74 protein-coding genes and 2 riboswitches (1 of these 76 running past the window's edge) are annotated in these 92,669 nt (G+C 60.8%); of the genes, 31 read left to right on the forward strand and 43 right to left on the reverse strand.

Annotated elements, in window-relative coordinates:
- A protein-coding gene (locus ACNAZS_RS18005) for a LysR family transcriptional regulator (RefSeq protein ID WP_415791799.1) crosses the window boundary here: on the reverse strand, positions 1 to 287 show its 5' end (the start). Its footprint begins 622 nt before the window's first position; the window shows 287 of its 909 coding nt (coding positions 1-287); its start codon is at positions 285 to 287; its stop codon lies beyond the left edge, outside the window.
- A gap of 162 nt (positions 288 to 449) precedes the next feature.
- Here ACNAZS_RS18005 and hmgA point away from each other — a divergent pair, with 162 nt between their 5' ends.
- Together hmgA and fahA are read left to right on the forward strand one after the other, a co-directional pair.
- Complete coding sequence (gene hmgA / locus ACNAZS_RS18010; protein WP_415791801.1) at positions 450 to 1,751, forward strand: homogentisate 1,2-dioxygenase; 1,302 nt, start codon at positions 450 to 452, stop codon at positions 1,749 to 1,751.
- 9 nt (positions 1,752 to 1,760) lie between these two features.
- Positions 1,761 to 3,077, forward strand: a complete 1,317-nt coding sequence (fahA, locus tag ACNAZS_RS18015; RefSeq protein ID WP_415791803.1) for a fumarylacetoacetase — start codon at positions 1,761 to 1,763, stop codon at positions 3,075 to 3,077.
- A gap of 12 nt (positions 3,078 to 3,089) precedes the next feature.
- Here the strand turns inward: fahA and ACNAZS_RS18020 are convergent, their stop codons facing one another.
- Positions 3,090 to 3,824: a FadR/GntR family transcriptional regulator gene (locus ACNAZS_RS18020; protein ID WP_415791805.1), complete on the reverse strand. Its 735-nt coding sequence runs from the start codon at positions 3,822 to 3,824 to the stop codon at positions 3,090 to 3,092.
- 163 nt (positions 3,825 to 3,987) lie between these two features.
- Between ACNAZS_RS18020 and ACNAZS_RS18025 the strand changes: the two genes are divergently transcribed.
- The 5 genes from ACNAZS_RS18025 to ACNAZS_RS18045 all read left to right on the forward strand — a co-directional run bounded on the left by ACNAZS_RS18025 (position 3,988) and on the right by ACNAZS_RS18045 (position 8,634).
- Positions 3,988 to 4,809 (forward strand): NAD-dependent epimerase/dehydratase family protein, encoded by an 822-nt coding sequence (locus tag ACNAZS_RS18025; protein WP_415791807.1) that lies wholly within the window; start codon positions 3,988 to 3,990, stop codon positions 4,807 to 4,809.
- A complete protein-coding gene (locus ACNAZS_RS18030) occupies positions 4,806 to 5,696 on the forward strand; it encodes an SMP-30/gluconolactonase/LRE family protein (RefSeq protein WP_415791809.1) in 891 nt (296 codons plus the stop codon). Before ACNAZS_RS18025 ends, ACNAZS_RS18030 begins: the two co-directional genes overlap by 4 nt.
- 119 nt (positions 5,697 to 5,815) lie before the next feature.
- On the forward strand, positions 5,816 to 6,799 hold the full coding sequence (locus ACNAZS_RS18035; RefSeq protein ID WP_415791811.1) for a TRAP transporter substrate-binding protein: 984 nt from the start codon (positions 5,816 to 5,818) through the stop codon (positions 6,797 to 6,799).
- Positions 6,800 to 6,910: 111 nt separating this feature from the next.
- Positions 6,911 to 7,360: a TRAP transporter small permease gene (locus tag ACNAZS_RS18040; RefSeq protein WP_415791944.1), complete on the forward strand. Its 450-nt coding sequence runs from the start codon at positions 6,911 to 6,913 to the stop codon at positions 7,358 to 7,360.
- Positions 7,351 to 8,634 carry a TRAP transporter large permease gene (locus ACNAZS_RS18045; RefSeq protein WP_415791813.1) on the forward strand — a complete coding sequence of 428 codons (1,284 nt, stop codon included), beginning with the start codon at positions 7,351 to 7,353 and terminating at the stop codon, positions 8,632 to 8,634. The genes ACNAZS_RS18040 and ACNAZS_RS18045 overlap by 10 nt, the downstream gene beginning before the upstream one ends.
- A gap of 76 nt (positions 8,635 to 8,710) precedes the next feature.
- Here the strand turns inward: ACNAZS_RS18045 and ACNAZS_RS18050 are convergent, their stop codons facing one another.
- Complete coding sequence (locus ACNAZS_RS18050) at positions 8,711 to 10,126, reverse strand: FAD-binding oxidoreductase (RefSeq protein WP_415791815.1); 1,416 nt, start codon at positions 10,124 to 10,126, stop codon at positions 8,711 to 8,713.
- A gap of 182 nt (positions 10,127 to 10,308) precedes the next feature.
- Between ACNAZS_RS18050 and ACNAZS_RS18055 the strand changes: the two genes are divergently transcribed.
- Entirely contained in the window at positions 10,309 to 11,706 is a 1,398-nt protein-coding gene (locus tag ACNAZS_RS18055) for a phosphomannomutase/phosphoglucomutase (protein WP_415791817.1), read from the forward strand.
- A 37-nt stretch (positions 11,707 to 11,743) separates the two neighbouring features.
- On the opposite strand, the gene ACNAZS_RS18060 is transcribed toward ACNAZS_RS18055, so the two are convergent.
- The 10 genes from ACNAZS_RS18060 to coq7 all read right to left on the reverse strand — a co-directional run bounded on the left by ACNAZS_RS18060 (position 11,744) and on the right by coq7 (position 24,644).
- A complete protein-coding gene (locus ACNAZS_RS18060; protein ID WP_415791819.1) occupies positions 11,744 to 12,886 on the reverse strand; it encodes a glycosyltransferase family 4 protein in 1,143 nt (380 codons plus the stop codon).
- Positions 12,883 to 14,052 carry a glycosyltransferase family 4 protein gene (locus ACNAZS_RS18065; RefSeq protein ID WP_415791821.1) on the reverse strand — a complete coding sequence of 390 codons (1,170 nt, stop codon included), beginning with the start codon at positions 14,050 to 14,052 and terminating at the stop codon, positions 12,883 to 12,885. The genes ACNAZS_RS18060 and ACNAZS_RS18065 overlap by 4 nt, the downstream gene beginning before the upstream one ends.
- Positions 14,049 to 15,173, reverse strand: a complete 1,125-nt coding sequence (locus ACNAZS_RS18070; protein WP_415791823.1) for a glycosyltransferase family 4 protein — start codon at positions 15,171 to 15,173, stop codon at positions 14,049 to 14,051. Before ACNAZS_RS18070 ends, ACNAZS_RS18065 begins: the two co-directional genes overlap by 4 nt.
- A complete protein-coding gene (gene asnB, locus ACNAZS_RS18075; protein ID WP_415791825.1) occupies positions 15,170 to 17,098 on the reverse strand; it encodes an asparagine synthase (glutamine-hydrolyzing) in 1,929 nt (642 codons plus the stop codon). Before asnB ends, ACNAZS_RS18070 begins: the two co-directional genes overlap by 4 nt.
- A 42-nt stretch (positions 17,099 to 17,140) precedes the next feature.
- Positions 17,141 to 18,280: a glycosyltransferase family 4 protein gene (locus ACNAZS_RS18080; RefSeq protein ID WP_415791827.1), complete on the reverse strand. Its 1,140-nt coding sequence runs from the start codon at positions 18,278 to 18,280 to the stop codon at positions 17,141 to 17,143.
- On the reverse strand, positions 18,280 to 19,641 hold the full coding sequence (gene murJ / locus ACNAZS_RS18085) for a murein biosynthesis integral membrane protein MurJ (protein ID WP_415791829.1): 1,362 nt from the start codon (positions 19,639 to 19,641) through the stop codon (positions 18,280 to 18,282). Before murJ ends, ACNAZS_RS18080 begins: the two co-directional genes overlap by 1 nt.
- A 79-nt stretch (positions 19,642 to 19,720) precedes the next feature.
- Positions 19,721 to 20,746 (reverse strand): SDR family oxidoreductase, encoded by a 1,026-nt coding sequence (locus ACNAZS_RS18090; RefSeq protein WP_415791831.1) that lies wholly within the window; start codon positions 20,744 to 20,746, stop codon positions 19,721 to 19,723.
- A 13-nt stretch (positions 20,747 to 20,759) separates the two neighbouring features.
- Positions 20,760 to 22,034, reverse strand: coding sequence for a Vi polysaccharide biosynthesis UDP-N-acetylglucosamine C-6 dehydrogenase TviB (gene tviB / locus ACNAZS_RS18095; protein ID WP_415791833.1), 1,275 nt, complete (start codon positions 22,032 to 22,034; stop codon positions 20,760 to 20,762).
- A 102-nt stretch (positions 22,035 to 22,136) separates the two neighbouring features.
- Positions 22,137 to 23,231: an MraY family glycosyltransferase gene (locus tag ACNAZS_RS18100; protein ID WP_415791835.1), complete on the reverse strand. Its 1,095-nt coding sequence runs from the start codon at positions 23,229 to 23,231 to the stop codon at positions 22,137 to 22,139.
- 735 nt (positions 23,232 to 23,966) lie between these two features.
- The gene (coq7, locus tag ACNAZS_RS18105; protein ID WP_415791837.1) at positions 23,967 to 24,644 is read right to left on the reverse strand and encodes a 2-polyprenyl-3-methyl-6-methoxy-1,4-benzoquinone monooxygenase; all 678 of its coding nucleotides are present in this window, start codon (positions 24,642 to 24,644) and stop codon (positions 23,967 to 23,969) included.
- A 211-nt stretch (positions 24,645 to 24,855) separates the two neighbouring features.
- Here coq7 and ACNAZS_RS18110 point away from each other — a divergent pair, with 211 nt between their 5' ends.
- The 3 genes from ACNAZS_RS18110 (at position 24,856) to ACNAZS_RS18120 (ending at position 26,850) form a co-directional block, all read left to right on the forward strand.
- Complete coding sequence (locus ACNAZS_RS18110; RefSeq protein WP_415791839.1) at positions 24,856 to 25,296, forward strand: OsmC family protein; 441 nt, start codon at positions 24,856 to 24,858, stop codon at positions 25,294 to 25,296.
- Between the two features lie 70 nt (positions 25,297 to 25,366).
- On the forward strand, positions 25,367 to 26,338 hold the full coding sequence (locus ACNAZS_RS18115) for a thymidylate synthase (protein ID WP_415791841.1): 972 nt from the start codon (positions 25,367 to 25,369) through the stop codon (positions 26,336 to 26,338).
- A gap of 23 nt (positions 26,339 to 26,361) precedes the next feature.
- Complete coding sequence (locus ACNAZS_RS18120; protein ID WP_415791843.1) at positions 26,362 to 26,850, forward strand: dihydrofolate reductase; 489 nt, start codon at positions 26,362 to 26,364, stop codon at positions 26,848 to 26,850.
- A gap of 54 nt (positions 26,851 to 26,904) precedes the next feature.
- Here the strand turns inward: ACNAZS_RS18120 and ACNAZS_RS18125 are convergent, their stop codons facing one another.
- Positions 26,905 to 28,353, reverse strand: a complete 1,449-nt coding sequence (locus ACNAZS_RS18125; protein WP_415791845.1) for an aminotransferase-like domain-containing protein — start codon at positions 28,351 to 28,353, stop codon at positions 26,905 to 26,907.
- A gap of 230 nt (positions 28,354 to 28,583) precedes the next feature.
- Here ACNAZS_RS18125 and aptA point away from each other — a divergent pair, with 230 nt between their 5' ends.
- The 8 genes from aptA (at position 28,584) to ACNAZS_RS18165 (ending at position 40,617) form a co-directional block, all read left to right on the forward strand.
- Positions 28,584 to 29,903, forward strand: a complete 1,320-nt coding sequence (gene aptA / locus ACNAZS_RS18130; RefSeq protein WP_415791847.1) for an omega-aminotransferase AptA — start codon at positions 28,584 to 28,586, stop codon at positions 29,901 to 29,903.
- A 182-nt stretch (positions 29,904 to 30,085) separates the two neighbouring features.
- Positions 30,086 to 31,597, forward strand: a complete 1,512-nt coding sequence (locus tag ACNAZS_RS18135; RefSeq protein WP_415791849.1) for a M81 family metallopeptidase — start codon at positions 30,086 to 30,088, stop codon at positions 31,595 to 31,597.
- 74 nt (positions 31,598 to 31,671) lie between these two features.
- On the forward strand, positions 31,672 to 33,240 hold the full coding sequence (locus tag ACNAZS_RS18140; protein WP_415791851.1) for an ABC transporter substrate-binding protein: 1,569 nt from the start codon (positions 31,672 to 31,674) through the stop codon (positions 33,238 to 33,240).
- A gap of 16 nt (positions 33,241 to 33,256) precedes the next feature.
- Complete coding sequence (locus ACNAZS_RS18145) at positions 33,257 to 34,198, forward strand: ABC transporter permease (RefSeq protein ID WP_415791853.1); 942 nt, start codon at positions 33,257 to 33,259, stop codon at positions 34,196 to 34,198.
- A gap of 2 nt (positions 34,199 to 34,200) precedes the next feature.
- The gene (locus tag ACNAZS_RS18150; RefSeq protein ID WP_415791855.1) at positions 34,201 to 35,094 is read left to right on the forward strand and encodes an ABC transporter permease; all 894 of its coding nucleotides are present in this window, start codon (positions 34,201 to 34,203) and stop codon (positions 35,092 to 35,094) included.
- Between the two features lie 4 nt (positions 35,095 to 35,098).
- Complete coding sequence (locus tag ACNAZS_RS18155; RefSeq protein ID WP_415791858.1) at positions 35,099 to 36,784, forward strand: ABC transporter ATP-binding protein; 1,686 nt, start codon at positions 35,099 to 35,101, stop codon at positions 36,782 to 36,784.
- 29 nt (positions 36,785 to 36,813) lie between these two features.
- The gene (locus ACNAZS_RS18160; RefSeq protein ID WP_415791860.1) at positions 36,814 to 38,445 is read left to right on the forward strand and encodes a M81 family metallopeptidase; all 1,632 of its coding nucleotides are present in this window, start codon (positions 36,814 to 36,816) and stop codon (positions 38,443 to 38,445) included.
- Positions 38,446 to 38,544: 99 nt separating this feature from the next.
- Positions 38,545 to 40,617 (forward strand): DUF945 family protein, encoded by a 2,073-nt coding sequence (locus ACNAZS_RS18165; protein ID WP_415791862.1) that lies wholly within the window; start codon positions 38,545 to 38,547, stop codon positions 40,615 to 40,617.
- Between the two features lie 175 nt (positions 40,618 to 40,792).
- Here the strand turns inward: ACNAZS_RS18165 and ACNAZS_RS18170 are convergent, their stop codons facing one another.
- Complete coding sequence (locus ACNAZS_RS18170) at positions 40,793 to 41,650, reverse strand: SDR family oxidoreductase (RefSeq protein ID WP_415791864.1); 858 nt, start codon at positions 41,648 to 41,650, stop codon at positions 40,793 to 40,795.
- Positions 41,651 to 41,854: 204 nt separating this feature from the next.
- Here ACNAZS_RS18170 and ACNAZS_RS18175 point away from each other — a divergent pair, with 204 nt between their 5' ends.
- A complete protein-coding gene (locus ACNAZS_RS18175) occupies positions 41,855 to 42,802 on the forward strand; it encodes an AraC family transcriptional regulator (RefSeq protein WP_415791866.1) in 948 nt (315 codons plus the stop codon).
- A gap of 163 nt (positions 42,803 to 42,965) precedes the next feature.
- Here the strand turns inward: ACNAZS_RS18175 and gcvP are convergent, their stop codons facing one another.
- The 14 genes from gcvP to fabG all read right to left on the reverse strand — a co-directional run bounded on the left by gcvP (position 42,966) and on the right by fabG (position 59,090).
- Positions 42,966 to 45,839, reverse strand: a complete 2,874-nt coding sequence (gene gcvP, locus ACNAZS_RS18180; RefSeq protein ID WP_415791868.1) for an aminomethyl-transferring glycine dehydrogenase — start codon at positions 45,837 to 45,839, stop codon at positions 42,966 to 42,968.
- 65 nt (positions 45,840 to 45,904) lie between these two features.
- Positions 45,905 to 46,282 (reverse strand): glycine cleavage system protein GcvH, encoded by a 378-nt coding sequence (gene gcvH / locus ACNAZS_RS18185; protein ID WP_415791870.1) that lies wholly within the window; start codon positions 46,280 to 46,282, stop codon positions 45,905 to 45,907.
- 62 nt (positions 46,283 to 46,344) lie between these two features.
- Positions 46,345 to 47,445 carry a glycine cleavage system aminomethyltransferase GcvT gene (gene gcvT / locus ACNAZS_RS18190; RefSeq protein ID WP_415791872.1) on the reverse strand — a complete coding sequence of 367 codons (1,101 nt, stop codon included), beginning with the start codon at positions 47,443 to 47,445 and terminating at the stop codon, positions 46,345 to 46,347.
- Positions 47,446 to 47,527: 82 nt separating this feature from the next.
- A riboswitch (glycine riboswitch) is annotated at positions 47,528 to 47,641 on the reverse strand.
- 36 nt (positions 47,642 to 47,677) lie between these two features.
- Positions 47,678 to 47,779: riboswitch (glycine riboswitch) on the reverse strand.
- A 102-nt stretch (positions 47,780 to 47,881) separates the two neighbouring features.
- Positions 47,882 to 48,775, reverse strand: a complete 894-nt coding sequence (locus ACNAZS_RS18195) for a ZIP family metal transporter (protein ID WP_415791874.1) — start codon at positions 48,773 to 48,775, stop codon at positions 47,882 to 47,884.
- Between the two features lie 36 nt (positions 48,776 to 48,811).
- Positions 48,812 to 49,426 carry a superoxide dismutase gene (locus tag ACNAZS_RS18200; RefSeq protein ID WP_415791876.1) on the reverse strand — a complete coding sequence of 205 codons (615 nt, stop codon included), beginning with the start codon at positions 49,424 to 49,426 and terminating at the stop codon, positions 48,812 to 48,814.
- A 128-nt stretch (positions 49,427 to 49,554) separates the two neighbouring features.
- Entirely contained in the window at positions 49,555 to 50,766 is a 1,212-nt protein-coding gene (locus tag ACNAZS_RS18205; protein WP_415791878.1) for a BaiN/RdsA family NAD(P)/FAD-dependent oxidoreductase, read from the reverse strand.
- A gap of 133 nt (positions 50,767 to 50,899) precedes the next feature.
- Positions 50,900 to 51,736, reverse strand: a complete 837-nt coding sequence (locus ACNAZS_RS18210) for an enoyl-CoA hydratase/isomerase family protein (protein WP_415791880.1) — start codon at positions 51,734 to 51,736, stop codon at positions 50,900 to 50,902.
- 35 nt (positions 51,737 to 51,771) lie between these two features.
- Positions 51,772 to 52,902 (reverse strand): CaiB/BaiF CoA transferase family protein, encoded by a 1,131-nt coding sequence (locus ACNAZS_RS18215; RefSeq protein ID WP_415791882.1) that lies wholly within the window; start codon positions 52,900 to 52,902, stop codon positions 51,772 to 51,774.
- Between the two features lie 26 nt (positions 52,903 to 52,928).
- Positions 52,929 to 53,666 (reverse strand): IclR family transcriptional regulator, encoded by a 738-nt coding sequence (locus ACNAZS_RS18220; protein ID WP_415791884.1) that lies wholly within the window; start codon positions 53,664 to 53,666, stop codon positions 52,929 to 52,931.
- A gap of 61 nt (positions 53,667 to 53,727) precedes the next feature.
- On the reverse strand, positions 53,728 to 54,903 hold the full coding sequence (locus tag ACNAZS_RS18225; RefSeq protein WP_415791886.1) for an acyl-CoA dehydrogenase family protein: 1,176 nt from the start codon (positions 54,901 to 54,903) through the stop codon (positions 53,728 to 53,730).
- Entirely contained in the window at positions 54,900 to 55,667 is a 768-nt protein-coding gene (locus ACNAZS_RS18230) for a citryl-CoA lyase (protein ID WP_415791888.1), read from the reverse strand. Before ACNAZS_RS18230 ends, ACNAZS_RS18225 begins: the two co-directional genes overlap by 4 nt.
- Positions 55,664 to 57,823 carry an acetate--CoA ligase family protein gene (locus ACNAZS_RS18235; protein ID WP_415791890.1) on the reverse strand — a complete coding sequence of 720 codons (2,160 nt, stop codon included), beginning with the start codon at positions 57,821 to 57,823 and terminating at the stop codon, positions 55,664 to 55,666. The genes ACNAZS_RS18230 and ACNAZS_RS18235 overlap by 4 nt, the downstream gene beginning before the upstream one ends.
- Entirely contained in the window at positions 57,820 to 58,296 is a 477-nt protein-coding gene (locus tag ACNAZS_RS18240) for a MaoC/PaaZ C-terminal domain-containing protein (protein ID WP_415791892.1), read from the reverse strand. Before ACNAZS_RS18240 ends, ACNAZS_RS18235 begins: the two co-directional genes overlap by 4 nt.
- A gap of 41 nt (positions 58,297 to 58,337) precedes the next feature.
- The gene (fabG, locus tag ACNAZS_RS18245; protein WP_415791894.1) at positions 58,338 to 59,090 is read right to left on the reverse strand and encodes a 3-oxoacyl-ACP reductase FabG; all 753 of its coding nucleotides are present in this window, start codon (positions 59,088 to 59,090) and stop codon (positions 58,338 to 58,340) included.
- A 192-nt stretch (positions 59,091 to 59,282) separates the two neighbouring features.
- Here fabG and ACNAZS_RS18250 point away from each other — a divergent pair, with 192 nt between their 5' ends.
- The 7 genes from ACNAZS_RS18250 to ACNAZS_RS18280 are packed head-to-tail and all read left to right on the forward strand — an operon-like array spanning position 59,283 to position 66,487.
- On the forward strand, positions 59,283 to 60,248 hold the full coding sequence (locus ACNAZS_RS18250) for a Bug family tripartite tricarboxylate transporter substrate binding protein (protein WP_415791896.1): 966 nt from the start codon (positions 59,283 to 59,285) through the stop codon (positions 60,246 to 60,248).
- Between the two features lie 21 nt (positions 60,249 to 60,269).
- Positions 60,270 to 61,247, forward strand: a complete 978-nt coding sequence (locus ACNAZS_RS18255; RefSeq protein ID WP_415791898.1) for a Bug family tripartite tricarboxylate transporter substrate binding protein — start codon at positions 60,270 to 60,272, stop codon at positions 61,245 to 61,247.
- Positions 61,248 to 61,281: 34 nt separating this feature from the next.
- A complete protein-coding gene (locus tag ACNAZS_RS18260; protein ID WP_415791900.1) occupies positions 61,282 to 62,139 on the forward strand; it encodes a MaoC family dehydratase in 858 nt (285 codons plus the stop codon).
- An 18-nt stretch (positions 62,140 to 62,157) separates the two neighbouring features.
- On the forward strand, positions 62,158 to 63,699 hold the full coding sequence (locus ACNAZS_RS18265; RefSeq protein WP_415791902.1) for an acyl-CoA synthetase: 1,542 nt from the start codon (positions 62,158 to 62,160) through the stop codon (positions 63,697 to 63,699).
- 25 nt (positions 63,700 to 63,724) lie between these two features.
- Positions 63,725 to 64,882 (forward strand): acyl-CoA dehydrogenase family protein, encoded by a 1,158-nt coding sequence (locus ACNAZS_RS18270; protein ID WP_415791904.1) that lies wholly within the window; start codon positions 63,725 to 63,727, stop codon positions 64,880 to 64,882.
- A 34-nt stretch (positions 64,883 to 64,916) separates the two neighbouring features.
- Complete coding sequence (locus ACNAZS_RS18275) at positions 64,917 to 66,074, forward strand: acetyl-CoA acetyltransferase (RefSeq protein ID WP_415791906.1); 1,158 nt, start codon at positions 64,917 to 64,919, stop codon at positions 66,072 to 66,074.
- Between the two features lie 2 nt (positions 66,075 to 66,076).
- On the forward strand, positions 66,077 to 66,487 hold the full coding sequence (locus ACNAZS_RS18280) for a Zn-ribbon domain-containing OB-fold protein (RefSeq protein ID WP_415791908.1): 411 nt from the start codon (positions 66,077 to 66,079) through the stop codon (positions 66,485 to 66,487).
- Positions 66,488 to 66,585: 98 nt separating this feature from the next.
- Here the strand turns inward: ACNAZS_RS18280 and ACNAZS_RS18285 are convergent, their stop codons facing one another.
- From ACNAZS_RS18285 to apbC, 6 genes are all read right to left on the reverse strand, one after another.
- Entirely contained in the window at positions 66,586 to 68,847 is a 2,262-nt protein-coding gene (locus tag ACNAZS_RS18285; protein ID WP_415791910.1) for an Orn/Lys/Arg family decarboxylase, read from the reverse strand.
- A gap of 111 nt (positions 68,848 to 68,958) precedes the next feature.
- Positions 68,959 to 69,405, reverse strand: a complete 447-nt coding sequence (locus ACNAZS_RS18290; protein WP_415791912.1) for a hypothetical protein — start codon at positions 69,403 to 69,405, stop codon at positions 68,959 to 68,961.
- A 326-nt stretch (positions 69,406 to 69,731) separates the two neighbouring features.
- On the reverse strand, positions 69,732 to 70,298 hold the full coding sequence (dcd, locus tag ACNAZS_RS18295) for a dCTP deaminase (protein WP_415791914.1): 567 nt from the start codon (positions 70,296 to 70,298) through the stop codon (positions 69,732 to 69,734).
- A 63-nt stretch (positions 70,299 to 70,361) separates the two neighbouring features.
- Positions 70,362 to 71,964: translocation/assembly module TamB domain-containing protein (locus tag ACNAZS_RS18300; RefSeq protein WP_415791916.1), on the reverse strand; the 1,603-nt coding region annotated here is incomplete at its 5' end.
- A 2,227-nt stretch (positions 71,965 to 74,191) separates the two neighbouring features.
- The gene (locus ACNAZS_RS18305) at positions 74,192 to 76,069 is read right to left on the reverse strand and encodes an autotransporter assembly complex protein TamA (RefSeq protein WP_415791918.1); all 1,878 of its coding nucleotides are present in this window, start codon (positions 76,067 to 76,069) and stop codon (positions 74,192 to 74,194) included.
- A 3-nt stretch (positions 76,070 to 76,072) separates the two neighbouring features.
- A complete protein-coding gene (gene apbC, locus ACNAZS_RS18310) occupies positions 76,073 to 77,179 on the reverse strand; it encodes an iron-sulfur cluster carrier protein ApbC (protein ID WP_415791920.1) in 1,107 nt (368 codons plus the stop codon).
- A 99-nt stretch (positions 77,180 to 77,278) separates the two neighbouring features.
- On the opposite strand from apbC, the gene ACNAZS_RS18315 reads away from it, so the two are divergent.
- Together ACNAZS_RS18315 and metG are read left to right on the forward strand one after the other, a co-directional pair.
- Positions 77,279 to 77,560, forward strand: a complete 282-nt coding sequence (locus ACNAZS_RS18315) for a hypothetical protein (protein WP_415791922.1) — start codon at positions 77,279 to 77,281, stop codon at positions 77,558 to 77,560.
- A gap of 186 nt (positions 77,561 to 77,746) precedes the next feature.
- Positions 77,747 to 79,822 carry a methionine--tRNA ligase gene (gene metG / locus ACNAZS_RS18320; RefSeq protein WP_415791924.1) on the forward strand — a complete coding sequence of 692 codons (2,076 nt, stop codon included), beginning with the start codon at positions 77,747 to 77,749 and terminating at the stop codon, positions 79,820 to 79,822.
- A gap of 110 nt (positions 79,823 to 79,932) precedes the next feature.
- Here metG and ACNAZS_RS18325 read toward each other — a convergent pair whose 3' ends face one another.
- On the reverse strand, positions 79,933 to 80,685 hold the full coding sequence (locus tag ACNAZS_RS18325) for a sulfurtransferase (protein ID WP_415791926.1): 753 nt from the start codon (positions 80,683 to 80,685) through the stop codon (positions 79,933 to 79,935).
- Between the two features lie 85 nt (positions 80,686 to 80,770).
- Positions 80,771 to 81,298, reverse strand: a complete 528-nt coding sequence (locus tag ACNAZS_RS18330; RefSeq protein WP_415791927.1) for an META domain-containing protein — start codon at positions 81,296 to 81,298, stop codon at positions 80,771 to 80,773.
- Between the two features lie 277 nt (positions 81,299 to 81,575).
- On the opposite strand from ACNAZS_RS18330, the gene ACNAZS_RS18335 reads away from it, so the two are divergent.
- The gene (locus ACNAZS_RS18335; RefSeq protein WP_415791929.1) at positions 81,576 to 82,403 is read left to right on the forward strand and encodes a winged helix-turn-helix domain-containing protein; all 828 of its coding nucleotides are present in this window, start codon (positions 81,576 to 81,578) and stop codon (positions 82,401 to 82,403) included.
- 55 nt (positions 82,404 to 82,458) lie between these two features.
- Here the strand turns inward: ACNAZS_RS18335 and ACNAZS_RS18340 are convergent, their stop codons facing one another.
- The 6 genes from ACNAZS_RS18340 to tssJ are packed head-to-tail and all read right to left on the reverse strand — an operon-like array spanning position 82,459 to position 91,725.
- The gene (locus tag ACNAZS_RS18340; RefSeq protein WP_415791930.1) at positions 82,459 to 84,114 is read right to left on the reverse strand and encodes a hypothetical protein; all 1,656 of its coding nucleotides are present in this window, start codon (positions 84,112 to 84,114) and stop codon (positions 82,459 to 82,461) included.
- 30 nt (positions 84,115 to 84,144) lie between these two features.
- Positions 84,145 to 84,855, reverse strand: coding sequence for a type VI secretion system-associated protein TagF (gene tagF, locus ACNAZS_RS18345; protein ID WP_415791931.1), 711 nt, complete (start codon positions 84,853 to 84,855; stop codon positions 84,145 to 84,147).
- Positions 84,856 to 84,867: 12 nt separating this feature from the next.
- Positions 84,868 to 88,473, reverse strand: a complete 3,606-nt coding sequence (gene tssM / locus ACNAZS_RS18350) for a type VI secretion system membrane subunit TssM (protein WP_415791932.1) — start codon at positions 88,471 to 88,473, stop codon at positions 84,868 to 84,870.
- Complete coding sequence (locus ACNAZS_RS18355; protein ID WP_415791933.1) at positions 88,470 to 89,753, reverse strand: DotU family type VI secretion system protein; 1,284 nt, start codon at positions 89,751 to 89,753, stop codon at positions 88,470 to 88,472. The genes tssM and ACNAZS_RS18355 overlap by 4 nt, the downstream gene beginning before the upstream one ends.
- A 24-nt stretch (positions 89,754 to 89,777) precedes the next feature.
- The gene (tssK, locus tag ACNAZS_RS18360; protein ID WP_415791934.1) at positions 89,778 to 91,112 is read right to left on the reverse strand and encodes a type VI secretion system baseplate subunit TssK; all 1,335 of its coding nucleotides are present in this window, start codon (positions 91,110 to 91,112) and stop codon (positions 89,778 to 89,780) included.
- A gap of 58 nt (positions 91,113 to 91,170) precedes the next feature.
- On the reverse strand, positions 91,171 to 91,725 hold the full coding sequence (gene tssJ, locus ACNAZS_RS18365) for a type VI secretion system lipoprotein TssJ (protein WP_415791935.1): 555 nt from the start codon (positions 91,723 to 91,725) through the stop codon (positions 91,171 to 91,173).
- A 201-nt stretch (positions 91,726 to 91,926) separates the two neighbouring features.
- Here tssJ and ACNAZS_RS18370 point away from each other — a divergent pair.
- A partial coding sequence (locus ACNAZS_RS18370; RefSeq protein WP_415791936.1) for an FHA domain-containing protein occupies positions 91,927 to 92,669 on the forward strand: 743 nt, incomplete at its 3' end.

Genomic DNA, 92,669 nt, shown 5'->3' on the forward strand with positions numbered 1-92,669 from the left:
CTCTCCTCTGCGCGAAAGTCGTGCCTCGCATCCAGCGTATGCGACAGGAGCGCCAGCGCCTCGCCCACGGGTCCGCCGAGTCGCTCCGCGTGAGGGGTCGGCTGCATGCCGTGCGTGGTCCGCACGAACAACTCATCGCCCAACACCGACCGCAAACGCCGCAAGGCATTGCTCACCGCGGGCTGCGACAAATTCAAGCGCCGGGCAACAGCCGAAATATTACGGTCCTCAAGCAAATGCTGAAAAATAACCAGCAGATTCAGGTCGATATTGCGTAGCTCCGCCATGCCTTGTCCTTGAGGTGTTACCTATATTCATAGAATTTATAGTCGATATTTTTATATTCCCATAGCCACACCACGATTTTTTCTCGACAATATGCACATCATCACGGCGCCGCCCGGCCGCTAGACAAGGCTACCGAATACGTGCGCCAGGAGACTCATATCATGTCCTTGCAATACCAATCTGGCTTTGGCAACGATTGGGCAACTGAAGCGCTGCCCGGCGCGCTACCTGTCGGCCGCAATTCGCCCCAACGCTGCCCTTATGGCCTGTACACCGAGCAGTTGTCCGGCACAGCCTTTACGGCGCCGCGCTCGGAGAATCGTCGATCGTGGTTGTATCGCATCCGCCCCAGCGCACAGCACTTGCCGTTCGAGCTTTTTACGGGTGCGCCGCGTTGGCTGAGCGAATTCGGCACCGGCCCGGTTACCCCGAATCAATTGCGCTGGAGCCCACTGCCGGTCCCCGATGCCCCCACAGACTTCATCGCAGGCGTGCAAACCTGGGGCGGCAATGGCAGCCCAGGCGAGCAAAGCGGCGTCGGCATCCACCTCTACGTGGCCAATCGATCCATGCAGGATCGTGTCTTCTATAACGCCGATGGCGAGCTATTGATCGTGCCGCAACAGGGACGACTGCGCCTGGTCACCGAACTGGGCATGATCGACCTCGAGCCCCAGGAAATCGCCGTCATTCCGCGCGGCGTCCGGCTACGCGTCGAACTCCCCGACGGTCACGCTCGGGGCTATATGCTGGAGAACTTCGGCGCCGCGCTGCGACTGCCGGAGCTCGGACCGATCGGCTCGAACTGCCTGGCCAACGCGCGCGATTTCCAGACACCGACAGCCTGGTACGAAGATGTCGACGGTGACTTTGAACTGATCGCCAAATTCACCGGCGGGTTCTGGCGTGCGACCATTGATCATTCGCCGCTGGATGTGGTGGCCTGGCATGGTACACACGCCCCTTACAAATATGATCTACGTCACTTTAATGCGGTGGGCTCGATCGGCTTCGATCATCCCGACCCGTCGATCTTCACCGTGCTGACAGCGCCGTCCGACACGCCGGGCACGGCCAACATCGATTTCGCTATTTTCCCGCCGCGCGTACTGGTCATGGAAGACACGTTCCGCCCTCCCTGGTTTCACCGTAACGTGGCCAGCGAATTCATGGGGCTGATTCACGGCGTCTATGATGCCAAAGCGGATGGATTTTCCCCAGGCGGTGCCAGCCTGCACAACTGCATGAGCGGCCACGGTCCCGATGCGGACACCTTTGAAAAAGCCAGTGCCGCGGACACGACACAAGCCCACTACATCCGCGATACGATGGCATTCATGTTCGAGACGCGCCGCGTTATTCGCCCCACAGAACAAGCACTGGCTAGCGCCGCGCGGCAAGACGACTATTACCGATGCTGGCAGGGCCTGAAGAAGCACTTCAACCCCACCACGCCTAACTGATCTATCGCCATGACAACTTTGAACGAAACCCACGACACCGCTCTGACCAGTTGGGTCACGACCGCTAATGACGACAGCACCGGTTTTCCGATACAAAACCTGCCATTTGCCGTGTTTCGCAAACAAGGCACACAAGGTGCCTTTCGTCCCGGCGTCGCCATTGGCGATCGCATCGTCGATCTGGCCGCCCTCGCCAAACTGAACGTTTTTGAGGGCCTGGCTGCCCAGGCGCTGAACACCTGCACCGGCGATAGCCTGAACGCACTGATGGCGCTGGGCCGCGATCACTGGCGCGCGCTACGCCTGGCCCTATCACGCGCGCTGCGCACCGGTTCCCCCCTGCAAGCGCAAATCGAGCCGCTGCTGTCGGCTCAGGCAGACGCCGAGTACACCACGCCTGCGCGCATCGGCGACTACACCGATTTCTATATTTCGTTGCACCATGCGACCACGATCGGCAAGCAGTTTCGCCCCGACAATCCGCTGCTGCCCAACTATAAATGGGTGCCGATCGGCTACCACGGCCGCGCCTCCAGCCTGGGCGTCAATCAGGCATTTCCGCGCCCGGTCGGACAGACGCGTCCCACGGCCGAAGGCGAGGCGCCCCAATTCGGCCCCTGCCAGCGACTGGACTATGAGTTGGAATTGGGCATCTTTGTAGGCACCGGCAATGCGCAAGGCGATCGCATTGCACTGGATCAGGCCGATGAACACGTATTTGGCCTGTGCATCCTGAATGACTGGTCGGCACGCGATATCCAGGCGTGGGAATACCAACCGCTGGGACCATTTTTGGCCAAGAATTTTGCGTCAACGATCTCGCCCTGGATCGTCACGCTCGAGGCGCTGGAACCCTTCCGGACGGCCTTTACCCGAGGCGCTGGCGAACCCCAGCCACTGCCCTATCTGTCGTCGGATACCAATCGGGCCCGCGGGGCCTACGACGTGCGAATGGAAGTGCTGATAACCACGCAAGCATCGCGCGCCGCTCGACATGCACCCGCCCATTTGTCGGCCAGTAATTTCAGTGAGGCGGGCTACTGGACGGTGGCACAGATGATCGCACATCACACGGTCAACGGCTGCAATCTGCAACCTGGCGATCTGCTGGGCAGCGGTACGCTATCAGGTCCGCAACCCAGCGAAGCGGGCTCATTGCTGGAATTATCCAATGGCGGCAAGGCGCCGATCGCCCTGCCCTGGGGGGAACAGCGCACGTTCCTGGAGGATGGCGATCAGATCATCATTCGCGCCGAGTGCCAAAAAGCCGGTTATCCCCGGATCGGATTCGGGGAGTCCGTCGGCACGGTGATGCCCGCCCGCTAAGGGGCCTGATCACTAACGCGCCCGAGCACGCCGCAATCGCTCGCGGCTGTTGCTCAGGTGAGTTCGCATGGCCGCGCGAGCATCGTCGGGCGCCTGGCGCGCAAGGGCATCATAGATGTCTTCGTGCTCGCGATTGACCCGCGCGAGGTACTGCTGACGGTCTTCGTCGGCAATACGGGCCGAATTAATGCGCGTGCGGGGAATAATGGCCGACCCCAGATGCGACATCAGATCGGCAAAATAACGATTGTCCGTGGCCTGTGCGATCAGCAGATGAAAGCGAAAGTCCGGCGTGATCGTATCGCCCTCGGTCGCCAGGCTGTGGCAAAACTCGTCAAGCGCCTGGCGCATCTGGGCCAACTGCACGTCAGTCCGGCGCTGCGCGGCCAGGCCCGCCGCCTCGCTTTCGAGACAGATACGTAACTCGAGCAGCACCAACACATCGCGCACGGTGGCCAAGTCTGCCGGATCGACACGAAAATCCGCACTATCGCTCGGCTTGAGTGCATAGGTGCCAATCCCGTGATGGGTCTCAACCAAGCCTGCCGCCTGCAATCGGGACAAAGCCTCGCGCACCACGGTACGACTCACGCCGAATTGCCGCATTAACTCGGATTCAGTCGGCAGTTTTTCACCGGGCAGGATATGCCCGCCCCGGATCCGATCGGACACGTCTTCAACCAGGCCCTGCGCCAGGTTGCGAGGCCGACGCGGAGCAGAAGCCTGCAAGTCTGCGAAGTGGGTCATCAAGGGATACCCCGGATAAAAGTGCACTTGACGTGAAAATTCTGGCCTCATTATACTGCCCTAAGTTGTACGACAACGTACATGTTCGACACGCAACACTGTCCCGCTCACGCATCAGTCAGCCTACGCCCTTGCTTCTGCCACCCCCAGCCGGAATGCCCGCATGACCTCTTCCCCTCCGCCCGCCCAACATTGCCACCGTCTGCTGATTACGGGCGCCGCGGGAGGCCTGGGCGGCGTTCTGCGAGAACGACTACGCCCCTACGCCGAGGTAAGGCGTCTGTCGGATATCGCCCCGCTCTCGCCGGCGGCAGAGGGCGAGGAAGTCGTCCCTTGTGATCTGTCCGACCTGCAAGCCGTCATCGCGCTGGTCCATGACACGGACGCCATCGTCCATCTGGGCGGCGTGTCGGTCGAGCGCCCATTTGAGGAAATCCTGCCCGCCAATATCCAAGGCACCTATAACCTGTATGAGGCGGCGCGCCTGAATGGCGTACGGCGCATCGTTTTCGCCAGCTCGAACCATGTCACCGGCTTTTACCGGCAAGACGAGGTGCTCGACGCGGCCACGCCACCGCGCCCCGATGGCTACTACGGCATCAGCAAGGCGTTTGGCGAGAATCTATCGCGCTTTTATTTCGACCGTTATGGCATTGAAACAGTGTGCCTGCGCATCGGTTCGTCCTTTCCAAAAGCACGCGATCGACGCATGCTGGCGACCTGGATGAGTTACGACGACCTGCTGCAACTCGTCGTACGTTCGCTCTTCACGCCTGACGTAGGCCATACGATTGTCTATGGCGCCTCCGCCAATCGCGATCGCTGGTGGGACAACCATCTCGCCCAGCATTTGGGCTTCGCCCCCAAAGACTCGTCCGAGCCGTTTCGCGCCGAAGTCGAAGCCCAACCCACGCCCGACCCCAACGACCCTGCGACGCAATACCAGGGCGGCGCCTTTGTCAAAGCCGGGCCGTTCAACGCATGACTGAACAGCCATGCATCGAGCGGCTGGGAGACCTCCTGTGCACGGTCGGAGAAAGTCCGGTCTGGCATCCCGGTGACCAAGCGCTGTACGGGACCGACATCCCGGCACGCCGACTGTGGCGCTATACCCCGGCCGATGGCCAGATCTGCCAGTGGCAAATGCCCGAAATGGCAGGCTGTATTGCGATGTCTGCAACGGGGTGGCTGGCCGCCATGGAAACCGGCCTGTACGCGTTGCCCGCGCTGACGCCGGATCAGCCCAAGCCCCAGGCCACCCCATTGACTACGGTCGACCATGCCGCGCCCAACATGCGCTTTAATGACGGTCGGTGCGACCGGCAAGGGCGATTTTGGGCCGGCACAATGGTTCAGGACATGTCACTGGCCAGCGACGCCGGTCGCTTGTATCGCTATGCGGATCGCAAGCTGACCATCCCGCTCGCGGCCCCCTTCATCGTGCCCAATGGCATGGCGTTCAGCCCCGATGGCGGCAAAATGTATCTATCGGACTCGCATCCTGATCGCCAGAGGGTCTGGGTATTTGATTACGACAGGGATGTCGGCGTGCCGCATCACGGCCGCGTATTCATCGAACGACTGCCTGCGGGCCGTCCGGACGGCGCGGCGGTGGATCAGGACGGCGGCTACTGGATATGCGGTAACGATGCCGGCATGCTGTATCGCTACACCCCTGATGGCCGGCTGGATCGCAGCCTGGCCCTGCCGGTTGCCAAGCCCGCGATGTGCGCGTTTGGTGGTGCCCGCCTAGACACCTTGTTTATTACTAGCATTCGCCCTCCCCACGCCGCAAAAGACGCGCTGGATGGTGCGTTATTCGCCTTCATACCCGGCCCCTGCGGCCTGGAGGAATCTGCTCACATCGGCTAGCCCCCGAGATGCCCCAATAAACGGGCCGCCACCCAGGCCCACACTGGCACCAACGCAGTGCCCGCAGCGATTTCCACAAGAGTCGAGTCGACAACGTACTCCCAATCCGGAGGTAGACAATGCTGTGCTTTACCCTCAAGCGCGCCACCGTGGCCGCGCTCAGTGCCCTGACCCTGTCGGCAGGCGCAATCACCCAAGCCGAAACGCTGCGTTCGGCCGATATCCATCCCAACGACTATCCCACCGTACAGGCTGTGCGCTATATGGGGGAGTTGATCAAGAAACGCACTGACGGGCGTATCGAAGTCAAAATTTATTCGGGCGGCGCGCTGGGCAGCGAAGGCGACTCGATCGAACAGGTCAAGCTGGGCGCGTTGGCCATGACACGCGTGAGCAGCGCGGCCATGCACAATATCTGCCAAACCACCCGTGTTCCGTCGTTGCCCTTTTTGTTCCGTTCGAAGGATCATCTACACAAAGTGCTCGACAGCGATATCGGCGACGAAATCCTGAAGTCTTGCGAAGACGCCGGCTTTGTGGGCCTGGCCTGGTATGACAGTGGGGCACGCTCGATGTATTCGGGCGAAAAACCCATCAAGACCAAGGACGACGTGCGCGGGATGAAGATCCGCGTGCAACAGTCAGACTTGTCGGTCGCCATGATCGAAGCGCTGGGTGGCAACGCCACACCCATGCCCATGGGCGAGGTCTACACCGCACTGAAGACCGGGCTCGTCGATGCCGCAGAAAACAACTATCCCAGCTATGAGAGCGCGCATCACTACGAGGTCGCGAAGTATTACTCGTTGACCGAGCACACCATGACACCGGAGATGTTGTTGTTCTCGAAACGCCAATGGGACAAGCTCTCTGATGCGGATCGCGACATCATCCGCAAGGCCGCCCTGGAATCCGTGCCCTACATGCGCAAACTCTGGAGCGAACGTGAAAACACTTCACGCGCGGTCGTCGTCAAAGCGGGCTCGGAGATCATCGAACCCGATAAGGCCTCGTTCCAGGCCGCCATGGCGCCGGTATACGAACGGTATGTCACTACACCGGAAATGAAAGACCTGGTGTCTCGCATCCAGGCAGTTAAATAAGGAAGAGTCATGTCTGCCCAAGCGCTTTCATCTACGGAAGGCAGCGGCAGCACACTCGCACGGGTCTTCAATGGCTACGCACAGTTGTGCGCGGCCATCGCTCGACTCTGCATGGTGCTAAGTGTGATCGGGGTGATATGCCTGGTCGCCGCTGTATCGTTCCAAGTATTTGGCCGTCACGTCCTGAACAACACCCCGACCTGGGCCGAAAGTCTATCGTTACTGCTTGTGTTGTACGTGACGATGCTAGGGGCCGCCGTTGCCGTACGCGACGCGAGTCATATCGGTTTCGAGTCCCTCGCCGACCTGTTGCCCGAAACAGGCAAGCGCCGCCTGCAGATAGTGGTGCACCTGCTGGTATTGCTGTTTGGCGCATTGATGGCGTGGTATTGCGGCCAGTTGGCCGAATCGGTGCATAGCTACAAGATTCCCAATCTAGGCTTGTCCGAAGGCTGGAAATATATCCCCGCCACGTTATCTGGCGCGTTGATCGTCCTATTTTCGATAGAGCACATCATTGCCCTGTTGCGCAATCAGGAGGTCGTTCCAGCATGGCACTAACACTCCTATCTCTGACGTTCATGGGCTTTCTGGTGATCGGGGTGCCCGTCGCTTTTGCGATCGGCCTGGCCTCGATATCGGCCATCGTGTACGAAGATCTGCCTATCGCGGTGGCGTTTCAGCAGATGACCTCGGGCATGAACGCCTTTTCGTTTCTGGCCATTCCGTTCTTTATCTTTACCGGTGAATTGATGCTGTACGGCGGCATTGCCGACCGCATCGTGACCTTCGCGAAGTCGACGGTGGGTCATGTCCGCGGCGGGCTCGGCATGTCGAACGTGTTAGCTTGCACGCTGTTTGGTGGCGTATCGGGATCGCCGGTCGCAGATGTCTCGGCGATGGGCTCCGTGATGATCCCTATGATGAAGCGCGAGGGATATCACGCCGATTACGCGGTGAACGTCACCACCCATGCGGCGTTGGTGGGCGCCCTGATGCCGACCAGTCACAACATCATCATCTATACGCTGGCCACCGGCGGCAAAGTCTCGATCGCCGCACTGATCGCCGCCTGCGTCGTCCCGGCCGTTATTCTGACACTGTGCAATCTGGCGGCGGCCTATCTCGTGGCTCGCAAACGCGGTTATCCCGCTGGCACATTTCCAGGATGGGCGATCGTGTTGCGCTCACTGGTCGCAGCGACACCGGGCCTGTTTGTGATCGTGCTGATTATCGCGGGGATTCTGAGCGGCGTATTCACAGCCACCGAATCCGCAGCGATTGCCGTCCTGTACTCACTGGCGTTAACGGCGTTGGTGTACCGCTCGTTGAATTGGGACCAGTTCATCCGCGCCGCCGCCAAAGCCGTCAAAACCACGGGTATCGTGCTGCTGCTGATTGGCATCTCGGCCACCTTTGGCTATCTGATCGGGTTTTACAGCGTCGCGGAAAAGACAGGCGAACTCATGTCGGCCATTTCGAACGAACCCTGGGCGATCTTTTTGATGGTGAATATCGCGCTATTTTTGCTGGGCACTTTTCTGGATATGGCGGCGACCATTCTCATCTGCACACCGATCTTTCTACCGATCTGCATGCAGTACGGCATGAGTCCCGTGCAATTTGGCGTCGTTATCCTGATCAATTGCGCGCTGGGCTTAAATACCCCACCTGTGGGTACTGTGCAATTCGTCGGATGCGCAATCGGCAAAGTATCCGTCGGTACCGTCATGCGGACCATCTGGCCGTTCTACGGCGCACTGATTGCGGCACTGGGACTGGTCACCTACGTGCCGACGTTCTCCTTATGGCTGCCGGAGCTACTGCTCAAATAAATAGGCAACAGATCTCTTGCGGCGGACATCCGCCGCAAGAGATTGCCAGGCGCAGCAATGGTGAGGCCGGGCTTTGTCAGGCCTGCAGGACCTTGCCCGGGTTCATCAATCCCTGCGGATCCAGCGCCCGCTTGATGCGCTTCATCAGGCCCAGTTCCAGATCGCTCTTGTAGTGCGGCAGCTCGTCGCGCTTGAGCTGGCCAATGCCATGCTCGGCGCTGATCGAACCGTTGTGGTCGATCACGCTACGATGCACGATGTCATAGATGTCTTGCTGCAGGACCAGCAAATCGGCCTCGGTCTGGCCCGGCGCACGCGCCACGTTGTAATGCAGATTGCCATCGCCCAGATGGCCAAAGACCACGTTGCGCACCTTGGGAAAGCGCGCTTGCAGCAACGCGTTTGTCTTGTGCACAAACTCGGCAATGGATGAAATCGGGATCGACACGTCGTGCTTGACCCCTTTGCCTTGCTCGGCCTCGGCCAGCGGGATGCTTTCCCGCAAATGCCACAGGGCACGGCTCTGCGCCACGCTGGAGGCAATCGCCGCATCCGTGACCAGGCCGGCCTCGATGGCCTCGCCCAGCACCGATTCGAAACGCTCGCGGGCGTGGATCTCGCTTTCGCTATCGGAGAGCTCGAGTAATGCAAACCAGGGCGATTGTGTCGACGCGCCCTCAAAAGGTAAACGTTGTTGCGGAAACAGACTCACCACGGTCTGCAAACAATCGCCCGCCATCAGTTCGAAACCCGTCAGCGCAGCCCCGAAACCCAGGCGCGCGCGCGACAGCAGCTCGACGGCGGCATCAATCGAGTCCAGTGCCAACAAAGCCGTGCAGGACGCCACCGGGCAGGGATAAAGTTTGAGGGTGGCGGCCGTGATAATGCCCAGCGTGCCTTCGCTGCCGATATACAAATCACGTAAATCGTAACCAGTGTTGTCTTTGCGCAGCCCCCGCAGACCATTCCAGACCTCGCCCTCGGCCGTCACGACCTCGAGTCCCAGCGCCAGTTCGCGGGCATTGCCATAACGCAGTACCTGCGTGCCGCCCGCGTTGGTCGCCAGGTTGCCGCCGATGGTGCAACTGCCCTCGGCCGCCAAGCTGAGCGGGAACAAACGCCCCGCGTCGGTGGCGGCCTGTTGGACTGCCTGCAAGATACAGCCCGCCTCCACCGTGATGGTGTCATTGTCGGTATCGATGGCTCGAATCTGATTCAGCCTCGCGGTCGACAACACCACGGCCAGGCCCGTGTCGTCGGGCGTCGCGCCGCCACATAGACCCGTATTACCGCCCTGCGGCACGACCGGCGTACCGTGCTGCGCACACAAACGTACTGCTTGCGCGACCTCGTCGGTCGAACCTGGGCGAATCACCGCCAGGGCGGCTCCCCGATAGCGGCGACGCCAATCCTGCACATAGGTTTCGGCGTCAGCACCGGTCAATACGTGGGCAGTCCCCAGGGCGGATTGCAGTGCGTTCAGTAAGCTCATGGACACGACCGTGATCGAAGCACCTGGCAAGCCAAACTCCAGGCGACATTAAAAATGTGAGTTATTTATTGTAAGACGTGCCTGCTGCGCGCGCGCCCACATGACAAACGAATCGAGGATAATACCCCTCACATTCGCCCCCCGCGGCGTAGCACCATCCGATCTTGCAACCAGGAGCACGCTTGAAATCCACCCGCCAGTACCCTGACTCTGTTTTCAAGGCCTACGACATCCGCGGCACTGTCCCCGATAATCTCAATGCCGACTTCGCGCGTGCATTGGGTGGCGCTCTCGCAGCACAAGCGCACGCACACGGCGTTTCGACGCTGGTCGTGGGCCGCGATGGCCGCCTCAGCAGCGAAGAGCTCTCACAAGCCCTGCAGGACGGCATTCTTGATGGTGGCATCGACACCCTCGACATCGGCCAAGTGCCTACCCCGCTCGTGTACTACGCGGCATATACCCAAGAAACGGGCTCCGGCATTGCCATCACCGGCAGCCACAATCCGCCGCAATACAACGGTTTCAAAATGATGATGGGTGGCCGGGCGCTCTATGGCCCGGATGTGCTGGCGCTGCGCGATGCCATGAATGCCGCGACGGCCGATGCCCCGCCGGTCACCCAGCGCGGCACGCGTCGCGAGCTCGACCTGATTGACGAATACGTCCAACGCATCGTGGGCGACGTCAAACTGGCACGGCCACTCAAGATCGCCATTGACTGCGGCAATGGTGTTGCCGGCGCCGTGGCGCCGCAATTGTTCCGCGCATTGGGTTGCGACGTCACCGAACTGTACTGCGAGGTCGATGGCACATTCCCGAACCATCACCCCGATCCCGCTGACCCGCATAACCTGCAAGACCTGATCGATCACCTGGCCCGTACGGATTGCGAGATTGGCCTGGCATTTGACGGCGATGGCGACCGCCTGGGCGTGGTCACCAAGAATGGGCAAATCATCTGGCCCGATCGCCAACTCATTCTGTTTGCGCGCGATGTGTTGACGCGCTGCCCCGGCGGCACCATTATTTATGACGTGAAATGCAGCCGTCATGTGGGCCTGGCCGTCCAAGAGGCCGGCGGACAACCGCTGATGTGGCAGACCGGCCACTCTCTCGTCAAGGCAAAGCTCGCTGAAACGGGCGCCCCACTGGCCGGCGAAATGAGCGGCCATATTTTCTTCAAGGAGCGCTGGTACGGTTTCGATGATGGGCTATACACGGGCGCTCGCCTGCTCGAGATCATCTCGCGCGAGGCCGACCCCTCGCAATTGCTCGAAGACTTGCCGCAAGCGCTGTCCACGCCCGAGCTCAAGCTCGAAATGGCGGAAGGCGAGCCCTTTGTGCTGGTCAAGGCCTTGCAGGAAAAAGGCAATTTCGACGGTGCGCTGCGTGTCGTAACGATCGACGGCGTTCGTGCCGAGTACGCCGATGGCTTTGGTCTGGCCCGCGCATCGAACACGACGCCCGTCGTGGTGCTGCGCTTTGAGGCAGATACGCCCGAGGCCCTGACGCGCATTCAGGACGCCTTCCGCGAGCAACTGCTGAAACTCGCTCCCGGCGCAACGCTGCCGTTCTAGGCTCGAGACACCTCGATCCGATCAAGCCCGTTCGCGGTCATACCGAGGACGGGCATTTTAACAACGACCGATATATCTCCAGATGTTGACGACACACATCTTCGATATCGAATTCGCGTTCGGCAAGGGCACGCCCGGCACGGCCCATTTCCTGCCGTAATGCCGTGTCATTGGCCAAGCGGCCAATGGCCTGCGCCAGCGCCTGGGCGTCCTGCGGTGGCACGAGCAAACCCGTCCGATCCGGCTCGATCGCATCGCGGCAACCGGGCACATCTGTGGTGACGACCGCGCGGGCGCAAGCGGCCGCTTCGATCAACGAGCGTGGCAACCCCTCCCGGTACGAAGGCAAGACGGCGATATGCGCGGCCGCATACAAATCCGCGATGTCGCGACGCTCTCCGAGGGCTTCGATAATGCCCTCTTGCTGCCACGCATCAACATCGGCTTGCGACACAGATGCCGGATTACCCGGATCAATCCCGCCTGCCAACAACATCCGTACCCCCGCCCCTTGGCGTTGCAACGTCCTGGCCGCCTCGACAAACTCCAGCACGCCCTTGTCGCGCAGCAAACGCGCGACCATCAGCGCCACCACGGGTGGCGGTGGCTCGGCGACCGCGGCATAGGCCGACAGATTCACGCCCGAGCCTCGAATCATCACGACCTGCTCGTCACGTAGCGCGCCCAGTTTGCGCAACGATTCGCGATCGCTGGCGTTCTGAAACACGACACGGCTGTTCCCATGCCCCAATGCCAAGCGATACAACGTGGCCACCACTTGGCGCACCAGCGCCGCCTTGGCGCCACGCGCCACAAAGACAAAACCCAAGCCCGAAATCGCCGACACCATAGCGGGCACCCTGGCCAGGCGGGCCGCGATACCGCCATACAGCACGGGTTTGATGGTCACGAGATGCACCAATGCAGGCCGCAAAGTACGAAAAAGACGATACAACGCCCAGACGGTACCCAGTTCTTGCACGGGATTCTTACCGCTGCGCGTCATGGGAATCACGTGATGCGTCAATCCATGCGCCAGAATCTGCGGCACGCTGTCGCCCGCCATCGTCGCGACGTGTACGTCATAACCCGCGTGCTGCGCCGCCAACGCCAAGGGCAAACGATGCGATAAAAAAAACGCCGGGTTATTCACTACGAACAACAAACGAGATGCAGTCATCGAGACTCCTGCGCGATGCGACGCCACACGGCGTCATACGCCGCGACCATATGCGCCAAATCAAACTCTGCCAGTACACGATCCCGACCGGGATCGCCCACCGCCTGACGACCGCGCACGGCAATATTCTCTAGTGTGCGGGCGATCCCCTGGGCGAGCGCCTCGGGCTGCTCCGGCGGCACCACCACCGCGGTTTGATCCACAATGTGCGCGGCGTCGCCCACATCGGTCACCACACAAGGCGTCCCGCAAGCCATCGCCTCGGCCACCACATTGGGAAAGCCTTCGGCGCAACTGGACAACACGTGAATGTCGAGCGCATTCATCACGGCGGGTACTTCATCACTGGGGCCCGCCAACAGGACCCGATCCCGCAAGCCTAGGCGGTCAATCAATGCGGCAAGCTCGGCGTTATCGGGCGACATGCCGCGCCCCACCAGCACACAGCGCAACTCGGGAAAACGCTGCGGTCCGCCATCATGCACCAGCGACGCCATCGCACCCAGCAGGTTGGCGTGGTCTTTCAGGGGATCCCAGCGCGCCACGCAGCCAATCACCGGGACGTCGTCCCCGACTTGCCACGATTGACGCACACGCTGGCGCGCCTCGGCATCCGGCTGATAACGCGACAAATCATAGCCATTGGCAATAACCACCAACCTCTCGGCACGATAGCCGTATTGCTCGTGCCGTACCGCGGCATCACGCGCCGCGCACACGATCGCTGCGGGAACACGTCCGGATAGCAACGCGCATAACTTCAGGACCGCGCGTGCCGAGCGACTGCTGCGTTGTAGGTGTGCGCCGGAATTGCGTATTCCCCAGGCCAGCGCCCGGATCCCCGCCAGGCGCGCGGCCAGGCCACCGATCAGGTCGGCGTGATACATCCACGTCTGCACGGCATCGGGCTTGCCCGCTATCAGCAGCCGGCGCAACGTCAAAAAATCACTCAGACTGACGCGGCCGCGCGCCATGCCTAGGGTATGCACGGTCACGCCGGCCGCGCGCAAACGCTCGCCGTAGACGCCATCGTCAGTCAACGACACGACCGTATGGTGAACGTGCTGATCGGGATAGGTGGCCAGACGAAATAAGACGGCTTCGGCACCGCCCTGCCCCAGTCCGGTGATCACATGCGTAACGCGCAAGACAGCGGGTGAATTCATGAGGTCTCTCGGACACGAGCGAACAAGGTATCCCATTTTGCCAACACGGCAGGCAAAGCGTAACGGCTGCGCACGGACTCGGCCGCACGCGCACCCAGCGTTTGGCGTAAGGCGGCGTCGGACAACAGGCTGCGCAATCCCTCACGCAACTTCTCACGATCTCCCGCCGGCACCAACACGGCATCCTGGCCATCGCGCGTCATTTCACGCGGACCGCTTGGGCAATCGAACGCTACGCAAGGCAGTCCCAGCGCCATCGACTCCAACAAGACATTGGGAAAGCCTTCCACCGCAGAGCTCAGCACAAAGGCCTGCCCCTTGGACAATTCATCCCACGGGGATTCCGTACGTCCGGGCAACTGCACGCGATCCGCCAGGCCGGCGGCCGCGATACGCGCCTGCAACGCGTCACGGTCAGGCCCCTCGCCCCAGATGCAAAGGTCCCAATCCGGGAACTCATCGGCGAGCTGCGCAAACACGTCAATCAATAAATCGAATTGTTTGGCCGGCACCAACCGGCCCATGGCCAGCAGGCGCTTGCGCGACACGTTGGCCTGCGTATCGACCAAGGGGGCATCCAGCAATTCGGGAGGCAGGGGGTTAGGGACAACCGGCATATCTTTGATACCAGGCACGGCACGCGCAAACGGCGCCACCGTATCCTCAGCCTGCACGGTCACCATGTCTGCGCGCGGATACAGCAAACGTCGCAATGCGCGCCAGACGCGACCCGTCGTCAACTCTGCAACGGGATTGGTACGCTCACACACAATCAGCGGAATATCGATTTTGCCCAACCCCCGCATGGCCAGAATGGCGGCCACGTTAACGTTGGTCAGGAACGACACCACCACATCGGGTTTGCGCTCCAGGATCAGTTTGCGCAATTCACGCAGCCGCTGCCACGCGGCCCATAACCCACCGCTGCGCGTGCCCACCCGATCCGCCAGCCAAATCAGGCTCACATCATCGGAAACCGGATAAAAGCAAGTGCCCTTGGACGAATAAGTGGGCACGAGAGTCACGGCATCACCGCGATCGCTCCAGGCGTTGACCAAAGTGGCGGCCACCCTTTCCGCGCCGCCCGCATGCATGGAACTGACCAGGAGCAATACTTTCATCGTCGAGAATCCTTTTCGCCAGTCATGCCGGCGTGATAGCGGTCCAGCCAGGCTTGCGTCATCAGCACGCCCCACAAACGACTGTCCCAGTTACGGTGACCCGAGATGTGCTCGCGCCATTTCTGCAAAATAGGCTCGGGTTCAAACCACCCCTCTTGCCGCAGGCGAGCCGGATCCAGCAGAGACTCGGCCCAATCCCGTAACGGCCCTCGCAACCAGCTTGCCAACGGCACCGCAAAGCCACGCTTGGGGCGGTCCACCAAAGATTGCGGGACGTGGCGATGCAGCACCTGGCGCAAGAGCCACTTGCCCGTATTGCCGCGCACCTTGTACTCGAACGGCAAACGCCAGGCGAACTCATACACGCGATGATCCAGCAAAGGAACGCGAGTCTCCAGGCTGACCGCCATGGCAGCGCGATCGACCTTGACCAGGATGTCATCCGGCATATAGGTCACCGTGTCGAGCTTCATCATCACATCGAACAGCGAGCCCCCCATGGACTGCTCAAACAACGACGGGGGCTCAACGCCACCCTTGACGATCTGGCCCGGGTCTGCCCAATACGAGACGAACGTGCGATAGAACTCGCCTTGCGTGTCAGCGCGCAGCATCTCACCAAGCTTGCTGACTTTGCCGCGCCAGGCGCCACGGCCCGGTAGCGCGCCGGAGGCGGTCATCATCGCGCCCAACGCATGGCGCGCGGGTCCGGGGATGCGTCCACATTTTGCCCACCAGTCGCGCACACGTAGATAACGGGAATACCCGCCGAACAACTCGTCGCCGCCGTCGCCCGACAGGGCCACCGTGACATGCTGGCGCGCCATGTGAGTCACCAGCGACGTCGGAATCTGCGACGAGTCAGCAAATGGTTCGTCATACATATCGGCCAGTGTCGGTACGACGGCCAGCGCATCGTCCGCCGTGACATAGAGCTCGGTGTGATCCGTGCCCAGATGCTGGGCCACGGCCTTCGCGTGTTCGGCCTCGTTGTATTTTTTCTCGTGAAAACCAATCGCGAACGTTCGCACCGGTTGCGAACTTTGCGCCTGCATAAGCGCCACGATCGTCGACGAATCAATTCCGCCCGACAAAAATGCGCCCAAGCTCACGTCAGACAACATCTGTCCGCCAACGGCCTTCGACAGAATGGCTTCCAGTTCATCGGTAGCTTGCTCATCCGATGCAAAACTGCTCCGTGTCTGCAATCCCTGATCGGCCATTTGCAGCGCCGACCAATAGGCGTGATGTGGCGGCACCCGGCGCGCACGCATATCCGCCTCGGAGATTTCGAGCCACGTGCCCGGCGGCAGTTTGTAGATCCCCTCATAAATCGACTGTGGCGATGGGATGTAGTTATGCCGCATCAATGAGGCCAGGGCGCTACGGTTCAGTTCGCGGCCAAAACCCGGAATCGGCATCAGTCCTTTTAACTCCGACGCGAACACCAGGCTGGCGCCCGTATAGCCGTAGTACAAGGGTTTTTCGCCCATGCGGTCACGCGCCAGCGTCAGGGTACGACGCTCGCGGTCCCAGAGCGCCACGGCAAACATGCCCACCGTGGCTTGTAACGTGGCTTGAACGCCCAACGCGGCAAAACTGGCCAACACCGTCTCGGTATCCGAATGGCCGCGCCAATCAGGCGCTTGGCCGGCCTGCTCAAGGCTCGCGCGCAATTCCAGGTGGTTGTAGATCTCGCCATTGAGCACCAGGACGTAGCGACCGCAAGCCGACACCATGGGCTGATGTCCTGCTTCGGTCAGATCCAGAATGGCTAGGCGGACGTGGGCCAGTGCCACATCGGCGGCCCGATCTTCCCATTGTCCTTGGCTGTCCGGGCCACGATGCCGCATGCGCCGGCAGCTTTCGGCCAACACCTGCGTCTTGTCTTGCAAAGAGCCCCAAATTCCGACTATTCCACACATGATGTTTTCTTCCGTGCTTGTCTGGACGGCGGCCGGGCGAGGCTATTTCTCCTGCCCACGCACATCGTCGAAAAGTTGTTGCCACAAACCCAGCACCCGCTGGATGGAAAATCGTTCACGCGCTTCGATCGCGTGTCGCGCCAGCGCCTGTCGGGCCGCGTCATCGCTCATCAGCTTCGTCAACGCCGCGGCCATGGCAGGCACATCTCCATTGGGCCGCACCAGTACCCCATCGATACCCTCGCGCACCACCTCGCGCGGCCCAGTATCGCAATCAAAGCACACCGCCGCGAGGCCGCTCGCCAACGACTCAAGCAAGGTATTGGACAGCCCCTCGAAACGGGAGGTCAACACATAAAGATCCGCGCTCTCGTACCAATCGCCGACATTACCTACCCGGCCCGGCATCGCGACGCGTGCCTGCAGCCCGGCGGCGTCGGCCTGTGCTTGCAAGCGCGCACGCTCGGTCCCCTCGCCCAGAATGATCAGATCCCAATCCGGATGCTGCCCCGCGACGGACGCAAAAGCCTGGATCAGCAAGTCGAACCCTTTATCGGGGTGCAAACGTCCGACCGCCAGCAGGCGTCGACGGCCCTCGGCCGGCGGCGGCATCTGCACGGGTTCAGCGCGCGACAAGGGCCAGTGTACGGGGTTGGGAATCACGGCGAGCTTGCATCCCGGTACGTGCTGCGCCAGCCAATCTGCCGTACCCCGCGTCAGGGCGACGACAGATGCCGCGTGCGGATAAGTCACGCGTCGCAAGCGCTGCCACAACCCCGACAGCGTCTGAGACGGCGGATGGGTGTGCTCGGTAGCAATCACTTTGCAAGGCAACCCCCGTGCCGCCATCACCGCCAGCACCGAGGCTGTCGTCATCATGCCCAACACGATATCGGGCTGAAAATCGCGCAATACCCGACGCAAGGCGCGCACGCGCCGTACATTCGCCCAGATGCCCCGCAACCCGCCGCCCCCGCCTGCCGTGTGCAAGATTTTGCGCTGTACGGCGGGATGTAAAGCGTAGGCATCGTCCTGCGCATCCGCCTGCGTCACCAGCGAGACCTGCCAACCCGACTGCGCCCACTGCGCGCTGAGATCCGCCGCGACGCGCTCCGCGCCGCCGCCGTGCAGCGAGTGAATAAAAATCAGGACACGCGGCTCACGCATGACTTGCGAATCCATCAGGCAGCCTCCTTGGGGGCCGGCGGCTCATGGCGCCTTAAGGCGACCACGGCATAGCACGTAAATGACAAGGCATACATCGCCGCTGTGGCCAGCATAATCCCTGTCACGCCCATGCGCGGCGCCAGCACCGCATTCATGGCCGCCTTGAGCAGAAAATTCGCCACAGCGATCGCCGCCATCACACGATACCGATTCTGACTGGCCAGCAATTGCACCAAAATCAGAACACCAAAATAAAACGGCAGTTGCAGCAATCCCCAGCGCAATACCTCCGCCACCGCCTGCGTATTGTCCGCGGTAAAGGCGCCGCGCTCGTACAGCAGGGCAACGCCCCACGGCGCCAACACCCAGGCGATCGCAACCGCCACGGCGCCCGCCCCCAGCATCAACCCCGACCACTTCAATGCCATGGCACGCGCCCGAACGGCATCGCCCCGGCTTTGTATATCGGCCAGCACGGGCAACGCAGCCCGGCCCACCGACACAGCGCCGATCCCCAACAACAAGGACAACAAACGGCTGGCATACCCCAGCGTGGCGTTGGCGTTATCGCCCAGGTTCGCCGCCGTGTATTGGTCCAGCGGCCCCACGAAGCTCATCGCCACTTGGCCCACCAGCATGATGCCTGCGGCGCTGAGCAACTCGGGCCAATGCGGCGACTGCAGCGACAAGCGCGGCGACCCCCAGAACCCCTTATCCGCTCGCGCGGCCAGCCAGGCCAGCCACACCGCCTGGATGGCATAGCCGACCAGTGTGCCCCACAGTAAGGGCGCCACGTCTTGCTCCGTCGTCACGGCCAGCATCACCCAGGCCAACGTAGCAATGGCGGGAACGCTATCGAGCAAGGTATTGACGTGACGCTCGTGCGAACGCAGTCGCGCGCCGCTGATACCCGCCATCAGCACAAATACTGTCACGGGGACAAAGGCCACCAACAGCTGGGTGCTCATGTTGGCTACCTGCACCGACAGCCCACTGCCCAACCACTGCAGCACCCACGGCCAGGCCAACGCGGTCAATAGCGCCAGCGCTACGCCCACCAGCAGCATCCAGCCCTGAAGTTCACGAATAAATAAATCGCGCTCCACGCCGCCCTTGCGTCGCAGCCGCACCAGTACCGGAATCAGGACCACCCCCAGCACGCCCACGATCGTGACCGGCAGCCAGGTGGCCATCGTCATGGTGAACTGATACGCGTCTACGGCATCGCTGACGCCGTAGCGGTAGGCCACCGCCATTTCCTTGAGAGCGCCGGCGGCCTTTCCCAAAATAAGGAAGATCGCCACCCGAAACGCAGCCTTGAAGATCCGCTGATGATCAGGGTGGATTGCGTTGACTTTGCGTATAAGCGCTTTCAAAAATTTCCCCACCCCGCGCCGGAGCAACGCCCCCTCGAACGGGGGGATGTTGCTCGTGGGGCGGCTCGGTACCGAATGATCAACGCAGGAATTTCGTATACCAGGGCATGGCGGTTTGCAGGCCACGCTGGATATCGAACTCGGGCTGATAGCCCAGCAGCTTGCCGGCCTTGCCGATATCGGCCTGTGAGTGACGTACATCACCGGCGCGGAAATCCACATACACCGGTTTTTTGTCGTACTGCACGCCCTGTTCAGCCAATGTTTTCGCCAAAAAGTCGTATAGCTGGTTCAGCGTGGTGCGGCCGCTATAGGCGACGTTGTAGACCTGATTGATGCCCTCATCGGACGCTAGCGCCGCCAGCAGATTGGCCTGTACCGCGTTGTCCACAAAGCAAAAATCGCGGCTGGTTTCGCCATCACCGTTGATCTGCACATCGTCGCCACGAATCATGGCCGATGTCCATTTGGGGATCACCGCGGCGTAGGCGCCATCGGGGTCCTGGCGCTTGCCAAACACGTTGAAGTAGCGCAAACCGACGCTGCGAAAACCGTACGACCGCTCAAATACGTCGGCGTACAGTTCGTTCACGTACTTGGTGACCGCGTAAGGCGACAGCGGATTGCCGATCGTGTCTTCGACCTTGGGCAAGGCGGGGTGGTCTCCGTACGTGGAACTGGACGCCGCATACACAAACGTTTTGACCTTGGCATCGCGTGCCGCCACCAGCATATTCAGAAACCCGCTGATGTTGACGGCGTTCGTCGTGATCGGATCATTCAATGAACGCGGCACCGATCCCAGCGCCGCCTGATGCAGCACGTAGTCCACACCCTGCGTCGCCTGCTGGCAGATCTCCAGGTCGCGGATATCGCCTTCGATAAAGGTGAATCGCTCCCATTGCGCAGGCACTACCGAGTTGCGCACCTCATCGAGATTGTGCTGATGACCCGTCGCGAAATTATCCAACCCCACGACCGTCTGATCGAGTTTGAGCAGCGTTTCCAACAGATTGGACCCGATGAATCCGGCGCAGCCGGTGACGAGCCACTTGCGCGGGGTTTGACGTAGATCTTGCTGGATGCTTTCGTAGCGTTCGCTCATACCTTCTCTCTTTTTACAAACGCAGATCGGATTCGCTGGAGGTCAGCACGTACTTCAGGTCGTACAACACGTGCTTGGCCTTGCCCAGCTTGCGGATCTCTGCGGCGCCCATATTGACGAACTGCTCGTGCGACACCGCCAGGATGATAGCGTCATAGTGGCCCTGCTTGAGCTCCGACACGGGCGTAATGCCGTATTCGTGCACCGCCTCTTGCGCATCGACCCAAGGGTCATAGACGTCGACGTCGACGTTGTATTCGCCGAGTTCTTGCACGATATCCACGATACGCGTGTTGCGTAGATCGGGGCAGTTTTCCTTGAAGGCCAGGCCCATCACCAGAACGCGCGCACCCTGCACATGGATGCGCTGCTTGGTCATGCATTTCACCAATTGCGACACCACGTAGCCACCCATCGAATCATTCAGCCGACGGCCGGCCAGGATGATCTCGGGGTGATAACCGATGGACTGCGCTTTGTGCGTCAGATAGTACGGGTCGACGCCGATGCAGTGTCCGCCTACCAGACCCGGACGGAACGGCAGGAAATTCCACTTGGTGCCAGCGGCCTCCAGCACGGCCTCGGTGTCAATGCCCATCTTGTTGAAAATCAGGGCCAGCTCGTTGATCAGCGCAATGTTGACGTCGCGCTGCGTGTTTTCGATGACCTTGGCAGCCTCGGCCACGCGAATGCTGGATGCCTTGTGGGTGCCGGCGGTGATGATCTCGTTGTACAGCGCATCAACCAGGTCCGCGATTTCGGGCGTCGAACCGGCAGTCACTTTTTTGATGGTGCTGACGCGGTGAGCCTTGTCACCCGGGTTGATACGCTCGGGGCTATAGCCCGCGTAAAAATCCTCGTTGAATTTCAGGCCCGACACGCGCTCCAGTACAGGCACGCAGTCTTCTTCAGTGGCGCCGGGATACACGGTGGACTCGTAAATGACAATGTCGCCGCGCTTGAGCACCGCACCGATCGTCTCGCTGGCCTTGACCAGCGGTGTCAAATCGGGCTGCTTGTATTCGTCAATGGGCGTGGGCACGGTCACGATGTACACATTGGCCTGGCCCAACTCGTCGCGCTCGGCGGTGTACGTCAGGTGTTTGGCTTCGGCCAACTCGTCATCATCGACCTCGAGCGTGTGGTCGTGACCACCCTGCAGGGCCTTGATTCGTTTGACGTTAATGTCAAAACCAATGACTGGGCGCTTCTTGCCGAACTCTACGGCCAACGGCAACCCGACATAGCCCAGGCCAACCACGGCAAGTTTTACATCATCGATACGCAAGATCGCTCTCCCTTTGCCGCGTTACGATCACGGCATTTAAAATAGGTACGGGGAAAATTTTAACAACGGCCCTTGACCCGCACAGGCCTTTCATCAGGACAGTCAGTGCGCGCGCGGCAACAACAGCCAACCCGGCCGACGCCACGACACCAGCCTGACATATAACCAAATATAGGCGGCGGCAAAGACACACAAGCTCAGGGTCAGTATCCAGGCGTTGTCCCACCAGATAGTGGCCGGCACCAAGCCGATCAACGCCAGCACCCACATATAGGGCGAAGCCAACGCGTTGCACAACGCCGGCACGGCATGGCGACGCTTTCGGCTGAACGTCACGCGCACCAGGCGCCGGAAAACCAATTGATGCAAGTGCAGCGCATCGGGCTGATCGACCGGCACGCCACGCTTGAAGCGCCTGCGCCAGATGGAAAAACCCGTTTCAAAAACCGGATAAAACAAGACGGCCAACGCATAGAACGGCGACACCGATGGATTGCGAACCACCAACAGGACTGCCAGCTCCGCCAGCATGAACCCCAGGAAATAAGCGCCGCCATCCCCCAGGAACACTCGGCCGAACGGAAAATTCCAGACCAGAAAGCCCAGCGTTGCCGAGGCCAACGCCGCCGAAATCATGAAGATGGGCATATCGTTGACCTGCAATGCGACCAATGCGATGGACACTGCCATCAGCGTGGCCACCATGCCAGCCAGGCCATTCATGCCGTCCACAATATTCAGCGCATGGGTACAGCCCCCCACGGCAAACATCGTAAAGATCAGCGAGACGGGCCAAAACGACAGCACCCAGTCCACCGGCGCAATCCCAACGCGACTGACGCCGCCCAGCAACCACCATGCGATGGCCGCGGACAGGAAAGCCGCCAGCAGACGCTTGCTGGCGCCGATGTCTTTAGTAATGTCTTCGAGCAGGCCCGCGACAAAAACCGGCAACGCCGCGACAAACAGGGCGGGCCACAGCCAAGTCAGCGTCATGTTGCTGGGCCCCAGCACCAACAGGCCCGCCAGCGATCCCGCCAACACAGCTAGTCCGCCCACGCGAGGCGTGGCGCGAGTGTGCGAGGCCTGCGGCTTGCTAAGGTCGCTGTCGCCGGTAAACGCGCCGTGCCAGCGTTCGGAGGCTACGATCAGCCCTCCAACCATGAAGGCCACCACGCAGATATACAACCAAGTCACAAAAAACCCTTCGTTGGGTGGAATGTACGGAACACACCATTATGTACAGTGCGTGTAACGTTCTTGTATGCGAGGGATAAGCAAGTGCAAGCCAGCCACACAGAACGTAACAACAACCAGCGCTTAACCACGCGCACAGAATGGACTGATTGTAATGCTATCCCCAAGTTTACTAGGGGCAAACCATGCGCAGTCCGGCAAACATTTTTAGATAACGTCAGAAAGGCGCCGGGTCGCCGGATCATACCGATGACCAGGCCCACTGAAGTCGACTTTCCTGCCTCTCACTAAAAATTAGGGACGGAAGAATTTTGCTTAAAAAAAAGCCCGAGATCGTAAGATCTCGGGCTAAATCCACCAAAGGAGGAGGGTGGAGGAGACAACCGGGGCATGTTGAGGTGAACACTGCATCAGGTTCGACCGCTACGCATCGGGGTGACTCACCGCGCCGACTGCGTTTTCAACATCCATGTACGAATATTAGCGCATCGTTTTGTGCGATGCAAGATATTTTTTGGGGTGATGTATTTACCGGGTTTTCGCGTTGCAAATTCGCGTCACCCCTGATCAATGCGGCGTAATTATTGGGTTACAGGTCAGACAGGGTTTGTAGCAAAAGGGTAAACCCTTGAGGATTTACCCTATAAAACTCAAGCACTTATATGCGCGTAATCCAGATGCCCGCGATGCTTTTTCGTGATCAATGGTGCGTCGCAGCAATACTGTATCAGGTCATCAAAGCCGATACGCGGTCGTCGTCATGACCCGGGACATGGCGCGCATCAATCCTCGCACCGGCGCAGGCAGGGAAACACCCCCCGCATTTTCCGCGTTGGCGCGGTGCTGAGCCTCGTCGGCCTTCATTTTGTTCACAATCTCACGCGAGCGCTGATCCGTGTCGGGAAGGCTGCTCAAATGCCCGTCGAGGTGCTCTTCGACTTGGCGCTCGGTTTCCGCCATAAAGCCCAGATTGCGCGCGGTGCCGGCATAGCTGGCCAACATTCCCAGCGTAAATGAGCCCGCATACCAAACCGGGTTGAGCAAACTGGGGCGGCTGCCGAGCTCTTCGAGGCGTTGGGAACACCAGGCCAAATGATCGACTTCCTCGGCGGCAGCGTCGAGCAACAACGCTTTGACCGGCGCCTCGCGGCAAACTGCCGCCTGGCCTCGGTAAAGTGCCTGCGCGCAAACCTCACCCACATGGTTGACACGCATCAGGCCCGCCGCGTGGCGCTTTTCCCGGTCGGACAAGGCGGGATTCGGTTCTGGTGCCTCGGCCGGATAAGGGCGTGACGCGGTCGCCGCACCCGTCAACACACGCAACGCTCGATCGACTTCAGCAAACAAAGGGTCAAGTGGGCCGCGCCGGCGGGAAAACGGAGCAAAATCAGACAACGTGGGAACAGCAGACATGAACGAGACTCCTGAGTAACTTCCCCACCCTGCGATAGGCTGGGACTGTCCTGCATACTAGGGATTGTACGGAAACAGAGAAACGCAATCTCCCAAGGCAAGAACGGTCGGCGGACGCGATCTGGCCTGCCTCGACCGGGGTAGGTCCGACCTGTGCACCACCGGTTATCATCACTCTTTGCTTGCGAATTACCCACAAGGAATTTTTCTCATGGATTGCACGATCAACTGGGGTGGCCCGGACGGCATGCTCTTCGTGGCCCAAACGGGCAGCGGTCATATTGCCACCATGGATGGCGCGGTCGAAGGGGGTGGCAACGATCTGGCGCCCCGACCGATGGAACTGCTCTTGGCGGGTACCGGCGGCTGCACGGCTTACGATGTCGTCTTGATCCTTAAGCGCGGCCGTCATGCCGTGTCGGGCTGCAGCGTCAAACTATCCGCCGAGCGCGCCGACACCGACCCCAAGGTCTTCACCCGCATTCACTTTGCGTTCACGGTCACAGGTAAAAACCTGCCGCGTACCGCCGTCGAGCGCGCGGTGCAGTTGTCGCATGAAAAATATTGCTCGGCCTCCGCGATGCTGGAAAAAACGGCAGAACTGACCTTCTCGGTAGAGATCGTCGACCCCCAGGAAACACCGGCCGCCTAAAAAAGGCAGCCGCAGAAAAACCGCTCCTCGACCGCCCCACCGCCACGCCCGCTTTGCCGGGCGGAACGCTATGAAACAATACCTCTCGCTCATTCAATCCATCCTCGACCATGGTGCATGGCAGGAAAACCGCACAGGTGTGCGCACGCTGTCGCTTCCCGGCGCGGCACTGCGTTTTGACCTGCAACAAGGGTTCCCTGCCGTTACCACCAAAAAACTGGCGTTCAAATCGGCGATCGGCGAATTGGTAGGGTTCATGCGCGGCGCGCGTAGCGCGGCCGACTTTCGGGCGCTGGGGTGCAAAGTCTGGGACCAGAATGCCAATGACAATGCCGCGTGGCTAGCCAATCCGTATCGCGAAGGACCCGACGACCTGGGTCCGGTCTACGGCGTGCAATGGCGGCAGTGGCCCGCCTACAAGTTGCTGCCCCGCACGAACACCGGACAAATCCAGGATGCGTTGAGCCGAGGCTACCGGCAGGTCGCCGAGCCTGACGAAAACGGGGTAGCCCACGTGTTGCTTTATAAGGCGGTGGACCAGTTGCGCCAGTGCCTGGATACCATCCACAGCAACCCTCAAGATCGCCGCATTCTGTTTCACGGCTGGAACTGGGCACAGATCGAAGAGATGGCGCTGCCGCCGTGCCACTTGCTCTATCAATTTCTGCCCAACGCCAGTACGCGCGAAATCTCGCTGTGCTTGTATATCCGCTCTAACGATGTGGGGTTGGGTACGCCGTTCAACCTCACAGAAGGCGCTGCGCTGCTGCATCTGGTTGGTCGGCTGACTGGCTATAAGCCGCGCTGGTTTTCGTATTTCATCGGCGATGCGCACATCTACGAAAATCACTTGCCGATGCTGCGCGAGCAACTGACGCGCGAGCCCTACGAAGCGCCCCAACTGGTCTTGAGTGATCGTATTCCGGATTACGCCATAACCGGGAACTACGAACCGCAGTGGCTGGAACAAGTCATACCCACGGATTTCTCGCTCGAAGGCTACCAACACCACCCCGCGTTGACCGCGCCGATGGCGGTATAACGCGCGATCCCCAAGCAGATACCATGTCCCCGCGCCTGACTCTCATCGTCGCCTACGCCGATAATCGCACCATTGGTCGCGACAACACCCTGCCCTGGAAACTGCCGGGCGATCTCGCCCATTTCAAACGCACCACGTTAGGCAGCCCCATCATCATGGGCCGCAAAACCTGGGAGTCATTGGGACGGCCGCTGCCAGGTCGCACAAACGTCGTTGTCAGCCGCAATGCGGACTATGCGGCCGAAGGCGCCGTGGTCACGCCAACCCTGCCAGCCGCAATCGAAGCCTGCGGCGATGTCGATGAGGCGTATGTCATTGGGGGGGCACAGATCTATGCACAGGCTCTGCCACTGGCGCAACGCGTGATCGCCACCGAGGTCCATGCGCAAATCCAGGGCGATGCGTTCTTTCCACCGTTGCCCGACGAGGATTGGCACGAGATTTCTCGCCAACCCCAAGCGGCTGAAAACGGCTATGCCTACGATTTTGTGGTGTACGAACGTCGCACGTGATCGCGGTAGGTATTGCCCCTGATTCGGCAGCGGCCGCACAGACGCACAGGCGCGCTAACCCTTGCCTGTTCTTGCGCGCGCCAAGAATTGCCATAGCTGCGGTGCCTGAGAATACGCGACGTTAAAACGTATCCAGGGAACATCGGCCTCGCCAGGGTCGAAGTAAGATCCCGGCGCCAGCCAGATGCCGTCTTTCAACGCCCCCTCGGCCAACGCATTCGCGCCTTGCGTCGGGTCTGGCGCAAAGCCCTGCGCGGCATCTACCTCGGGCAAACGCGCCCACAGAAACAAGCCCGCCTGCGGTCGCGCCCAGACCTGCATGTCCAATGCGTCCATCTGCTGGGACACCACGGCATGCGCCTGCGCCAGACGTTCACGCGTGCGCACGATGTGTGCACGAAAGCGCCCTTCGCGTATCACCTGATACACCACGCGCTCCATGATTTCGGGAGACGTCAGCCCGACGGCCATCTTGGTTCGGGCGAGATCGCGTATCAAATCCCGGTGCGCGGCGATGTAGCCCACTCGGACCGACGGGCTGATGACTTTGGAATAGCCACCCAGATAGACCACTCGCTGCGCACCGTCGAGCGCTGCCAACAGCGGCGCCGCGCCCGACATCAATTCGCGGGAGATATCATCCTCGATCACCCAAAAATCATGTTGTTGTGCCGTCTGCAGCACCTGGAACGCATTCGCCATACTCATGACCGCGCCCGATGGATTTTGCAGCACGGTATTGACGAACAAGGCACGCGGCCGATGTGTCGCCGCGGCATGCGCCAGCGCCTCGCAATCCAGACCCGCTACCGTGCACGGCACGCCGACGACGCGCACCCCCGCCAAACGAAGCAGCGGCAGCAAATTCGCATAACAGGGCTGCTCGACCAACACCGTATCCCCGGGCCGCAGCAGTGTACGAATCACCAAGTCCAGACCGTGCGTCACACCATGGGTAAGCACCACTTGATCCATCGCCACGTCCAGACCGTGCGTTGCCAGCGCGACCGCAACTGCTTCACGCAGCGGTGCATAACCGTAGGGGTGCCCATAGCCCGCAATACGCAGCGCCGGCACACGCCCCAGATGCCGCAGCGCCAGGTGCAAGCCTTCCTGGTTCAGCCACTCGCCCGGCAACCACCCGCAGCCGGACTTGATGGAGATGGATTGATCCGCATAAATGTCTGACAACAACCAAGCCGCGCTTCGCCGGGGGGGCTGCCAAGACGTCGGCATCGACTCGGTGCCGGCCTTGATCCTGGGCGCCACCCGATAACCGGCCCCCTGTCGGGCCGCCAACCACCCCTGCGCCGCCAGGCGGCTATACGCGCCCGCGACCGTAAACGTGCTGAGCTGATACTGGCGGGCAAACTCACGTACCGACGGCACCGGCATACCAGGACGCAGCGTCTGCGCCTGAATCGCGGACACGTAGGCATCAACCACCTGGTCCACCAGGGTGGGTCTCTGATTACGCGTACGAATCGGCTGAAAATCAATCATGGCAAGAATAAAAATGACGTTGCCCGCGGCCTGCGAGCCGCTGGGAGGCGGCGTTCTCAGAGTTAACTATACAGTTAATAGATTATGACCAATACAGTTATCAATATTTGGATGAATTGTATATTTTCATCCTGACGCCACACGCTCAGAATGGATAGCGTCCTGCCGCGCACCTATCCCTCGCCGCGTCAATGTCGGCGCACCGCGCAGATCTACCTGGAGTCCGTCTCATGAATGCCCCCCTGCCCGATCTGTCCCACCTGTGGATGCCCTTTACGGCCAACCGCCAGTTCAAAAATCAGCCACGCCTGTTGGCCAGCGCCAAAGGGATGCATTACACGTCGGTAGACGGACGCCAGATCCTGGACGGCACGGCCGGCCTGTGGTGCGTGAATGCCGGCCATTGCCGCGAAGAAATCGTACAGGCGATTGCCACCCAAGCGGGCGAGATGGACTACGCGCCCGGTTTTCAGCTTGGTCACCCCCTTGCCTTCGAAGCCGCCACAGCAGTCGCCAGTCTCATGCCTGAAGGCATGGACCGCATCTTCTTCACGAACTCGGGCTCGGAGTCCGTGGATACCGCCCTGAAAATTGCCCTGGCTTATCACCGCGCCCGTGGTGAAGGCCAGCGTACGCGCCTGATTGGCCGCGAACGGGGTTATCACGGCGTCGGGTTTGGCGGCATCTCCGTCGGCGGTATTTCGCCCAACCGCAAAACCTTCTCCGGGGCGCTGCTACCCGCGGTTGATCATCTGCCCCACACGCACAACCTGGAACAGAACGCTTTCTCCAAGGGCCAACCCGCCTGGGGTGAGCAATTGGCCGACGATCTCGAACGCATCGTCGCGCTGCACGACGCCTCCACGATTGCCGCCGTCATTGTCGAACCCATGGCAGGATCGACGGGCGTGCTCATTCCGCCCAAAGGCTATCTGGAGCGTCTGCGCGCCATCACCGCGAAATACGGCATCCTGTTGATTTTCGACGAAGTCATTACCGGCTACGGTCGACTGGGCGCCGCCACCGCCAGTGAATTTTTTGGCGTGACACCCGATCTGATCGCCATGGCCAAGGGCATCAGCAACGCCGCCGTGCCTGCGGGCGCCGTCGCCGTCAAACGTGATGTGCATGACGCCGTCATCAACGGCGCGCAAGCGGGTATCGAGTTTTTCCATGGCTATACCTACTCTGCCCACCCCCTCGCCGCTGCCGCCATCCTGGCTACGCTTGATATCTACAAGCGCGAACAGCTCTTTAAGCGCGCACGCGAACTGTCGCCCACGTTTGAAGCCGCGGCGCACGCGCTCAAAGATGTACCCAACGTCATTGACATTCGCAGCCTCGGTCTCGTCGCCGGCATCGAACTCTCTCCGCGCGACGGCGCACCTGGCGCGCGCGCTGCCGAAGCCTTCCAGAAATGCTTCGACAACGGCCTCATGGTTCGCTATACCGGCGACACCTTGGCCGTCTCGCCTCCGTTGATCATTGAGGCATCGCAAATTACCGAACTTTTCCAAACCATCAGAAATGTCCTGACAGAAATCGCCTGAACGAGCGATACGTCTCACGAAGAAGCCCCAAAGAGGGGCTTCTTCGCCTTCCGCCTTACCAGAACGCAACGGTATCCGGGCAAAGCCTTATTGCCCAACCCTTGTATCTTCCGCAGAATCCCCTTAGTTAACTCTTGAACACCTATCAACAACGCACGGCCTTTACATGAAGGATGGCTCCGATGCGCATCGGGATCGGCGGGTTCCAGCACGAAACCAATACTTTTGCACCCTCTCGCGCCACATGGGAAGAATTCGCTGACAAGGGCGGGGGCTGGCCAAAACTGGTCTCCGGCGCAGCATTATTCGATGCCGTAGCCGGCGCAAATATCCCCGTCGCCGGTTTCATCGACGCCATGCAGGCCCATGCGCTGCTCCCCACGACCTGGGCCGCTGCGAGCCCCTCCGGTTATGTCACTCGCGACGCCTACGAGCGCATTAGCGGCATGATTCTTGACGGTCTGAAGCAAGCGATGCCCCTGGACGGTGTTTATCTGGACTTGCACGGCGCCATGGTGGCGGAACACCACGACGACGGCGAAGGAGAACTCTTGCGTCGAGTGCGCGCACTGGTCGGCCCCACCGTGCCGATCGTGGCCAGCCTCGACCTGCATGCCAACGTCACGCGCGCCATGATTGCGCATGCCGACAATCTCGTGTGCTATCGCACCTATCCACACATCGACATGGCCGAGACCGGCCAGCGTGCAGCGCAGTTGCTCGATCGTCGCCTTGAGGGGATGCCGCGTCCCTACGTGGCCCTGCGCAATATTCCGTATTTGATCTCGTTGTGCTGGCAATCGACGGACATCGAACCCGCGAATAGTCTGTACCAGTTGCTCGATGATCTCGAATCCCGTGAACCCACTGTCAGTCTGTCATTTGCCACGGGTTTTCCGGCGGCGGATTTTCCGGAATGTGCACCCGCCGTCTGGGCATACGGCGATACCCAAGCAGATGCTGATGCGGCGGCCAATACGATGCAACGCGCCGTCCTGAATGCGGAAGACGATTTCGGCGGCAAGATTCTGACCGCTGATGAAGCCGTACAAACGGCGCTGTCCCTGGCAAGCACCAGCACACGTCCCATCATCATCGCCGATGTTCAGGATAATCCCGGCGCGGGAGGCAGCTCTGACACGACGGGTATTCTGCGTGCATTGATACGTCACGGCGCAAGCAATGCCGCTATCGGCCTTATTGTGGATCCGGCCGCGGCATTGGCCGCCCATCGTGCCGGCGCCGGAAACACGGTTCGCATCGCACTGGGCGGGCACTCGGGCATCCGTGATGATGCCCCTATCGAAGCCGATTACGTCGTCGAAAAAATCTCTGATGGACGCTTCGATACGCACGGCGCGTTTTATCGGGGCTTTCACATGGATCTGGGTCCCAGCGCCTGCCTGCGCATCAACGACGTGCGCATTATCGTTGCATCAAACAAAGTGCAAATGGCGGACCAGGAAATGTTCCGTTTTGCCGGCATCGAACCCACGCGTCAGGCCATACTTGTCCTGAAAAGCTCGGCGCATTTTCGGGCTGACTTTACGTCTATCGCGCAAACCATCTTGGTCTGCTCGTCGCCGGGGTCCATGTTGATGGACGCCGCACAGCAACCATGGACACGACTGCGCCACGGCATCAGAATGTCGCCTTGCGGTCCTGCTTTTTCAGCCAATTCGGCAACCGTCTGAGCAGCGCCGCACCGGCGATGCCATCGAATCATGCGGCCGCTCCAACGCCGTTCTACAACCGAAAGGAGAGTTTCATGTTGAAGTTTGTTCGTGCGGCCGTCTTGGCCGGTGCAACAGTCTTGGCAATGAGCAGCGTGGCACAGGCTGAAACCGTTATCCGGGCAGTCATGCACTCTCCCCTGCGCCTGACCGATCCCCACGCCACGACCGCCTACATCACGACGTGGCATGGCTACATGATTTACGACACGTTGCTGGCCACCGACGCCAACAACAAGATCCAGCCGCAGATGCTCGAAAAATGGAACGTCTCGGACGACGGCAAAACCTACACGATGACGCTGCGGGCCGGTCTCAAGTGGCATGATGGCAAGCCCGTCAAAGCCGAAGACTGTGTCGCCTCTATCAAGCGCTGGGCGGCCAACGACGGCATGGGACGCACGCTGCTGAAGTTCGTCTCCAGCATCGACGTGATCGACGACCAGAGCTTTCGCATCGTCATGACCGAGCCCACGGACCTGGCGTTGCGCGCGTTGTCCAAGCCCACCGGCACTGCGGCGTTCATGATGCCCAAACGTGTCGCCGAGACACCGATCGGCACGCCCATCACGGACATGACGGGTTCGGGCCCCTTCAAAGTCGCCGAGTTCAAGCCGGGCGTCACCACGGTCTACGTTAAAAACACCGACTACGTGCCTCGCAAAGAACCCGCCAGCGGCCTGGCAGGCGGCAAAGTCGTCAACGTAGACAAAGTCGTCTGGAATGTCATGCCCGATGCCCTGACCACGGCCAACGCCCTCATGGGCGGCGAACTCGATTATGTCGAGCAGTTCCCGTACGACCTGCTTCCCATGCTGGACGGTAACGACGAATTCAAAGTCGAATCGCTCAGCCCGGTCGGGTACTTCACGATGTATCGCTTTAACTTCAAATACCCGCCCTTTGACAACAAGAAAATCCGTCAGGCCGCTATGTACGCCATTGGCCAGGAAGACGTGATGAAGGCCCTGGTCGGCAATCCCAAGTATTACCAGACCTGCGCCTCGCTATGGGGTTGCGGTACACCATTCGAAACCGATATAGGCAAAGACATGGTCGTACCCTCCAACATCGAAAAAGCCAAGGCGCTGCTAAAAGAAGCCGGCTACGACAACACGCCCATTCTGGTCATGCACGCCACCGACGTGGGTACCCTCAGCCCGCAACCTGTCGTCATGGCCCAGGCCCTGCGCAAAGCCGGCTTTAACGTGAACCTGGCCGCCATGGACTGGCAGACGGTCGCCACGCGTCGCGCCTCCAAGGCCGCGCCGGATGCGGGTGGCTGGAACGTGCACAATACCAACTGGTATGCGACCGACATCATGGATCCCGTGCGCTCCGCCCCGGCTGCGGCCAACGGTGACAGCGCCTGGTTTGGCTGGCCCGACTTTCCTGAAATCGAGGCCCTGCGCACGAAGTTCGCGCTGACGTCCGATCCGGCCGAGCAAAAGAAAATCGCCGACGAAGTCCAGCGCATCGGCATCGAAGAGGGCCTGTATGTTCCGTTGGGCCAAATGTCCGTCCCGACGGCATACTCAACCAAGCTGAGTGGGCTGGTGCACGCGCCCATCATGGCGTTCTGGAACGTCAAGAAAGCGCCTTGAAAAGGCAAGCCTGGACATGCTGGTTTTTATTCTGCGTCGACTACTGGCCACGATCCCGGTTCTGATCCTGGTGGCCGTCGTCGTCTTTGCGATCCTTCGTCTCAGCCCCGGGGACCCGGCCGCCATCATGGCCGGGGATGCCGCGACCGCTGAACACATTCAACAAATCCGTCAGGTCATGGGGCTGGATCAACCCCTGATCAAACAGTTTTTCCTGTGGACGGGCCGATTATTGCAAGGTGACTTTGGCACCTCGTTGATGTCGGGCGTGCCCGTCAGCCAACTGATCGGACAGCGCATGGAACCCTCGCTCAGTGTGGCCGTACTGACCCTGCTGTTCACACTGATCGTGGCGATACCACTCGGGATACTGGCCGCATGGAAACAAGGCCGTTTGCTTGATCGCATGGTCATGGGCTTTTCGGTGCTGGGTTTTTCGGTGCCGGTCTTTGTGACGGGTTATCTGCTGATCTGGGTCTTTGCCCTCGAACTGGATTGGTTCAAGGTTCAGGGGTATACGCCGCTGTCGAGCGGTTTCTGGCCCTTTCTGCATCGCCTCATTTTGCCATCGCTCGCCCTGTCGACCATCTACGTCGCGCTGATCGCGCGGATCACCCGCACCAGCGTCATCGAGGTCATGGGCGAAGACTTCATCCGCACGGCGCGCGCAAAAGGCCTTGGCGAAACCGGGGTGTTGCTGGGACACGCCTTACGCAATGCCGCGGTACCGATCGCAACCATCATCGGCGTCGGCATTGCCCTGTTGATCAGCGGCGTCGTCGTCACTGAATCCGTTTTCAATATTCCGGGTCTGGGACGCCTGGTCGTCGAGGCGGTCCTCGCGCGTGACTATCCTGTCATCCAGGGGCTGACGCTGTTCTTCGCCTTTGTTTATGTATTTATCAATTTGATCGTCGATTGCGCCTACACGCTGTTCGACCCGCGTATCAGGTATTGACGATGACCAAACCGACCAACCCCGTTTCTGCCCAAGCGCCAAATGCTCTCCCGCCGTCCACGGCCTGGCTGCGCGTGCGCCAGGGCCTGAAAAGCTGGCCCGTATTGCTAGCGCTGGCGATACTCCTGATGATTGTCGCCACCGCCATCCTGGCGCCGTGGGTGGGGACCACAGACCCCATCGCCATCGATCCAGGCAACCGGCTCAAACGTCCATTCACGGTTTCGTTCCTGGGGACCGATGCGTTTGGCCGGGACCTCTGGTCGCGTGTCGTGTACGGCGCCCGCATTTCGCTCATTGCCGGCCTGGGCGCGGCGGTCATCAGTGTCGTCCTGGGATTGATCATCGGCGTGACGGCGGGATGGTTTCGCCGACTCGACGGTCTTATCATGCGCACGATGGACGCCATCATGGCGATCCCGGGCATCTTGCTGGCGATTTCTCTGGTGGCCGTTACCGGGGCCAGTCTGACCACGGTGCTGGTCGCCATCACGATCCCGGAAATCCCCCGGGTCGTACGATTGGTGCGCGGCCAGATCCTCAGCGTGCGCGGCGAGCCCTATGTCGAGGCCGCGCTGGCCCTGGGCACCCCGCTGCCATTGCTGTTATGGCGTCATATGGTGCCCAGCACGATCGCGCCGCTGACCGTGCAAGGCACCTACGTTTTCGCATCGGCCATGCTGACCGAGGCCATTCTCAGCTTTCTGGGCGCCGGCATACCGCCCGAGATCCCGTCCTGGGGCAACATCATGTCCGAAGGCCGCATGTACTTTCGTATGCTGCCCGGCCTGATTCTGTTCCCCGGCCTGTTCTTGTCGCTGACAGTATTGAGCGTCAACATCCTGGGAGACGCCCTGCGCGATGCGCTGGACCCCAAAATGGCACGCAGGATCTAACGTCATGGCCTATACCCCGCATCCTCCCCCCGGCGATACCACCGATGCCGTCCTGGCGATCCGTAATTTGTCGGTTGCCGTCATCGGTGCCAGCCAGCAGGTCGTGCGCAATCTGAGCCTGGATGTCCATGCCGGCGAAACGGTCTGCGTCGTCGGCGAGTCAGGTTCGGGAAAATCAGTCAGCTCGTTAGCCGTCATGGGCTTGCTGCCACAGGGCGTGCTGCAACCCAGCGGCGCCATTCGTGTCGAAGGCGAGGACGTCCTGAGCGCCACGCCGAAACGCTTGCGCGAATTGCGCGCCACCCGCATGGCCATGGTGTTTCAAGAACCCATGACGGCGCTCAATCCCGTCCACACGGTCGGCGCCCAGGTCGATGAGGTTCTGAGGCTCCATCGCCGCATGTCCCGCTCGCAACGGCGCAACAAGGTCCTGGACATGTTCCGTTCCGTGCATTTGCCGGACGTCGAGCGCATCTACGACTCGTACCCGCATCAGTTGTCCGGTGGCCAACGCCAGCGCATCGTCATCGCAATGGCCCTCATTCTGGAGCCACGCCTGCTCATCGCCGACGAGCCCACGACCGCTCTGGATGTCACTACGCAAAAGCAAATCCTGGCGCTCATCAAAGAGCTGCAGACCAAACATCGCACCGCCGTGTTATTCATCACACACGATTTTGGCGTCGTCGCCGAGATCGCGGATCGCATTGTGGTCATGAATCGCGGCGATCTGATCGAGACGGGGACACGCGACGACATTCTGGCCCGCCCCCAACAAAGCTATACCCGCCGACTGGTGTCGTCCGTTCCCAGTTTGATTCCCCAACAGCGGCAGGCGCTGACAGGTACCCCCGTGCTGCGTGTCCAGGGTCTGGGCCGCGACTATGTCGATAAGCGCCCCTTTTGGGCCGGCGGCGCACGCAAAGTCCCCGCCGCGCAAGACGTCAATCTGATTTTGCACAAGGGCGAGATCCTGGGTATCGTCGGCGAATCGGGGTCAGGAAAGTCCACGGTCGCGCGTTGTATCCTGCGCTTGATCGAACCCTCGACCGGCAGTGTGCTGATGGGCAACGACGATATCGCTACCTTGTCCGGCGCTCAGCTTCACCCGGTACGCCAACGTATCCAGATCGTTTTTCAAGATCCCTATCGTTCGCTCAACCCGCGCCGCAAAATTGGCGAGTCCGTCATCGAAGGGCTGTTGAATTTTGGCGAGTCACGCGACAACGCAGTGGCCAAGGCAGTCGAAACGCTGCGGATTGTCGGGTTGGACGCCGACGCCATGCAACGCTATCCCCATCAATTTTCCGGAGGGCAGCGACAGCGTATTTGCATTGCTCGTGCCCTGGTCATGGAACCCGAGGTGCTCGTGGCCGACGAGGCCGTCTCGGCACTGGACGTCTCAGTCCAGGCACAAGTCCTGGAGCTCCTGGAACAAATCCGCCAACGCACTGGCGTGGGCGTGCTGTTCATCACGCACGACCTGCGAGTAGCCGCGCAAATCTGCGACACCATCCTCGTCATGCAACGCGGGCAAGTCGTAGAAACCGGCGCGGCCAACGTCGTGCTCACGCAGCCCGTCCATGATTACACGCGCACCCTGATCGACGCGGCCCCTGGACGGGACTGGGACTTTCAGCATTTTCGACCGCGCGCGGTGGCGTCACCCATCGCCACAAGTAACGCGTAGCCCCCACAAGCAACACAAAGGAACACGACATGCGCTGGCTGTTGGCAATGATCAAACATGAGACCAATACCTTTTCCCCGGTACCAACGCCGCTTGAGCGGTTTTTCCGTGGCAACCCCGAGATTCTGGCCGGCGAGCGCGCCATTCATGCCTACGAGAACACTGACAGCGGCCTGGGAGGCTATATCGAGATCGCGCGCCGCGAAGGCGCGGAAATCGTGGTGCCCGTCGCCGCGGAATCGTGGCCTAGCGCCCCTACCGACGCCGGCACGTACGACCGGCTATGCGGTCTCATCCTGGATGAAGTGCGGCATGGGGGATACGACGCGATTCTGCTGGACCTGCACGGCGCCATGGTGGCAGAAGGCGTCGAAGACGCCGAAGGCAATCTGCTGCGTCGCCTGCGCGAGATCGATCCCAACACACCTGTGGCGGTCACGCTGGACATGCATGCCAACATCTACGATGACATCGTACGCCATGCCACCGTCGTGACCGGTTTTCATACCTACCCACACATCGACATTCGCGCCGCAGGCGTACGCGCGGCCGACACCATTGCCCGCACCCTCAAAGGCGAAATTCGCCCGGTCATGACGTGGGCGAACAAGCCCATGCTGCCGCACATCATGTGCCAAGGCACCCATGCCGAGCCCAACAAGTCCCTCCAGGAACGCTGCAGGACGCTCGAGTCGCAAGGGGTGCTGGCCGCTTCCGTTTTCGTCGGTTTTCCTCATGCCGACATCAGCGAGGCTGGCCTGAGCGCCGTCATATGCACGGATGGCGACCTACCGGTCGCCGAACGCTATCGCGATGAACTCCTGGATGCCGCCTGGCAGGCGCGCGAACAGTGGGTTTTTCATTGTGAACCACTGTCGCCCGCCATCGCGCGGGCCAAGGCCATTGAACAAAGCGCCCACGCTGCGCCTTCGGCTGGCTGCCCCCCAGGGGGAAACGTTTTGCCTTGGGGCGGCCCGGCGGCAAAACAAGACCCCCACGCTGCGCCTTCGGCTGGCTGCCCCCCTGGGGGGAACGTTTTGCCTTGGGGCGGCCCGGCGGCAAAACAAGGCCCCGTCATTTTGCTGGATCACTTTGACAACACCGGCTCGGGCGGCACCATGGATACCACCGAGGTGTTGGCCGAAATCCTGCGTCAAGATTTAGACAACGTAGCGTTCTACGCCCTGTGCGATCCCGAAGCCGCACGCCAGGCCGCTGCCGCCGGTGTCGGCGCCGAAATCACCTTGCAAATGGGCGCCAAAGTCCCCATGCCGGCACTGAAACAGCAAAGCCAGACCCTGGCCGTAAAGGGTAGAGTCAAACTGGTTTTTGACGGTGTCTACGTAAACCGCGGCCCGATGTATCGCGGGGTGCGTAACGACACTGGGCTGACTGTCGTCTTCGATACAGGCAAAGTCGAGATTGTCCTCATTTCGCGCCACCAAGAGCCCTTCGATGTCAATTGCCTGCTTTCGGTGGGGATTGACCCGCTGCAGAAACGCTATGTCGCGCTGAAAAGCCGCATCCACTGGCGGGCGGGCTTTGCCGATATGGCCACCGAGATCATCGAGTGCACCGGTCTGGGAGTGACGACCTCGGACTACAGTCAAATTGAGTTCAAGCATGTACGGCGGCCAATTTACCCGCTGGATCCGCTATAACGTCCGCTCGCCGTTATACTTTCGCCCAGGCGGCTATCGCCCTCGTCGGGACAGGAGCACCCCTGTCCCGAATGCATTTCAACGAGAATCGGACACGACATGAAAAAGGCAGTAGGAATCACAGCGGGCGTGATCGTCATCGCAGTGGCAGGCTGGCTCGGCACCACCTGGTACACCGGCAAGCGCATCGAGGCAGAAGCACCGGCCCAAGTGACGCAGCTCAACGAAGAACTGGCGAAGATGCTGGGCCACACAGGCTTTGGCGTCGTCGTCGATCAAATGTCCTACGAACGCCATTTTTTCAGCAGCGACGTCCGTTATGGCATCAAACTGACCGCAGTGCCCGGCGATGAAGAGCCGCCCAAGCAGCGGGTCGAAATCGTTGCCCATGTTGAGCACGGCCCCTTCGCCAAGAGCGCACTCGCACGCGGACAATGGGCCCCCAAGCTGGCCTTCATTCATTCCCAGGTTGCGTCAACGGATGACCTCAAACCCGTATTCGAGCTGACCAAGGGTGTTTCCCCCCTGGTTGCAGATACCGTCGTGTCCTATAACGGCGATACCGACGGCTCCGCGACGGTCGCACCGTTCGAGTTCACGGAAGACGGGCAATCGATCAAGTTCAGCGGGGCCACGTCCGAAGGCAGATACCTGCGCGCCACCAAACAAAGCATCGGCACCGTCAACGTCGCCCAACTCGCGATCCGCGCCCTCGAAGACGAGGAACTGGTCAATGCGGAGCTCAACGGCATCTCGATGGATATCGATACCCGGATGGGCCAATTTGACTTCAGCATCGGCAAGTCCAGCGCCAAGATTGATGCCGTCAACATCGAAGTCCAACAGCAGACCATGGACGCTGCGACTGCGGCAGAAGAACAACCGGCCCAGGAGAATGCCGACCCCTCCGCCAGCACCGAACCGGGTGCAGAACAGAGCGTCGAACCGAGTACCGGACAGGGCACCGAAGATCAGGCCTCCGCCGCCGGCGACAAGACCCGTATCGAACTGAAAGATTTGGGTTATACCGTCGACCTCTCGGAAAGCGGCTCCAATCTGGCGATCGCAGCCGGGTATCAAATCGGCAGCATCCTGGTCAACGGCAGTGATTTCGGCAAAGGAAACGCCACGATCAAAGCCGATAAGATCGATGGCAAGGCCGCCTCCGCACTCTCGAAGATTTACAACGAGATGTTGAATGAAATCGCCGAACAGAAAGTAGAGGAAACAGACAGCGCCAAGGCCGACGCACGTCTTATCGAGACCACGAATCAAGTCATCCAGCTCTTGGCCGCGAATCCGACCTTGCGTGTCGATCCTTTCGTATGGCAAACCGCCAAGGGCGAAAGCAATTTGAAGCTGGCCATCGATTTGACCAAACCCGAAAGCCTGGTGCCCGGTCAGGAATTGCCGTCCAATTACGAACAACTGCTGCAGGAAGCGATCAAGTTGATCGACCTGAAGGTCAACGTGTCCAAGCCCATGCTGCAAGATCTGGCTACCCGATATATGGAACGCCAAGGCATCGAGGCCACGATGGCGGCCGAACAAGCCGCGGACCAGGTCAATTCGATGGCGGGGATGGCGGAAATGTTCGGCATCGCCAAAACCGAAGGCGGCAACATGGTGACGACGTTCCACTATGCTGACAACAAGGCCCAGTTGAATGGCGAAGAAATTCCCGTCGACGAATTGTTCGGCACCCTGCTGAGCAGCATTGCAGAGACCGACGACGCCGAAGAAGAAAACACATTGCTGAGCACGCTGGATCCATCCGACATCGCCGCCGCCATCGAGGAGGCAGGCTACGCCTACGAACTCGCAACGTCGGAGAACGGTAGTCCGGTGCTGAAAATCCAGGGCCTTGAAAACGAGGACGACAAGGCGGAGATTGTGTTCGGTGAATGTGAGGACGAGTCGTCCTGCGGTGACATGCGCATGCGTATCGCCGTCAAAACGCCCAGCCCCGTACCTCTGAACGTACTGAACAACTGGAACGCCGACTATGTCACGGGCCGCGCCTATTTGGATAACGAGCGCAACGCCGTCTTCGAAGTCTATGTCAGCGCCTACGGCGGCATCGGCGCAACCAACGTACGCACGTTGGTTTATATGTTCATGGATGCCGTGGCCGGTTTCCCGGCACACGTCAGAGGTGGCATGGCGCAGTAATCCCTGCCTTCGTGCCGCCGCCCAGCGGCGGCACGTCAAAAATGGCACGCATCAATCCATCAGATCGCGCCACTTCACCATGCGCTCGCCCAAGTCGAGCACTTCTCCATCCACACTGAAGCGACCATCGCCCTAGTGGTGGATCAGCCGAGTTTCCTGCCGCACAGGATGGCGATCAATCGGTGAAATCGGTGGCATCCGACGCACCGCGCCAAGCATCCAGATCCTGGCGCACGGTCTGCATCTTCTGCTCGGCCAGCGTATTGGCGATTTTGCCGGCAAACAGATGGACGGGCGGTTCGGCGACGCTGGCTGCCTGCAGAATCAGGGTCGCCAGTTTCTCGGGATCGCCCGCCTGCTGCCCATCCAGTCCATCAAGGTGCAGGTCCAGCGAGGCCTGAGCCTCGGTGTAATCGGCGATCGAACGCTCGGCCACGACCAAGCTGTCCTTGGACAGAAAGCCCGTGCGCACCGGCCCGGGGTAAACCACGGTCGCCTTGATGCCCAGTTCGGCTACTTCGGCAGCCAGCGTTTCGGTCAGCCCCGCCAAGGCGAATTTGCTGCCGACATAGCTACCCCAACCGGCATAGCTGCCTTGAAAGCCGACGATAGAGGCTACGTTGAAGAGATGCCCGCTTCGCTGCTGGCGCAGATGCGGCAAGGCATGGCGTAGCACGCGCAGCGGCGCGAACACATTGACCTCGAAATTGCGGCGCAGTTCGGCATCGGTGAGCGCCTCGATCGTGCCCTGCTGGCCGTAGCCGGCATTGTTCACCACACAGTCGATACGGCCAAAGGTGGCGATGGTTTTCTCGATGGCGGCCTGCACACTCGCCTCGCTTCCCAGGTCGACTTCCAGTGCCAGCAGGCGTGCACGGTCCTCGCCAAGCGCTTGGCGCAAGCTGCTCAGGGTACGTGAGGTGGCGATCACGCCGTCGCCGTTGGCCAGCGCCTGACGAGCCAGGGACAGGCCGATGCCGCGTGCGCCACCGGTGATGAACCAGACCTTTGAGCTCTGTGTTTGCTGTGGCATGTATTGATACTCCTTGTTGTCCCATGACGCCCGAATACGACGGTGCAGGGGATGAATGAACAAGGTGAAATCGTAAGCATGCCGAGCGGATCGGACTAGCTGCAAGGCTCTTGGATCATTGCCTATTCCTATTTTATATATTCGTTCTGGATCAAAATTTATGCGACGATATGGATACTTCCTATTTTTTAAATGACTCCCACCATGAGCGCCGTCGAGCAAGACACGTCAAGGCAGACCGAAATGGCCGCGCTGATCCAACAGCTTGCCCCTCAAGAGGGCCATACGCGGTCTCTACTTGACGGCGTGCGCCTGATGCGTGCCGACCGCTCGCTGGGGCGCACGCCGGTGCTATATGAGCCAAGCATCGTGATCGTTTGCCAGGGCCACAAACGCGGCTACCTAGCGGATCAGGTGTACCACTACGACCCCCAACACTACCTCGTACTGTCGGTACCGCTGCCGTTCTCTACCGAGACCGAAGCCACCCCTGAAGAACCGCTCCTGGCGGTTTCCGTAAAGCTGGACATGACCGCGGTGGCCGACCTCGTCATTGAGGTGGATCATCGCAACAACACATCAGCCACCGCGCCCGTGGGCATCGTTTCTACGCCACTGGACACTGCGCTGGCCGATGCGACAGTGCGCCTGCTCAGGGCATTGCGCTCACCAATCGAAGCCAGAGTATTGGGGCCGTCCATCGTGCGGGAAGTGTGCTTTCGCGTGTTGATGGGCGCGCAAGGCGGGGCCATCAGGGCCGCGCTGGCCAGCCATGGCAATTTCGGCCGGATCGCTCGCGCCTTGCGGCGCATCCACAGCGACTATGCCCAGTCGCTGAACGTCGCTTCGCTGGCAGGCGAAGCAGGACTGAGCATCCCCGCTTTCCATGCGCATTTCAAGGCGGTAGCCGCCACTTCGCCGATCCAGTACATCAAGTCAGTGCGGTTACATCAGGCGCGGTTGTTGATGATCCGCGATGATCTCACCGCTGCGGGGGCAGCCGTGCGTGTCGGCTATGAGAGCGCGTCGCAGTTCAACCGCGAATTCAAGCGGCTCTTTGGCCGCAGCCCAGGGGAAGAGGCGCGAGAAATGCGTTCGGCCTTCGCGCTCATGGCACCCGCGCAACTCGAAGCAGTGGCCGTGACGCATTGATACAGGGGCCTCAGGTAAAGGGCAGCACGCAAGATTACTCGGCAGTCAATGCCCAGCAACATCATGGACGGCCCGACAGCAAAAAAAGCCCGCCGAGTTTTATTTCGGCGAGCTTTTTTTACATTGATCTAACGCGATGCGTTCAGATCAGACCAACAAAGCGTCAGGCATAGGCCTCGATAGGCAAACACGCGCACACGAGGTTGCGGTCACCATAGGCATTATCCACACGAGCCACGGGCGGCCAATACTTCGCCTCGCGCAAGGACTCGACCGGGTACGCCGCCTGCTGACGCGGGTAGTCATGCAGCCACTCCTCTGCCAGCAGCATCTGCGCCGTGTGCGGTGCGTTCTTCAGCACGTTGTCGTCACGATCACGCTCGCCACGTTCGATCTGCGCGATTTCTTCGCGGATGGCGATCATCGCGTCGACAAAGCGATCCAGCTCCAACAGGCCTTCGGACTCTGTCGGCTCGACCATCAGCGTCCCCGCTACCGGAAAGCTCATAGTCGGTGCATGAAAGCCATAGTCCATCAAACGCTTGGCGATATCCTCGGCGCTGATACCACTGGTGTCTTTCAGCGGACGTACGTCCAAAATGCATTCGTGCGCGACACGACCGTTGCGACCGGCGTACAGCACGGGGTAATGATCGCGCAAACGGGCAGCGAGATAGTTCGCATTCAGAATGGCCATTTCCGTCGCGCTACGCAAGCCGTCGGCGCCCATCAAAGCGATATAGGCAAACGAAATCGGCAAGATGCTGGCCGAGCCAAACGGCGCCGCCGACACCGGTCCAACGCTCGCCTCACCGTTCAGCTTGCCCTGCGCGTTGAGCACGCCCGGCAGATACGGCGCCAGGTGCGAACGCACCGCTACCGGCCCAACGCCGGGGCCGCCGCCGCCATGCGGAATGCAGAACGTTTTGTGCAAATTCAGATGTGACACATCGGAGCCGAACTTTCCAGGCTGGGCCACGCCCACCATGGCGTTCATATTGGCACCATCCAGATATACCTGACCGCCGGCCTGATGCACCAACTCGCAAATCTGCGTAATGGACTCTTCGAATACACCATGGGTCGACGGATACGTGATCATCAGCGCGGCCAGGCGGTCACCCACCTGCTCGAGCTTGGCGCGCAGATCAACGAGATCGACGTTACCGTTGGCATCAGACGCGACCACCACCACGCTCATGCCCGCCAACTGGGCCGACGCCGGGTTGGTGCCGTGTGCGGACGCAGGAATCAGGCAGACATCGCGCTGCGATTGACCATTGGCCCGGTGATAACCCCGTATAGCCAATAGCCCGGCGTATTCTCCCTGCGCGCCCGAGTTGGGTTGCAGGCTGATATCGTCATAGCCCGTGATTTCGCACAACGCATCGGACAGGCGCTGCACGAGTTCGCGATAGCCTTTCGTTTGATCGACGGGCGCATACGGATGCATGAGGGCAAACTCGGGCCAGGTGATAGGAATCATCTCGGCTGTCGCGTTCAACTTCATCGTGCACGAACCCAGCGGGATCATGCTGCGATCCAACGCCAGATCCTTGTCGCACAGCTTGCGCAGATAACGCAGCATGTCGGTTTCCGATTGAATGCTCGAGAACACCGGATGCGACAAAATCGCGCCCTCGCGCTGCAGCGCGCTCGGGATGCCGCCTGCTGCCGTGGCATCCTGCGCCTCGATATCCAGCACCACGTCGTCTTTTTCGAGACCAGCAGCAAAGACATTCACCAATGCCTGCAAGTCGGCGGCTGTCACCGTTTCGTCCAGCGAAATCGCCAGGCGCGCGCCATCGACACGCCGCAGGTTAATGTGCGAGCACTCTGCCGCGACGACCAGGGCCGGCGTGGCCGCGCCCGTTTCCAACAACAGCGTGTCAAAGAACGTGTCGTTGACGACCTTGATCCCCAACTGGCCCAGTGCGGTGCGCAAAATGGCCGTATAACGCTGTACACGATTCGCAATGCGACGAATGCCTTCGGGACCGTGCCACACGGCATACAAGCCGGCCATCACGGCCAGCAGCACCTGAGCCGTGCAAATATTCGACGTTGCCTTCTCGCGGCGAATATGTTGTTCGCGGGTTTGCAAGGCCAGCCGCAACGCCGGATTGCCCTGCGCGTCTTTCGAGACACCGACCAGACGACCCGGCATATTGCGTTTGTACGCGTCTTTGCAAGCCATAAAACCCGCATGCGGGCCACCGAAACCAAAGGGCACGCCAAAACGCTGGGATGATCCGACGGCAATATCGGCCCCCCACTCGCCCGGCGGCGTCAACAATGCCAGCGCCAGCAAATCCGTCGCGCAAGCGACCACCGTGCCTTGCGCATGCGCGGCCTCGGTGAGTGCGCGGTAATCGGCAACCGATCCCAGGCTGTGCGGATACTGCAACAGCACACCAAAGCACGCCGGCAATCCGTCTGCCTCATCGCCCACGACGATCTCGATCCCCAAGCCTTCGGCCCGGGTACGAACAACCTCAAGGGTTTGCGGGTGGCAGTGCACCGACACAAAAAACACCGGGCTGGCCGATTTTGAGCCGCGACGCGCCAGCGTCATGGCCTCGGCCGCTGCCGTGCTCTCATCCAGCAACGACGCATTGGAAATGTCCAGGCCCGTCAGATCCGCCACCATCGTTTGATAGTTCAACAATGCCTCGAGGCGGCCTTGCGATATCTCGGGTTGATAGGGCGTATAGGCGGTGTACCACGCGGGGTTTTCCAGCACATTGCGCAACACGACATTCGGCGTATGCGTGCCGTAATACCCTTGGCCAATGTAATTGCGATAGACCTGATTGCGACCGGCCATGGCCTTCAGTTCGGCCAACACGTCAGGTTCGCTGCGCGACGCGGGCAGCGCCAACGGCGCCCGGCTGCGAATCGCGGGGGGCACAACCTCTTGGAGCAAGGCATCCAGGCTATCGCAGCCAACGGCTGCAAGCATTTTTTCCTGGTCGCCTGACGAGGGGCCAATATGGCGGGGAATGAAATCGGAGTGGGTATCTAGGGCGCGCGACATGTGGGTCTCGGGAGGCAAAGAAATAGCCGCGTGGACATGACACATCCACGCGGTGTCAGCCGGATTTAGCTATTGGCGATGGCTTCGTAGCCAGCAGCGTCCAACAATTTTTCAACATCGGCAGCGTTATCCGGCTTGATCTTGAAGATCCAGGCGGTAAAGGCTGATTCGTTGATCAAATTGGGCGTGTTTTCCAGTTCTTCGTTAAAGGCCACGATCTCGCCCGACACCGGAGCGTAGATATCGGACGCGGCCTTGACCGACTCGACCACGCCAGCAGTCTGACCCGCCGTGAGCTTGGCGCCTACGTTGACATCGCCAACGAAAACGAGATCGCCCAATTGCTCCTGGGCATTGTCGGTAATGCCGACGACAAACACGTCGCCTTCGGCTTGAACCCATTCATGGGACTCGGTGTATTTACGATCAGTAGGCAGGCTCATGAAAGCTCCTATAAGGGGTTACGCGCCATGCGCCGACACCCCTGCCGGCGCATGGCGGCAGTTTACGAGTGTTCGACGGCTTTACCGTGACGAACGAACGGTAATTTACATACCAGCGCCGGGACCCACTTGCCGCGGATCTCGACGTCGACCGTCTGGCCGGGCTCCACGCCTAGCGGCACCCGGGCAAAACCAATCGAAACGCCCAGCGTCGGCGACATCGTGCCGCTGGTGAGCTCGCCCGTGCCCTGCGGCGTACGCACCGCCATGTGGGCACGCATCACGCCACGCTCTTGCAGCTTGAGCCCCACAAAACTGCAGGGTGTTGCAAGTTGCTCCAGGGCGTCGCACCCGACAAAACGACGTTCAGGCGATTTCAACGATACCGTCCACGACAAACCGGCCTGATTGGGTTGCGTCAATTCGTCCATATCCTGGCCGTACAGATTCATGCCGGCTTCCAGGCGCAGGGTGTCGCGTGCCCCCAGTCCGCAGGGGCGCACGCCTTGAGCGGCCAAATCGTTCCACAAAGTCACCACCTGGCTAGCGGGCACCACGATCTCGAACCCGTCCTCGCCGGTATAACCGGTGCGCGCGACCAAGGTGTCGTCATCCACCTGCGCCGCCACGAACGGCGTCAGCGGCTCGGTAGCGGCCTGCCAGGCGGGGCGCGCGGCCCAGACCTTGGCACGGGCATTCGGGCCCTGTACCGCGACCATGGCCAGATCGCGCCGCGGCGTGATCGTCACCTCGAACTGCCCGGCGGCGGCCACGCGACGCATCCAGGCGACGTCTTTATCGGCCGTACCGGCATTGACCACCACGCGCCATTGGTCGATCGAAAAGAAATAGATGATCAAATCGTCAATGATGCCGCCCTGCGGATTCAGCATGCAGGAATAGAGCGCCTTGCCTGGCACCGCCAGTTTGGCCACGTCATTAGCCACCAGGCGTTGCAGAAAATCCATCGCCTGTGGGCCAGACACATCGACGTTCAACATATGCGACACATCAAACATGCCCGCGTCGCGTCGCACCGCATGATGCTCTTCCAGTTGCGACCCATAGGCCAGCGGCATCTCCCAGCCACCGAAATCGACCATGCGGGCGCCTGCGGCGACATGGGTGTCGGCCAAAGGAGTACGTTGAAGAGAGGATGACATGGAGTGGCTCCAGAGCGGCGGCATCGCCAAGGGTTACGGAATGCCGGTCTGAAAGCGGAAAGCGCCAGAAGCCAGCTGGATTTTCCGCCCCTCTGTCCTTTTGCCTGAGAGTTGCCCCGCGTAGCGCGGGTTTGCACCTTCGGCGCCTGGGCGGCGCACGGGTTACGTGGCGCCAGGTCTCTCCAGAGTGCTGTTTCAGTGCCGCGCCCTGGCCCACGGCCAGACTGGCAACTGACGTGTCGCGGTATGGGTTACCTGAGCGATTCCGGGCGAATTGCGCCTTCGGCGACGGCCCCATACCAAATAATGGGCCGCTCTCTCCCGCGACTTACATGACAGCGAGGTGAAGCATACATCGAAATTCCGGCGTCGCAAAGCCAATTCGGGGCATCAAATCCGCACGCCCGCTGCCGCGGGTGCGTCAGCGCAGCGCGGCCTAGCCCAGTGCCGTATCCAGCACCATCATCAGTACAAATCCGATCATCAGCCCGCAGGTCGCATAGACCTCGTGCCCCTTGCGATGAGATTCGGGGATCATTTCATGGCTGATGACAAACAGCATCGCGCCGGCCGCAAAACCCAGGCCCCAGGGCAGCAACGCGGCCGTCCCGCCGACCACCACAGCGCCCAGCACCGCGCCCAGAGGCTCGACCAGTCCCGACAGCATGCCTAATGCCACGGCAAATGTCCGCCGGTATCCGACCGACAACAACGCCAAGGCAACCACGAGCCCTTCAGGTACATCCTGAATCGCGATCCCGGTCGCCAGTGCGGTACCGCGTTCCGGGCCACTGCCCACATAACCAACGCCTATCGCCAACCCTTCGGGCAGGTTATGTAACGCAATCGCAAATACGAACAGCCAGGTCCGACGCAAGCGGCGCACCTCGATACCCTCTTTGCCCTTGATAAAGTGCTCATGGGGCAAGAGGCGGTCTATCAACAACAACACCACGCCGCCCAACAGAATCGCCCCGCCGACCATCGCCCCGGCCTGCCACGGCCCATAACCCAGGTTACCCGCCGAATCCAGACCCGGCACCACCAGGGAAAAGGCGCAGGCCGCCAACATGACGCCCGCGCCAAACCCCAGCATCGCGTCCTGCACCTTTTCGGACAGCGTTTGCGAAAACATCACGGGTACCGTACCCAGCGCAGTCGCGCCCGCGGCCAGCAAGCCACCTGCCAGGGCGTTGGCCACATGGGGCGCGCGGGGCACAAGGTACGCCCACAAGGAATGCGCGCCCAGGCATGCCACCAGCACAGCCAGACTCAAGATGCCGATGCTGATCAAGGCCGGACGTTGGCGGTAACGGCTGAAAGTGTTCATCACACTCCTGCGTGGAAAATACGGCGCGCCCGGGGGTCAGGCCAATGCGGCCTCGTAACGACGGGTCACTTCGGCCCAATCGATCACGTTGAAAAACGCGCCGATATATTCCGGACGACGGTTCTGATACTTCAGATAATACGCGTGTTCCCAGACATCGAGTCCCAGGATGGGCGTGTTGCCCAGCATCAGGGGACTATCCTGGTTGGCGGTGCTTTCCACCACCAGCTTGCCTTGCGGCGTCACACTGAGCCAGGCCCAGCCACTGCCAAAGCGCGTCAATGCCGCTTTCGTAAAGGCGTCACGAAACGCGTCCACGCCCCCCAGATCAGCGTCAATCGCAGCGGCGACACGCCCCTGCGGCTGGCCGCCGCCCTTGGGAGACATCACGGTCCAGAACAAACTGTGGTTGGCATGGCCACCGCCGTGATTGCGCACAGCGCCCTGTACCGCCTCGGGTAAACCGTCGAGCCGCGCCACCAGGGTATCAACGGGCTCTTCCGACGACAGGCTCGCGCCCTCCAAGGCTGCGTTCAGGTTATTGATGTAGGTCTGGTGATGCTTGGTGTAATGGATTTCCATGGTCTGCGCATCGATGTGCGGCTCCAGGGCGTCGTAAGCGTAAGGCAGATCAGGCAAGGTATAAGGCATTGCGAATCTCCAGTTCAGCCCCCGGTGGTGTCTCCGGCGGGATTTGTAATATCAATAAAGATAACTTAAATGATAGTCATTTTTATTTAATAAAACAACGAGGCCACCAGAGCGTCTATCCTGCCGTCTTACAGCGCTCGGCCGCAGGCGGCGCCTGAAGCCCAGGCCCACTGGAAGTTATAGCCGCCCAACCAGCCCGTCACGTCGACCGCTTCGCCAATGAAGTACAAGCCCGGCACGGTCCGTGCCTGCATGGATTTCTGATCCAGGCCCCGCGTGTCCACACCGCCTCGCATCACCTCGGCCTTTTTGTAACCCGCAGTGCCGCTCGGCACGAGGCGCCATCGGTGTATCCCATCGGCCAACGTACGCAAGGCTTTATCGGGCGCGTCCGCCAGTCGCAGTTCCGCCAGGTCGCCCTGTCCCGTTTGTCCTGCGGCACGAAGCCATTGATCGGCCAAGCGCCGGGGCCATAGCCCGCCCAACACGGTATGCAATTGCTGCCGATTACCCGGCTTGGCGGCGATCAACTCGGCCGCCAAGTCGCGTCCGGCCGCCAAATCAATCACGATCTCGTCGCCGGGTCGCCAAAAACTGGAGATCTGCAAAATCGCCGGCCCGGACAGCCCTCGATGCGTAAACAACAGGTCTTCCAGAAACTCGCCACGTGCACGCCCGGCCCCCGTCGCGAGGGACACCTCCAGCGCCACGCCCGACAACTCGGCAAACGGCTGCCACTGCACCGGATCGAATGTCAAAGGCACGAGTGCCGGACGAGGCTCGATCACCTTTAGTCCAAATTGCCGCGCGACTTTCAAACCAAAGTCGGTTGCCCCCAACTGCGGAATCGCCATGCCACCGGTCGCCACCACCAGTTTTTCCGCACGGATGTCGCCCTGGTTGGTGCGCAACTGATAACCCGCCTCGGATCGACTGATCTCCGTCACGCGACACGGCATGCGCCACTGCACTTTGCCGGACTGGCATTCGGCGCGCAGCATGTCGATGATGGACTCGCTGCTGTCATCGCAAAACAATTGCCCACGGTGCTTTTCGTGCCACGCAATGCGATGCTCGCGCAGCAATGCCAAAAAATCTTGCGGCGTATAACCCGCCAGCGCAGAGCGGCAAAAATGCGGATTATCCGACAAAAAATTGGCCGGCCCCGCGCCGAGATTGGTGAAGTTGCAGCGCCCCCCACCCGAGATGCGGATTTTTTCGGCCAAGCGCTCGGCATGATCGATCAGCACGACCCGCAGGCCGCGCTGGCCGGCCACGGCGGCACACATCATGCCGGCCGCACCGGCGCCGATAACGGCTACGTCGTAGGGCGCGGTCATGAAACGGGCGGGCTTTGCCGTGCGAGCGCGGCATCAAGGGTGGCAGGCTGATGACCCGCCAGCAGGGAGGAACGGAATGAAGGAAAAGGCATAGCCCTCTATTTGACCAGATCGCCGCCTTGCGTGGGCCCCGTCAGCCTGCCGATGGGCCGGGCAAGGCATCGGGCGTGAACGCCGGCCATTGATAGAGCGGCGGCTGTTTCTGCATGAATCGTGCCGCGGCGGCGCGGTGGTATTCGGTCGAGCGCGCGATGCCTTGGCCAGCGGCCTCCAGGTCCAACATCGTATTCAGGTCGCTATTCAGCGATGTATTGAACAGGCGTTTGGTCAGGCTCAAGGCCGCCAGGGGAAGCTGGCTGATGCTAGCGGCCAGGGCCTGGGCCCGTTCGTGAACCTGGGATTCGGGATGGATCTCGAACACGATACCCATGTCGCGGGCTTCCTGCGCGCCGAATTCGCGGGTCGAGAAGGCCAGTTCTTTAGCGCGCTGCAAACCCACGATACGCGGCAGCGTATAGAAAACGCCGCAATCGGGCACGGCGCCCAGCTTCAGGAACGATAGGCAGAATCGGGCGCGCGGCGAGGCCAGGACTAGGTCGGCCGTCAGGGCCAGGCCCACTCCCGCGCCATACGCCGGGCCGTCCACCACTGCAATGACCGGCCGATCCAGATTGAGCAGATCGGCAATCACGACTTGCAGGTTCAGCATCCGGTCGCGCGCCCCATCGGCGGCCGTATCCGAGGTCATGGTACGGATGTCTCCACCCGCACAGAAGGCGCCGCCCGCACCCTGCAGGACCAGTACCTTGATCTCGCGGTCGCGCCGGATGGCGGCCACGATGTCGCCCAGCTCTTCGCGCATAGCCTGGTCCAGGGCATTGCGCTGGGCCGGCCGGTTCAGCGTCAGCGTGGCCACATTGTCGGCCACTGCATACTGCACCGCCTGGTAGGACTGGCTGGCTGCCTGCATGTCTTCTCCTTGCGCCGCTAGCGGCATGTTGCGCATCAGGCGATCGTGCCCGACTGTCTGAGGCGGTCGATGTCTTCGGCGGACCGTCCCAATTCGGCCAGCAGTACCTCAGTGTGATGACCGGCCGGGAAAATGGGCCCCGGCTCACCCGGAGTGCGGCTGAAGCGTGGTGCAGGGGCAGGATGGGTAATGCCGCTGGTTTCCACAAAACCGTTCCTGGCTTGGTAGTGCGGGTGGGCACGGGCCTCTTCGAAGTCAAGCACGGGTGCAAAGCAAGCGTCGGTGCCCTCGAGCAGGTCGCACCATTGATCGCGCGTCTTTGCGGCAAACAGCTTTTCCAGCTTGGCTCGCAAGGCCGGCCATTGCTCGCGACCCCATTGCGCCTGGAAATCAGGATCGCGGATTTCGCACAGCTCCAGCAGCAAGGCATAAAACTGCGGCTCGATCGCGCCTATGGAAATGAATTTACCGTCGGCGCAGACATAGCAGCCATAGAACGGCGCGCCGCCGTCAAGCATGTTGGCCTGCCGGCCAAGACCCCATTTCCCATTGGCCAGCATGCCGTGATAAGCCGTGGCCAGCGTGGAAACGCCATCACAGATCGCGGCGTCGACGACCTGGCCTTTGCCGCTTTGGCGCGCTTCGAGCACGGCCGACACAATGCCCAGCGCCAGCATCATTCCTCCCCCGCCGATATCGCCCAATAAATGCAGGGGTGGTGAGGGCGGCCGATCGGCGTGACCCATGGCATGCAGCGCCCCCGTCACGGCGATGTAGTTCAGGTCGTGTCCGGCCGCATGGGCCAGCGGCCCAGTCTGCCCCCATCCCGTCATGCGACCGTAGACCAGCCGCGGATTGCGCCGCAGGCAGACATCCGGGCCTAGGCCCAGTTTTTCCATGACGCCGGGACGGAACCCTTCGATCAGAGCATCGGCCGAATCGGCCAAATCCAGCACGATGCCGGTGGCGCCTGGCTGCTTGATATCCAACGCAATCGAGCGACGCCCCCGATCGACGATGGTGCCGCCGCCGCCAAGGAATCCGGCAGTCTTGCGATCGACGCGGATCACTTCCGCGCCCAGGTCGGCCAGCATCATGGCGCAGAACGGACCCGGCCCGATTCCCGCCAGCTCCAGCACCCGCAGTCCGTTCAATGGTCCCGGCATATTTTCCCCAGTGTGAGCGACGGTCATTACAAATCGAAGAATTCGGCGCGCGCCTTGAGCAGAATCTCGACGTTGGCATCGAAATTCTGTTCCATGCGCGACGTCGGCCCGACCAGCGACATCGCAGTCAATTGGCCGCCGACATAGCCGGCAATGCCGATGGCGAATACGCCTTCGTTGCCTTCGTCTTTGGTATAGGAATATTTCTTATCGCGTGCCTCGAGTATTTGCGCGCGCAGCACGCCCTTGTCGACGATGCTCTTGCTGGTGGTAGGCGTCAGGACCAAGCTGTCGATCAGGGCTTCGCGCACCTTGTCGTCAACAGTGCCCAGCAAGGCCTTGCCCAAGGCCGATGTGTGGATGTCGACCATGGTGCCTGGCTTGAGCACGTATCGCAACGCGCGAGGGCTTTCCTGGCAGGCGAATATCTGTACGCGATTGCCGTCCAGGTGCGCACACATCGACGATTCGCCCGATAGCCGGCTCAGTATCTCGAGCGCTTCGGCGGCGAATATCTGCATCGGATCGGCCGCCGCAATGCCCTTGGCCACATCGAGCAGCCGCGCTGTCGGATGAAAGAACCGGGTCTTGGGCGCCCGCAGCAGGTAGCCGGCCTGCCGCAGCGTATACAGCAGGTCGGAACAGCTGCTGTCCGCCAGCCCGAGTAGGCGGGCCATCTCCGAATTGCTCAATGGCCGGCGCTCTCTGGCGTAGACTTCGAACACTTGAAGCACACGTTGCGCGGTCGGAAGAATCTGAGGCATAGAAATGGATAGTTGGCAGTAAAATTCGGTTTGGATAGCGGCACGCCCAAGCTGCCACCGGCTATTTCAAGGCCGAGACGCCTAGTACCCCCTGTGCGATCAGCAGCGATTGGATCTGATTGGTTCCTTCTGCAATGCTCAGGTGCCGTGCGTCGCGATAATAACGCTCGACTGGGAACAAGGCCGTGTAGCCCGCCCCCCCGTGCACCTGCATCGACTGCTCGGCCACGCGCAGGACCGCATCGGTAGCGTAACGCTTGGCCATCGAGCACAACAGCTGGCTGTCCGCAGCATCCTGATCGAGGGCGGCGGCGGCCCGATAGCAGATCAGCCGTGAGGTTTCCACCAGCGTCAGCATATCTGCAATCATATGCTGCACCAGTTGGAAGCTAGCGATGGGCTTGCCGAACTGGACCCGCTCGCCGGCATACCGCACCGCGGCGTCGCACGCAGCCTGGGCAATGCCCAGCGCCGAGAATGCCACCACGCAGCGCCCGACGTTCAGGTACTTCTTGGCCAGCGAGAACCCGGCACCTTCCTGGCCGATAAGGTTGCCACGCGGTATATCCACCTCGTCGAACAGCAGCTCACCCAGGGGGCAACTGTGCATTCCCATCTTCGGGATCGGGCTGGACGAGAAGCCCGGCATGTCGCGCTCGAATAGCAGGCACGACACTTGCCGTTTGCCGGCTTCGCCGGTACGCACGAACACCACGCCCAGTTCGCAGACCGGCCCCAAGCTGATGTAGAGCTTGCGGCCGCTGACTTTCCAGCCCTGCCCGGTGACGGTTGCGCGTGTCTCGATATTGGCGGCGTCAGAGCCGATATTGGGCTCGCTCAAGGCAAAACTGGCGATGGCTTCGCCGCTGAGGATGCGGGGAAGATACTTATCTTTCAGTGCTGACGATCCACCATCGGCAAGCACGGACGCGGCCAGGTTGCTGGTGCTGACGATACTACGCAACGACGGCCACACGCGGGCGACCTCGGCGATCAGCATGCCGTAGGTGGTCATGGGCAGCGCGAATCCGCCGCTGGCCTCGGGCAACAGGCCACCCAGCAGCCCGAAGTCGCGCATGGCGCGGACGATGTGCTTCGGCACCATGCGGGACTCGGCCTCATGCGCGTCGACGACAGGCGCGACTTCGGCATGCAGATAGCGGCGCAGAGCATCCTGCAGTTCAATCTGTTCGGACGACAGCAAGAAATTCATCGGGGCCTCCTGCGCAGCGCTCATAGGTTGGCCTGCTCGGCGTCCAGCACCACCTTCCACATCTCGGGTGCCACGGGCGAACTGGCCTCTTCGATAATGTGCGCGATCAAACCGGCCGTGCGTCCCACCAGTGCCAGGCCGCGCGCGGCCTTGGGATCGAGCCCCATCTCGGCGGCCATCGCGCCCATTGCACCGGCACCGTTGATCGGCAGGAATTTACCCAAAGACGCCTGGTTGACGGCGACGACGGCATCCAACAGCTTCCAGTGCCTGCCATAGTAGCCGTTGTCGCGCGAGACCATGCGCAGAGCCTCGACGCGCGGGTCGCCATCGACATGGATCGGATGGCCCAACCCGGCGATGCGCTTCTTCTGGGCCGCGTAGCGATTTAGCAGATCGTGCGCGCGCGCCCGGAAGTCGCCGTCCGGGCTATCGTCGGACAGCCCCTGGGTTTCGTCGGACAGCATCTGCGCCACGTTCTGGGTAACCCCCAGGTATCGGTCGCCCGCGCCCAGCAGGCCCGCGGCCACCGCGCCCTGTAGCGATTCGGGCGCGCCCAGGAAGGTCAGGCGGCCAGCCATCGAAATGGGCGTAAAGCCGTGATCGCATGAAGTCACCAGAATGACGTTCATCATGCGCTTGAATCGTGGCTCGGGATACCGTCCCAGAATACACAGACAAGCCATATCGACAAAATCGGCATTCGGGATGATGTCGGTCGAGAGGTTCTTGCCCCGTACGAAAATGTCTTGGGTAGTGGCGTACCCGATGTTGGTGCGTATGGTCATGGGTTTGCGTCCGTTTCCAGGATGGCACGAGCTTCCTGGTGACCCGAGGTGACGATCAGCGCGTCCAGCGCGATAGCGCCCTGGCCGACCGGACCCAGCCATACGGGGTTAAATTCCAGTTCGAGCAGCGTATCGGCATGACGTTCGGCGAATGCGGACACCTGCAAGATCAGATCTTCCAGCGCAGCCAAGTCGCCCGGCGGCTGGCCCCGCACTCCTTCCAGAATTGCGGTGTGGCGTATTTCATGCAACAAATTGCGGGCATCCTGCCGTTGCAGCGGAATCATCCGGTGTGCTACATCGCGCAGGGTTTCCACGAAAATGCCGCCCAGCCCGAACGTCAGCACCAGGCCGAAAGCGGCATCGCGGTGCACACCCACTAGCACCTCGCGGCCGCCGGCGGGCAGCATGGCCTCCACCAGCACGCCTTCGATGCGCGCGGCCGGCGCGGCCTGCGCCACCGCAGCGCATATGCTGTCGAATGCCGCAGCGGCGGCGGCCTCGGAATCGATACCCAAGTGCACGCCGCCGCTTTCAGTCTTGTGGACAATGTCGGAGCTGACGACCTTCATCACAACCGGAAAGCCAATGCGGGCCGCGGCACGGGCGGCCTGCGGGGCGCTGATGGCCACCTCGCTGAGCGGCAAGGGAAACCCGGCCTGTTTCAGCAGCGCCTTGGATTGCGCTTCGCTCAGTTGCTGCCTGGCCGGATCCGGGCCCTCCGAGGCGCTGGACCCATGCTCGGCGTCCTCGCTGGTAGGGGCTGAGCTCGGCTGCATGCCCGCCGACGGCCAAATGCGCGACAGTGCGGCGATGGCGGTCGAGACCGACATAAAAGGCTGCAGGCCATGCTGCTCCAGCAATTGGAAGCCGCCGCCCATGCGGCGGCTCATCCACACCGGGACAATGGGCGTGGCCGTCGCGCGCGACACGTCGATGATGGATTGCGCAATGCCGTCGGTGACATCGCCGTAGTCCATGGGAATGGGAAACAGCACCGCGCCCACGTGCGGATCGTTGCAGATGACGCGCAGGCAATCATTGGCGGCATCCTGGTCGCGTAAAATGTCGGCGGTCGTGTCGACCGGATTGGCAATATTGGCAAAGTCGGGTAACAGCGATTTCAGCGTGGCATGGGTCTGGTCCGAAAATGCCGCCATAGGCAAATTCGCCATGCCCGCGATATCGGTTGCCAAAGCCGCCGTGCCGCCCGAAAAAGTATAGATGCACAGGCCGCTGCCCGCTTTGGGCGCGCCCATCGCAAGCAGCCGGGTCACGGCCAGCAACTGGTCCAAGTCGTCGACCTCGATCGCGCCGAATTGCCGGAATACGGCGCTATTGATAGCGGCGCTACCAGCGATCGATGCGGTATGCGACTGCGCCGCGCGCACGCCCGCTTCGGAATGGCCGATCTTCAGTACCACCACCGGCTTGCCGCATTCGCGCGCCAGATCCAGCGCAGCGGTCAGTCGGCGGCCGTCCTTGACGCCCTCCATCAGCAGCCCGATTACCTTGATCTGTGGATCTCGCGCCATGCAGGCGATGAAATCCGGAATTTCCAGGTCAACTTCATTGCCAGCGGAAAACCACAGCCCGACTCCCTGACCATGACTCAAGCCTTGCAGCAAGTTGCGTCCGAGTCCGCCGCCCTGCGTTGCCAGCCCGATGCAGCCGGCATTCAAGTCATGCCTGAAGGCCGGCGAGAACGTCATGCCGATGCGATCGCGCACGTTGACGAAGCCCGGGCAATTGGGCCCGTATACATGCAGGCCGGTATCCCGGCACAGTTGCGCGATTTCGTTCTCCAAGGCGCGGCCCGCATCACCCGCCTCGGAAAATCCCGAAGACATAACGATGGCATAGGGAATCTTGCGTTCGGCGCACTGGCGCAAGGTATCGAGCACACGCGCGGCATTGACGATAACCAGCGCGACGTCGATATCCCCGTCGGGCAATTCGCGTATCGACGGCCAGCATGGCGCATCGCCGATCTCGCAGTACGCTGGATTGACGGCATACACTTTGCCGCGTATGCGCGAATGGCGCACCAGATTTTCGTACAGGCGGCCGCCCTGGCTAGATGGGCGCGCAGAGGCTCCCACCACGGCCACGTTGACCGGATAGATGAAGCGGGAAAGATCGGCAAAGGGCTTCATGCGGCAACTCCGGGCTCGCGCATCAGCATGGTGAAGTCAGCCTGCACCACCACCTCGCCGCGCTGGTTCACAGCTTCGCGTCTGAACACGATCTTGACGCGTCCTGGCTTGATGTCGGCCACGCGCTCGGCCACAGTGACGCGCGCATGCACCGTATCGCCGATGAAAGTGGGTTTGGGAAAGCGGCAATTCAGGTCGATAAGGGCCAGCACATGGGGCTCCAGCCCTCGATAGGCCACAGTCTGGGTAGTCAGGCCGGAAAGCACCGACAGCACCAGCAAGCCATGGGCGATGCGCTGTCCATAGCGCGTGGACTTCGCGTATTCGGCATCCACGTGCAGACGGTTGAAATCGCCTGACAGGCAGGCGAACTGAACAATGTCGGCCTCGGAAATCGTACGGCCGGCAGATTCGAACGTATAGCCCACGTCGGGCAATGCCACCAGCACAGCCGGGTTTGAGGGGGAACTCATGGTGCGTAGTCTCCTGTATTTGACGTGTATCGCCTGCGGCGCTAGCTAGCGTACCGCCCCCCGGTGACGTGCACGGTTTCGCCGGTAATGAAGCTGGCGCGCGCCGAAGCCAAGAATGCAACCGCGTCAGCAATATCTTCTACCGCCCCCAGGCGCTGCACCGGCTGGCGGGCCAGTGCATTGGCCCGCAGGGTTTCATAGGTGGAAAGCGCGCGGATCAGATCGGTTTCGACGAACCCAGGCGCAATGGCGTTCGCCGTGATGTTGAACTTACCCTGCTCGTAGGCAAGCGAACGCGTAAAGCCGATCAACCCCGCCTTCGCGGCGGAATAATTGGTCTGGCCAGGGTTGCCCAGGTGCGCCCGGGACGTGATATTGATCACCCGGCCCCAGCGCTTTTCCATCATGGAAGGCAGGGCGGCCCGGGTGCAGTAATAGGCGCCCTTCAAGATGGTGTCCACCACCGCATCCCAATCCGCTTCGGGCATTTTGGTCAGATACTTGTCGCGGGTGAAACCCGCGTTGTTGACCAGGATGTCGATCGACCCGAACTCAGCGACAGCCTGATCGGCCAAAGCCTGCACTTGGTGCGCGTCGCAGACATCGGCCACCACGCCCAGGGCATGGTGGCCCGCTTCCTTCAACTGCGCTGTGGCCGACTCGACCGCCTGCGGATTGATGTCGGTGATGACGACCCGCGCGCCTTCACGTGCCATGGCTAATGCCGAGGCATAGCCAATGCCGCGGCCGGAACCAGTAACCAAGGCGACTTTTCCCGTAAGTTGCAAATCCAATTTTTTCCCCTTCAAGGCTGCACTGCCAGACCATACGCTCGGCACCGCGGCAGGACGGCACCCGACAATCCGATATACGGTAGAAGTATACGTATACCCGGAATTCATTGCAATTAAATTCGGCATGTCGTTATAATCTACGACATGCCGTATAAATAAATGGCATCCACTTATAAAATCAGGAGGTGACAAATGGCAGTTTTGAAGTTGTTGTCTGCGGCAGCGCTCGGCCTGGCCATGATGGGCACCCCTGCCGCCCATGCGGAATACCCCGACAAGCCGGTCAAAATGTACGTGGGATTCGCGCCTGGCGGCGCCACCGACCTGCTGGCACGCTTCTACGCGGAGCAGCTTTCGCGCAAGCTGGGGCAGCCGTTCATCGTGGAAAACCGCCCGGGCGCAGGAGGTAACGTGGCCATCCAGTCATTGGTCCAGACCAAGCCCGATGGCTACACCATTGCCATGGGCGCCAATTACATCGCCTCCAATGCAGCCCTCAAGCGCAATTCCTATGATTGGGACAGGGACATCGCTCCCATTGCGCTGATCGCCTCTACCCCAAACATGCTGGTGGTACCGCCGAATTCACCCTTCAAGAGCGTCGACGATGTCATCCAGGCGAGCACCAAGCCGGACTCTTTCTTGACCTTCGGCTCGGCCGGCGTCGGCTCGTCGATTCATTTGTCCGGTGAACTCTTCAAGGCCATGACAGGTGCGAAGCTGACCCATGTGCCCTACAAGGGCGTCTCGCCGGCCGAGGTAGCGCTGATGGCCGCGGACATCGACATGATGTTCGGCAGTGTGTCGACCGAAGTGCCGCTGGTGCAGGCCGGCAAGCTGAAGATCCTGGCCGTTACGGGTCTGGAACGCATGAAAGTCTTTCCCGATGTACCCACTCTGGACGAGGCCGGCCTGAAGGGTTTCAACGTGGGGGCTTCGTACATGCTGGTGGCGCCGGCCAATGTGCCCGACGACGTGGTGGAGCGCCTGAGCCAAGCCGTAGCCGAGATCAACGCTGGGGCGGAAGCCTCGGCCTACACCGAACGTCTGTATGCATCGCCCATGGCGGGCGGTCCGGTAGAGGCTAAGGCGTTCCTGCGTTCCGAATACGAGAAATGGAACAAGCTCGTGGCCGACAACGCACTGAAGCTCGATTAGTCGCAGCTCAAGGAGAACGAAATGAGGCAGATCAAAGCAGCCATCCTGGCTGTCGGTACCGGGATAACGGTGCTCTTGGCAGCGCCCGTAGCCGCAGCTTCGGACTTTCCGTCCAAACCGATACGCATCATCGCCCCCAGTTCCGCCGGCGGCATCCTAGACCTAACGAGCCGGCTGATGGGCGAGAAGCTGTCACGCCAACTAGATAAGCCCGTGGTGATCGAAGACATGCCTGGTGGCGGCGGCATCATCGGCATGCAAGGCATGTTGAACGCCACGCCGGACGGCCATGTTTTGGTCATGGGTAGCCTGGGTCCGAACGCCGCCAACTATTCGCTGTACAGCAAGCTGCCCTACAAGATGGAGGACTTCGCACCCGTCATCAACGTCATTTCCATGCCCAGTGTGCTGGTGGTCAACCCTAAGCTGCCCGTGAAAGACCTGGACTCGCTGCAAGCCTATGCCAAGTCCAAGGACGGCGACATCGCGATGGCCATTTCCACCATGGGCGCTTCCAGCCACCTGATCGGCAAAGTCCTGCAACGAGAGCTGGGCATCTCTGCCATCGATGTGGTCTACAAGGGTGCGGCACCGGCCATCACCGATCTGGTCGGGGGGCAGGTGGATTTTATGGTGGACAACATGATTACTGCCAAGCCCATGATCGAATCGGGCCGGCTGCGGGCGCTGGCGGTTTTCAGCGCGGAACGCAGCCCACTGATGCCCGACGTGCCCACCGTAGCGGAATTGGGCTACCCGCAGTTGGCTGGCGGGACCTGGCTAGGTCTGTTCGTGTCGGCCAAGACCCCGCCCGAGCACGTGCAGCGCCTGAATGCTGAACTGAACAAGGTACTGGCCGATCCGGGCGTGCGCGAAACACTGATCAAGCAAGGCGGCAATCCCGTCGGCGGCACCAGCCAGGAATTCGACGAGTTCGTCCGCAAGGAAACCGAACGCTGGCGCGAAGTCATCCAGGAAGCCGGTATCAAAGTGCAGTAACCGCCACACGGCGCTTGAACAGGATCACCTACGTATGGCCATTCAGTATGAACGCTTGCGGAACTGGCATTTCGACGACCGCACCGATCGCTACAGCACGCAGGACAGCATTCTGTATGCCCTGACGCTGGGCTACGGCAGCCAGCCCACCGATGAAGAAGACCTGCGCTTCGTGTACGAACAGGACACGCTGGCCGTACCCACCCGACTGGCGGTGGTCGGCGCCCCGGGTGCATGGACCGCCCATCCCGACACCGGTATCGACTGGGTGCAGTTGCTGCACGGCGAACACCGGATGACGTTCCACGCGCCGGTGGGCGCGCAAGCGGCGGTAACCAGCAAGACCCGGGTTGCCCGCGTCGTCGACAAAGGAGCCGGCAAGGGCGCCCTGGTGGTCACGACCCGCGATATTTTCGATGCCGGCAGCGGCCAGCCGCTGGCCAGCATCGAACATGTGTCGTTCTGCCGGGCCGACGGAGGATTCGGGCTGGGCGACGAACCGCTGGCCCCGCTGCCGGCCGTACCGGATGGCCCGCCCCAGCACACCGTGCTGATACCTAGCCTGCCGCAGGCGGCATTGCTGTACCGGCTGAACGGCGATCTTAATCCCATTCACGCGCTGCCCGCCATGGCCGCCAAGGCCGGCTTCGACCGTCCTATTCTGCACGGTCTGTGCACCTTCGGCATGGCCGCCCGCGCCCTGCTGAAGACCTGCTGCCCGACCGATCCGGCCAGGATGCGCAGTTTTTCCGTACGTTTCTCGGCCCCCATGTACCCTGGCGAGACTCTGCGGGTGGAAATATGGCGGCACGCGACCTCAGTGCACTTCCGTGCCGTGGCGCACGAGCGCGGCGCCGTGGTGCTGAACAACGGCATCGCCATCATCGACTGAACCATGGAGGAAATCCGAATGTCTCCTATCGAGCGCCATGCACGGGATACGCCCGATCGCATCGCTTATCGGCTGATTCCGTCCGGATACGCCGTTACCTGGGCCGAACTGGAAAGGCGCACGCGGCAATGCGCGGCCGCCCTGTTGGCGACCGGCCTGAAGACCGGCGATTCGATCGCGGTGTTCCTGGAAAACCACCCTTATTACTTCGAGATCCTGTGCGCGGCCCACCGCATCGGCCTGTACTACGTTACGGTCAGTCGCCACCTCAAGCGCGACGAAGTGCAATACATCGTGAACGACTCGGACGCCAAAGTGTTGTTCTGCTCGCGCCATACCCTGAATGAAGTGTCGTATGACGCCTTCCGCCAGCGCAGCACCATCTGCGTCCTCATGGATGAGGAACGCGCGGGGTTCGAATCGTATCCCACCTGGATCGGCCGCTTTCCCGCCAACGTATCGCTGCCGGAAACGCCGGAGGGCACGGATTTCTGCTATTCGTCGGGCACCACGGGCGTGCCCAAAGGCATCAAGCGCCCACTGGAGACCGCCAACGGATTCTTCCGCGCCGATACGTCGGCGCGCAGCGCATGGAAAGCGTTCGACCAGGACAGCGTCTACTTGTCCACAGCGCCCTTCTATCACACCGCGCCCGTGCGCTGGAACATGGCTGTGCTGCGCGCCGGCGGCCTGTGCGTCATGATGGAAAAGTTCGATCCGGAACAGGCGCTACGCGCGATCCAGGACTATGCAGTGACCCATTCGCAATGGGTACCCACCATGTTCATCCGCCTGCTGCGCCTGCCCGAGGCGCAGCGCAACACCTACGACCTGGGTTCGCTGCGCTATGCGGTACATGCCGCCGCTCCCTGCCCGGTCGAAACCAAAGAAGCCATGATCGCTTGGTGGGGCCCGATTCTGTATGAATACTACAGCGGCACCGAACTGGTGGGTCGCACCTCGCTGAGCTCGCACGAATGGCTGCAGCACAAGGGTTCAGTGGGTATCCCCGAGTTCGGCAAGGTCCACATCGTAGATGAGGATGGCCGGGAACTCGGGCCCAGGCAGCCGGGCACCATCTACTTTTCCGGTGGCGGCAGCTTCCAGTACCACAACGATCCCGAGAAAACCCGTGGCGCCTACAACGAACACGGATGGGCCACCTACGGCGATATCGGCTATCTGGATGAGGACGGCTTCCTGTATTTGACCGACCGTCTGTCCAACACCATTGTGTCCGGCGGCGTGAATATCTATCCCCAAGAAGCCGAGAACCGCCTGGCGTTGCATCCGGCCGTGCAGGACGTGGCCGTTATCGGCGTGCCCAATGAAGAGTTCGGCGAAGAGGTCAAAGCCGTGGTGCAACTGATCGATCCGCAATTGGCCGGCGAGGCGCTGGCCAACGAACTGATCGACTATTGCCGCACCCATATTTCGCACATCAAATGCCCGCGCACGGTCGACTTCATTACCGACATGCCACGCACCGAATCGGGCAAGCTACTCAAGCGCCTGGTCAAACAGCGGTATTGGCCGCAAGACGTCGGCATTGCGCACTAACGCAGGCGACATTAAAGGAACAGCTATGGCGAATATCCAGGCCAGTACCTATCGGCGACCCGGTTTTTCGGCGGAACATGATCAGTTCCGCCGCACCATTACACGCTTCATCCAGGACGAAATCAGCCCCTGGCACGCCCAGTGGGAAAACGAAGGGCACGTCCCCCGCGACCTGTGGCGCAAGGCGGGGAAGATCGGCATGCTGCTAACCAATATCCCCGACGAGTATGGCGGCGCGGGTGGCGACTTCCTGTATACGGTGGTGGTGCTGGAAGAAATCGCCAGCTCGTTGTCCAGCGGTATCACCGGCTTCACGACGCACTCGGACATCGTGGCGCCGTACCTGCTAAATTTCGGTACCGAGGCCCAGAGACACGCATCCCTGCCGGGCATGGCGCAAGGCGACATCGTGGGCGCCATCGCCATGACCGAGCCCGGTGCCGGCAGCGACCTGAAGGCCATCCGCACCACGGCCCAGAAAACCGAGCACGGCTATCTTATCAACGGCCAGAAAACCTTCATTACCAACGGCCTGCACGCAGACCGCGTCATGGTGGTGGCCAAGACCGACCCTGTGGCGGGCGCGCGTGGCATCAGCCTGTTCTGGGTCGATACATCCACGCCGGGCTTCAAACGCGGCCGCCTGCTGGACAAGGTCGGACAGAAGGCACAGGACACCTGCGAACTGTTCTTCCAGGATATGGAAGTACCGACGGACACGTTGGTGGGCGAAGCCGGCCAGGGCTTCGGATACCTGATGAAAGAGTTGGTCAGGGAACGCCTGATGATTGCCGTGCGCTGCGCTGCTGCGCTGGAAGCGGCACTGGACTGGACCATCGAGTACACGAAGGAAAGGCGCGCGTTCGACAAGGCGCTGATCGAGAACCAGCATATCCGCTTCAAGCTGGCCGATATCAAGGCCCTCGCCGCCGCCACCCGCGCCTTTGTGGACAGCTGCATCCTGCGCTACATGGACGGCACGCTGGACGCCGCCGGCGCGGCAATGGCCAAACTCTGGGCCACCGAGGCCACCCGGGCAATTGACGACCTGCTGCAGTTCTATGGTGGTTATGGCTACATGCGCGAATATCCCATCGGGCGGGCGTACACCGACGTCCGGCCCAACCGCATCTACGGCGGGTCGTCGGAAATCATGCGGGAACTGATCGCCCGGTCGCTGTAGACAGGCCGATACCAACCAAGGACGGAGAGCATTTATGACTGATCATTTATCCGGATCCGTTGCCATCGCGGGTGCAGCCGAGTCGGACCTGGGCAAGGTCCCCGGGTTAAGCGCACTGGAATTGCAAGGGCAAGCCGCCCAGCGGGCCCTGCTCGACGCCGGCCTGGTACTGCGCGACGTGGACGGCATCTTCGCACACACCGACGACCGGTTCTCAAGTCTGCAAGTGGCGGAATACCTGGGTATCCGCCCCCGCTATGTCGATTCGACTAATGTGGGCGGCATGTCGAACGTGCTGCATATCCGCCATGCCATGGCCGCCATCCACGCGGGCATGTGCGACGTGGCGCTGATCACCTATGGGAGCACCCAGTTGTCGGATGGGTCGCGCAAGCTAGGCGTCGTCGCCGAAGACACGCGCAGTCCGCGCGGCCAGTTCATCACCCCTTACGGCCAACTTAGCCCTATCGGGTATTACGCCATGGTAGCCCGCCTGCACATGCACCGTTACGGCACCACGCCGCAAGCCCTGGCGGAAGTGGCGGTCGCGGCGCGACAGTGGGCGATGCTGAACCCCAAAGCCTACAAACGGGACCCGCTGTCCATCGACGACGTACTGGCGTCGGCCTACATCGCCGAACCGCTGCGCCAACGAGATTGCTGCCTGGTTACCGATGCGGGGGGTGCGCTAGTCGTCACCACCGCCGAACGCGCGCGCGACCTGGCGCGACCGCCGGTGTACGTGCGCGGCATCGCCGAGACCTTCGCGCACCACTACACGCCTTTCAATACCGGCGATTGGCTCGACACGGACGTAGCCAAGACAGCCGACCAGGCGCTGGCCATGGCTGGCGTGTCACGCAGCGACATCGATGTGGTGCAGATCTATGACCACTTCACCATCGGCGTCATCCAGTCACTGGAAGAACTGGGCTTCTGCAAGCGCGGCGAGGGCAAGGATTTCGTGGCGGGCGGACGGCTGGGGCCAGACGGGGCCTTCCCCATCAACACGTCCGGCGGCGGGCTGTCGTACAACCACCCCGGCATGTTTGGCATGCTGCTGGTGATCGAAGCAGTGAAACAACTGCGCGGCGAGTGCGGCCAACGCCAGTTGCCCGACCCCAGGCTAGCCATGGTGCACGCGCCGGGGCTGGTGTTTTCCGCCAATACCACTATGATTCTTGGAGTATGAGCATGACCTCCGGACAACGCCCCATCCCCCAGCCCACTGACATTACGCGCCCCTACTGGGAGGCCGCTGCAGCTCATAAACTGGTGATCCAGGAATGCCAGGCCTGCGGCGCGCGCCAGTTCTACCCGCGCGGATTCTGCATTGCCTGCCTATCCGACCAACTGCAGTGGATGCCCTGCAGCGGCAAAGGCACAATCTATACATTTACGGTAAATCACCGGGCCGCCCACAGCTACATGAAAGAGCGCCTGCCGTATGTGGTAGCGGCCATCGACCTGGACGAAGGCACCCGGATGATGGCCAACATCGTCGATTCGCCGCCCGACGCCGTGCATATGGGAGCGCGCGTGCAGGTCGTGTTCGAGGATTTGCCCGATGGCATGGCTCTGCCGCAGTTTCGCCTTCAGACCTAGATCAGGTCGCGCCTGATCGCGCGCGCGATAACCGGCGAACTGTCTATCGCCGCGCTGGCGCCGTATTCCCTAACACGCTTCGGATAAGCCGCAGCCGCCTATTCTTCGATCAAGCAATCCACGTAATACCGCTTTTCGCCGTCCGGTCCCGTTTCTTCGCCCAAACCATGGATATAGGTCTCGAACCCCGGGAAGCGCTCATTAAAGTCGCGTGCGAATTGCAGGTACTGCACAATCGTGCGGTTAAAGCGCTCGCCCGGGATCAGCAGGGGAATACCCGGCGGATAGGGTGTCAGCAATACACCGGTGACGCGGCCTTCGAGCTGGGAGATTTCCACACGTTCGACCTCGCGGTGCGCCATCCGTGCAAAAGCATCCGACGGCTTGAGCGCAGGCACCATATCGCTCAGGTACATCTCGGTGGTCAGGCGCGCAACGTCATTGGAACGATAAGCCTCGTGAATTTGCTGGCACAAATCATGCAGGCCCATCCGCTCATAGCGGCGATGGCCACGGCAGAAATCGGGCAAGATGCGCCACAGTGGCTGATTGCGGTCATAGTCGTCCTTGAACTGCTGCAAAGCAGTCAAGAGCGTATTCCAACGGCCTTTGGTAATGCCGATCGTAAACAGAATAAAGAACGAATACAGACCGGTTTTCTCAACCACGACCCCGTGCTCGGTCAGATATTTGGACACCAGCGCGGCCGGGATCCCGGTCTCGCCAAAGCTGCCCGACATATCCAGTCCCGGAGTGACCACGGTTGCCTTGATCGGGTCCAGCATGTTGAATCCTTCGGCCATCTCACCAAAGCCGTGCCAATGATCATTGGCCTCGAGGATCCAATCGTCGCGATGGCCAATACCGTCTGGCACCAGACGATTGGGGCCCCACACCTTGAACCACCAATCGTTCTTACCGAATTCGGATTCCACCTTGCGCATCGCGCGACGGAAATCCATCGCCTCACGGATGCTCTCCTCGACCAGCGCGGTGCCGCCCGGCGGCTCCATCATCGCCGCCGCCACATCGCACGACGCGATGATCGCGTACTGCGGGGAGGTCGAGGTGTGCATCAAATAGGCTTCGTTAAAAATATTGCGATCCAGTTTGCGCGATTCGGACTCTTGCACGATGATCTGCGAGGCTTGGGAAATACCGGCCAGCAGCTTGTGCGTCGAGTGCGTGGCAAACACCATCGGTCCCTGCGGACGTGGACGATTCTGGCCGATCGCATGCATGTCCTGGTAATACTCGTGAAACGACGCGTGCGGCAGCCAGGCTTCGTCAAAATGCAGCGTGTCGATGTAGTCGCCCAGTTTTTGCTTGATCATCTCGACGTTGTAGATGACACCGTCATAGGTGCTTTGGGTCAACGTCAGGATGCGGGGCTTTTTGTTGACCGCTTCGCGCGCAAAGGGATTGGCCTCGATTTTCTTTTTGATGTTTTCGGGATCAAATTCCTCGAGCGGGATCGGCCCGATAATGCCCAGGTGATTGCGCGTCGGTCGCAAAAACACCGGGATCGCCCCCGTCATCGTGATCGCATGCAGAATTGACTTGTGGCAGTTACGGTCGACCACCACCACGTCGTCCGCCGCAACGTTGGCGTGCCACACGACCTTATTGGACGTGGACGTACCATTGGTCACGAAAAAGCAATGATCGGCATGAAAAATGCGCGCGGCATTCAGCTCGGATTCGGCCACCGGACCGGTGTGATCCAGCAACTGTCCCAACTCGTCCACCGCGTTGCAGACGTCGGCACGCAGCATGTTCTCGCCAAAAAATTGGTGGAACATCTGTCCGACGGGGCTCTTCAGAAACGCCACGCCACCTGAGTGGCCAGGGCAGTGCCATGAATACGAGCCGTCCTGGGCGTAGTTGACCAGTTCCCGGAAAAACGGCGGAGCCAGGCTGTCAACGTAGCTACGTGCCTCGCGGATGATATGACGCGCCACGAACTCCGGCGTGTCCTCAAACATGTGAATAAAGCCGTGCAGCTCACGCAGAATATCGTTCGGAATATGCTCGGACGTCCGTGTCTCACCGTATAGATAGATCGGGATGTCAGCATTGCGAAAACGCAGTTCACCGATAAAGCTGCGCAGCTTTTTGATCGCACCCGCCACGTCTTCGGGCGAATCAACGTCGAACTCCTCGTCGTCGATCGACAGAATAAAGGCGCTGGCACGACTCTGCTGCTGCGCAAACGAGCTCAGGTCGCCATAGCTGGTGACACCGATGACCTCGACACCTTCGGCCTCGATCGCCGTCGCTAATGCACGAACCCCCAAACCCGAGGCGTTCTCGGAACGATAGTCTTCGTCGATGATGAAAATGGGGAAGCGGAATTTCATGCGGGCGCTCCTGAGGCACGGCCAAAACGGAGGCGAGTGTACAGCGAGATGAGGACAACAGGTTGACAGCCCGGCCCTTTGGGGCAGACATTTACAACCTGTTGAGGCGTATCAATTGATAGTACCGGATTGTCGCGAGTCCACGGCGCGGACATATCGCTGGAAAAATGCCAGCAAGGACTCGGTCGACCCCTGGCGCACGCGCTGCTCGACTTTGGAAATCGCGCACAGGCAAACATCGAAGTCAGGTTCACCAGTCACCAGAACGACGGGATCGTCATCGTCGCAGACCTCGTATAGCCCGCCATACTGCCGGCGGCAGAGCTCGTATAAGTACGCAGCAGCACCGACGGTCTGCATCGGCGTCAGCGAGAGACGCCCTTGATAGACCTCGTCGAGCACAGCGTCCAGGGCCTGCACGCTCTGGGGGGAATAATCTAGCGCTCCATGATTGGGCACAACGGCCAAAAAATCCTCGGCCGCCGCGTTGACGCGCTCGATGAACTCATCTTGCACGTCGACTTCTACTTGCTGGGTGCTTTTGTGGAAACCAAACATCCTGGGCTCCTGCGCCGGTAACCCCGCGCATGACATAAGCCCATTATATTTGCCGCATGTACGCAGCCGCAGCGCATTATCGAGACCAGTGTGACCTGGTTACGAACGCGCACGTCATGTCATCTGAGCCTCAACCCCATACGTGGCGTGCTTTCCGGTGGGCCATGCACCGTCTGGCGTGAGCATGCGCGCCTTATCCCGACACGTCATGACACGCGTTTTTGTTGCATTAACACCACATTACGCGCACATTGGCGCCCCTTCGCGCGAACGAATCAACGGCGGACAAACCCGTCAACCCGGCCGTCGCCCGATCACCGACTCAATCAGGTACGCGGCAAGGTCACGCCGCGCTGGCCCTGGTATTTGCCGCCACGATCGCGGTAGGACGTCTCGCAGACCTCGTCGCTTTCCAGAAACAACATCTGCGCGCAGCCTTCGCCCGCGTAGATCTTGGCCGGCAATGGCGTCGTATTGGAAAACTCGAGCGTGACGTGGCCTTCCCATTCGGGCTCAAGCGGCGTCACATTGACGATGATGCCGCAGCGGGCATACGTGCTTTTGCCCACGCAAATCGTCAGCACACTGCGCGGGATACGGAAAAACTCGACCGTACGCGCCAAGGCAAATGAATTGGGGGGAATGATGCACACATCACCCGAAAAATCCACGAACGACTTTTCGTCGAATTGCTTGGGATCGACGATCGTGGAATTGATGTTCGTAAAAATTTTGAATTCGGTGGCGCAACGCACGTCGTAGCCATAGCTGCTGGTGCCATAGCTGACGATACGGCCGCCATTGGCGGCCGTGCGTACTTGGCCCGGCTCGTACGGTTCAATCATGCCGGCCTCGGCCGCACGTCGGATCCAGCGGTCGCTTTTAATGCTCATGGTAATAATTCGCCCAGGTTGATTGACAGCTATTTTATCGTTTCGCCAGACCGGCCGACCGGATCAATCCATGAAGAACGTCCGGTACACCAGCGCAAGCCCATTGACCGCCCCTCCCTTCAGATCCAGCGACCATCGACGGGAGAGCTCATAACTGGCGCGTCCGACCGTTTCCGAGCCCGACATCGCTTGCTCGACACTGAGCGTAATCCCGTTGGCAAAATGCTTGCTGGCCACCAGGAACTGCGTCGCCAACTCACTATTGCTGTCCAGGTTAACCTGACTGGCCACCGTGCGGTCCGGCAGCAGACTGCCTGAACTGCCAATGGCGCCCGAGCGGATACTGACGTCATCCAGCCCGAACTGCTTGTAGAACGGCTGCCCGCCACCCAGGAGCGCCGCCCCCACCGACAGCAGCAGGGCCGCGTCATTACCATTTTCATCCGGACCGCGCCCGAGGACCAACCAGGATAGTTTTTCGACGTCGCTGACATCGGGATACGACACTAGGTCAATGCGTGGACGCTGCGCCGTGCCCCCGACCTTGACGCCCGCCTCGACCTGATCGCCGGTGCGTAGCGCCTCGATATCCAGGAGAGGATTATCCAGGCGCCCCTGGAAAGTCAGCGTACCGCGCCGCAGCCGCAACTTCTGTCCATAGGCCTCGATGCCCCCGCCGCGCGTGCGCAACGCGCCCACGCCCGTCAATCGACCGTCCCCCATATGAATCTGGATGGAGCCCAATAGCCCGGCGTCCAGGCCCATGCCTGTAATGTAAAAGCGGGGACCCATATCGAACTTCAAACTCATCGACATCTGTATCGGCGATGATTTCTTCTCTTCGGCGTCGCCCGCCTTGATCACGCGTACGTCTTCATCGAGGCTGGGCACACCTTGCAGGATTTCCAGACTGAACCAACCAGCGTCCGCCGTCAGATCACCGGTAATCGACAATCGCGGCAACTGAGCATCGACATCTACGGTCCCCGACACCATGGCATAGCGATCCGAGCGCTGCAGCGCGGGGAATCGATGCAGCTTCAGATGGATCTGCCCCTGCGCCGTCTGCAGATCCCATTGCCCCGTTGCCTCGGCATAACCGTCCTTGGCATCGGGATTGCTGGTAATCCATTCTCGGGTACGCCACTCGTCCGGCATGACGCGCAGCGACGCCGGGAATCTGAGTTTATCCAGCACCAGGCGCGTCCCGTCCAGGTGCGCCTCCAACGTACCATCGATCAGACGCACGCCCTCGTCAATACGTACCACACGCAGCGCCTGGCCGCGAATCGTACCCGTGGTTTTCCACTGGCCTTTCAGCGTGCCGGTCGCCTCTACCTTGGCCTGCACTTTGCCGCGAACTTCCATGGTGTCACCGACAAACAGGTCCACCCAAGTCAGATCAGTAATATCCGCGTCCAGATTCACACTCATCGGACGGCGTTCGTCCAGCGCCAGCGAGCCATCGGCGCCTGCGACCAACACCGCGTTGGCCGCGCCGGTAATCGTGCCCATTTTCTTCGTGCGCACATCCAGCGTCGCCGCCAAACGGCTGGCGCCGCCCCCGGTTGGCGTCGCCTTGACGTCCACAACCAGATCGGTCAATCCGAGCGGAATCGGCGGGTCGCCCGGAATGCGTAGGTCGCCATCACGGCGCGCAACGCGCNCCGTACCCGATAGCGCCCCCGCAAACTGCAAATCCCAGGAAGCATCCAGGGCGATCCGCCGCTGTCCATCGGAAGGAGACGTATTGACACGCTGCCGACGCTCTCTCACCGCCTCAGGATCCAGGGCATGCATGATCTGGCGCAGCATGGATCTCGTGATAACCAGGTTGTCGGCGCGACCGGCCGTCTGCCACCGCCCCGGCCCGCCACGGGAACCTTGATGGGCAATCACGGCACGCTGTTTGTCTGGGAGCGTTGCCGTGAGTTGTGTAGCGCCCACTTCCCATTGCCATAGCGGTGCAGCCGCTTGCGGTAAAAAGGACAGCGCCACAGGCTGCAACGCCACCGCAAAGTTCATCGAGCCGGCGCTCAATCGCTCGATTTTGCCGCGCCAGCCTATCTGCGCAGCGGAAGCGGCCGGCGCAGTGGGAGACGTCCCCGGCGCCGCGGCGACAGCGGACTGACCGGCCTGATTAGCGCGATCCGCGGGAGGTAGCCGACGCTCCCCACCCGGCCCCCAACCACCGGAAAAAACCAATTCAGCCTGCATCGGTGCGCGTCCCAGCGTGTCCGCGCGGGCATTGCCCGGGGTATAACGCGCCGTGAGTTGCCCACGATGCTGCGCCAGACGACCGTCCAGCTTGCCTTTCAGGGAAGCGCCACCCGGCAGGTCCGGCCAGAAGGCGTCCAGCCGCGGCGTATTGGCATCCAGGGTTAGCGCCCCTTCGCCCTGACTAAGCTCACCCTGCGCGCGCACCCGGTTGGGACCCAGCGTCACGTCAAGCAACAGGTCACGCAATTGAAAACCGGCCAGCGGATCATCGGCACGGGTCGCGGACGCCGTCGACGATGAGGGCGCTGAGGGCGTGACGGTGGGCGCCGCAGGCTCAGATGTCGGAGTGGGGGTCGATGCAGCCGGCGCAGGTAACGCATCAATACGTCCGCTCAACGTCCCCGCCAGCGCATGCTTATTCCAGCGACTGCCCTTGGCGATCGTGGCCTGGATCGACGCGTGCCGCACATCAACGACATCGGCCACCTGCGCATCGACCGCCATGCGTGCGGTCAGCAACGCTGGCGGAATCACATCACCCACCAGATTACCCAGATCCAGGCGGTCGGCATCGAGCGTGGCAACGAGCCGGTCTATGCCCGGTTGCTGCGCAATGGGCTGACGATCCAGCGTGACGGTCAGTCCAGACTGATCACTCAACCGCATATTCACATTGGCGGTACGCAGCGGAAAGGGCTGATCAAACGCCAGCCCCGTCTGCGCCAACAATGTCAGCGCGCCATCGGCCGTCGCCCCATCCAGGCTCACCTTCAATTGCTCCAGCGACCCCTCGGCCTGCATCTGCACAGTCGCGGCACACTTTTCGGTCGGCATCGTCTCGGCATTGTCGGCGGCCTTTCGGGGGGATTCCGTCGGCGCGCCGTTTTTGGATTCGACCTTTTTGGACGTCGCCTTCTTGGACTTTGCCAACGCACCATTTTTCGACTTCGTTGGTGCCACCGCCTTCGAGGAACGCTGCGCGGCCAACATGCGACTGGCACATAGCGGGGAATCCTTCCCGAGACCTTGAGCCATGACGTTCAGCGTCGCCCGCAGCGGCCATGGATCCGCCAGCTCCCGCACATTCAACTGGCCGCTCAAATCCGCCAATACCTGCTCATGCGCCACATGCACGCGATCAATGGTTAGCCGGGCACCCGCCTCATCGACCCCCAAGCTCGCGGCTAAATTACTGACTGACACCGGAATGGGCTCACCCTCCAGCGTCACGTCCAGCGCCCCCACGGCGAACCGGTCGACCGTCACCTTGCCGGGCAATTCGGGCATCACGAACGGCTCGTCAGGCGTTAGTGGTTCGGATTCCTCCGGCGTCGAAGTCAAGTCCACCTTTACCTTGCCGGCGGACAATTCCTGCACGTGCAACCGCCGATATCCCAATTCGCTCCAGCCCACATCCAATCGAAGATCGGTCAAGTCCACCGCCGTCCCCGGGAACGCCAACTGCAACCGTCCAACCTGCAGCCCACTCAGTATCGTGCCCTGGATATCGTCGGCCTGGCCATCAAACTGCTGTGCCACCACGTTCAGCAGCATCCGCGTTCCCGGCTGCGTTCCGGTCAGCCACAGCGCAAACGCGCACAACAGCACCACCAACGCAATCGGCAGAGGCAGCCACCATATCAACACGTGGCGCAACAGAGCTCGAAACGCATTCAAAACGCGATCCCCAACGAAAAATGCAGACGCAGGTCACGTTCTTTTTGACCGTATGCCAAATCCAAAAAAATTGGGCCCGCCGGTGTCCGCACCCGTAACCCAGCGCCGTAGCCCACGTGCCACTCCATCTCGCCGAACGACTCCGCGGCATCGCCCGCATCCACAAAGACCCCCATCCCCCAGCGCTCGTCGAAGTAATGGTCGTATTCAAGGCTGGCCACGGCCAGCGTGGGCGCGCCCACCACCGCATCGTCCAGTTCCACGCCGATGCTTTGATAACGGTAGCCACGAATAGAACGCGCCCCCCCCGTGCGGAAACCAAAATCATCAGGCACTCGCGTCTGCGAATCAGACCAGACCCGACCCACCTCGCCTCGCAACGTCAGCACATCGCGCTCGCCCACCGGCCACCACTTCTGGCCACGCAAGCGAGCTCGGAAAAAGGGCTTGCCGGTGTCCAATACCACCCCGGCGCCTCCGCCGACCGCAATAAGATTGCCTTCGCGCGGATCGTATTTGTTATCGACGTCACGCCGCAGCCATTCCGATGTCAGCGTCGCCGTGGGCAAATTGAACTCGTCGCCACCATCGATTTTGACTTTGTCATACGCCAGCAAAACCCCCCAGCGGTTTTCGTATTCGACCCGGCTATCGCCCGCCCCTTTTCGTTCGCGTAGCCGCGTCGCCCCGAGCGCCACGCGACGCACGTCCAACCCCTGGATGTCCGAATGACTGGCCAACACGCCAATAGAATCTTTTTGTCCCTTTTCATCAGGCGGTAAATGAAAGTCGGCAAAAGCGCGTTGTTCCAAACGATCCAGGCTGATGCCACTCTCCAACGTGACAGGCAAGCCAAACACCACGTTTTGCCGATACATCACCTCGCCACGGACGCCCGCCTCGTCATCCACGCCAATGGAAGTGCTCAAACGCCGGGCCGGCCCCTCCACCACACGCACATCGACGGGAAGCGTGACCTCCCCATCCGAATCTCGTGCAGGCATCGGCGTTGCTGTGGCGCCACCCGACACCGCGGGATCCCCGCCGGGCGTCGCCGCGGCCAGCTCACTCGGCCCCCCCCGTCCGGCAGCAGGCGCATCTTCCGACGACGGCGTCCCCAGCGTCACGAATGCACCACGAAAAAACGAGGTCGATTGCAGATCCTGCTGCCACCCATCGAGCTTGTCCTGGCTATACGGCTCACCTTTGTCGTAGCGTACATAACGGTTCGCCAATGACTCGGGCACACGTTTGAATCCCTGTGTGTTCAGGGACCCCATGCGCACCAGCGGGCCACTATCGATCGTTATCGCCAGATGCACCTCGGCGGAATCGGCAAACACCGCCGCATCCGACCGTGTCATGTACGCCATCATGAAATCGCGCGACGACACCGCCTCCAGGAGAGCCGACTTGGCCTTGTTCCACTCACTGTTAACAAAGGGCTGCCCAACGGCCAGCGACCAATTTTTGCGCAACTCGGCGATGCGCTGCGCATACTCTGGCCGCGTCACCCTCCCCGTGAATTGCAAATCGACCGCGGTCACGACCGCGCGCTTACCCGGCTCAATCGAAATATCCCAGGTTTCCCCAGCGACATCGGTACCCGCATCGAGCGTGACGATGGGCGTGAAATACCCTTGTGTCGCCAACGCGGCCACTGCGGCGTCGCGAGCGCGACGCCGCAGGCGACTGAGTTCTCCTCCGTCCTGATCATCGGCCAACCGGGTGATCGCAGCCACCGCCTCGGTAATCGACGTCAGGGCCGCAGGGGGCACGCCGCCCGGGTCGATGATGACCTCGGGCGCCTGCGCACGCACACTACCCGCCATGCCCAACAACCCTGCCAGTATCAGCGCTACCGCGACCCGCATACGTCAGCTCGACGGCTGCACGACAATGGACGGCAACTTGCCCGCCATATCGCGTGGCAGCGCCGCGACACCGACCGCGACCTTGCGCGCGATATCGCGATAATGCCGTGCGGCCTCGCCGTCCGGTTCGGACACCATGGTGGGACGCCCCGAGTCGGTTTGTTCGCGAATGCGCATCATCAGCGGCAGGCTACCTAGCCAGGGGGTTTGATACTGTTCGGCCATGCGTTGCCCGCCCCCTTCGCCAAAAATGTGCTCGGCGTGACCACATTGGGTGCAAATATGCACCGCCATGTTTTCGACCACACCCAGGATCGGAACGTCGACCTTTTGGAACATGCGCAACCCCTTGCGGGCATCCGATAGCGCCAAGTCTTGCGGCGTCGTCACAATCACCGCGCCCACCACTGGCACCTTCTGCGCCAGGGTCAGCGCCAGATCACCCGTCCCCGGTGGCATATCAATAATCAGATAATCCAGATTTCCCCAATTGGTCTGATTCAGCATCTGTTCGAGCGCCCGGCTGACCATGGGGCCGCGCCAGATAGTCGGCGCATCCGCATCAATCAAAAATCCGATTGAATTCGCCTCCAGACCGTGTCCGATCAGAGGCTCCATCGTCTTATTGTCATGACTGGCGGGACGACCGGCGATCCCCAACATGGTAGGTACGCTAGGGCCATAGATGTCGGCATCCAGAATGCCGACCCTCGCCCCGTCGGCCGCGAGAGCCAGCGCCAGATTGACCGCCGTCGTGCTCTTGCCCACACCTCCCTTGCCCGAGGCTACAGCAATAATATTGCGCACATTTGGCAGCGGTTTGAGGCCGCGCTGCACCGCGTGGCTCTGTACGGCCCAACATACGGTCACCTGAGCTTGCGAAGCACCCGCCCGGATCAGCGCCTGCTGAGCGGCCTGCTCAATACGCGCCGCGATGGCGTCGGCCGGGTATCCCAGCCGCAACGTGACCGTGACCGACGTACCGTCGAGTTGAATGTCACTATTTTTTACAAATGACCTCGACACCGAGCTCGCAGCCGGGCTCCCGGAATCTGGCGAGTCTGTTACCGTCTGCAAAGCAGCACGAACTTCCGCTATCGTTATACTCATTACTCTCATTCCCTAGGCAGGAGGGCTTCGCGCCCGCCGCTACCCTCCAAGGATAGCGGATACACGGGAACCTTTTCTCCTGTTTTGCATCCGACCATCATGATCGACACTATTTCCCGATTCCTCCGCGCCGTTGCCTTCGCCGTCTTGGCTCTAGTCGGCATGGTCATGGCATTGGCCTTCATGATATCGACCGCCATCGCGGTCGGCATCCTGTACATCGTGGCCAAAGTCCGTGGCAAGCCCTTTGGCGTGCGCGCCTACTGGAGCCAGCGCCAGACCACCCGCGGCAATTCCTTCCGGCCCGGCTCGGCATCCTCGTCGTCCTTTACCCCGCCGCGTGGCGAGGTCATCGACGTCGAAGTCCGCGAAATCCGCTAAGCGCCCGGCTTCACCGGCAGCCTGCCCTCGTCGCGCCTGCGCGTGACGGCGCGTCTCGACGTATCATTGTGTTCCCCCTGCCCCGGCCCGAGCTGGCGCAGGGGGCTGCATTTTCCGTCCCAATCACTTCCTCTGGCACGACCGTTAAAATAACGGTCTGTCCTTTCCTGAACCGCCATCCACGACATGTCCCGCACCCTATTCGTCACGACCGCGCTTCCCTACGCAAACGGATCCTTCCATATCGGCCACATCATGGAATATATCCAGGCCGACATCTGGGTTCGCACCATGCGCATGGCCGGCCACACGGTGCACTTCGTGGGAGCGGACGACGCGCATGGCGCGCCCATCATGCTGAAAGCCGAAAAGGAAGGTATTTCGCCGCGTGACCTGGTGGCCCGCTACGCCGCTGAACGTCCACGCTACCTGGACGGTTTTCATATCCGCTTTGACCACTGGCATTCGACCGACTCCGACGAAAACGTCGCGTTGTCGCATGACATCTATCGAGCGCTCAAAGAACAAGACCTGATCGAAACCCGCGCCATTGAACAGTTCTATGACCCCCTGAAGGGCATGTTCCTGGCCGATCGCTACATCAAGGGCGAATGCCCAAAATGCCACGCTAAAGACCAATACGGTGATTCATGCGAGGTCTGCGGCGCGGTCTATGCGCCCACCGAGTTGATCAATCCGTACTCGGCATTGACCGGCGCCACGCCCGTTCTGAAATCCTCCGAGCATTTTTTCTTCAAACTGTCAGATCCGCGCTGCGTCGAGTTTCTGCAAAACTGGACCACCGGCACCAACCGCATTGGCCTCAAGCACTTGCAATCCGAGGTTCAGGCCAAAACGCGCGAATGGCTGGGTGGCGACGACGGCCAAGCCAAGCTCGGTGATTGGGATATCTCGCGCGATGCGCCGTATTTCGGCATTGAAATCCCTGACGCCCCCGGCAAGTATTTCTACGTCTGGCTGGACGCGCCCGTCGGCTACCTGGCCTCGCTGAAGTCATACTGCACCAAAGAAGGCCTGGATTTCGATGCCTTGCTGGATCCGCAGGGCAGCACCGAACAAGTGCACTTCATCGGCAAAGACATCATTTACTTTCACGCACTGTTCTGGCCGGCCATGCTGAAATTTGCGGGCCGCAAAACGCCGGACGCGCTCAACGTGCATGGTTTCATCACGGTCAGCGGCGAAAAAATGTCCAAGAGCCGTGGCACCGGCATCTCGCCACTACGCTATCTGGACATCGGCATGAACGCCGAATGGCTGCGTTACTACATTGCCGCCAAGCTCAACGCCAAGGTCGAAGACATCGATTTCAACCCCGATGATTTCATCGCGCGCGTCAACAGCGACCTAGTCGGAAAATACGTCAACATCGCCAGCCGTGCCGCCAACTTCATCACCAAGCATTTCGACGGCGCGCTAGCCTACACGGGCGATACTGATTCCCTCTCGGCCGAGTTTGCGGCCCAGGCTGAATCCGTCCGCGCGGCATTCGAGGCCCGTGAATACAACCGCGCCATTCGCGAAATCATGGCCTATGCCGACGGGATCAACCAGGCGTTCGACACCGCCCAGCCCTGGGTGCTGGCAAAAGGCATCGGCACGGCTGACGCCGCCCAGAAAGCCGCGCTACAAGACATCTGCTCGCGCTCGCTGGCAGGTTTCAAGGCCCTGTCGGTCATGTTGACCCCCGTTCTGCCGGCCCTGACCGAACGCGTCGCCTGCGACCTGTTCGGCGCACAACAGGCTTACACCTGGGCGGATGCCGCCGTGCTGCCGCAGCAGGTCACCCCCTTTAAACACCTGATGCAACGCGTGGATCCGACCATGCTGGACAAACTCTTCGAACCGCCTGTCGCGCCCGAACCGGCCGCGCCGACCCCGGGCGGGGAGGCCATCGCCGACACCATCACCATCGACGATTTCGCCAAAATCGACCTGCGTATCGCGCAAATCGTCGACTGCCAGCATGTCGAAGGTTCGACCAAGCTGCTGCAACTCACCCTCGACGTCGGCGAAGGCCGTCATCGCAACGTGTTTTCCGGCATCAAGTCCGCCTATAAGCCTGAAGATCTGGTCGGAAAACTCACGGTCATGGTCGCCAACCTGGCGCCGCGCAAAATGAAATTCGGCATCTCCGAAGGCATGGTACTGGCAGCCAGTCACACCGATGACTCGGTCGATACGGGGATTTATGTGCTTGCACCCTGGCCTGGCGCCAAGCCCGGGATGCGCGTGCGCTAAGCACCACAACGACGCGTACACCGCGAAAAGGGGCTGCCTGGTAGGCGGCCGCCTCAGCGCCGCCCGGATAGCCGCCGGGGCCCACGATCTAATCGCCTGCCTTACGCCCTCTAGGCGTCCAACGTCGCCCCGTCGGCGGGAGCCAACGCCGGATCCAGCGCAATGCGCTCGTCAAAAACGAAGCAATTGCCGTTAAACCCCTTGCCGCCGGCCTCTTCGAAGTATTTCAGAATGCCGCCCTCAAGCTGGTAGACATGGTCGATCCCGGCCTCGGCCATGTACAGCGCGGCCTTTTCACAGCGTATTCCGCCCGTGCAAAAGCTGACGACCGTCTTGCCGCGCAGGCTGTCTTTGTTCTGTTGCACCGCATCCGGAAACTGCGTGAACCGCTCGATTCGCCAATCAATGGCGCCTTCGAAGGTGCCGGCATCCACCTCGAACGCATTGCGCGTATCCAGCATCACGATCGGCCGCCCCTCATCGTCGCCCCCTTGATCCAGCCAGCGCGCCAGGGTCGCTGCCGCCACCCCGGGCGCGCGCCCAGCCTGAGGCTGAATCGCCGGATGGTCCATGCGGATGATCTCGCGCTTGATTTTGACCAGCAGCTTGCGAAACGGCACCGCCTCCGACTCGCTGAACTTCACGTCCAGGTCGGCAAACCGCGGGTCGGATCGTAGCCATTGCAACCACGTCTCAATGTCATCGACTGCGCCCGCCAAAAAGAGATTAATCCCCTCTTCGGCCAGCAAGACCGTCCCTTTCAGGCCGGTGGCCTGCGCCTGCGCCAGCATTCCGGCGCGCAAAGTGGGCAGGTCCTGCAACGGGACAAATTTGTAAGCAGCGATGTTGACAACGGAAGACATAAAAAGCAATGCGACAGCAAAATTAAGCGATCGTAATAATAAACGACAAAAAATGAAGACCTGTTATTTTAATACCCCATATAATTTACCGAGGTGTTGGCGGATCCTGCCGGCGTACAAACTCCAACACATCCCCATTTGCCACATTAAATGTCAGATGACGCGGCGCACTGCCACTATCGAGGGTAAACGAGCGGATGCCTGACAGGGCTTGCAAATAGGATTGTTCTAGCTGGGCCTTTTCCGGGGACATACACGCCATGCGTGTATTACCCTTCACGGAAATCGATAATTTCCCGGTTTGCAAACGATAACTGCCCATGTATCGGTTGCAGCCCGAAAAACCACTTACCCGGTACTGGTCGCCTTGTGCCAGGAATACCAACTGTATAGGCTCGCCATTATCGCCATGCGGAATCGCTCGATCCACACTAGCCTTCGTAGTCCAACGGGTCAATTCCCAGTTTGTCTGGGCGAGAGAGTCCGCGCTGGTGGCCGCATTGGTGGCGGCCGCCCCCTCTGCCGTGGCATGGCCCGTCGTACTGGCGCAACCCACTATTCCCATCATCAGACCCGCGACCAAAAGGCTGCGAACGAACAAAGCACTCGACATATAGTCACTCCACCAATCTACATATGCTCTTACTGTAACGCGGACTCGCCCCCGCGTTGCAGCAAAAGACACACAGCGTCACACAAGATTGCCGCTCGCATCTCGCATGCCGCCACGCGTCGATTAATCTTGACCGTCGCAAATCGCGATATAAGTTCAGTACTCCCGCGCGCTCCGCGCAACAACACAGACTCGTAAAACAAATACGCCTCTTGCCAAGGCAGACCAGGCTCGGATCTATCGACTGCGTTCGATACGCTTTATTCGGAAAGGAATCATGAACACAACGCCGGACGTACTCTTTCTTACCGGAGACGAGACCGCCTACCCCGTACAAATCTCCGAGCTAACGCATCTGGGATTTCGTGTCCATCGCCATGCGAGTCTCGCTGAGCTATACGTCCATTTGTCTCAACAAGCTGCGTCGTTAATCGCGTTGGCCGGACCTTTATCTATTATTGATATTGCGGCAGCGCAGTTGCGCGTCATGCGGCCCACTGTCGGCATCGTCGCACTCTCACAGTTTCCAGACAGTGATTCGCGTGTGCGTACCCTGCTATCTGGCGCAGATGCTTGCCTGGACACCTATACCAGTGGTCTGGAATTAGCCGCGGTATTTCAGTCACTGATGCGGCGTTTACCGGGCAACGCGCCGGCCAAATTGCCAGAGCTCGAGTCTCAGACGGCAGCCGTGCCAACGTCTCTGCCAGACGCTCCCCATCAGACCGCCGAATCCGGTTCATCCTCGTCAAGCGCCTGGCGCTTGACCAGCAAAGGCTGGGCATTGATGGCGCCGACGGGCCAGACGCTCTCGCTGACCACAGCGGAACGCAGCCTGTTACTGCGGTTTGCCCACGAACCGGACAAGCGTATCAGCCGCGATGCACAAAACCCCGAGACATTGGCCGTGGGCGAGACATCCGAAAGCGAGCGACGGGGCCGCTTTATCGACGTCATGATCAGCCGCATGCGGCGCAAGGCCGCAGCCCAGCGTGTCCGCCTGCCGATCAAAGCCGTTCACGGCTGGGGTTATATGTTCACCGCCGATCTGCTCGTGGATACGGACATTCTCGATATGGATCACTCGACGGCAGAGCCGAGCTAAAAACATAGGGGCATAGACAGTATGCCTATGCCCCTATGCCTATGCTAAAACCCCGCTACTCAAAAACGTGAGAAATTGCGCCTGAGCCACCGCGGCCCACCGTGATCGTGGTGTGATAGTCCGATGAGGCAGGATTGCGGATCGTAACCCGGTGCGTGCCCGGAGATAGCTTGACCTCTCCCAGTGGCGGACTGATCCCGCGTGACTTCCCGTCAATAAACACCTCACCCCACGGCCGCACGCTCACGCGCACAGCACTCGACGCAGCGGGAGGGGGTGGCGTTTCCTTTGCCTGTTCCTTTTCTGCTGCCGCGGCTTGCGCCGCCGCGTTCGTCGCCTCGAGTCCAGTCACCGCAATCGCCGTCCCCGTCGCCTCGGCTTGACCCGCAGACGAAGGGTCAGTCGATGCTCCTGCCGGCGTGGCGGGCGACTCCGCCGTACCCGCCGCGGCCCCAGATGTGGTCGATGACTCCCCGGGGGATAGGCTACTGTTTACCGTCATAGGCACCCCGGCCGCACCCGCGCCGCTCGTGCCTGCCGACGACTCAGAGGCGGCAGCCCCCGCGGTGGCGATCCCATTCGCAGCATCCGGCGTCGTCTGCGGCGCGGCACTCCCCGCCGGGGCCTCAGCGCCAGCAGGTGCGTCAACGCCTGCAGACGCCTGCGGTGCAGTCGCTTCTGGCGCCGTCGCCGTCGGTGCCGCGACACCCGCAGTAGCTTCCGACGTCGCTGACGCGTCGGACGAGGCGCTAGTCCCCTCTCCCGTCGAACTTCCATTACGCGAGCCACCCAGGTCCGATAACGCCGGTGGCGTCGGGATCGGGGGTTCGGGCTCGGCAGGCTCAGCAGGAGCCGCTGATCCGGGGGCAACGTTCTCAGCCACTGCGGGCGGCGCATCCCGGCCGGCCGATGACACAGTCGGCCCACCAGGGCGCAGCCACATATACAGCACCAAAGCAATCGCCGCCAAGACCCCCAACAACACCAACAGAGGCACGCGTGGCCCCGCCTTGGTGCTCGGAGGCGCTGCGGCAGCCACCGGAATAGGAGAAACAGGCGGTGTCGGGGGTGGCGCCGAGACTGCCGCCGCAGGTACCTCAGCAGCTGCCGGCGGTGGCATTTCCTTCACAGGCAAAGCCACCCCCAAGCCAAATGCCTGCACAAAAGCCTCGATACTCTGCGGTCGGCCAGACAGCGACATGGACAATCCCTGGTCCACGGCCTGCAAAAACGCCAGGTCGTAGGCACCGAGCTCACGCCCCGCCAAGGGCACGCTCGCATCCTTGACACAACGGTCCAACGCAGGTGGCGGCGCCGTCCCCGTCAACATCGTATGGGCCACCGCGCTCAACGCATAAACGTCCGTCCACGGGCCACACGGCCATTCTGGATCATCCGTGTACTGCTCAAAGGCAGCGTAGCCTTCTATACGGGCCGCATTATCCGCGTCCGCGCTCGGCTCGAGCGGTGGCTGCATCAGATGGGCCTTGCCCGACGCATCCAACCCGATAGTGCTCAGGGCAATGCCCCCATGAACACCTCTGTGCGCATGCAGTTGAGCCAAAGGCACAGCCAGATCAGCCAATACCCGGCGAATACGCGCCTGCGGCACCCCGCCATTGGCGACCGCGGCAATGACGTTCAGCGGCCGTAGCCCCGAAACACCCCCGTCGGGGGCAGGATGACTAGATACAGGGGGAGTCGCGTTCATACACCAGGCTCCAAACAACATGCACCGTTGCTAGCGCCAAGCCGGCAACGATGCGAACAATCGGGTAAATAACGCGGCATTCAATGCCCCGCCATGTATATACGTCTGCAAGGCAGCCCCATCGACCTGATTCGTCCACCAATAACTGGTGTGCGAACTGGGGTTAAAACAAAACGGCAAATCGGCCCAGGCTGACAAGCTGTGAGTCGATACCGGCTCAGCCGTGGTTTCCAAACCCGAATTCAAGATATCCATGATATCGCTGCCGCTAGAACGCGCCACCGGTTGCTGCTGCACCACGCCCGGCACGACAATCGCCTGCAATTCGCGATCGAACTGCTCTGACGCGCAGCCATGCCGTACCGCCGACAGAATGCTCACGCCAATGCGTCGGTAATAGTCCGTCGCGCCTTCCAGTATGCTGCTGTGATAGTCGTCCTCGGCAATCGACGTGAACACGCATAATGGATATACGCGTCCGACCCGATCCCGACTGGGCGCTACGCAGCCCAACTGGACACCGTTGCCACTGGGTCCGGCAGGAATCGCAAAATTCCAGATCGGCGCGGTTGCGAAACTGCGCGCCGTACTATCGTCCGGCGCCTGCTTCAATGCGGCCAGGCCATATTGCAGCCAGTGGTCCCACCAGGCAATCAATTCCCGCGGCACGCGCCGATGCACGAAATCCCCGGATGCGGGAATTTTTCCGTACCACCCCAAGAATGCCTTCACGTCATCCATGGCGAATCCCATTTAGCGGCCCGGGCAGGAGAACCCCTGCATTTCGGGAAGATTGAAGGGGCTTTTCACGCTGCTGGCAGTGATCTCCAACACGACCTTTCGGCCATTAATGTCGAACGTCGCAATGGTCACCTCAGGCGACGACCCGCGGCTCAACTGCGCCTTGTCCAGCAACCGGTTCAACGCCCAGGGCCCCGACGCCGACAACCCCGCGCCACCCGACTGGGGCGTGAGTTCAATGCGCGCCTGATTCGAGCCACGCAGGCCCGGCCATTGCACGATTGTCGCGATTTGCGGGCCATGTGCATAGCGCACCGCCTGACCATCCACATCCATCACGAACTGGGTAATCTGCGCATCCATCTCGATCGGTCGAATAGCGACACGATACGACGGCAGCGGGCTACCCGCCATGAAATACACATCCCGAATCACACCCGCGCGCTGAAATGAATCCAGGTATCCTGCGCGCTCGCCCTTCGCGCCATCAATGCCCGGTTTAAACCGCCAGCGTGGCCCCGACACATCGATCTGCGTCGCCAACTCCTTTTGGAAAAATTCATCCATCATCCCGTTGGGCGCGAACAAGCGGGCCATGTCATTGGGCGCCACATCACGCGTGGCCCCCCGGGCAAACGGGTAGCGACCGGCAATCGATTGGCGGCAAAACAACCCGATCGTCGCCGACATCGTATCGCCCATACGCTTGCGCGTCGCGCCGGAAATTTCATCCGACGCGTTCACCGACATGGTATTGAGCACCTCGCGCAGGGGCCCAGGCAGTCGACCCGCTTCGGCACGCAGCTTGCTCACGACATCCGAGTCCGGGGCGGGACTGGCACTGCGCAATGCGGCATCGGCAGCGGTCAAGTAGGTATAAAGATCATTGAGCAACCCCGTCGTCTCCAGGATCGCCGCAGGAGTCTGGCCTTGACCCTGGGCCAAACGACGGTACGGTTCGAAATGGAGGTCGACGATGCGTTCGAGTTTCTCATCCGTCGCATCCCCACGCATCGCCGCGACAGGTCCGGTAGGGCCGAACATTTGCTCCAGCGCATCCCGCGTACTGCTGACACGCTCACGCGCCTGGTCCATCAACGAACGCCCATCGCCGGTATCGCGCAATAGGGTGGTCTCGCGCGCAACCCCCTCCACCAACTTAACCAACGGCGAATCGGGTGCCGACAAGGTCCGGGCGATCTGAATGTTCTCCATCAACGATTTCGTTGGTGTCAACTTGAGATCGTTGAGATACCCATCCCACTGCTGCACATAATCGTTCATGTACAGACGCTTGATATCCACGATCAATTGCTGCTGCGCCCGTTGATCCATCGCCCCAGGCGGCGGGATATTCAGCACCCATGCATCATCCTGACGCAGCAACTCCGCCACGCGCGTCACGCGCTGGTTAAAGATTTTCCAGTAACCATCGTAGCTATACAGCGCCGGAATCCCCTGCGTGAGAGGCTTGCCGCTCTTGCGCACAAACACCGAGCTGGCTTGCGGCCCCCCCAGCGTAATCGCTGTCTGCTCCGGCCCCTGCTCGGTATTCGACAGCAGGCGGCGCAAACGGCTATACGCACGTTGCGCCAACGTATAGTGCGCCAGGCGTTCACGCGCCTCGGACACCAACGCATCATCGCGCGGGAACGGCGAGGACAGCACACGGCCCTGAACCAGATTGCGCACGTGCAATGACATCATGTCGTACTGCCGGCGTGTATAGCCCTCTGGCAGGGTTTTCTGCATATCCGAGAGCAGCCAGGCATGCATGAACTCCGCATCATAGTGATCGGCCTCGTACAACATCAAATAGGCACGCAATGCCTCGTACGAAAACTCCAGATCATCGGGCGACGCCGAACGCAATGCCGTCTCGATTCGTCGTGCCACCTGCGGCAGCAGCACCTGATCCAGCGTGTCGCGATACACCCCTTGCGCCGCGGAATGCATCTTTTGCCCTTGATATAGGCCAAATTGATACGTCAGCGGTGGCGAATCCAACTCAAAGTTCGCATTGCGCGGCAGATACCACAGGCTATCCAGAAACGGCATCAGGCCCAGCACATCCCCGGCACGCGTAATCTTGATCTCGCGTCCCAGCTTTTCGACGGTGGGAACCCTGCGCTCAACCTCTTGCACATAGGCCTTGTTGTTGCGATAACTGATCCCCCATCCCACCAACAATGCAATCAACAGTGCGGCAATCAGGCAGTAACCGGCCCAGTGCAACCGCCGATACCGACGTTCCCAGCGTAGATTCCGCCCCGCCAGACCGGCTTCGGGAAAAATCACGTCTTGCAGCACGCCTTTCAGGAAGTAGCTGCGCCCTTCTTCCTCGACCGGTACGCTTGTCGTCTGCGGCCCGCCGTCAATACGCAGATAGCGCTTCAGGTGACCTGTCACCTGGTCAAATGTTTCGCCGCCCTGCGTACCACTGGTGAAGTAGACCCCACGCGGCACCAGGCGCGCCTCAAACTTCGAAGTCGCGAACACGTCACTCAGAAACTGTCCGAGCAATGCCTGCAAACCCGCAAACTGCTGCGGCAGCATGTAGGCCAGCGCGCGCTTGGCAGGGTCGGTCTCGGCCGCCAGCACCTCGGGCAAAGCATCGTTGAGCCGTCGCTGCAACAAGTCATATTCAGTATGGAAAGCCTCATACAAATCAAAGTCGGCTTCCTGCGTCCGGGTATAGGGCAGCGTAAAGCCCCACACCTGCGACAGATCTTCGCGGCTGAACGACGCGAAGTACTCCTCGAACCCGGACAGCAGATCCGCTTTGGTCACCAGCACGTATACAGGGAACTGAATGCCGAGCTGTTCACGCAGCTCTTGCAAGCGACGGCGTAATACGGCCGCATGCTGCGCCCGCTCTGCGTCAGACGACGCGAGCAAGTCTTCCACGCTGATGGTCAGCATGGCGCCATTGATCGGCTGACGCCCCCGGTACTTCGACAGCAAACCGAGGAATCCTTTCCATTCCTCTTCGTCGCCCGTCGCATCGCTTTCGTGGGTGGTGTAACGGCCGGCCGTATCCAACAACACAGCATCGTCGGTAAACCACCAGTCGCAATTGCGCGTACCGCCAACGCCACGCAAAGCCACTTTGCCAAAACGATCCGCCAACGGAAAATTCAAACCCGAATTCACCAATGCCGTCGTCTTGCCCGCCCCCGGCGCGCCAATAATGACGTACCAGGGCAACTGATACAGATGTTGCTTTGAAAACCGCGATAGTGACAATCGTCGCTTGTCACCCTCAAAGCGCGTCTTGCGCAACAACTCGACCGCTTCGTTGAAACGCTCTTCGAGTTGACGGATCTCGGGATTACCGGGCTCTGGTTCTGCTTTCTTTTTCGTCGCAGGCTTGCGCAGTTGACCCAATAACTGGGAATTCAGTCGACCCTCGCGCCATTTGCGCCAGATAATGCGCAACAGCCACAGCCCGAACAACACGGCAATGACGATGATCCGCGTCGTTTCACTTTCCAGCGGTCGAGTCGTCCCAATCGCCAACAGCGGCCCGGCAATCCAGATCAACAGTGCAATGGCTACCAAGCCGAAGAAATTCCACAGCCCTCGGCTAAATATGAAACTAAAGACGTTATGCATCATCGCCCGACACCCTCGACAGTCTCTCCACGAGGTACCGGTGGCACCATCAACGTAATTTCAACGCGGCGATTGCGCGCGCGCCCTGCCGCCGTATCATTTGGCGCCACAGGGTCCGCATCGCCACGCCCTTCGGCGCGGACACGCTGCGGGTCGTCCAGACGCGTCTCAAGCAACTCCTTGACGGCATCCGCTCGCGCCTGCGACAAGTGCCAGTTCGACGGATAGCGCGCACTGCGTATCGGAATATTGTCGGAATAGCCACGCACCAGAATATTGCCCTCGGTCTGACGCATCGCGTCCGCGACACGAGACAACACTGGCAGATACTGCTCGCGCACCGCCGCCGAACCCGACTCAAACAACCCATCGCCGCGCAATACCACGACGCTGCGATCGACTTCATCGCGCACCGTCACCAAGTCATCACGAATCTCCGGCGACAAGAACACCGCCAGACGCGGCGAAGCGGTTGGCTGGCGAGGCGTTGCGACCTGTACCGTTGGGGGTTTCAGGCTGCTGATCTTCGTAAACACCTCGTCAGACTGCCGGCTCAACAGCCAGGCCAGTCCCCAATACACCGCCAACGCCAGCACGGCCACCAGGGCGCCAAACACCCACAATGGGACCGGCAGACGCCGCATTTGCACTTGTGCCGGCACGTCCTGCCAGTGGGGTGACAAGGCACGCGGATATTCGCCGCGGGCACTGCGCAAAATACGCAGCAACCGCTGGCGCAACGTCTCGAGTTGCGAGCGGCCATTGTCGAGCACGCGATAACGGCCCTCGAACCCGAGCAGCAGACAGAAATACAGCAGTTCCAGCAAGTCCAAATGCTGACTCGGATTTTGAGACAGTTTGGCCAATAGCTGGAAAAACTTTTCTCCCCCCCACGTCTCATTGTGGAACGTCACGAGCAAGCTGTGCGCCGACCAAACCCCGTTGCCGCCCCAGGGCGTCAAGGCGGCCGCCTCATCCAGCGCCGTGCACAGGCAGTACCGCGCGCCAAGAATGGTCTCGTTGGAAATCCCCGCCTGTTGAGCGCGCAACTCGAATTGCCGGATCTCATCCAGTAGATGCTCGCGCAACATCACCGGCGAGGGATGCGACGTCGTCGCACGTATCTGCGGAATCAAATCCAGCAGCGGATTGGCCGCGGCCACCAGGGGATTGGAGCCACTGATCACATATTCGTGTGGCCGTAATCGGCCGGACGCCGAAGCGCCCCCTTCTGGCAGGCCCGAACCCATCGGGCCGGGTAATGCAGTATCGGATGCGTGCATATTTTCTCCGGCAGGCTTGAACCTTTAATCGCGCAACGCCCAGAATTCCATGGTCAGCCCAGGGAACTCACCTGCCAAATGCAAAGCCAGAGCGCCCGTGCGCTCTAGCTGTTTCCAGAAATCGCCGCCCTTGTCGAGCTCGAAATACACATGACCAGCACTGTACGGGATCTGACGCGGCGCCACAGGCAGCACACGTACGGTCACCCCGGGCAACTGCAAATGCACCAGATCGCGAATCCGCTCGACCGGGCCGATCTTGACCTGAGCGGGGAAACGCGAACGAACCGTGTCCGATGGCATATCGGCATGAACCGCCAGCACAAAGCCCGCGGTACGCAGCAGTTCCAGATCGGGGATCTGCGCCACGCGTACGCCCTGACCGCGATCCTGCAAGGGAATCTGCAAGGCATGCTGCTCGAGCACCGCCGACAACGAGCGGCGCAATTCGTTCATCAGGGTACCAAAGGTTAATTGCAGATCATCGTGCTCATAGGTCGGCAGGACTTCGGGCCGTCGGGAAGCCGACGTATATGTGGCCAAATCGCAAGACAGCATCAACCAATCGTGGAATAGCCTTTCGGGATGCAACCACTCGGCCTGCCGCGTGTGCCACAGTGAACCAATATAGCGATTCACCGTCTCCAGCAACATGAAATCAGAGACCTCGGACACACCGCCGCGCCCGGGCTGCGACAAGCGCAACCCGAGGGCCTCACTGCGGGCCTCAAGCAAGCCGTAGAGTTCTTGTGCAAAACCCAACAGCAACGGATGCGCACCCGCCGACAACCACGGTGCAATGTACCGCTCGTTGAGCACCACCCGATTGTCGGCGCGACGTTCGACTATGCGCACCACCCCCAGGCCGAGCCATTCATCGCCCATGTCCGTTTCAAGCATCAAGCGCAGGCGCAAGTGCCCCACTTGCAACAACGCCGGCTCCAGTCCCATCGAGCCAGAATCCTCGACCTCGGCCTCCTTTACCAGGTAGCGTGCCAGCGAATCGGCCTCGTCTTCGTATTGCACGTCCGTGGCGCCCGGCCGAACGCGCGGCAGCGCCAGCATGACACGCACGTCTTGCGCTTGCTCGGACACATCCAGGGCCTCAGGGGCGTCATCGGGGTGTGAAAAATCGAACGGCGTACCGTCTGGCAAGACACCACTGGCTTCGGTCAGCACGACCTTGCCGATCGCCAACGCATCGCGGTCCAGCACCAGATGGCTGAAGCCCCAGAAAAACCCTTGTAATGACGACGTACGCTGCCTTAGCGAGCTCTCGAGATAACGTTCAAATTGCTGAAAATGCTGTGGCCGCAGGAACATCCCTTCGGTCCAGATGACTTTGCTCTTCTCTGCCATGGTTGCGCTTACAAATAAGGTTGCGGGATCAGGCTGCTATGCAACACTGGTCGTGCGCCTAAAACGGCCACCAAGATCTATCCCGGTCCGTCACAGTAACCTCATTATCTTTGACGGAGATCTTGATCGTTTCTTCGTTGGGCGAAAACTGCCATACCTTGAAGATATTCGTGCTTTGGGGCTGGGGAAGCTCGACCACCAAACGCCACTGGCTATGTTCCAGATCCCGGTATGCGGCCACGACGCCGACCAGCCGCGCCTCGGTGCTGCCGGGATACTCGATTGTTCTGATTTCACCGGGACGCAACACGACCTGGTGGCTGTTGATCAATTCTTTTCCCAATGCCGCCTGGGGATCCGCCTGCAGCGAGAAAAAATCACGGGACGCAAACGCGCTGGACGAGGTCAGCTCGTAAATCGTGACCTGAACCGGAGAGGGTCGACCGTTGTGATCGGGATTCACCTCTTTATCGACGGTCAGCTCCAGCGCATAGGGCACCGCCACGCGACTCGCGGTCGACGAGCACCCGGCCACAGCCAGCAGCGCCAGCACGACGAGTCCTGCCTGCAGGCCCTTCCAGAGGGAAATCAAGGTATTACTGGATGCCATCATGCCCGGCACGCCTCTCGGTTGATAAAGAAACTATCTATGACAAGGGAAAAACAAGAAATTGTCGTGTAAAAACAAAAATAGTTACTACTGTTACGGAACGCGCAGGAAAGTCTTGAGCAGATATAGTTTCATAACGCCCCGACATCATTTCCGTCACCAAGGCTGGCTATGATCAAGACATCGGTACTGGAGATTTTCTGCATGAAACTCACTGTTCAGCAACGCCCCGAAGACTCTGGACTCATCGCGCCCTGGTCCGCTGTGTTTGATGCGCCCGGTGGTACGCTGGGCCGATCGACAGACAATCACCTCACCTTGCCAGACGCTGACGGTGGCATTTGCCGCGTCCAGGCGGCCGTGCGCATCAGCGACGACACCTGCTATCTGGTCAATCTCAGCAGCATGAGCCGTGTCAGCATCAATGGCCGCGCTATCTTGCGTGATCAAGAAGTCCCCCTTGCTCCTGGCGATGAACTGGTCATTGGTTCCTATACCCTCAAAGCCGAAGATCCGTCAACCGCGACGGTAGACAACGCCGCGCCCGCTGCCCTTGCAGGCGCTTTCGCGGCCACCCACGACCCGCAGCACGACCCCCTGCTGGCAGAACCCGACCCGTTGCTGGAAAGCCCGCTGCTTGACATCCCAAGCCCGCATATCCAGCCCGTAGTACCGGTCGCCACCGGCAAAGCCGCAGTCGAGGCCGCGTCTGTTGAGGCCCAACCCGCATCCGTTAAGCCCCAACCCGTCACTGCACCCGCTGAGCCCAGCGTCGCCGTTGAGCCTGTAGCCGCGGCGCAACCCACGGCCATGGCGGAGCCTACACCCGCCATACCACCTGCTACCTCAACCAAACCTGCCGTCTCCGCCGAGCCTGTGGCCGCAGCGCAACCCGCAACCTCAGCACCACCCATTGTCTCCGCCCACCCCGCAGACTCACCCCAACC

It is taken from the genome of Bordetella tumulicola (assembly GCF_965138755.1).
Taxonomy (GTDB): domain Bacteria; phylum Pseudomonadota; class Gammaproteobacteria; order Burkholderiales; family Burkholderiaceae_B; genus Bordetella_A; species Bordetella_A tumulicola.

Bases quoted from the DNA above. Each gene is read 5' to 3' on its own strand.
- coq7 (WP_415791837.1), bottom strand. From the start codon at position 24,644: ATGTCTGCTGTTCCCACGTTGTCTGATTTTGCTCCGTTTTCCCGCCGG.
- ACNAZS_RS18340 (WP_415791930.1), bottom strand. From the start codon at position 84,114: ATGAACGCGACTCCCCCTGTATCTAGTCATCCTGCCCCCGACGGGGGT.
- ACNAZS_RS18110 (WP_415791839.1), top strand. From the start codon at position 24,856: ATGGATTGCACGATCAACTGGGGTGGCCCGGACGGCATGCTCTTCGTG.
- ACNAZS_RS18285 (WP_415791910.1), bottom strand. From the start codon at position 68,847: ATGAAATTCCGCTTCCCCATTTTCATCATCGACGAAGACTATCGTTCC.
- ACNAZS_RS18070 (WP_415791823.1), bottom strand. From the start codon at position 15,173: ATGAAAGTATTGCTCCTGGTCAGTTCCATGCATGCGGGCGGCGCGGAA.
- ACNAZS_RS18235 (WP_415791890.1), bottom strand. From the start codon at position 57,823: ATGAAGCCCTTTGCCGATCTTTCCCGCTTCATCTATCCGGTCAACGTG.
- ACNAZS_RS18170 (WP_415791864.1), bottom strand. From the start codon at position 41,650: ATGCCACAGCAAACACAGAGCTCAAAGGTCTGGTTCATCACCGGTGGC.
- ACNAZS_RS18260 (WP_415791900.1), top strand. From the start codon at position 61,282: ATGGCCATTCAGTATGAACGCTTGCGGAACTGGCATTTCGACGACCGC.
- ACNAZS_RS18265 (WP_415791902.1), top strand. From the start codon at position 62,158: ATGTCTCCTATCGAGCGCCATGCACGGGATACGCCCGATCGCATCGCT.
- ACNAZS_RS18315 (WP_415791922.1), top strand. From the start codon at position 77,279: ATGATCGACACTATTTCCCGATTCCTCCGCGCCGTTGCCTTCGCCGTC.
- gcvP (WP_415791868.1), bottom strand. From the start codon at position 45,839: ATGTCGCGCGCCCTAGATACCCACTCCGATTTCATTCCCCGCCATATT.
- ACNAZS_RS18090 (WP_415791831.1), bottom strand. From the start codon at position 20,746: ATGAGCGAACGCTACGAAAGCATCCAGCAAGATCTACGTCAAACCCCG.
- asnB (WP_415791825.1), bottom strand. From the start codon at position 17,098: ATGTGTGGAATAGTCGGAATTTGGGGCTCTTTGCAAGACAAGACGCAG.
- ACNAZS_RS18050 (WP_415791815.1), bottom strand. From the start codon at position 10,126: ATGAGCTTACTGAACGCACTGCAATCCGCCCTGGGGACTGCCCACGTA.
- ACNAZS_RS18290 (WP_415791912.1), bottom strand. From the start codon at position 69,405: ATGTTTGGTTTCCACAAAAGCACCCAGCAAGTAGAAGTCGACGTGCAA.
- ACNAZS_RS18205 (WP_415791878.1), bottom strand. From the start codon at position 50,766: ATGACCGCGCCCTACGACGTAGCCGTTATCGGCGCCGGTGCGGCCGGC.
- ACNAZS_RS18225 (WP_415791886.1), bottom strand. From the start codon at position 54,903: ATGAGCGCTGCGCAGGAGGCCCCGATGAATTTCTTGCTGTCGTCCGAA.
- ACNAZS_RS18335 (WP_415791929.1), top strand. From the start codon at position 81,576: ATGAACACAACGCCGGACGTACTCTTTCTTACCGGAGACGAGACCGCC.
- ACNAZS_RS18020 (WP_415791805.1), bottom strand. From the start codon at position 3,824: ATGACCCACTTCGCAGACTTGCAGGCTTCTGCTCCGCGTCGGCCTCGC.
- hmgA (WP_415791801.1), top strand. From the start codon at position 450: ATGTCCTTGCAATACCAATCTGGCTTTGGCAACGATTGGGCAACTGAA.
- ACNAZS_RS18330 (WP_415791927.1), bottom strand. From the start codon at position 81,298: ATGTCGAGTGCTTTGTTCGTTCGCAGCCTTTTGGTCGCGGGTCTGATG.
- ACNAZS_RS18125 (WP_415791845.1), bottom strand. From the start codon at position 28,353: ATGATTGATTTTCAGCCGATTCGTACGCGTAATCAGAGACCCACCCTG.
- ACNAZS_RS18355 (WP_415791933.1), bottom strand. From the start codon at position 89,753: ATGCACGCATCCGATACTGCATTACCCGGCCCGATGGGTTCGGGCCTG.
- ACNAZS_RS18230 (WP_415791888.1), bottom strand. From the start codon at position 55,667: ATGACCATACGCACCAACATCGGGTACGCCACTACCCAAGACATTTTC.
- ACNAZS_RS18325 (WP_415791926.1), bottom strand. From the start codon at position 80,685: ATGTCTTCCGTTGTCAACATCGCTGCTTACAAATTTGTCCCGTTGCAG.
- ACNAZS_RS18035 (WP_415791811.1), top strand. From the start codon at position 5,816: ATGCTGTGCTTTACCCTCAAGCGCGCCACCGTGGCCGCGCTCAGTGCC.
- ACNAZS_RS18160 (WP_415791860.1), top strand. From the start codon at position 36,814: ATGCGCTGGCTGTTGGCAATGATCAAACATGAGACCAATACCTTTTCC.
- ACNAZS_RS18255 (WP_415791898.1), top strand. From the start codon at position 60,270: ATGAGGCAGATCAAAGCAGCCATCCTGGCTGTCGGTACCGGGATAACG.
- ACNAZS_RS18275 (WP_415791906.1), top strand. From the start codon at position 64,917: ATGACTGATCATTTATCCGGATCCGTTGCCATCGCGGGTGCAGCCGAG.
- ACNAZS_RS18215 (WP_415791882.1), bottom strand. From the start codon at position 52,902: ATGCCGGGACCATTGAACGGACTGCGGGTGCTGGAGCTGGCGGGAATC.
- metG (WP_415791924.1), top strand. From the start codon at position 77,747: ATGTCCCGCACCCTATTCGTCACGACCGCGCTTCCCTACGCAAACGGA.
- dcd (WP_415791914.1), bottom strand. From the start codon at position 70,298: ATGAGCATTAAAAGCGACCGCTGGATCCGACGTGCGGCCGAGGCCGGC.
- ACNAZS_RS18140 (WP_415791851.1), top strand. From the start codon at position 31,672: ATGTTGAAGTTTGTTCGTGCGGCCGTCTTGGCCGGTGCAACAGTCTTG.
- ACNAZS_RS18200 (WP_415791876.1), bottom strand. From the start codon at position 49,426: ATGCCTTATACCTTGCCTGATCTGCCTTACGCTTACGACGCCCTGGAG.
- ACNAZS_RS18040 (WP_415791944.1), top strand. From the start codon at position 6,911: ATGGTGCTAAGTGTGATCGGGGTGATATGCCTGGTCGCCGCTGTATCG.
- ACNAZS_RS18270 (WP_415791904.1), top strand. From the start codon at position 63,725: ATGGCGAATATCCAGGCCAGTACCTATCGGCGACCCGGTTTTTCGGCG.
- tssK (WP_415791934.1), bottom strand. From the start codon at position 91,112: ATGGCAGAGAAGAGCAAAGTCATCTGGACCGAAGGGATGTTCCTGCGG.
- ACNAZS_RS18155 (WP_415791858.1), top strand. From the start codon at position 35,099: ATGGCCTATACCCCGCATCCTCCCCCCGGCGATACCACCGATGCCGTC.
- ACNAZS_RS18165 (WP_415791862.1), top strand. From the start codon at position 38,545: ATGAAAAAGGCAGTAGGAATCACAGCGGGCGTGATCGTCATCGCAGTG.
- ACNAZS_RS18060 (WP_415791819.1), bottom strand. From the start codon at position 12,886: ATGACTGCATCTCGTTTGTTGTTCGTAGTGAATAACCCGGCGTTTTTT.
- ACNAZS_RS18025 (WP_415791807.1), top strand. From the start codon at position 3,988: ATGACCTCTTCCCCTCCGCCCGCCCAACATTGCCACCGTCTGCTGATT.
- ACNAZS_RS18065 (WP_415791821.1), bottom strand. From the start codon at position 14,052: ATGAATTCACCCGCTGTCTTGCGCGTTACGCATGTGATCACCGGACTG.
- ACNAZS_RS18280 (WP_415791908.1), top strand. From the start codon at position 66,077: ATGACCTCCGGACAACGCCCCATCCCCCAGCCCACTGACATTACGCGC.
- ACNAZS_RS18210 (WP_415791880.1), bottom strand. From the start codon at position 51,736: ATGCAGGCAGCCAGCCAGTCCTACCAGGCGGTGCAGTATGCAGTGGCC.
- ACNAZS_RS18045 (WP_415791813.1), top strand. From the start codon at position 7,351: ATGGCACTAACACTCCTATCTCTGACGTTCATGGGCTTTCTGGTGATC.
- ACNAZS_RS18080 (WP_415791827.1), bottom strand. From the start codon at position 18,280: ATGGATTCGCAAGTCATGCGTGAGCCGCGTGTCCTGATTTTTATTCAC.
- tssM (WP_415791932.1), bottom strand. From the start codon at position 88,473: ATGATGCATAACGTCTTTAGTTTCATATTTAGCCGAGGGCTGTGGAAT.
- apbC (WP_415791920.1), bottom strand. From the start codon at position 77,179: ATGAGTATAACGATAGCGGAAGTTCGTGCTGCTTTGCAGACGGTAACA.
- ACNAZS_RS18115 (WP_415791841.1), top strand. From the start codon at position 25,367: ATGAAACAATACCTCTCGCTCATTCAATCCATCCTCGACCATGGTGCA.
- tagF (WP_415791931.1), bottom strand. From the start codon at position 84,855: ATGGATGACGTGAAGGCATTCTTGGGGTGGTACGGAAAAATTCCCGCA.
- ACNAZS_RS18220 (WP_415791884.1), bottom strand. From the start codon at position 53,666: ATGCCTCAGATTCTTCCGACCGCGCAACGTGTGCTTCAAGTGTTCGAA.
- fahA (WP_415791803.1), top strand. From the start codon at position 1,761: ATGACAACTTTGAACGAAACCCACGACACCGCTCTGACCAGTTGGGTC.
- ACNAZS_RS18120 (WP_415791843.1), top strand. From the start codon at position 26,362: ATGTCCCCGCGCCTGACTCTCATCGTCGCCTACGCCGATAATCGCACC.
- aptA (WP_415791847.1), top strand. From the start codon at position 28,584: ATGAATGCCCCCCTGCCCGATCTGTCCCACCTGTGGATGCCCTTTACG.
- ACNAZS_RS18135 (WP_415791849.1), top strand. From the start codon at position 30,086: ATGCGCATCGGGATCGGCGGGTTCCAGCACGAAACCAATACTTTTGCA.
- ACNAZS_RS18305 (WP_415791918.1), bottom strand. From the start codon at position 76,069: ATGCGGGTCGCGGTAGCGCTGATACTGGCAGGGTTGTTGGGCATGGCG.
- gcvH (WP_415791870.1), bottom strand. From the start codon at position 46,282: ATGAGCCTGCCTACTGATCGTAAATACACCGAGTCCCATGAATGGGTT.
- tssJ (WP_415791935.1), bottom strand. From the start codon at position 91,725: ATGATGGCATCCAGTAATACCTTGATTTCCCTCTGGAAGGGCCTGCAG.
- ACNAZS_RS18150 (WP_415791855.1), top strand. From the start codon at position 34,201: ATGACCAAACCGACCAACCCCGTTTCTGCCCAAGCGCCAAATGCTCTC.
- ACNAZS_RS18030 (WP_415791809.1), top strand. From the start codon at position 4,806: ATGACTGAACAGCCATGCATCGAGCGGCTGGGAGACCTCCTGTGCACG.
- ACNAZS_RS18195 (WP_415791874.1), bottom strand. From the start codon at position 48,775: ATGAACACTTTCAGCCGTTACCGCCAACGTCCGGCCTTGATCAGCATC.
- ACNAZS_RS18250 (WP_415791896.1), top strand. From the start codon at position 59,283: ATGGCAGTTTTGAAGTTGTTGTCTGCGGCAGCGCTCGGCCTGGCCATG.
- ACNAZS_RS18145 (WP_415791853.1), top strand. From the start codon at position 33,257: ATGCTGGTTTTTATTCTGCGTCGACTACTGGCCACGATCCCGGTTCTG.
- ACNAZS_RS18240 (WP_415791892.1), bottom strand. From the start codon at position 58,296: ATGAGTTCCCCCTCAAACCCGGCTGTGCTGGTGGCATTGCCCGACGTG.
- ACNAZS_RS18175 (WP_415791866.1), top strand. From the start codon at position 41,855: ATGAGCGCCGTCGAGCAAGACACGTCAAGGCAGACCGAAATGGCCGCG.
- gcvT (WP_415791872.1), bottom strand. From the start codon at position 47,445: ATGTCATCCTCTCTTCAACGTACTCCTTTGGCCGACACCCATGTCGCC.